The sequence below is a fragment of the Vibrio phycocola genome (assembly GCF_053850235.1).
The window spans coordinates 403,700-519,042 of record NZ_JBSQDJ010000001.1; the positions used below are offsets into that span (position 1 = coordinate 403,700).

Consider the following 115,343-nt stretch of genomic DNA (forward strand, 5'->3'; position numbering starts at 1 on the left):
TAGGGTGTGAAAAATATGTTCTTAAGCAATTTAGCAGGATAATATGAAAATAATAAGTAACTAGTGCGTATTAAATGGACTAAATGTGGCTAAATATTTCCCTATTTTTGGACTTGCTTATCCTCAAGAAGAGTGGATAACTGTCGATCTGTCAGAGACAAATTCATATCTAGATTATGCTCTTACGGCTGAACCTGAATATCTTGCTCAATTCATTGATAGACAACTCTCGGTCGAGCACCCAGTAGCTTACGGAGGCTACCAAGAAAAAAGAGCAACCTATAGAAATGCAGCACATTTTTCTGATAAGCCCGAAGAGCAGGTTCGTTGTATTCATCTTGGTATCGACTTATGGGTTGAAGCTGGGGCTTCAATTTACGCACCATTGATGGGTGAAGTACATAGCTTTAGTTTTAATGATCTACCGTTTGATTATGGTCCAACAATCATACTTAAACATGGTTCGGGAGAAGAGGTATTTTATACGCTGTATGGTCATTTGAGCTTAGATTCATTAGAGGGAATTGAAGTAGGGCAGATCATAAATAAAGGTCAAGGCTTTGCTACAGTAGGAAGCTCTGACGTGAATGGTGGTTGGCCTCCACACCTCCACCTTCAAGTTATGAAGAACATGTTTGGTTGGGAGGGAGATTTTCCAGGGGCGACAAGCGAAAAAGAAAGAGAGAAGTATTTAAACAACTCCCCAGATCCCTCGTTTCTGCTCAATCTTTAAAACAGCTCGATTTTCGAGAGCGAATTCACTGCATGTTTGTTAAGTTTCATTTAATAAAATAAATTGATAAAACACACTAATTATTGGAATAAGAATGGATACATTGGATCTAAACATATTGGCGTTGTATCGACATGACACTAAAATTAGTGCAGAAAAAATAGGTTCAATGGTTGGATTGTCGATCTCTGCTGTTCAACGCCGAATTAAACACCTTAAGAACTCTGGGATCATACAAAGGGAGCTTGCACTACTTGATAGTGACAAGTTGTCGTTTCAGATGCAGTTTATCATCAATGTTGATCTAATCAATGAACGGGTCGATGACATACAACTTTTTGAAAATAAAATGAAATCCAATCCGAATGTAATGCAGAGCTATTACGTGACGGGACAAGCCGACTTTTGCATCGTGATTGCAGTAAAAAATGTTACTGAATTTGATTTATTCACGCAGACAATATTGATGTCAGATGAAAATGTTCGTAATTTCACATCCTCATTAGTAATTCGAAAAACTAAATTCGATCCTTCTTCCTACGTCGATCTTTTGCTTGATTAGACCAATTTTGCCGCTCTTTGCTTTAATTAGTCATTTTTACAGTGCAACGCGCTTAATAGCTGCAATTTTTGTTGAATATATAGAGCACTTCGTTGTCGATGTCGCTTAGCATAATGACTCTAAGTTGAGGTTATACAAGACTTATAATTCATTAATAATACGACAAAAATAGGATATAGACTTATGTCAACAGTGATGACTATATTAACTCCCGACACCGATCATTCTGGCTGCCTTCGACAAATAGCGGACCCCGTTACGTTGTTTGACAGCAATTTTTTACAACTCACTGCCGACTTGCATGCGTCGTTAACTGAGGTGCGTCAACGTCTTGGTTTTGGTCGAGCAATGGCAGCGCCACAAGTGGGAGTGTCGTTAAGAATTGTGGTGATAAATCTTGGTGCAGACCCGATTACATTAGTAAACCCGGAAATTATTTGGCGCAGTGAAGAACATCAAGAAGTTTGGGATGATTGTCTGAGCACTCCAGAGACTCGAGTCAAAGTTAGGCGTCACAGCAGCATCAGTATCACGTTTCAAAACGAAGTGGGAGAAATCCAATGCTGGCACCATTTACCTGCTGACATTTCTGAGCTTCTTCAACATGAGTTAGAGCACCTAGATGGCATATTGATGGTCGATTATGCTAATGAAAACAATACCGTTTCGGCCCACGAATCACATTTATTTTCTCAAAATTTAACATCACATCGACTTAGCCTCAACAATATAAAACAATCACAAGGACGAATTGATCCCCTATTTTTAAATGGATCATTAAGAGAATCTAAAGTGTTGGGGAATATGTTTGGAACTAAGTTGTATTTGAAGGATGAAACAGACAACCCATTACGTTGTTTTAAAGGTCGAGGTGCTGAAAACTATTTGTCGGTTCTTGAGCAAAAGAATGAAGTGACACCGTTAGTGTGTGCGAGTGCGGGCAATTGGGGAATGGCGTTAGCTTGGAGTTGTCGTGAACGTTCTTATCCATTAACCGTTTTCGTCGCAACCAATGCCAGTCAAGTGAAAGTCGAAAAAATTAAGGAACTTGGAGCAAATGTGATCGTATTTGGTGACGATTTTGATAGTGCCAAAAGTAGAGCTAAAGCGTATAGCCAAGAAAGAGGGTATCAATTTGTCGAGGATGGTCAGATTGGCGCTGTATCTGAGGGAGCAGGCTCTGTTGGTGTAGAGCTAACGTCGAGCGGCATATTCTTTGACGCGATATATATTCCGGTCGGCAACGGAGCCTTGATCACTGGAGTGGCACGTTGGATTAAAGCGTCGTCTCCGGGAACTAAAATTGTGGGGATAGTGCCGAAAGGAGCTGACTCGATGTATTGCAGTTGGAAGAGTTCATCACCAGTCAATCGTGAGAAAGTGAATACTATCGCTGACGGCCTCGCAATTCGTGTGCCTGTTCCTGAATCTGTTGAAGATATGATTGGACTTGTTGATGATATCATCCTCGTCGACGAAGAACAGATCGAATCAGCAGTTAAATTGGCTGAATTTGAAGAAAGAATGTTGCTTGAGCCATCAGGTGCAGCAGGAATTGCTGGAGTTATGGCTGCACATCAACAAGGGAAATTAGAGGATAGGATTGCCGTTATTATAACGGGAGCGAATCGAGCTTGAGGCTTTAATCTAAAGCCGAAAAAGAGTAATAACAAAGCTCACGCCTGAGCTTTGTTATTTTAACTTATGATTAAGCGAGAATATCTTAGTATACTCAATCAGAGCACTTTACAGGCAAACCCTTTCAGATAGAAACCTTCAGGGTAAGCGGAGTCAGTTGGGTGGTCTGCTGCTTGTTCAAAACGCTCCACAAATTTCACTTCGCGCTTAGCATCGAGAGCTGCATCTGCGATGATTTTTTGGAACAAACCATGGTCCATAAGGCCAGAACATGAATAAGTGAGTAGGGTGCCACCTGGTTTTAAGATTTGCATCGCCAACATGTTGATGTCTTTGTAACCACGGCATGCACCATTTAGCTGAGCTTTGGATTCAGCAAATTTTGGCGGATCCATAATAACGACATCAAACTGAGTACCTTGGTCACGATATTCACGCAGCAGTTTAAAAACGTCGGCATTAAGAAATACCGCGCGTTTCTTCGATATGTCGAAGTCGTTAAGAATTGCATTTTGCTTGGCATTATCCAGTGCGGGTTGTGAGACATCTGCATTTATAACGCGTTTGGCTCCACCTTTTAGAGCGTACAAACCAAAACCACCCGTGTATGAGAAGCAGTTTAAGACTTCTTTGTCCTTAACGTATTTTAGTGACTGCTGACGGCTATCTCTTTGGTCTAAATAAAAGCCTGTTTTGTGGCCATTAACAATATCTACGCCAATTTTTACGCCATTTTCTTCAATAACAACGATCTCTGGTGGCTCTTGACCATGCAATACGCCTACAGAAGGTTTTAATCCTTCTTTTTTACGAACGGCCACATCAGAACGCTCGTAAATTGAACAGGTAGGGAAGCATTGTTTTAAAGCTTCAACTAGCTTATCTTTCTGATGCTCGGCTGGGGCACTTAATATTTGGCATACAAGAAAATCTCCGTAACGATCGATGGTTATACCCGGTAAACCATCATTTTCAGCAGCAATCAGGCGATAGCCTGTTAAGCCATCCCGTTCAATGATATCGTCTCGTAACAATTGAGCTCGTTTGATCTTTCCAACAAAGAATGAAGTATCTATCTCTTGTTTGATAAAGCTCCATACTCGTGCGCGGATTTGAGATTCTGGAGAATATCCAGCCTTTGCCAACCACTGTCCTGAATGAGTATAAACATCGACAGTTTGTCCGAGAGTAACATCGCCTTCGATTCTCTCTATGCCTCGTGAAAAAATCCAAGGGTGTCGACGTTGTAGAGATTTTTCTCTTCCTTTTGCTAAGTAGATAGCGGCTGTCATGGTAAATGCTCAATCTGAATAAGGGGCTGTATTGTTATAGAAGTATTGGTAAAAATCAAACTTGATTACGATGAATATGCGTCATAAATTCGTAATTGAATATTGAGATGCTAATCAAATTCAAAATCCCTAAAAAAGCCGATAATAAATGTGTTTAATTTGAAACAGAGAAGGTGAAACTAATGAATAATTACGAGAAATTTACCGTGTCTGGAATGGTTCAAGGTGTTGGCTTTCGTTATTTTACTTCTCATCAAGGGTTGAAGTTAGGTTTGACTGGGTACGCTAAAAATTTATACAACGGGGATGTGGAAGTTGTAGCTTGTGGAGATGAAGAAAAGCGTGAAGCACTGTTTCAATGGTTGCATCAAGGCTCACCTGCAGCGCAAGTCGCTCGTGTAAAGCGAGCAACATATCAAAGTGACAAAATCTATCGTGGGTTTGCAATCATCTGATGCATTAGAGACATTTAGCTGGCTTGGGCAATCCAGCCAGTTTGGTGGCTTGCTTAGCAGGGCCTTTACGAAACAACTTAAACAGGTATTTGCTGTTTCCTTTTTCAGGACCGTACTCTTTCTCCATCGCTTTTACTAGCATCCGAATGGCTGGAGAGGTGTTAAATTCTTCGTAAAAGCGACGTACAAACCATATCACTTCAAGATGATCAGAGGTTAATTCTATTCCTTCATCAACCGCTAGCAGTTCTATCATTCCCTCATCCCACAGGGTGTAGTCAAGTAAGTAACCTTGATTATCTGTTTCGATTAAATTTCCGTTGTAGTTGAGCATGATGACCTCGGTATTCAGACTTGCAGCGTGGTTTTCGAAAAGGGAGGGGATTATAATATGAGTTCAGGAAATAAAAAAGCTCGGACAGAGTGTCCGAGCTTTGTTTAATCAAGATGTTCAACGAGAGATTAGTCGTCGTTCATAACACCAAGTATGCTTAGTAAGCTAATGAACAAGTTATAGATTGATACATATAAACTTACTGTTGCAGAGATGTAGTTAGTTTCACCGCCGCGAACAATGTTTTGCGTAGTAAGCAAAATAACACCAGTAGAAAACAGCACAAACATGCCGCTCATTGCTAAGTGTAGCATTGGCATTTGAATGAAGAATGAAGCGATCATTCCAACGACAATGACAACGAAGCCAGCCATTAACATACCATTTAGAAATGATAAATCACGCTTAGTGGTTAGAGCATATGCTGATGCTGCAAAGAATGTAAGTGCAGTACCACCTAATGCGGTAGTAACAACTTCACCCATACCAGCACCAATATACATATTGAGTATTGGACCTAAGGTATAACCCATGAAGCCAGTGAGTGCGAAAGTAAACACTAAGCCAAGGCTGTTATTGCGATTTTTTTCAATCATGAATAGTAGGCCATAGAAAGCAACTAACATGATAATCATACCAGGGTGAGGAAGGTTGTAGGCCATCGCTACCCCAGCAATAACTGCAGACCATAACAATGTCATAGAAAGCAGGGCATAAGTATTTCGTAATACCTTATTCGTTTGCAGAACACTGTCTTGAGTTGACGTGCGAGAATACATTGGACTGTTCATACTCTTCCTCGAATGGTTATTGTATGTATTTATATAGACCTTTATGGGGTAAAAAGTTCATCTATTCAACCCCTAATCATTTTTTCTTTCATTTATAATAAATAAAAACAAAAAATAATGTTGAGTAAAGTTGTAACACAATTTTACGTTTCTACAGGTTCAAATAAAAAGGGCGCTCTTTGCGCCCTCATATCATAATTAACACTGTCGTTTAAATAAAAACTAGTGGCTTAAAATCTGAGACAAGAAGTTTTGCGTTCGATCAGATTGTGGGTTTTCAAAGAATTCAACAGGGTTGTTCTCTTCGATTATTTCCCCTGCATCCATGAAAATTACTCTGTCAGCGACTTCTTTAGCAAAGCCCATTTCATGAGTTACACATAACATTGTCATCCCTTCGCTCGCTAATTCGACCATAACATCAAGTACTTCACGAACCATTTCAGGATCGAGCGCTGAAGTAGGTTCATCAAATAGCATTACTTGAGGGCTCATACATAATGAACGAGCAATCGCAACACGCTGTTGTTGACCACCTGAAAGTTGACCTGGGTACTTATTGGCTTGATTGGGGATCTTTACGCGTTCCAAATATTTCATCGCGATTTCTTCCGCTTCAGCTTTAGGCATTTTCTTAACCCAAATAGGCGCTAGAGTGCAGTTTTCCAAAACTGTTAAATGTGGGAAGAGATTAAAGTGTTGAAAACACATTCCTACTTCGCGGCGAACGGCTTCGATGTTTTTGAGATCTTCAGTAAGCTCGGTACCGTTGACGACGATCTTACCTTTCTGGTGCTCTTCTAGGCGGTTGATACAGCGAATCATCGTTGATTTACCAGACCCAGAAGGACCACAGATGACGATTTTCTCGCCCTTGGTGACTTTCAGGTTGATATTCTTTAATACATGGAACTCACCGTACCACTTATTCATATCCTTAATACGGATCATGAGTTCTTCTGATTTTTGTTGCGTCATAATACGTTCCTTTAAATTTTATTATCGTTTGTGGCCGGTGTGTAGTTTGTTTTCTAACCACATCGAGTATCTCGACATGCTAAAACAAAATATCCAGAACACTAACGCGACAAAGATGTAACTTTCTGTTGAGAAGCCTAACCATTCTGGGTCAGTGTTGGCGGCTTGACCGATACCCAACACATCGAACATACCGATTATCAATACAAGACTGGTGTCTTTAAATAGACCGATAAAGGTATTCACAATGGAAGGAATCGTAATCTTAAGAGCTTGTGGCAAAATAACCAGTCGTATCTTCTTCCAATAACCGAGTCCTAGAGCATCGGCGGCTTCATATTGTCCACTTGGAATCGCTTGTAGGCCACCACGTATTACTTCAGCCATATAAGCAGCACTGAACAGTACGACCCCAATCAACGCTCGAACCAGTTTATTTGTTTCAGAACCCTCTGATAAGAACAGAGGTAACATAACTGATGCCATAAACAATACTGTGATTAATGGTACACCACGCCAAAGCTCAATATAAACTGTACTCAAACTTCGGATTACCGGCATTTCTGAACGGCGGCCTAATGCGAGCACAATTCCGATAGGTAGCGAGACAACAATACCAACTAGAGCGATAATTAATGTCACTAATAATCCGCCCCATTTATGGGTTTCTACTACTGGCAGTCCAAATAACGATCCTTCTAGCAACTCACCAATAAAAATTGGGTAGACTGTAACAGTGAATAGAAAAATCCAACCGCGTTTTGGGGTTTTGTCATACGCCAGCAAACCCACGAGAATCGCTAGAGATGCGAAAAATAACTGTGGTCGCCAAAGTTCTGCTTCTGGGTAAAAACCATACATAAACTGGTCAAAACGAACGCTAATAAATACCCAACAAGCGCCGTCACTGGTACAGGCATCGCGAGTTGTACCAACCCAATCTGCATTAATAAATGCCCACTCTGCTAAAACCCACAATCCTTCAAAGGCCAATATTCCAATTAGAACCGTCGCGATAGAGTTAATTGGATTATTGAATAGGTTTTTCAGCATCCAACCCATCACACCAGTAGTATTCGACGGTGGTGGTAAATCAGGTTGAAATTGATGTACTTTTTGTACTTTCATATTATCTCTCCACCAAACTAACTTTACGGTTATATAGGTTCATTAGCACTGAAGTTAAGATACTCAATGTTAAATAGACACCCATCGTCATCGACATGATCTCAATGGCTTGTCCGGTTTGGTTTAGTGTTGTACCCGCGAATACCGCAACTAAGTCAGGATACCCAATCGCCATGGCTAATGACGAGTTTTTGGTTAAGTTTAAATACTGACTGGTTAACGGCGGAATAATGATACGTAGTGCTTGAGGAATAATAATTAATTTAAGTGTTCTAGTTCGAGGGAGTCCTAGAGACATTGCCGCCTCAGACTGACCATGACTCACTGCGTTAATACCTGAACGTACAATTTCAGCAATAAATGCCGCGGTATAAATTGAAAGTGCGATAAGCAACGCGCCTAGTTCAGGAAGAATACTAATTCCTCCACGGAAATTAAATCCTTTTAATTCTGGATAATCGGCAGAGATTGGCATTCCAGTAATAAAGTAAACCGCAAGAGGCATAACAATACATAAGCCAATAAAATAGCGATAAACAGGGGTAATTTGCCCAGTTTCCTTTTGTCTTTGGCTCGCCCATCTCGCTACCCAAATCGTGAGTGCAATACCGATAATCAAGGTAGCCAAAATTAGACCACTACCTGATTCAAATATTGGAGCTGGAATGGATAGACCGCGAACATTTAAGAAAATGGCCTCGCCAAGTGACATACTTTGTCTTGGTGATGGCAGTGCTTGTAAAACGGCAAAATACCAGAAGAAAATCTGAAGTAGTAAAGGAATATTACGAAATGTTTCAATGTAAACCGCAGCTAAGCGACTTATTAACCAGTTACTCGAAAGTCGAGCAATACCTAATGAAAATCCGATGATGGTCGCAAAGATGATGCCTAAAACGGACACCAATGCAGTGTTTAATAATCCAACAACAAAAGTGCGCCCATAGGTATCGGTTTCAGTGTAGTCAACCAATGATTGGCTAATGCCGAACCCAGCAGGTTGATCTAGAAAAGCGAAACCCGTTGCGATACCGCGTGATTCTAAGTTAGTCAGGGCATTGTTGACGATCGTAAATATAAAAAGAACCAATGCACATATTGCAATGATTTGAAATGCTATCGATCTAAAAGTGGGGTTGTAAAAAATATTTGTGCTTGTTGACGGCAATGTTTCGTCCGCTTCAGACACTTTATCATTATTGGGTTTCATACAGCGTTAACCTCTAATCCATGTTTAAAAATACATGTTCAAAAATAAAAGGGCGGACAGCGTCCGCCCATTTATCAATATTTCTATTACGGATTTAACTATTAACGAATTGGTGGAGCATATTGGAAGCCACCTGCATTCCATAATGCGTTAACACCACGTGAAATCTGTAGTGGAGAACCAGTACCTACCGTACGCTCAAAAGACTCACCATAGTTACCAACTTGTTTAATTACTTGGTAACCCCAGTCATCGCGAATCCCTAAGCTTCCGCCTTTCGGTCCATCTTGGCCAAGAATGCGAAGAACGTTTGGATCGTTAGACTTAAGCATTTCATCAGCATTCTCAGATGTTATACCGTATTCTTCTGCGTTAATCATCGCAAATAGAGTCCATTTAGCAACGTTAAACCATTTGTCATCATCTTGACGGACAACAGGACCTAGAGGCTCTTTAGAAATGATTTCAGGTAATACTTGTGCAGAGTCTGGAGCAGCAAGGTTTAGACGAAGAGCATAAAGACCCGATTGGTCGGTGGTTAGTACGTCACAACGACCAGAATCAAAACCAGCAGAGGTTTGAGCTGATGTATCAAATACGACTGGCTTATAGCTCATACCTTCTTTGCGGAAGTAATCAGCAAGGTTGAGTTCTGTTGTTGTACCAGATTGGATACATACTGACGCACCATCTAGCTCACTTACACTGTTTACACCCAGATCTTTCTTCACCATGAAGCCTTGGCCGTCATAGTAGTTAACACCAACGAAGTTAAGTCCTAACGCCGTATCACGTTGAAGAGTCCAAGTTGTGTTGCGAGACAGTACGTCGATTTCACCTGATTGTAGAGCAGTGAAGCGTTCTTTAGCCGTTAGAGGAACATATTTAACTTTAGTTTTATCACCGAGAACAGCTGCTGCTACTGCTTGGCAGTATTCAACATCAATACCTTCCCATTCACCTTTTGAGTTAGGGTTTGAGAATCCAGGTAAGCCAGTACTTACGCCACAAGAAACAAATCCTTGAGAGAGTACTTTGTCTAACGTTGAATCTGCAGCTGAAGCGCTTGCTGACATCATAGTAGCTGATGCAGCTACAATTGAAGCGATAAGTGTTAATTTTTTAGCCATTATATCCATCCTGTATGTTCTGTATGTTACCAATTTATTTTTGATACAAAATACCTAACGTAGTGGTCAATTAGTTATTTCGGTAACTTGAGTAGCTCCGCTATTCTAGAATGCTTTCTAAAAGCAGTAATGATTAAGTAGTTCACAGTATTTGTGAAAAAAGTATACTTAATAATTAAACCTTAGGATGGCGAATTGTTATTCGAATGTAAATAGTGCAATTGAGGATCATTTTGGTGCAACAGAATGTATTGTTCATCTGACACTTTATGGTTAGAGTTTAACTTTGATTTAAAGTGTTTTTTTGAAGTTTTCAATTGCCTATCGTGAAAAATTTAGATAATTAATTTGAAATACCCCGTGTACCCCTAGTGTATTGCACTGATATTGGTAGGGTTAAATGTGATCAATGTAACGAGAGAGTTAATATTTAATGCGATACTTTTCGATTTTTATGGATATTTGTGAAAAACCAGTGTTGGTGGTAGGTGGCGGCGAGGTAGCAACCCGGAAAGTCGAAGCTTTGATAAAGGCAAATGCCAAAGTGACAATTGTGTCACCGACTATTTCAGAGACCTTACGCTCATTTATTGAATGTAAAAAATGTGAGTGGATTCACGAAAAATATCACAAAAGTCAGCTGTCAAATGAGCTTGTACAGGTATGGGCGACCACTGATGATACCGATCTTAATCACAGAATTTATCACGATGCTCATGAACGTAACCTTCTAGTCAATGTCGTAGATGATCGACCCTATTGCGATTTTATCACTCCTTCAATGATCAGCCGTGGAAGAATCCAGCTCGCTATATCTAGCGGCGGATCATCACCTGTACTTATTCGTAATGTACGCCAAACATTAGAAGCGGTTTTGCCGAAAAATTTGTCATTGCTTGCCGATTTCGCTGCATCTAAACGTGATGACATTAAAACGCGAGTGACTTCCGTGGAGCTACGTCGTCGCTTTTGGGAACGATTCTTTGCCAGTACATTAGTACAAGAAGCGCCTGATCTTGAGGTTTTAGAAGGTTGCTATCATCAGGCGTTGGAGTCCACTGATATATTAATGTCAGACTGTACTGTTATTTTTTATGGGGATGATGTGGAATTACTGCCGATGAAAGCCACTCGTTATATGCAACAATCGGATCTGGTTTTATATGATAAAAAGTGTACAGGAGAATATATAGATTTAAGCCGACGAGACGCTGAAAAAACTCGGTTTGATAGTTTAGAGCAGTTACAGGAAAATGCGGCACAGGCTCACCTTGAAAACCTTCGAGTTGTCGTCTTTATTGATCAGGCTGATAAGGAACAATATTCTGGTGCAATAAAAACAAACCGCTGTTTTTCTGTTGCTGAAATGAGTTAGAAGAGATTATGTTAGAAAATTAGCGCTAGACCAACTTACTAGGGATGATTCTGCTTGTATTTAGTTAATTGTCTCGGTATTTTGCCTAACAACGCACGATTTATGTAATGTTGGAGTTTTAATGAGTTTTGAACCAATTGAAAATGAAGATAACCAGATGATACTCGGGCATGTCTTGCCTAGTGAGAACACAGTACAACAAGAGTCATCTCATCTTTATATTTCCTTGTCAGAGTTGATAGCTGATACTATCTTTTATCACCCTAGTGTCGCTGGCTTAAGTATTGACCAGTTAACAGACTCCGATGCTCAAGCTTTGAAAGCAGTTATTGGCGAACAAAGAGCGGATGAGTACTTTGTTGAAACACTAGTTTCAACGATAAAGAATGCCATCGCTTCAGAATCTTATCAGACAGTTCGTTTATGTTTGAGCGATGCAGACAGTTATGAATATAAGGCACTGATTGGTGGAAGCCTTGAGGATGATGAAGTCAATCCTGCGATGGGAATTCGTGGGGTTTCCAGGTTATCATCTGACAGCTATAAACTCGCATTCGAACTTGAATGTGAAGTGATTAAAATATTGCGTAACTCTGGCGTGAACATAGAGATTGTTGTGCCTTTTGTGCGCGCGCTAAGCGATGCAGCCACGGTTATAGACCGTCTAGCAGAGAAAGGTCTACCTCGTGGGTTGAATGGCCTTAAAGTCCTATATTCATGTGATGTGCCTTCTTCGGCCCTTTTGGCCGATAAGTTGTTGCAGTACTTCGACGGTATCGTGTTAAACGTAGAGCATTTAACTCAGTTTACATTAGGTGTAGATAAATATAACGAAGAATTAGACTATCTCTATAAGAGTGATAATGATGCGGTAACTTCGTTGATCACTACTGCAATAAAATCTGCACGCAACGCCAAGAAACCCGCATTGGTTGTTGTTAACGCTATTGAAGAACATCCAAAACTAAAGTTCTTGTTAACTGGTAAATCAAAAGCCGACGTAGTGTTTTCTTTTTAGATACTAGAAGTGAATAGCCACAATGATAAAGGAGGGGATTCCCCTCCTTTTTTTTCAATTACATTTTTAGTTCTCGTTCTGTTAGTGTGATTTTCTCGATATCGACAATTTTGTTGCGACTAAGCACTATCTTCCAGCGATAGTATTCAGGTTCATCAATGTGGTTATCTTCTTTAACTATCAAATTAAATAAGTGCCTTTTTTCAACATTTTCTTTTATGACTTGGTCATTCTTAACCAAATAAATCTTGCCTGAATTTCGGTCGAATAGATTAGAAATTTGTCTAAAATCGATATGTATCATTTCTTTTGTGGCTTCGTAGCCACTCATAAAGCGCGACGTCGACATTGCGGTTTCAGCATGGTAATGAATGATTTTTTCTTCTCGCTGGACAATACGTTTTTTACGGATGCGCTTGATACGATCAGGTAATTTGGACAGTTTTTTATAATCAAGCCACTCGGTCTTATGCCCGACTACTTTGTTGGTACTTGGGTCGCTGTACTCTCGTTTCCATTTAGGTTTCCCCTTTCGCATCCAACGCCATAGGATATCGCGTAAATCGTCCTTAAATATCTCACGTAATGCATAGACAAAAGACATTAAAATAACAAAAGAAGCGGTAATCTCTCCCCAATAGTCGCGCGCGGTAATCACAGTCATAGTAACAAATACCATAACCAGCCCAGTAGCGAAGCCTTTTACTACTCGCTTGAGGTTGTTTCCGAGTGAAGTAAGACGTTGATTAAGGACGACGGGATGTTCGATGAGCCGGCGTAATAAACGCATCTTATTGCTGAGGCGATTGATATCACCATCGGCCTTTACAGAATTATAGTGGTTAAGGGCTCTGTGCGCTTTTTCGCGCTCGGCTAATATTATGAGTCGTTTTTTTATTTCTTTGTAGTCACCTTCACGATTAAGGTGAGCGACCATGGTTAAGAATTTTTGTTCTGTATACCAGGATAAGTAGTTATCAATATTGGTGTAGTAGCGTTTCAATACCTCGTCATAGGGGATGGTTTTGCGTAGTCGCTTCAATATATCGAGTGACAGCTCAATAACACTATCCACTTGATCGCTGGTAACTGGTTCACCTTTTTGGATGAGAGACTTTACTTCTTGGCTTAATGCACTGACATATTGGTAAGCAAATAAGCTCAAACTGACACGATATTGAGTAGATGACAGTAAGCCTCTTCGTGCTAAACGACTGTGTACGAGTGGTAATAGGTTTTCTTGACTGTGATAGGCACGCTTTTGAGTGATGCAGTTGTAGTAGAATTCGTTTTCGGAAATGACATCACTCGTAAGTCCGATCTCGCCAGGAATAAATAGAAATAAGTCCAAATTCGATGTTTTTGATTTGGCATTAGTATGGGAGATTTTTAATGTTATCGCGTCATGCTTGTCGACGGTGATCAATTAGGGTCTCCAATATTGGTTTTCTAACAAGAGGTAGAGAAAGCATAACAAAGATAACGTATAATCGCTGTAAATTTGCAGTGAGACATGTTGAATGATCGAAATAGGAAAGGTAAACCGCCTCGAAGTGGTTAAAATAACGGATTTTGGCGTTTTTTTAGACGCTGATGATTATGGTACGACATTATTAAATAAACGGAATTTGAAAGAAAACGTTGCGATTGGCGATAGTGTCGATGTTTTTCTCTATTTTGATTCAGAAAGTCAATTGATGGCAACAACCGCTACTCCTATTGCGCAAGTAGGAGAGTGGGGAGTTATGACGGTGATAAGTGTTAATAGCACTGGTGCATTTGTCAATTGGGGGATAAAAGAGAAAGATCTGCTTATTCCATTTAGTGAGCAACGTTCTCGCTTGGAAGTTGGGCGTAAAATTTTGGTTTACGTATACACGGATAATGCATCAGGGCGTATTGTAGGCACCACTAAATTTAATAAGTGGCTCGATAAAGTACCAGCAAATTATTCGGTCAACCAAAGCGTTGAGTTATTAATTGCAGAACGTTCTTCTCTTGGGTTTAAGGCGATTATAAACGGTCAACATTGGGGAATGATTTTCCCTTCAGATGTATTCGGTAAGTTATTTATCGGCAAAACCTTAACGGGTTACATAAAACAAACCCGAGATGACGGTAAAATTGATTTATCACTGCAAAAAGTGGGGACCGAAAAGTTTGATGACTTAAGCCAAAAAGTCATGACGTTATTGGAGAAGAAGGGCGGTTATTTGCCTTTGTGCGATAAATCGTCCCCAGATGAGATTTTTGTCGCTTTCAGAACAAGTAAAGGTACCTTCAAGAAGACGATCGGTGCACTTTATAAAGGCGGTCATATTACTATTAATAGTGATGGTATTCGTAAAGTTTAAATCGTTAGTTTAGTCTGTATTAGGCGAAAAAAGCCCCAAACCACTGATGGCTTGGGGATCGGGGGGATGGCTCAATTGAGCCCGATAAAAGTGTTAGGAAACAAAAATGAACACTGTAAGTGTAGTACAAGATTTGCTGTTGTGTGCTAAATCTCGTTAGAGAATGAGTTCATTTGTTAAAACAAATTCTTATCTTTTACCAACTCCCGAGGTAGGCTGTTTTTTACACGATTTCCCACCCATTTCCCAAGTCCAATTGCCATATTGTTATAGGTCACGATCACTTCTTTTTGTGGCGCCTGGTCAGGGTATACGTCTCTTCCCATAAACCACTCTCGAGCTTGATCTGTGGTGAGTGCTACGGTTTTAGTACCGTTGACATCGGCAAGGCAGGTTGCAACCTGATGCTGCCATTTATAGCCATTTTTGTGGGTTTCAGCGATTTTAATACCCATACGTGCAAATTTAAATTGATTTAATAGTGGTTCTAGTTCTTCAGGAAATAACCACACTTCTGTGTCACGTAACCAGAGCACACCTTGATTGGGCAATTCTATATCAAGTGATGTTTTAAGGGAGTGTGCAATCGATTCAATTTGTTTGTGACTTGCTTTAACAAAGGGAAATTTTCCTAAACGTTTATTAACCTCAGGAAACGCGACCGATGCTTTCTTTTTGATTTTTGCAACAAAAAAGCCTTCGCAATCGTAGGTTTGTGGAAATATATGAAGAAAGCCTTCCTCAGAAACGGACTGATCTGCACTAGGAAATAGCTCAGCTAGTGATTCAAATTCAACAGCTTCTGGGAACTCTTGTTGTAGATAATGACATATATGGTGGTTCTCTTCTTTGCTTAATGTACAAGTTGAATACACCAAGCTACCACCTGGTTTTAGTGCTTGGAATGCACTCACTATTAAGCCACGTTGAACTTCTGCCATGGTATTGATTGCCTCTTTGCTCCAATTTTTCATGGCATCGGGATCTTTACGGACAATCCCTTCGCCAGAGCAGGGAGCATCAATTAATACGGAATCAAATTGCTCTGGTAACCAACCACCAAAGACTCGGCCATCAAATTGACTCAATGCTATGTTTCGAATTCCGCAGCGTTCTATATTTGCATGAAGTGCTTTAATTCGACTGCCAGAATATTCATTAGCAACCAACAGGCCAGTGTTATTCATTTTTGCTGCTATTTGAGTCGACTTCGAACCTGGCGCTGCCGCCATATCTAGAACTCTGTTTGGCACGGTTTTATTATCACTAAATAAGGCAGTAACTGGCATCATCGAACTGGCTTCTTGTATATAAAATAACCCGGCGAGATGTTCAGCACTATTTCCGAGTAATACATCGTTATCCTGTTCTGATAACCAAAATCCCTCGCTACACCAAGGGACCGGGGTGAGGTGTAAATTTAAATTGCGAGCAACTTCATCAAATTCAGCTACGGAAATCTTTAAGGTATTTACTCGAATGCTTTTACGTAGTGGACGCCGACAAGCTGCAATAAAATCGTCCATGTTATGTGTTGAAGGCATGGTTGCGTTAATAGCAGATAAGAATTCTGGAGGAAGATAAACGTTGTCGTGCACGGGTTATACTCATTCGTCGCAAAAAAGCGGATCATATTAAAATAAAAATGCAGCGATATCGCTGCATTTAGTTCGGTATTAGTTTAAATCAAAAGCTAGGGTTTTGGTATCGGTTGCTTCCAATTGTCCCATTCTTTCTTTTTCGTGTTATTGAGATAGTAAACATCCTCATTCTCTGCGACAGGTTTTATTTGAGGTGTCTCTGGGGTTGTGAAAGCGATGCCTCCGCTCAATATACTGTCCAGGCTGCCTGTTTTAACTTCTGCTCCTGATAGTCCGACAGAGACATCAATACCAGAGTTGTTCCAAAATATCGTATTTTGTCTGACCAAATAAGCGTATTTATTCTCGATATTGGCAACGATAATGACTCGGTCGGCCAGTTCTCCCAAGTGCACATCAATCACTTTGCCTACCTTCATTCCGCGATAGGTGATAGCGGTACCGACAGATATTGAATTACGTTTCTCACTTTGTAAAACAACCGTTAAACCGCCCTTAACTTGCGGGACAGTATTGAGTTGGAACTGATGTCTTGGCTTCCCTGTGCCTGGTTCAACGCTTATGGTTTTGACCAATAAACTCTTTAAATTTGATACCTGTTCCACAGGACTAGACGATTGCTGAATCCAATAATAGGCACCAGATCTGGTCATGGGTTCGACGAACTGTGGGAAAATTTGTGCGTTAATGGTGACAGAACCATCGTTGAAGTTGGGCGTTATTTCTGTCGTTTCACCCACCGTTATGCCTTGATATTGAATTTGAGTACCAGGGGGCAATTGATATGACTCACTGGCAGATAGAGTGATTTCAACACCAGAACGCATTGAGTGTTGGTAGCTATCATATAGTTTCCATTTGCCATCCTGACGTTTACCTTTTTGTGGAGCCGTATCGAATGAGATTCCGCCACGCACAATAGACTCTAGCGAGCCAGTTTGAATATCTACACCGGCGAGTGAAGCATTAATATTAACTCCTGACTGATTCCAAAAAACGGTGTTGTCGTTCACTAAATGTTTGTAACGTTGCTCAATTTGGATTTGAACGTCGACACCATTTTCCGCGAGTCCAAAGTCACTCACTGAGCCCACCGTAATGTTGTGATACAGCACAGGACTATTTATTGATATTGAAGGCAACTTGTCCGTAAATAAGTGATATGTCTCTGAGCCACTTTGATTAAATTTAGCAAGCTCGGCGGAGCTATGATCAGGATATAGGTGATAAGTAGATTGAACCTTTTGATCACCTTCACTGATAAAATTGATGGCACCAATAACGAAATCTGCTATCGGTGGCATGTCTAATTTCACGCCACGATCAGTAATGTCCGCTTCCATTCGTCCAGTAACATAAAATTTATTATTACTACGGATTAAGTGAATGTACTCATTTTGAATATAGAGCTCAAACTTGACTTTATCATGATCGAGAGAGATGTCCGTTAATCGCCCGACGGGTACGCCTCGATATTTAACATCGCTACCGACATTGATACCAAAGGTATCTTCACCTTCAAGAATGATTTTAGTCGCATTGGTTTCGAGTTGGTTATAACTTTCTTGATTGATCGCGACGAAGTGTCGAGAAGGTTCGCCTTCACCCGATATCAGTTGTAAAGAGTTTCCAGTAATTAAATTGGAGAGATGCTTTATACCGTGAAACGAAAGTTCAGCTTCTTCGATGATAAATTGGCTATTTTCCTTTAATAGATCGGCAAAGGCAGGTTGAATTGCAGCTGTTGCAATGATGGATTTTCGTTTTTTATCAAATTTAATCCGATTGATCGCGCCAACTTCAATACCGCGATAGTTTATCGTCGAAGAGCTTTCATTAAGGTTATGGTTTTCAGGCAAGATGATGTTTATTAAGATTCCACGTCCTGCAGAATCGATGTTGTCATAAAGTCTAAATATGGCGTTATCTGTTACCCCGTCACCTTCATCAGGAGAGTCAACGGCAATGGCACCATTAATAAGAGCGCTCAAGTCTTCAAATTGTACGTCCACACCAGCCATATTGATTTTTGCGGCAATGCCACTGACGTTCCAAAATCGACTTTTATCGGTGATTATATCTTCGAATTCTGGGTTGATAGAGACTTGTAAATTGACTGATTTTTCACTGGAATCAAGTTGATAGCTATAAACTTCACCAATTGGAATGCGTTTGTAAATGATTGGCGAACCGATATTTATACCACCCAGATCACGAGCTTTGAGTGTGATATTTAAACCGTCACTTTTCCCAACGTCCAGAGGCGCGCTCCTTAGTGCCTTGTAGGATGTTGGCGCGGCTTCACCATCATTTTCACCGGGGAATAAAGCAATATAGTTTCCTGAAATCAATGCATCTAATCCAGAGACGCCAGATAAAGAAGCGGTGGGCTTTACTAACCAGAAACGCGTGCTGCCACTAAGAAGGTATTCAGCTTCGGGGTAAATGTCGGCTTCGACATAAATGTTATCCGATTCTCTTTCAAGCTTGATCTCACGTACCATGCCGATTTCCAAGCCTTGATATTTTATCGGTGTTCGCCCAGCCATAAGTCCCTGAGCGTCTGAGAAGTGAATCTGGATACGCTCACCAGCATCTTGTACTGATTGATAAACTAGCCACCCAGTCAACACCAACGTCACTAGCGGCAACAACCATAAAGGCGACAATGAACGCATATTTTTTACATTTGGTTCATTGATTTGCGGTGTTTTATTTTGATTATACATTTTTAGGAGATTCCGTAGTGAGAGCTTTTTCTTGGTTTGCCCACAATGACTTGGGATTAAAACTGTCCGTAGCAAGCATAGTAAAGACAACAACCAAACCGAAAGCGATAGCGCCGGGGCCCGGAGCAAAGTCGAGCACTTGACCTCTGTCGATTAAGGTTAACATGATTGATATAACAAATAAGTCAATCATAGACCATTTACCAATCCACTTAAGAATAAAGTAAATGATCATACGTTGACGTCGAAATCGTATATGTTTGAAGTGAACAGAGATTAATAGATAGCTGAGGCCAATAATTTTAATTGCGGGTACGAGTATACTCGCGACAAAAATGATAATGGCTATTCCAACCATACCGCTATTAATTAGCGCTACAACGCCAGAAAATATCGTATCTTCCGTTCTCTCACCATTAGAAAACAGAATCGAAATAGCAAACCAGTTTGCTGGGATAAAACATATAAGGGCAGAGAGCAGATACGCCCACGTTTTTTGAACGGAAGTGCGCTGAGACGTGTGTTGATCGTCACTTAGAGGATGTAAACATCGAGCACACTGTTTATTCGCTGGTTGTGACAAATGGCAATGACTACAATGTATTTCTTTAGTTCGAAAGTTGTAGAGTGACTCACCATGCCAACTCTCCCAATAACGACGCACACTGACTCGGCTAACTAGGATAATCGTTAATATTTGTAACAACAGTAAGCCGTAGAGTGGAGGCGAAGTCACGATATCCGCATACTCTTTGAGTTTAAAGCACGAAATCGCGATGCTAACCAAAAAGACATCGACCATAACCCAGTGCTTGAGCAAATGAATCAGTTTTAAACTTTTATCGAATAAGACAAACCACTTTTTATGCAGCGCGTAGTGCGTTGATATCACACATAGGCAGACTAGCAGTGGTGCGATGAAACCGCAAAATAACACCAGGCCTGCCAGAGGTAAGTAATTTTCGCTTATGAGAGCAAGCACTCCTTGGTAGAAAGAGGCATTAATCTCGACACCAAACAGGATAATATGAAGGTAGTTATACAAAAGGCAGGGAATTAAGAGAGCTATACAGGTAATGGCTATTGGTAAGTTGCCAGAAAGAGAAGCAGAACCTGTTTGATACAGTAAGGTGTTACAACGCGGACAGTAGGCACTTTGACGTTTATCGAGCGGTGTCACTGAGACCGATAGGTTACAGTGTTGGCAAATACGTATTGGCAAAGGTTTCAAATTACATGACTTCCATCATCGTTGATGCGAAACAACACTACCACATTATTCATCGAAAGGCCTAGCCGTCAAGTGACAGAAATTAGTGGTAAATTATCAACATAGTGTTAATTTTACTATTCTAAGCTGTACATTAAGTATCAGCTCACCTATAAATTGGGTATTGAAAAATGAATTCTTTTAGGTTCACATAAGTATCGATTATTTACCGGGAACACATTTAGATATTCATCCCTAAAATACAATGGCAAAGAAGCAATGACTTTATCTGACTACCAACGCTTAACTCGTCAAGCTGCTGCACTTACTGAAGATGAACCTGATTTGATCGCAAATCTTTCTAATATTAGTGCATTGCTAAATTTAGAACTTGAGGATATTAATTGGGTCGGTTTTTACCTATTGCGTGATCAGCAACTCGTTTTAGGTCCATTTCAAGGCAAACCAGCTTGTGTTCGTATCCCATTGGGACGTGGTGTATGTGGGAATGCTTTTGCTCAAGACCAAGTATTACGAGTGGATGATGTAAATCAGTTTCCTGGACATATTGCTTGCGATGCAGAGAGTCAATCTGAAATTGTTATCCCTTTTCGAGTCTCTGGAGAGTTGGCAGGGGTATTGGATATTGATAGCCCAACTTTAGCGAGATTTTCGCAACAAGACGAAATTGGACTCACCGAACTGATGTCTAACATAGAAAAGCTGCTTAAATGATACCCGAATAGGCGAGTTTTTGTTGATTGATAGTGGTTTTTCCTATTTACCCCACTATAATGACGAACATAATTATTGTTATATTTTTTGCGGTTGAACCGCGATGACCAGGAACCAAGATGGAAAATACTGAAAAATTAAAAAACAGCAAAGAAGTGATTGCCTACATTGCTGAATGTTTCCCTAAATGCTTTACATTAGAAGGTGAAGCAAAACCACTAAAAATCGGTATTTTTCAAGACCTTTCTGAACGTTTGGCCGAAGATGAAAAAGTAAGTAAAACTCAACTTCGGGCTGCTCTGCGACAGTATACTTCTTCATGGCGCTATCTACATGGTGTAAAGCCAGGCACTGAACGTGTTGATTTAGATGGAGCAAGCTGTGGCGAAATAGAGCAAGAACACGTTGAACATGCACAAACTACGCTAGCAGAAAGTAAAGCTCGTGTTCAGGCTCGTCGCAAACAACAGCAAGAAGAGAAAAATAAAGAAGCAGCTAAAGCTAACAAGGCTAAGCCAAAAGCGAAGAAGCCTCAAACTCCTCGGTCTACGAAATCTAAGCCACCTAAACAAGAAATTCCTACTCGAGCGCTTACTAAAGATGAACTTAGTGTCGGAAAAGAAGTCAATGTAACCATGGGCAAGGGCAATATGGCTGCGACCATTGTTGAACTTAATAAAGATGATGTACGTATTCGACTCGTCAACGGCTTGCAAATGGTTGTTAAGGCAGAGCACTTACGCGCATAAAGGAGAAGCTCCTACGCATGAAATTCAATTCAAGATTGACGATGATAACTGCCAGCCTTTGGTTGGCAGTTTCGTCTGTTCAGGCTGTCGAGCCAGTGGTGTCAGAAAAACAACTACCAATACTCGCTGCTGAATCTCAACACGCTACCGCGGCCAAGCGGGTCGCATTTCGTTTTACTCGCTTTCATTACCAGCACATCAACCTTAACGATGAATTTTCGCAAAGAATTTTTGAGCGTTATCTAGAGCTTCTTGATTTTAATCGAAATATTTTTACGCAATCTGATATTAATGGTTTTAATAATGATGCCATTTCTCTTGATGATCAGCTTAAAGACGGCAAAAATGATGCAGCATTTGCTGTGTACAATTTATCCGTAAAACGTCGCTTTGAACGTTATCAATATGCATTATCTCTGCTAGACAACGAAATTAACTTTGATAGTAAAGAGAGTATGGATCTCGACCGTTCAGAGGCGAATTGGCCTATTGATGAGTCAGAACTTGATGAGCTGTGGCGTAAAAGAGTTAAATATGATGCGCTCAATTTAAAGCTAGCTGGTAAAGATTGGTCGGAAATTAAGACCACCTTGTCAAAACGTTATAACAATGCGATTCGCCGTTTAACTCAGACCCACAGTGAAGATGTATTTCAACTTTATATGAATGCCTTTGCTCGTGAGGTAGATCCACATACCAGTTACTTATCACCTAGAAATGCAGAGCAGTTCCGCTCAGAGATGAATCTATCTCTAGAAGGCATTGGTGCCGTTTTGCAATTGCAAGACGATTACACTGTGATTAATTCTCTCGTTGCTGGTGGACCGGCTTCTAACAGCAATCAACTAACAGAAGGCGATCGTATTGTCGGCGTTGGTCAAGACGGTGAAGAGATCGTTGATATTATTGGTTGGCGACTAGATGATATTGTTCAATTAATTAAAGGGCCTAAGGGCACTAAAGTTAATTTACAAATCCTTCCAGAGGGAAATGATGCAAAAAGTCACGTTGTAACAATTGTTCGTGATGAGATTCGCCTTGAAGATCGCGCCGTTAAATCTGAGGTAATTGAGCTTGATGGCCGTAAAGTTGGTGTTCTTGAAGTACCTAGCTTCTATGTCGGTTTAGCTGAAGATACTCACAAGTTAATTGAAGAGCTCAAACAACAGGATATCGATGGCATTGTCGTTGATTTACGTAACAACGGCGGTGGAGCTTTATCTGAAGCGACCGCGCTTAGTGGGCTATTTATAACTGAAGGGGCTGTTGTCCAAGTTCGTGATAGTTACGGGCGAGTAAATGTAAACAGCGATACTGATGGTGTAGTTAGCTACGACGGGCCAGTTACTGTTCTCATTAACCGCTACAGTGCATCAGCATCTGAAATTTTTGCGGCGGCACTGCAAGATTATGGTCGCGCCATTATTTTGGGAGAAAACTCCTATGGTAAAGGGACAGTTCAACAGCACCGTTCACTGAATAATATTTATGACGTATTCGACAATGAACTGGGTTATGTACAGTACACGATCCAAAAATTTTATCGCATTGATGGTGGTAGTACTCAAAATAAAGGTGTTAAGCCTGATATAGCTTTCCCTACGCCAATCGATCCGGCCGAAACTGGTGAGAGTGTTGAAGACAATGCGTTGCCTTGGGATAGTATTGAGCATGTTGAATACAACGCGCTTAATGATTATCAGACAGTGATTGCTGATTTGACCAGTAAGCATAAAAAACGAATTACATCTGATTTGGAATTTGGCTTTATTGATCAAGATATTGCTGAGTATAAAAAGAACAAAGACAACAATTTAGTTTCATTGAATTTCGCCGAACGAAATAAAGAGATCGAAGATCTCGATGCGAAAAAATTAGAACGTATCAACCTTCGTCGTGAAGCGACTGGTGAAACCTTATTTGCTAACTTGGATGATGTTCCGAAAGACTATGTTGCTCCTGACGCTTATTTAGATGAAGCAGTCGCGATAACTGTCGACATGGCTGATGATGTTGTAAAGTAAGATCTTTAAATTGCTGTAAATAAACGAGCCTTAATGGCTCGTTTTTTTTGGCTAATCGATAAATTCAGACAAATTACTCTTATGAGCTAATTATTTCATCGATGCTTGTATAAGTTACCAAATCAATAGGTTAATTAGCATTATATCGGTTGAGGTTTCTTAATCGTTGACCTAAAGTACTAGATATTCTTCGGTGAATATCAACCATTAAAATACCGAATAAACTTATTAGCTCGGATAAGGATTCCCTATGTCACACTCTCCAAAAGCTAAGTATCGTAAAGATTATGTAGCTCCAACTCATCATATTACCAACGTCGATTTGACCTTTGATCTCCATGACACAGAGACAACGGTAGTTGCGATCTCTGAGGTCGAACAGAGCGGTAAATCTGACAGTTTAGTTCTTGCTGGTGATAATCTGCAGCTTGTCTCGCTTTCGATCAATGAACAAGAGTGGCACGATTATCAGCGAACCGAAAGCGAGCTGATTATCTCCAACCTACCGAATTCATTCACGATGGTTATCGTGACTCAAATAGCACCAGTTAACAACACTGCTCTTGAAGGATTGTATAAATCGGAAGGCGCGTTTTGCACTCAATGTGAAGCAGAAGGCTTTCGCCGTATAACCTATTATCTTGACCGTCCCGATAACCTAGCGTGTTTTACCACAACAGTCATTGCTGATAAGTCTCTATATCCCTATTTATTGAGCAATGGCAACGAATTGGACCGCGGTGAATTAACCGATGGAAAACATTGGGTTTCATGGGAGGACCCACACCCTAAGCCTGCTTATCTCTTTGCTCTAGTTGCCGGTGATTTTGATGTATTGCGAGATATTTTTATAACAAAAAGCAAACGAGAAGTCGCATTAGAAATCTATGTAGATAAAGGTAACCTAAATCGTGCTCACCATGCGATGGCCTCGCTTATTAATTCGATGAAGTGGGATGAAGAACGATTTGGGTTGGAATATGACCTAGATATTTACATGATAGTCGCAGTCGACTTTTTCAATATGGGCGCAATGGAGAATAAGGGACTTAACGTCTTTAACTCAAAGTTTGTCTTGGCAAATGAGCAGACGGCAACGGATACCGATTACCTAGGTATCGAGGCGGTTATTGGTCACGAGTATTTTCATAACTGGACAGGAAATAGAGTTACGTGTCGCGATTGGTTTCAATTAAGCTTAAAAGAGGGATTAACGGTATTTAGAGATCAGGAGTTTTCTTCCGACTTAGGCTCACGTGCTGTCAATCGAATTAACAATGTTCGCATAATTCGAGGTCCACAGTTCGCCGAAGATGCTTCGCCAATGTCACACCCAATTCGTCCAGATAAAGTCATTGAAATGAACAACTTTTACACCCTTACAGTGTATGAGAAAGGCAGTGAAGTGATTCGAATGATGCATACTTTGTTGGGCGAAGATGGGTTTCAAAAGGGCATGAAACTCTATTTTGAAAGGCACGATGGTACTGCAGCGACCTGTGAGAACTTTGTCTCTGCGATGGAAGATGCATCAGGAATTAATTTAACTCAATTTCGTCGATGGTATAGTCAATCGGGGACACCAGAGTTATACGTGACAACAAACTATCTAGCATCAGAAAAACGTTATACTGTCACTATTAAACAATCAACGCCGCCAACTAACGACCAGGGTGTTAAAGAACCTTTGCACATTCCGTTTGATGTAGAGTTCTATTACGCGAACGGTGATGTCGTTGAGTTACAGTGTAATGGAAAGTCGATCGGCAATGTACTTAATATCACCGAGGAAGAGCAAACATTTGAGTTTGAAGCGGTTACGTCGCAACCGATACCATCAATGTTGAGAGAATTTTCGGCACCGGTAAAATTACATTACGACTATAGCGATGACGAACTTGTCTTTCTTATGGCCAAGTCAAAAAATGATTTTGCTCGGTGGGATGCTGGCCAGTCATTACTTGCAAAGTATATCAAGCGTTTTGTGGCTTCAAATGAAGAAGTTACGTTGCCGCAAAATGTCGTTGATGCTTATCGCGGAGCCTTGTTAGATTCTCAATTAGAACCTGCATTTATTGCTGAAATGCTAACGTTACCTGGTCACAATGAAGTGTCTGGGTGGTATCAAACCGTTGATGTTGACCGTATTGCTCAGGTGCTTAAAGGCATTAAAATTTATATGGCCAATCAATTACAAGACGAACTGCTGGCTTCGTATCATGTATTAAAACAAACAGCATACAGTATTGAGCATGAGTCTATAGGTAAACGAACGCTACGCAATACCTGTTTAGGGTATCTTGCCTATCTAGAAGTCGGTAATTCGTTGGTTGTTGAGCAATATAACACCAGTAACAATATGACAGATACGATGGCAGCGATGACCGCGGCTAACCAAGCATCGTTATCATGTCGTGAAACCTTATTAGCAGACTACAGTGACAAATGGTCAAATGATGGGTTGGTGATGGATAAATGGTTTATTCTGCAGGGCACGAACCCAGCCGAAAATGCGTTAGAGGTGGTTAAAAATACGTTAACTCATAGTGCATTTACGTTTAAGAATCCGAATCGAATCCGCAGCCTAATAGGGTCTTTCTTTAACAATAACCCAACCGCTTTTCACTCAATATCTGGAGAAGGTTACCAGTTTGCAGGCGAGGTTTTAGTCAAACTCAATGCAAGCAATCCTCAAGTTGCCTCTCGTTTGATTGATCCTTTGTTGAAATTTAAACGCTATGATGAGAAGCGTCAGAAATTAATGAAGGAACAATTGGAAATGCTTGCAGCTAAAGATGATCTTGCGAGTGATCTTTATGAAAAAGTAACAAAAGCTTTAGAAAGCAAGTAACTTAAACGATCTTGGTAGCAAGAGTGTTTGCTACCAAGATACCTTACCGAAGAGATAAGAATATGAAACAGTATTATTTTACTTTTTCTGTTACTTACCAATCCTATTCGCAATATTACTCTGGTCAGGCATCTAATGTATTGATTGTGACTGAATGTGGCTTAAAACTTCAACTTCCAGCCTCCAGGTTCCGGTCTTTTTTAACCCATACGGGAATCCAAGGTCGGTTTGTACTTACCACCGACGCCAACAATAAATTTGTGAGTTTAACAAAAATTTAACCAAAACTATGACATGTCTCATCTTATTTTAATCTGTCTAGTGGATTATTCGACTATTTCAGTAGTCTACAACTATGATTATTGGAAACCGTTATCACGTTAAGCATTAGTGATTTATTTCAGCAAAAGTGGCGGAGTGTTCTATGGGCTCACTAGATTCTTTCCAACCAGTATTAATCAGTAAAGTTTTTGACTTAATAGAAACTAAGCTGGAATCAACACAACAAGAGCGAGTTAAACAGCTTGCGCAATATTTATTGAATAACATTTCGATGGATGATTTGACAGAAAGGACTGAGTCGGATTTGTACGGTGCGATCATGAGTCTCTGGCAGCACCTCAATGAAGTGAATCCTGATGAACGATCGGTACGTGCGTTTAATCCATCAGTTAGTGGAAAAGGGTGGCAATCAACTCATACTATCGTCGAGATTATAGTTCCAGATTCCGCGTTTTTAGTCGATTCCATTAAGATGTGTTTGGTGCGGTTGGATCTTAACACGCATATTATGCTTCATGGACCGACCTATCTTGAGCGAGATGCTAAACAACAAGTTGTATCTATCAATGAATCTAAAGGAAACCTTTACTCGATGTTCCACATTGAGGTTGATCGCATTGATGATGCTGAGCAACTAGCCTCACTCCAAGCGGAACTTGAACGAATACTAAAAGATACCGCTCTTGTCGTGAAAGATTGGAAGTTGATGTCAACTCAACTTGAAAAAGTGATCAGCGGTCTTGAGAAACAAACCAAACAAATTCCAATGGATAAAGATCGATTCGACGAGTCATTGGAGTTTTTACGTTGGTTAGGCAACCACAATTTTACGTTTCTTGGGTATAAAGAATATGACCTTGTTGAAGAAAAAGGTGAAACGTACCTGTCGCCAACGAAAACGCCTGGTTTAGGACTTTTTTCGAATAAAGAACGAGTTCGCAAAGTGAATCTTGCTGATTTTTCTGATCTTGCGAGAAAAGAAGCCACCAAACCCTATTTACTGATTTTGACCAAAGGGAATGGGCAATCGCATATCCATCGTCCTGCGTATAACGATTACGTTGGGATTAAAAAATTCGACAAAAATGGAAAAGTGATAGGCGAACACCGATTCACTGGTTTGTATACATCATCGGTCTACAACCAAACCGTTGGTTCTATTCCATTGGTTCGCGAAAAAGTTGGCAGGATTTTAAACTCAAGTGGGTATCTAAAAGGCTCATATGCCTATAAAGCATTCCACAACATTCTTGAAAATTACCCAAGAGATGAATTACTTCAAGCGACTGAAGAAGAGTTATTGGACGTCGGAATGGGCGTTGTTCAAATGCAAGATCGAGATCTTGTCCGTTTGTTCATCCGCCGCGATCCATTTGGTCGCTTTTACAGTTGTATGGTCTATATTGCGAAAGAACGCCATACCACAGAGCTTCGAAGAAAAACTCAAGAAATATTGGCTCAATGCCTAGGTTCAAATGATGTCGTAGATTATACAGTCAACTTCTCTGAAGGGTCACTCGCTCGGACACATTATATCGTTCGGGTAGATAATAATGACTGTGAGTTCGATGCAAAAGAGATCGAACAAAACTTAAAAGAAGCATCAACAAACTGGGATGATCGCTTACGTCATGCGATTCATTCAGATGTAGGTGAAACGCGAGGTCTTGCTTTAACCAAGCAATATACCAATGCGTTTCCCCGATCATATAAAGAAGCGATGTTGCCAAGTACCGCTCTTGCCGATATTGAACAGCTAGAGGCGTTGAGTGATGACAATAAACTCGGGATGCTATTTTATCGTCCTCAAGAAGAGAGTGTCGATTCCAAGCTAGTGAAGTTGAAACTCTATCATAAAAGGGAACCTATTCACCTTTCTGATGTGATGCCTATGCTAGAAAACTTAGGCTTGAAAGTTATCGACGAAGCGCCCTATGAGATCGAAAAATCGAACGACGAAAGTTATTGGATCCTCGACTTCTCGATGTTACTTAAAAGTGATCAAGTTCTAGACATAGCCAAATCGCGCGATCGTTTTCAGCAGGCATTTGCCGGGATCTGGAATGGCAGCATAGAGAATGATGGATTTAACCGCTTAGTACTATCGGCAAGTTTATCTGCGCGTGAAGTGACGATTTTGCGGGCGTATGCTCGTTATATGCGTCAGGTGAGGTTTCCATTCAGTCAACAATACATTGAAGATACTCTTTATCATTACCCTAAATTAGCAACGCTTTTGGTTAAGTTATTCAACGCACGTTTTGAACCTGGTTTATCAAAACGAGATGAGTTACAAACGAAGATGCGCAACACTTTGATTGAACAATTCGATCGAGTTGAGAGCCTGGACGACGATCGAATATTACGTCGCTACATGGAAATGATCGACGCATCACTTCGCACTAACTATTTTCAGAATGATTCAATCGGGAACAACAAACCTTGGTTATCGATTAAATTAGATCCAAAGAGTATTCCAGAGATTCCGGCACCCGTGCCGGCATACGAAATTTTCGTTTATTCGCCTGACATTGAAGGTGTTCATTTACGTGGTGGTAAAGTCGCTCGAGGTGGATTACGTTGGTCAGACCGTCAAGAAGATTTCCGTACAGAGGTGTTAGGACTAGTAAAAGCCCAACAAGTTAAGAACACGGTCATTGTTCCGGTTGGGGCTAAAGGTGGATTTGTTTGTAAGAAGCAACCATTGCTGACATCCAGAGATGAAATATTTGCTGAAGGACAGCGTTGTTACAAGCAATTTATTCGAGGGTTGTTGGATATTTCCGACAATATTATTGAAGGCGAAGTTGCACCGCCGCCACAAGTGGTGAGACATGATGCTGATGACCCTTATTTGGTTGTTGCCGCCGATAAAGGAACTGCGACTTTTTCAGATTTAGCAAACTCTGTCTCCGAAGAATATAATTTTTGGTTAAGTGATGCCTTTGCTTCTGGTGGATCAAATGGATACGACCACAAAGCAATGGGTATAACGGCCAAAGGTGGTTGGGAATCGGTAAAACGCCATTTTCGTGAAATCGGAATTGATTGTCAGAGCACGCCATTTACTGCTGCTGGAGTAGGTGATATGGCAGGCGATGTGTTTGGGAATGGCATGTTGTTATCAAAACAAACCTGTCTGGTCGCGGCCTTTAACCATATTAACATATTCCTTGATCCAACCCCGGATCCTGAAAAAAGTTGGGTCGAACGTGATCGTTTGTTCAAGTTGCCGCGATCAAGCTGGGAAGACTATAACAGTAAGTTGATCAGTAAAGGTGGTGGTGTGTTCTCGCGTAAAGCGAAATCCATCCCTCTATCTCCTGAAATTCAAGCGATGCTCGACACTGATGCAAAAACACTCGCGCCGAATGAATTGATAAAGCTTATTTTAAAAATGCGCGTCGACCTGATGTGGAATGGTGGTATCGGCACCTACGTTAAATCCAAAGAAGAAAGCGATTCAGATGTTGGCGACCGAGCCAATGATTCTGTTCGGATTAATGGCGAGGAACTGCGAGCTAAAATCGTTGGTGAAGGTGGAAACCTCGGTTTGACGCAGTTAGGGCGCGTAGAATATGCACTAAATGGTGGCCGAGTGAATACTGACTTTGTCGATAATGTTGGTGGAGTCGATTGTTCAGACAACGAAGTAAATATTAAGATTCTGTTGAATACCATTTTGGCGGCAGGTGATCTCACCTTTAAACAACGTAACGAACTGCTTGAGTCAATGGAAGATGAAGTGGGAGATATCGTATTAGATGATGCTTATCAGCAATCTGAAACCATATCAGTCACAGAGTTGCTCGGCGAGGGGTTAGTTAAAGAACAATTACGCTTTATTCACGCTTTGGAAAAAACGGGCTCACTTGACCGGAACTTAGAATATTTGCCTGATGATGAAACATTATTAGAGCGTGAGAAACGTGGTGTCGGATTGACTCGACCAGAGATTTCCGTTCTTGTAGCATACGGTAAAATGACGCTTAAGGAAATCCTTGCGGTTGACGAGATAGCAGATGATGAGTTCCATCAGGCACACTTAGAACACTATTTTCCAACTAAGTTACGTGGTAACTATTTAGAGCGTTTTAAAGAGCATCCTTTGCGTAAAGAGATTATCGCTACCGCATTGGCAAATCAGATGGTCAATGAAGTAGGGTGTAATTTTGCATCTAGGCTTCAAGAAGAAACTGGCTGTGAAGTGGTGGATATCGTTAATGCTTACAGCGCCGCTCGTGTAATATTTAAACTTGATGAAACCATGGGGATAATTCGTCAGCTTGATAACGTAGCAAGTAGCGATGCACAATACCAAGTCTTTAGTATTTTACGTCGTATGATGCGCCGTGTTACTCGATGGTTACTGAGAAATCATATCGGTAAACATTCCGTTAGCGATATGATCGCATTATATCAAGCAGATGTGCAGACGATCAGCAAGGATCTCGATAGCTACTTAATTCAATCGGAAATTGATGATCATCAAGTCATCGCTGATGATTGGATCGAACAAGGTATGGATCCAGATGTTGCAATATATGTGTCACGGCTATCAAGCCTCTACTCAGCGCTAGATATTAGTGTGGTTGCGAGAGAAAGTAAGATTACCGTCGATCAAACCTCCAGAATCTATTTCTATTTAGGTACAGAGTTGTCATTACATTGGTTCTTGGATCAAATTAATCGTCAAGCTGTAGATAACAACTGGCAAGCACTTGCACGAGCCGCGTATCGAGAAGATCTCGATTGGCAACAACGGCAGCTGACTGCTCAAGTTATTGGATGCGGTTGCAATGATCAACTTAAAGATGAAGTATCACTTGTTGCATCGTGGATTGCGAGTAATAAGAGTTCTTTGGAACGATGGGAAAACATACTAAATGAATTTAAAGTAGGTGGAGTCCATCATGAATTTGCTAAATTCTCGGTAGCATTGAGGGAACTCTCACTTTTAAATTTGAATTGTGCCGTAAATAAGTGATAATAATGCCCCGTTTGTACGGGGCTTTTTTTATTTGGAGGCACAATGCTTTACCGCTTAGCTAGGACTGGCTTTTTTCAACTTGATCCTGAAGTTGCACATGAACTTGCGATCAACAATTTCAAACGCTTTAATGGCACGCCATTAGATCTCTTTTATCGTCAACATCTTCCAAATCGATCCGTTGAATGTATGGGATTGACGTTTAAAAACCCAGTTGGGTTGGCGGCAGGTTTAGATAAAAATGGTGAATGTATCGATGCATTCGGTGCAATGGGATTTGGATTTATTGAAGTTGGTACTGTAACTCCACGTCCACAACCAGGTAATGATAAACCAAGATTGTTTCGCTTAGTTGAGGCCGAAGGGTTAATTAACCGTATGGGCTTCAACAATGAAGGCGTTGACCGATTGGTTGAGAATGTTAAGAAAGCTACCTACGATGGTATTCTTGGCATCAACATTGGAAAAAACAAAGAAACTCCTCTAGAGAAAGGCGCTGAAGATTACTTAATCTGCATGGAAAAAGTATACGAGTATGCGGGATATATCGCGGTAAATATTTCATCGCCGAATACTCCGGGTTTACGTTCACTTCAATATGGTGAAGCTCTAGATCAACTGCTTGCAGAATTAAAAACTAAGCAGGGTGAATTAGCAAAGCAGCATGATAAATATGTACCGATTGCTTTGAAAATTGCTCCTGACTTAAGCAATGATGAAATCGAGCAAATTTGTCAGTCACTACTTAAAAATAATATTGACGGCGTGATAGCAACTAACACCACTTTAGATCGTTCAATTGTAGAAGGAATGAAACATTGCGATGAAGCGGGTGGTTTGAGTGGTCGACCTGTTCAATTACGAAGCACTGAAGTTGTTAAACAACTTTATGCGAATCTTGGTGAGAAAATCCCAATTATCGGTGTCGGTGGTATCGATTCTTATGTTGCCGCGAAAGAAAAAATGCTTGCTGGTGCTAAGTTGGTTCAAGTTTATTCATCATTTATTTACCAAGGCCCTGGTCTAGTGAAAAAGATCGTTAAGAACATTTAACGTTATTAGAAATTCTCCATAAAAACCACAATTTATCGAAGAGGAAGTGATTATTCATTTCCTCTTTTTTTTTGCCCAAGCACTTCTAGAATGAACCGTATGCAGTTAGTAACCATGACGTTGTGAGACTAACAGTCGTAAAAACTGATAAGGGAATGAGAACATGCTAAAGCCGAGTGACAAATGGAGTTGGTACTTCTGTGAATCAGAAGGACATCTAATGTTGAACTTGGGTGAAGATTTGGTTTTTCGTACCAACCTTTGCCAGAAGTTACTTGTTGAATGTGCTCATGGCACAACGCAGTTTACTGTCGATGATGCGGCAGAATTTCAAACCTTTAAAGAGTCGTTGCATAACCTCAACATAGATGAAGGCTATAAAGCTCAATTAGTGCTTAATTGTGTAGCGGCCAAACGTTTTCATAAGCCAGTTCAACCTAAGAGTTGGTTCTTTAACCGCCAGTCAAATGATGTTTTGCAGCCAAATGTAGGTGATATCATTAGCCTAAGCAATGACTTCAATGACGGCTTATTCATGGTTCTTGAAGTCGGTGAGAATGCGAGCCTTTGCGCTAGAGTTGAATCTAATGATTTCCAATTAACATCAACCAAGAAAATTGGATTTAGTGAGGCTATTAAAGTTATGCACGACCGAATTGCTCACCATCATATTGAAGAAAATTACTACCCGTCATTGGCTATGGTTGGCTAATTAATAACTCAATTTATTTACAATTTCGTTCCTTTGTTGTATTTCCTATCGGCCTATGTGCCGATTTTTTTTGACCTCAAATAAGTGAATCCACAGATGAGCTTCTCTCTTTGGTGAGATATTGGGCACAAAAAGAAATGAATTAGGGAAATTATCAGTCATTTTCCCAACTCATACCATCCGTATATTTTAATAAAGTTCCTCATTTAAGAGCTATTTGTAACTAAATTACCGTTAAATTACCCTCCTGGTATAGACCAATTTAGACGTGAATAAATACTCACTTACGCTTGAGGCTATTAAATACGTAAGGTGTCTAAAATTAATAGATTTACGATTGAACGAAGAGGGAGAAAACATAAGAGAAAGGTAATTAACCGTTCCGAAGTGAAAATATTGGCTTTGATTTACAAATTTGTTGGAATCTCAGGTATAATCGCGCGTCACTTTATTCACTTAAAAGAGCATTATGCACCAGTATTTAGCGGTAACTTCCAACGGTCTTGAAAACCTTCTTGCAGACGAGCTTGAACAACTGGGGGTAGAAAACCCAAAAGCGGTTCAAGCAGGGGTGAGATTCAAAGCGTCGAACGAGTTAATGTATCGAGTTTGTTTATGGAGCCGACTTGCTAGCCGCTATGTCCGAGTGTTAAGTGAATTTACCTGTGATAGTGATTTAGATATCTACCTCGCGGCGAGCTCGGTTAACTGGGAAAGCCAGTTTCACAGTGATAAAAAGATCGTGGTGGACTTTAACGGTACTAATAACGCGATACGTAACAGCCAATATGGTGCGATGAAAGTAAAAGATGCCATCGTTGATCAGTTCACTAAAAAGAATCTACCACGTCCATCGATCAGTAAGGATCTTCCTGATCTTAGGGTTCATGTTCGTCTACACCGTGATAAGGCTTTATTAGGTATTGATGTGGTAGGTGGAAGCTTACATGCTCGTGGTTACCGCACACAAAGTGGTGCAGCTCCTCTTAGAGAAACATTAGCAGCAGCACTGATTATTCGCAGTGGCTGGGATAAGAAACAAGCGTTCGTCGATCCTATGTGTGGTTCAGGGACACTTGTTATTGAAGCTGCGATGATGGCCGCCGACGTTGCTGCTGGATTAAAACGTTCATCTTGGAGCTTCACCTCACTTCAAGATTTTGATCATGAAGCGTGGTCAAGAATACATGCAGAAGCCAGTGTGAAGGCTAAGCGTGGTATTAAGAACTTAGAAGCGCATTTTTATGGTTATGACAATGACCCTCGAGTTTTGGCTACAGCACAATCTAATGCACGACGTGCAGGATTAGGAGACGTTATTCAGTTTGCTCAACAAGATGCGGCTGAGATGCGCTGTCCAGCGAACGAGAAGGCTGGTGTTATTGTTTGTAACCCACCATATGGTGAGCGTTTGGGAACGGAACCTGGCTTAATTGCATTGTATACTGCGTTTGGTGTTCAAATGAAAACCGAATTTGGCGGCTGGACGGCAACCATTTTCTCTAGTTCTGATGAATTACTCAGCTGTATACGTATGAGAGCTGAGAAACATTATAAATTAAGCAATGGTGCGCTACAGTGTCACCTAAAGAGTTATTCTGTATCGGATAGACCGCGTCCTAATGCTGCTGAAGAACAGTACGTCATCGCTCCAGATTTTACTAACCGCTTGAAGAAAAACATCAGTAAGTTGAATAAGTGGGTCAAGAAAGAACAAGTTGACGCTTATCGCATCTATGACGCAGACCTACCAGACTACAATGCAGCTATTGATGTTTATAAAGATTTTATCGTAATTCAAGAATACGCAGCACCGAAAACGATTTCTATTGATAAAAGTAAGCGTCGCTTAACCGATCTGATTACTGCAACTATTCAGGTAACTGGAGTGGATGCGGCACATACGGTACTTAAAGTCCGTGAAAAGCAGAAAGGCAAATCCCAATATGAAAAGTTGGCAAGCCAATCAAGCACAATAGAAATTCAAGAGTACGGGGTTAAGTTAATCGTAAATCTCTACGATTACCTCGATACTGGCTTATTTCTAGATCATCGCCCAATACGCCGAAAGCTTGGTCAAATGGCGAATAATAAAGATTTCCTCAACCTCTTTGCTTACACCGGCTCAGCAACTGTCCACGCCGCCTGTGGTGGAGCAAAATCGACCACAACTGTTGATATGTCGAAAACATATATCGAGTGGGCAAAGCAGAACATGTCACTCAATGGTCAGTCAGGAAAACAACATCGGTTTGAGCAAACTGATTGCTTGCAATGGTTGGAACACACGAACGATGACTATGATTTGATTTTTATTGATCCTCCGACGTTTTCAAATTCAAAGCGTATGACGCAAACATTTGATGTACAACGTGATCATATTCAATTGTTTGAAAATCTAAAACGCCTGCTACGTAAAGATGGAACGATTGTCTTTTCAAACAATAAACGCCATTTCAAAATGGACTTTGAAAAGCTGTCGGAAATGGGATTGAAAGCGACCAATATATCCAATCAAACGATCCCAATGGACTTTGAAAGGAATAAGCACATACATAATTGTTGGGTGATAGAGCACAATGCGCAATAGCACCCCACAGTTAATTTTATTTTCAACAGAAGGGTGTCATTTGTGTCATGAAGCTGAAAGTTTGTTATCTCAATTAAATTGCCAGTTTCAAACCGTTGATATTGCATACGATGACGAGTTATTTTCTCGTTACGGGGTCACAATTCCCGTGGTCAGATACGCTGAAAGCGAGCTCAACTGGCCATTTACCCTCGAACAACTACAAATTTGGTTAAATAATAATGGCGTTAATTACGATTCATAATGGTTTATTGGCTTTTGGTGATCACCCTTTGTTGGATCACTGTGAGTTCACACTGCAAGAAAATGAACGCGTATGTTTAGTTGGTAGAAATGGTGCCGGTAAATCAACGCTAATGAAAATTATTGCTCGCGATATTGTTCTTGATGATGGCCGTATGGTCGTAACGCAAGATGTTGTTGTTTCGCGCCTAGAGCAAGATCCTCCGAGAGATGAATTAGGTACGGTATATGATTTTGTTGCTGGTGGATTAGCTGAAGTAGGGAAGTTACTAAAACAGTATCAAGACTTGTTAGATCTCGTTGAGAAAGATCCTTCGGAGTCGAATTTGAATCGTTTGGCTCGAGTACAAGAGCAACTCGATCACGCTGATGCATGGCGGTTTGATGATCGAGTTAAAAACGTGATGCTGTCACTTAATCTTGATGGCGCGATGCTTTTATCTGATTTGTCCGGCGGTTGGCAACGTAAGGCGGCACTCGCGCGAGCATTGGTGTGCGATCCCGATGTTCTACTACTTGATGAACCGACCAACCACCTCGATGTGGCCGCAATCGAGTGGTTAGAAAGCTTCTTAAAAGACTTTAAGGGCTCGATTATTTTTATTTCGCACGACCGAACGTTCATTAAGTCGATGGCAACGCGCATCGTCGATCTTGATCGCGGTAAACTAAATTCTTTTCCCGGTGATTATGAAGGTTACTTGTTGGGCAAAGAGGAACTTCTGCGTGTTGAAGAACTTCAAAACGCCGAGTTTGATAAAAAGCTTGCACAAGAAGAAGTGTGGATACGACAAGGAATCAAAGCTCGCCGTACGCGGAATGAAGGCCGTGTACGTGCATTAAAAAAATTACGCCAAGAGCGCAGTCAACGCCGTGAAGTGCAAGGTAAAGTCAACATTGCTGTGGATGATTCCGCACGTTCAGGAAAAATTGTATTCGAGGCTGAGAATATCTCGTTTGCTTACGATGGTGAGGCTCTGGTTAAAAACTTTACCTTTAATATTCAACGTGGTGATCGCATTGCGTTGATCGGACCTAATGGTTGCGGCAAGAGTACCATGCTTAAGCTGCTGCTCGGGAAGCTTGAGCCAGACTCAGGTAAGCTTCATTGTGGTACTAAACTAGAAGTTGCCTATTTTGACCAATACCGAGAACTTCTTGATCCAGAAAAAAGTGTGATTGATAATCTTGCCGATGGCAAACAAGAAGTTACAGTAGGTGGGCGTCAACGTCATGCACTTAGCTATCTACAAGATTTCTTGTTTGCGCCCAAACGGGCAAGAACACCGGTTAAAGCCTTGTCCGGAGGTGAGAAAAACCGCCTGCTGTTAGCTCGAATCTTCCTTAAGTCTAATAACTTGTTAATTCTTGATGAGCCAACTAACGATTTAGATATCGAAACTTTGGAACTTTTAGAGGATTTACTTGCCAACTATCAAGGTACTTTGCTCTTAGTTAGTCATGACCGAGAATTTGTTGATAACACTGTTACTACAAGCTGGATTTTTGAAGGTAATGGCATTATCGATGAATATGTCGGCGGCTATCATGATGCTCAACGACAACGTTCTCAAATTCAGGCTAATCGCAATGAAATTTATGCGGATGTTGTAAAAAAAGATAACGTGACCGAAGCGTTACCAAAAGCAAAACCGACAGCAAAGAAAACGAAAAAATTATCATATAAACTGCAGCGCGAGTTGGAAGAACTGCCAGAACAACTTGAACAGTTAGAGACTGATATTGAACAGCTACAACAACAATTAAATGACCCTGACTTTTTCGCAAAAGGCGTGGAAGTTACCAAACCTGTTTTGGATACATTGACCAATTTAGAAGCTAAGCTCGAGACGACTTTCGCACGTTGGGAAGAACTTGAAGCGCTACAGCAAGAAACGGAATAAATAATGACGAATAAGATGTTAAAGCTAACGCCTATTTCACTCTCAATTTTTGCGGCATTTAATGTTAATGCTGCTTTGTATCAGATTATCGAAGTGACACCTTCAGGAATTTCGGCTGATTATGAGATTACCACTGGTACAGCGATTCAAGATTCGAGTGCCGGCAGTTGCTTTGATTCGAGTAGTGTTGGTGGTGTGTCGTGTGAGAACTTTGTTCTAGGTGGAGAAACTCGCGCCACGGGGACTATTGCAGGTTCACCTGTTGATGGCGTAAGTTATCGTGAAGAAGCGCCGTTCGCTATGGATAATTCATTTTCATATGTTCAAACATCCTCCGATTTCGAAAATTATTGTGACGCTCAGTTGTTGTATTCTACATGTGAGCCATGGGGTGACGTGCATTGGGAACAATGGACCAAAGAACTTGATGGTAATAATACCGTCAACTCTGTCGCATTTTTATCTGATGGCTCGTTAACCATTGACGAAAGCAATAATAGCGTGATTAACCAGGTTACCAGTGGTGGAGATGTTGTCGGCATTATCAGTTCACTAGGTGATGAACGTGCCTCGGTAACGGCGGAGTCACCCGTTACTTTTGGTACTGATGAGAAGGATGATAGCGGCGAATACTTCGATAAATCTCGCGCTTGGAAAACAGATGGCATCTACACAGTCGGAAGTGTCTCCTATGATTATGAAAATGACTATGGGGATTATTATTCGTCTAAAGCTGCAATATGGAAGAGTGGCACAGACGTTGTCGCTATTGATTGGCCCAGTGATGATGAAGATGTCAGTGATAAGCTAGCTCAAGGTAGTATTCGAGATTTTGTTATTGTCGGTGGTGTTATTTATGGTGTGGGTTTCAATACCTGGAATGATTCATATAACAATATGAATGCGACAATATTTACCGTCAATGAAGCCGACTACGCTAACTCTGATAATTGGACATCAAATAATATTGATAATGCAAGTGTTCGAATTAGCGGTGACTACACCTATAGTAATACGGTATTAAATTCCGTTAATGACAACTTAGTTGCTATTGGTGAGGCAAAACGAGCAGGGGGAGTACCCGCTGATGGTGCCGCACCAAATCGACCGTTTGTTATTGCTGATGTGAGTGATTCCGATCCGACGGCGATCTACTTTGCGAACAAACTTACTTTTTCTGAAGCCGGTGGTCAAAATATGGCGATCAATAATTACAATGAAATTGTTGGTCAAATTGATACTGAAGACACACGAGAAAATAGCGGTAAGCCTCGACGTAAACGCGGATTCATTTATCCATATGATGGAACGGGAACTGATAGTTCGAGGATGAGCATTTTTGATGATCAAGGTTGGTTGATTGATGATCTCACTAATGGTGGCGTATATTCATCTGCTAACAACCAGTATCGTATTCTAACGGCAAACGATATTAATGATGCAGGTGTAATTGCAGCAACGGCAATTAAGTGCGTTGACGGTGAATATGATGATACGACTCATGATGCGATGTGTGGAGATGGTACAGGTGATGAAACGACTGTAGCTGTTAAGTTAATTCCAATTGTTGGAGCAACAAGTGGTGATATTGAGGAGCGTGGATATGAAACAGCGACTTCTTCTCGTAGTGGTGGTTCGTTAGGGGTTGGCATTATTGGTTTGCTAAGTCTGATGCTATTTGGTCGCCGAAAAGGACTATTTTGTAAATTCTGATCGAACCTCACGAAAATCGTTATCGTGTGAAATCTAACTTGAGTCTGCTGCTTTATTGAGCGACTCTTAACCATGTGGTCATAAAATCGCCACATTGATGTCACAGTTTCACTTAACTAAGATACGGTATGAGGACTTAATTATGAAGAGACAGAAGCGTGATCGCCTTGAACGAGCTCAGTCTCAGGGATACAAAGCTGGTTTGAATGGACGTTCATCCGATGATTGTCCCTATCAACAAATGGAACCAAGATCCTATTGGATGGGAGGCTGGCGTGAAGCGCGTGAGGATCGTACCTCCGGTGTCTACAAATAACTCTCTATCCACATACGCAAAGCCCCATAAATTGGGGCTTTATTATTATGCTCTAACGCACTATAACTAATTATTTTGATGAAAAATTAACGACTCTAGTGAGTCGCTAATTTTAAATTCTTGCTTAGAACGAAGAAGTGTCTTGGAAGAGACCAACTTTAAGATCTTTTGCTACATATATTTCTTTGCCATCAACGAGTACACGCCCATCAGCAAGTCCCATAACTAAGCGACGGTTAACTAAGCGCTTAATATGGATTTCGTAGGTGACTTTTTTCGCGGTAGGTAATATTTGACCCGTGAACTTAACTTCGCCAACACCGAGAGCACGGCCTTTACCTTTACCGCCATTCCAGCCTAAGAAAAAGCCGACGAGCTGCCACATAGCATCAAGTCCAAGACATCCCGGCATGACAGGGTCACCAGGGAAATGACAGTCAAAAAACCATAAGTCTGGAGTGATATCAAGCTCTGCTAGAATGACACCTTTACCAAATTCGCCTTCTGAATCCGACATTTTAGTGATGCGGTCCATCATTAACATATTTGGAGCAGGGAGTTGTGGGTAACCAGGACCAAATAATTCTCCGCGACTAGACGCTAATAGGTCATCACGATTGTAGGATTCTCTTTTATTTTGCATTTATTATTACTCCATTCTGTTAGCGTGCATGTTAGTGAACACGTGTACGCTAAACAACTCCGATCAGTAAGAAAAAAAGATAGATTTCAGTTTTTGCCACATTGTGAGAGGTGCATGATTGCGCTCAATTTCATCAATTCGCTCTGCTATTTTATCAATAACGCTGTTTTCACCTCTAAACGGTTGTTCCATAAGTAATGGAATCGCTTCATCCACGGTTTCTACAGGGTATATGTGAAACATTCCAGATTTGATGCTTTCGACAACTGAATGGTGAAGAGCGAGATTACGTAAGTTACTTTTTGGTAACACCACACCTTGTTGTCCAGTCAAACCTTGATGCAAACATACTTTATAAAAGCCTTCAATTTTTTCGTTCAATCCACCAACAGCTTGGACTCGGCCTGATTGGTCAACAGCGCCAGTGACTGCTATTTCCTGCTTTACTTCTATTCCTGAAAGCGCACTAACCAGTGACGTGACTTCCGCAAGCGAAGCGCTGTCGCCATCCACTTCACTGTAAGATTGCTCGAAAACAATAGAAGCAGCGTAGGGCAGTGGTTCGTTTAGATCAAGAGCACTACTAACAAAAGCCTGCATAATCATCATACCTTTTGCGTGTAAATTGCCGCCTAATTCTGCTTTTCGTTCCACATCCGTGATATCGCCATCACCAAAATGGATCACACAGGAAATTCGTGCGGGCTCACCATAGGAAATGGGATGTCCTGCAATATCGATAACCGTTAATCCATTGACTTGACCAACTTGTTTACCACTGGTTTCAATAACAACTTGGCCATCGAGTATGTCGGTTGACGCACGTTCTGGAAGGTAACTCTCTCGATAGTATTTATTGTCTATCGACGTTTGTATTGCGTGGTGATCAAGAGTGCTCCCATTACTTAGCGCAGCAGCTTCCTCTAGTGTTTGGTGCAGCCAAAATAAACATAAAGGAACATATTGTTGATCTTCAGTATTCCGAACACCATATGACATTAAAGTATTGATGCCAGTAGAGGTCAGCTCCGGAAATTTGTATTGTTGGCAGAACCATTTTAGGTAGCGTAAATAATCGAACACTGAATGTTCTTCTAGTTTAAGCTCAAGTTCGAGTTCGCTGAATAGACTGAATCCAGATGTAAAGTCATTATCTAGATATTCAAGGTTCGCTAACTGTTCTCGATCACCGACTATCACTAATTTTACATCGTAGGACTTGGCTACGTTGTTGAGCGCGGGTGATTTGCCATCACAATTTATAGCTTGAATCGGCTGTGCTAATAATGCTGCTTTAAGTAACGGCCACATTTTCGGGTTTGCCAGCAGCCAGCTAGGCGATATCACTAAATAGCCACCGTTTGCTTTATCGAGAAGCCCTGGAAACTCTTTGATAATCTCTCCATTTACCACTTGTATTTGAGTAAAGGGTTCTGTTGATGCGAGATTTTCACTCGAAACGACGGGGCTGTTACTGAGTGTTTCGAGTTGTTTAATGATCAATTCACGATAAATCGCGTTATCAGGCGCATTAATAATAAGTGAACGAGATAAGCCTTGGGCATTGCACAGACGTTCTAGCGCCGCAATCAACCTTGGCTGACAGGCGAAAAAATCAGAAGGTTCAAGGGTGGGGTATTGCTCGATCTGTTGAGCGTACTGCGAAAACAGCGGAGAAACGTGACGCCAAATATCTTGATTCATTGAACACATTAGTTGAGAAATTAAGGAGATTGAGTATATAGAAAAAGTGACAAGGTATATAGTTCTGTTTGATTTCAATGATCATTGTCGAATTTTTAAATCAATTGTTTGAACTTCATCATTCTCTGGGTTACGCTGTCACCCTGATAATTGCTTAGACGAATGAAATATAATGAAATATCAACAGTTAGAAAATTTAGAATGTGGCTGGAAATGGCAATATCTAACAAACCGTTGGAAAGCTGGTGAGCAAGTTACGCGGTATGTAGATAAGAGCGAAATTGAGGCTGCACTCACAGAGCTTGCGAATATCGAAAGTGAGCCTACATTGGTTCTGGAGTGGATCGAGAAGCATATGTCTGCCGAGATTGACAATAAGCTGAAGCAGGCAATTCGCGCTAAACGTAAACGCCATTATAATGCGGAACAGATTCATACTCGTAAAAAATCGATTGATCTTGATTATCGTGTATGGGAAAAATTATCTCTTAAAGCGAATGATTTGGGTTGTACTTTATCCGATACGATTGAATATCTGGTTTCAGAGGCTTCACGTACGGAAAAAGTAAATCGTAAAGTCAGTACACTTAAACAAGATTTAAGTAAGCTCTTATCCGAGTAAGAAAAGATGATAATTATAATCGTCATTGGAATACTGCTTGTTGTAGCGTTTTTTATGTTTAATCGCTCGTTGTTCAAGCTTGATTTCAAACAAGGCAAATTAGAAAAACAGTCTGGCAATATTCCTGCGGGTTTTCTCAACGATGTAAAAGATATCTCGGTTCGGTCAAACGTGACAGGGTCTATTAAAGTCGTAAAGCATAAAGGTTCACATCGTTTAATCTTCAGTAACCAAATCCCTGATAATATCCAGCAACGAATTCGCAATATCTATCCATATTCAAATCCAACCGGTCCAAACAACTCCAACAAACGCAAAGATTAGGTTGTTTATTTACCGCCAATTTTTACTTGTTCTCAATTTAATTAGATGGTGTTACCCAAAAAGACATTCTTGTTTACCGTCGTTCCACAAAGGGTATTGTTTCATGACTTGCCCGTAAAGTTGGCTGTCTAAGTGCGCTCTTAACCAGCGTCCTACGTTTTGATATTCCGATTGAACAAACCATTTCTTCTCGACTCGTACAAACTGACTTACGAAAGGCATAACGGCAAAGTCGGCTAGGCTCGGTGTGTCGCCAAACAGGTAGGTGTGAAGGGTGAGTTTGTGTTCGAGCTCAGATATGAATTTTTCGCAATTGTGTCTGCGTCGTTCACTATCATCATTTCGGTAACGCACTGAAGCACGGTATTTCTCTAAGTGGCCAATAAACTCGTTGTCGTGAGTGTTAATTAGCTGATGGATCAACTCGCTTAAGACGGGATCATCTGACCGCAGAAGATTTTGAGGATCGTTCTGTTGAAGCGCCCAAATCATGATATCTAAGCTTTGTTCAATAATGCCGCCTTTCGGAAGAACAAGAACCGGAACCGTTCCTTTAGGCGAGCTGTCCAATAACTCACTAGGTTTGTCTTTAGTGACAATTTCTCTAAGTAACACTGTTTTCTTAGCTAGGGCGATCCCCATTCTTCCACGCATCGCGTAAGGGCAGCGCCTTAAAGAATAAAGGATAGGTAAATCGTATTTGTTTGGCATGAGAGAGATCATTTAGTTATAAAAGTGTTGTTAGGTGGTAAAGATATCGTGATGTAGGTAGAATACGCGGCTTAAAAATTATAAGTAAGTGAGCGACTTCAAAAATGAGCAGAAAGATTGAATTATTAGCCCCAGGTGGCGATGTTGAAGCAATTAAAGCAGCTATCGTAGCAGGCGCTAATGCAGTTTATTGTGGTTTAGACACCTTCAATGCTCGTAACAGAGCCTCTAACTTGTCGTTAGATGAATTGAATGGCGTTATTCGACTCGCTCATGAATATGGTTGTGAAGTGTTTCTGACTCTTAACGTTGTGCTACTGGAGCACGAAATTAAAAGCATCACCAAACTGCTTAACCAACTGGTGAACACCAAGCTAGACGGCATTATTGTGCAAGATCTTGGTTTGTTCGATTTGGTTAAGAAGCATTTCCCATCGCTCGATATTCACGCGTCTACGCAGTTGACCACGCACAACGAAGGTCAGATTAAGTTCTTATCTAAGATTGGGGCAACACGCGTAAACTTATCTCGTGAATTAAACCTACCTGAAATCAAAATGCTAACGAAAGTAGCACACGATCACGACGTACTGACTGAAGTGTTTGTGCATGGCGCTTTGTGCATCGCATTCTCAGGTCAATGTTATTCAAGTTCTGTAAGTGTCGGTAACTCCGGAAACCGTGGTCGTTGTAGCCAAGCGTGTCGCGACGAATACGAGATCACCGAAGCAGGCAACAAGTTTCCACTGAATCTGAAAGATAACTCCGCATATTACGACTTACCTGAACTGGTTGACGCTCAAGTTGACTCGTTAAAAGTTGAAGGTCGAATTAAAGGCGCACACTACGTTTACACCGTGATAGATACGTGGCGCAAACAGATTGATAGCTATGTGGAACGTGGTTTGCTTATTGAAGATGATTCGAACCTGCACAAAGTATTCAACCGTGATTTCACTAACTCTTTCCTAAAGGGCAACCTGACGAAAGACATGTTTATTGATAATCCTCGCGACAACAGTTTGAATTATGCCGTTGATGAAGCGAAGAAAGAGAACAATGAAATCTCAGTGGTACAAATTCAAGAAGTGACCAGCGATCTTTACGAAGCTAAAAACGCGCTGGGTAGTGAAATGCGTGAGAAGATTGCGTACCTAGATATCCGTAAAATTGGGGTATCACTTTCGTTCAAGGCGAAATTAGGCCAAGCCTTGACAGTGACGGTCACATCAGACAAAGAAAACTTTGAGGTTCAGTCTAAGTCTCTGTTAGAAGCAGCGGCTGAAACATCGATTACTCAAGAGTTGCTAGAAAAACGTTTCAAGTCACTTAAGAGCGCTGTGCATACGCTAGAAAATTGCAACTTCGACGATCTAGATGCTGGTCTGATTCTTCCTCTAAAAGAAGTGTCTGTTCTAAAAGGTGAAATTGACTTCATTCTTAACGGCTCTGTAGAAGTCATTAAGCACGTCGAAGTACCTGCATTGCCGAAGTACCCTAAAGTGAATGATACACCAACATTATCTATGCTGATTGCAGACGTTGAAGATCTACACCTGTGTGATGTCACGGACGCCGACGTTTACTTCAAGTTACCAGAAAGCTTTAAGAAGCGTAGTAATAAGTACATCGACATCTTGGCGGAAAATCCGCGCTTGATTCCTTGGTTTCCGGCGGTATTGATCGGGAAAGATTACGATGAGGCGGTTCGGGTTCTAGAAGAGGTTAAACCTGCTCGCATTGTGACCAACAACACTGGGATTGCTTACAAGGCATACGAAATGGGTATTGAGTGGGTAGCAGGTCCGTTTATGAATACGACCAACTCACATGCACTTGTTACGCTTAAAGAAGAGCTTAACTGTGCTGGTGCGTTCATTTCGAACGAGATCAACAAAGGTCAAATTCGTCATATCAACCGCCCAGAAAACTTCAAATTGTTCTACAGCATTTACCACCCAATTTTGATGATGACCAGCCGTCAGTGCTTTTTCCAAAGAACCGTTGGCTGTAATAAACCAAGCATCGAAGCTGGTTGTATGTTGAAATGTGAGAAAGCGACCACAATTACAAACGTGAAGGGGATTTCTTTTGCAGTTGATAAGCAAAAGGGTGGCTATCCTAGCATTTATAATCACGAACAGTTCCTAAACCATGACGCGGTAACGGATTTCTCTGATTTATTCGACGAGTTCTTTATTGACCTAACCAACATCGGTGCTGGGTCGAAGGAAGTACAAGATAAGGTTGAGTTAATCAAACATTTCCAAGGTTTGATTAATGGCGTTGAAGGTTCACAGCAGAACTTAGAGCAAATGGTTAAGGTTCGTACTAATGCTCAGTACGTCCAAGGTCTTTAATCGTATTTTGCGCTACGGCTAAGAAGATGGTTTCTAGAGCCTACAATCTAAAGACTCCACGAAACATAGTAGCTGAAGATATAAAAAAGGCGCCAAAACGTATATTTTGACGCCATATTTCTTACCTTTGGTTGAAATCGATTGATATCGAATAGCTGAGCTTATAGTTTGAAGCTGTTCACTATTTTAGATAATCGAGAGTTCACTGTTGCTATATGTTCTGCTTCAGATAAAGCAGCTTTCCCATTTAAGTCGAGTTGGTTAACCATATCGTTTATTGCGGTCATATTTTTACTGAGGTCCTGAGTAACATAACTTTGCTCCTCAGCCGCCGTAGCAATTTGAACACTTAAATTGTCTATATCTTCAACATAGTGATTCATTGATTCCAAATTATGAACGATGTCTTGCGAATCGGTTGCCGCTTCCTCACACTTAGTTTTGTTCAATGCCATAGAATCGACGGCTAATTGAGTACCAGTTAGTAGTCTCTGTAATGCCACTTCTATTTCTTCTGTACTCTCTTTTGAGCGACTGGCTAGGTTTCGAACTTCGTCGGCTACGACTGCAAAGCCGCGACCTTGTTCTCCTGCTCGCGCTGCTTCGATAGCCGCATTTAGTGCCAATAAATTCGTTTGTTCAGCTATTGCTCCAATGACCTCAAGTACATTACTAATGTTGGTCGTTTCATCACTCATACGCTTAGTATCGCTAGTCGAACTATTGACATTCTCTAAGAGTAATTTGATACCATTTTGTGACTTTCCTATTACGGCCTGAGATTGAATTCCTATTTTCTTGGCTTGCTCAGTCAGGTTGGCTGTATTGGCAGCATCCGTTGCCATTGCAGAAGCGGTAGAATTCATTTCTTCGATTGCAGAAACGACTTGCTTAGTCTCTGATACTTGATTCGAGAGTATAGCGCTATTATCTCTTGACTGTTGATTAACTGTGTCGATATTTGCTTGAAGTTCAATCGTTGCACCTTGTATATCGAGCATCATTCCTTGAAGCTTTCCGGTGAACTTATTCAAATTTGTCGCCATTTCACCGAGTTCATCATTTGATGATATATCGATACGTTTTGATAAGTCAGCATCTCCCGATGCGAGTTCCACAATTACGTCTTTTAAGCGGATGATAGGTTGGTAAACATAGTGGACAGCAATAAAGACAATGATAATGGCTAGCAGCGAAACAGCAATGGTGGCAATAATTGAATTGGTTCTTATTTCCTGAAGCATAGAAAAGGCTTGGCTTTCGTTGAAACCGACGAGGAAGTACCAATTTTTATCCGCAATTTTTATTTGATGTGAAAACATGAGTTTGTTTTCACCATTCAAAACATAACTAGCGTGGGCTTGAGGGCTACTAACTGCTTGGTTAGCTGCACGTTTAAACCAATCAAGCTGATTCGCTTTTTCTCCAGTTTTTACGTTTGGAGATGAAGAGGCAAGTACAGTGGTGTCTTCCTTCAAAATTAATGCTATAGCGCCTTTAATTTCATTTGAGTTTGTAACCATATGATTCAGGAAGTCTAAATCCATGTCAACGCCAGTCGCTCCGTCTTGGGTTCGTCGGACAAAGCTAACCCAAAATGATGAACCATCATCACTTGGGTATGGATCAGTGATTCTAGTGGTTAAAGATTCTCGTCCGTATATATAGTAGCTTTCACCAGTGATTGGCTTATGGAATTTATTGTTTGGCCAGAAGTCAGTTTCCACATTCCAGTATCCATCGCCGTTCTCCAGTCCTATCCAACCACTGCCTGTATTGAGTGTGGTTGCAAGGATGTGAGTCATCGTGACTCTGTCTTCATGAGAAGATGGAAACGCTCTGTTGTCATATAGAGCAGCAAAGGTGTCTAAACCTTGCGATTTTTCTTTAAAAATAGCTTCGATTACTGCGGCCTTATCCTTAACGTAAGTTGTACTGTTTTCAGTAATGGTGTGATGAGCAAAATTTTTCATTTCCTTGTAGCTAAAAAGACTCATTACCGTCACTGAGCCGACTACGAGAAGTGTTACTGAAACAAGCAATATTTTCTTTAAACCAATGTTTGTCATATTTTAATATCACCATTTTTTATTTAGTCGTATTATTCCTTTTAATACTACTAAAGTAGTATGTACATATTGAATATAGCCAAGAAACAAAAATTGACTAATAAATTTGTTAATTAATACTATAAAAATTTTGTGTGGCTAATGGGGTATTTACTGATAAATACAACAGTTTGTAAATTTAGAATTAATATGCGCATTATGTATATTATGTTAAATGTAATATCTATTAAACTCATTTAATCACTACTTCCTCCTTACTCGGTTTATATTCTTGTATCGTTTGATTATTACCGTTTTACCTTGAGCTTATGAATAAGCCAACTATTACGTGGGCTTATATTGGATCTTGTATTAGAAGTTACTGTTTCTTTTTATTTGGTGGTCCTGTTGGGGCTTCTTCGAGGCTAATATAACCATCGCCGTTTTTATCTAAATGATTAAATTGAGCTTCTTTTCCTTTAAACTCGGTGCTTGAGACTTTGCCATCTCCATTTTTGTCTAAACGTTGTACGAATCGGTTTACTGTTTTTTGATTACTTTTTCGCTCAGCGCGTTTTGTTTTTTCACCTACAGTAGCTTGATTAGTATTTGTTTTAAGTGAATGACTGTCAGAATTCTTATATGTGAATGTGTTTTTCTGAGCCGGATTTGAATCTAGCACTCCGCCAGAAACACAGCGAACGTAGTTTTCGACTCTGATCATATCGCCTTGCGGACCTCTAGACATTGCCTCGCCTATTTTCGGGTCGCTACGTTGTGATCCAGCGCCATGCACGTCCATTATTGTTTCGCGCATTTTACCGAGTGCCTTACCAAAACTAACGTAAACAGCCGAGCCTTCAGGATTTGGCCCATCAAGGTGTGTCGTTGAAGTCCAAAAATACGGGTAATCTTTTTCTCCGCCTTCGTTCGTTATTGATGAGATTTGAAAGATTGGATTAATTGCTGCTGAACTTGACGTTTCTGGTGAACGTGAATAATCGACAATACTCTGGAGCTCTTTTGCGTTGGGTAATCGCCAATCACTATTGCCACTTAGGTTGAGATTTTCACAATATTGTAGTGCTTCTTCCCAGCGTAATCCTTTAGAGTTATCTGTTTGTTGCCACATCAATCCCGTTGCCGTATCTGCAATACTTCCATCGCCGATATCAGAAAAGTTGTTCTGACCGTAGGTTTCATTATCTCTAACAAATCGGAAGTACATTTTGTTGGCATCTTGAGTTCTAGGGTTGTATTTTGGGTAACCCTTTATTCGACCATCGACAAAGTTAACGCCAAATATAGTGTCATCATTCCTCATTGTCTTGCCGACATATTCAGTACTTGTCCACACTTGAGCATCAATCTCACGTTCACCTGCCGCTTCATTTCCTAACGGTTGAGTAAAATAGTTGGTATCAATAAAAGGTGTGAGTGCTCTTTCGCCTTTTACGGAACCAGAGAATTGAATTAATGAATAGAGTTCTTTGATGTTCGCGATGCGCCAATCTGTATACCCGGCAAGGTTGAAGGTTTTTACTTTTTCTATCGCTTCGTCATACGTTAACTTTTCAGTCAAACCTTGCTGCCACATTAACCCTGTCACGTTATCGATTATTGTGCCATCTTGATTATTGGTATATGACGGTTGATTGATGGTGTAGTTGGCATCTTGACCATAGAAATCGTCACTTGTTGTTGGAGTAGCTATTTCCGAGTCATTGCTATATGCGATAACTTGACCAGTGTCGACGATAGAGTATTGGTTGATTTGTTCTGTCGTGGCTGAATTGCTGCTATTTATAACAGTGCTAAGCAGCATTAAATCTTCACCAAATATCACATTGCCTTTGTAGTTTTTTTGAATCTCTTTGAGGCTGGCATCTTTGTCAATATTACCTGGGAGAAAGTGTGTATAGACTAGGTTTTTTACTTCGGACTGTGCAGCAAGTGTGCTGGAATCATCTAAATCTAAGTGCGCTTTGTGTTTACCATTCTTTTTTGTCTTTCTGTCTGAATTTTTTACGCTATTGTTATTCCCTGATTTTTTCTTCTTGCGGTTATTCAGTCCATTTTGCGACATGATCATTCCACCCGAGTCGATGATCATATAGTCGGCATTTTTTGCAAGGGTTGGTAACGAATCAGAATAGGTGAGATCTCCGGTAATGATTATAGATTGACCTTCGTAATCAAACCGATACGCAATCGTATGAATGGTGTGAGGTACTTCGATAGTCGATACATTGATGTCATCGATTTTAAATGATTCCCCACCCTCAATATCTTTGACCGTGAAGGCTTTTTTACGAGTTTCTAATGTTCTTTGTGTTTTTCCTAAGCGATACGAGATATCTTCCTCATATAAATCTAGGTATGTTTCGGTAAATTTCTTGGTGTTTGGTGGGCCAACGATACTGAGGTCTTCTTTGCCGAGTAAAGAACCGATTAAGATAGGAGCGAATTCTTCATTGTGATCTAAGTGGTGATGGGTAAAGACTAGACTATCCAAATCTCTAGCTTTAAGACCGAGGGTGTTTAAATTAGCTTGAGTACCATTTCCCATATCCACCAGGATATTAGTGTTTCCATTTGAAATGAGCACACTAGCGCTGGAGCGATTTTCATTAAAGATAGGTGAACCAGAACCAACAATGGTCGCAGTAAGCTGTTCTGCATTAACCGTATTGGCAATGAAAACGCTGCATATTAAAAGTGCATTAATCGAATGTTTATTTGTCATGGAATGTACCCTATCTTAAACGAGCACTTAGTATTACGCTTTCATTGTGTTTATTCCACAGTTCGAGGTAGGCCTATACACAAACTTACATTCAGAGTTTGTTGCTATACAAAAATTGACACTTATCGCGAGTTGCTAAATATATTTGCTCAGTATTTTCTGAATGGAAGTGCTCTTGATTGGCTTGATGATCATATCATCCATACCAGCGTCGAGACATGCTTGTCTATTTTCGTTCAGAGTATGTGCCGTTAACGCAATGATAGGTTTTGTGAAATTATTCTGGCGCATTAGCCTTGTTGCTTGAATTCCATCCATACATGGCATCGATATGTCCATGAGTACGATATCAAATTCATTCTGCCTTTGAACTAAATCTACTGCTTCGACACCGTTGTTTGCAATAGTGACAATGTAACCAATCCGACTGAGCATTAACTTGATTATCATTTGATTTGTTGTTGTGTCCTCTACTAACAATATATGTTTGCAATCTACATTTAACGGTTCATTATCTGATGAGAGTGTCGGTTTAATTTGATTTGTTGTAGGCGCAAGCTTTACGACTAACGGTAAAGTGATAGAAAACGTCGTTCCTTTGTTTGGTTCGGTATCGACTTTGATCTTACCGCCCATTAAATCAACCAGTGTTTTTGTTATTGTTAAACCCAACCCTGTCCCACCATAATTACGGGTAATCGAACTATCTGCTTGGATAAACGGGGTAAATAGATGGGCTAACTCTGACTCAACAATACCAATGCCGGTATCAGAAACTGAGATGATCAACGCGTTTTCTAAGGTATAGATGTCAATTGTTATTTCGCCAGCCTCGGTGAATTTAATGGCGTTTCCGACTAAATTGAAGATGATTTGGAGAATCCTTACAGGATCAACAAAGTATTCCAGGTTTTTCTCTATATCCGTATTTACACGAAAGTTTAAACCTTTTTCACGCGCGAGCTTTTGATGGTATTCAAATGAATAGGTAAGCTTATCGTGAAGATTCGTCCAATGGCGGCGGAGATTAAAATGACCAGATTCTATTCTGCTAAAGTCGAGTATGTCACTGATGATTACATGAAGTAATTCAGCTGAGTTTTCCATTCTCTCTAATAATTGTTTTTGTGACGTGCCTGTTTCAGTCTGAAGCAATTCAGTAATCCCTAAAACAGCATTTAAAGGAGTTCTTAATTCATGGCTCATCATCGCCAGAAACTTTGATTTGGCTTGGTTTGCCTTTGCTGCAACTTCTTGAGCTTCCACAAGTTCATTCGTTTTTAATTCAACCAGCTTTTCAAGTTTTTCCTTGTGTTCAATATCACTAATTGCTCGTTCAAGAAGAGGGCGAAAGCGAAGTAAAATCTTCTTGGTTTTGATATCAAATTGCCCTTTTCTACTACCCAAAAGCAATAAAACCGATTCACTGGTTTGAGTTTTTATACCGGTTAAGAGAGCATTATGTATTTTTGGACTTAATCGATTTGGAATACGATCAAACTCTTCAAGTGCCATCGGTTCAAACAGTAAAATACACTCTCCTCCTAGCACTCGTTGGAATTTTCTACCGTTAGGCCAGATTTTATCAAATAACATTTCATTTGAAGAAAGGTATGTTTTAAAACTCGATTCGATGTTTTCTCGCGATAGCACAACAAAGTCATCAAAATCGATATACCGACCCAGCCCTCTTTTAAGTTCATCGAAGATTTGCTGTTTATTCTCGGCACGACTTATAGCGGAAAGCGTCGCCAATATAACGCGGTTCTCTTCCGCTAATTTGGTTTCGCGTTCTTTACTTCTCTTTAGCTCTAATAGAGTTTCGTTCAGTTGTTCAAGTTGGTCGGTTGGCAACATAAATTATTCCGAGTCATAGAAAATTACTGATGAAATCATTAGGTTACCGTGAGCATTTTCGCCTCCGGCAAATCGACCTTGTTCACCAAAGGTAAAGGGGCAAATAAAAGGCGCACCTTCGAGCTGCTCTACCATTTGAGAGTGAACTTGTGTCATGTCATCTTTGAGTCTTAGCATTGCACCGGCGCAAAATATAGAGATCGCGCCCAATTTCTTAGAAGATGAATAGTTTTTCGCATTGGCTTCATTAATCACTCGTGCAGCTCGGTGTATCAACTGTTCATGAGAGCAAGTCATTAGCGTTACATCTTCTCCCTCATCAACTTGTGCAAATAATTCCAATCCCCCGCTGTCAGTTATGCGGATTGGATGGGTTAATTTATAGTACGGTCGATTATCGAATTGTCCTGCTTTTCTCCCTATAGGGAACCGAGTCACATGTTCAAATATATATTCGTCAGAAATTTGAATGTTTGAATGGTCACTCACCCACTCTTTATATATTTCTTTAGCGGGTTCATGATCAATCTCTTCTAAAGTGCGCCCTGTTGCTTTGGTGATTTTCCCCACAAATTCTGTGGGAGAATACCCTGCACTGATTCCGGCTGCTAAAGGCTTAGAAGGAAAAAGTAACTGAAGACTAACGCCCTTATTGGTCCACGTGGAATGGGTCATAATCGTCCATTTACCTTGGATTTTATCATCGGCTGCACTGCCACCGATCATAGGAATGCGAGTGCCAAATATGGTGTCGATCGTGTGAATTATCTCTTCTTCATTTCCAGGAGTGGAATGAAGAACAACAAGACTTGGTACTTCACCCTCGCGATCAGCGTTATGTAGCGCTTCATGGATAGCGTGCTCAGTTGCTTCAGCTATGGTTGAGTAGTCATCAAACTTTGATAATGCTGCGCCATAGCTGCTTATCCCTTCATCGTAAATTGCAATTAAAGCAATAGCATTTTGATTGAAATAGCCTTTATCAGTCATGACACCGTTGCTTGAGCTACAGCCAATAAGTGACGCGTGCGGAAACTGTGAGGTCATCAATTGCCACAAGGTTTCAGGACAATATTCATCTGTATAATAGAAAACAATACTATTTGGCGATGGATTAGGTAAAGTTAAACGAAGCTCATTGAGCGCACTCTTAGGGTCAATGGCACTGGATATACTCGTTACAAAGCGCATATAGCTATAATCATCACTCGTTTATCGATGGTATTCAGTATATACGTTATTTAGCAAATGTTCATAGAAACTAAATCATCTATTAAACATAAATTTTTCAATAGTATAACCGATTATATGTTAAGTCGATTTATTGAATTTTAACATCCAAATAACAGGCTGAAAGCATTGTTTGATAATAAATATAGAATTTATTTTTTGTTTTGGGCATATGATACAAACTAGTGTAAAAGTGCAGCCAACTCAATAATATCACTAGCAACTTAGTGTTTTTTAAGTCTTTATCAAATTATTCAAAGTTCATCTCTTGTAACTCAGTTCAAAGTTTTGAAATAAACAAGCTAAACCTGATACTTAGTAAGGTTACTTCTCTGTCATAAAATTGTTAACTGCAGTATAGTTAGGCGCAGATGACATTGCTTGAATTAACGCTTTGGTTACAATTTCGCCAAAAACAATAAGTGTGGAATGTAATGTTAGTTCTAATGTTGTTTTGCTCGTATCTGAGTAAATATAAAGTGTAGTTAACTTGAATCGGAAGCATGCAAATGAGCCAAGAAATGCAGCTTGAACAGAATTACAACTATACCGTTGTTCGACAATTCACCTTAGTAACCATTCTATGGGGTATTGTTGGCATGGCAGTTGGCGTTTTGATCGCAGCACAATTAGTCTGGCCACAGCTAAATTTTAATACGCCGTGGTTGACCTATAGTCACCTTAGACCGCTCCATACCAATGCCGTTATTTTCGCATTTGGTACGAGTGCCCTTTTTGCTACCTCATATTATGTGGTTCAAAGAACTTGCCAAACTCGATTGTTTGGTGGTGTTTTAGTTCCATTTACGTTTTGGGGTTGGCAAGCCATAATTTTATCCGCCGCCATCACATTACCATTAGGATATACAACATCGAAAGAGTACGCCGAACTCGAATGGCCTATTGATATTGCCATTGCGCTAGTTTGGGTTGCGTATGCAATCGTCTTTTTCGGAACCCTTGTGAAACGAAAAACGTCACACATTTATGTTGCGAACTGGTTCTTTGGGGCGTTTATCCTCACTGTTGCCGTCTTGCATATTGTAAATAGCATGGCCATTCCCCTTTCCTGGAATAAATCGTACTCGGTTTATGGCGGGGCTGTAGATGCGATGGTTCAGTGGTGGTACGGACACAATGCGGTAGGTTTTCTTCTTACTGCGGGTTTCTTGGGTATGATGTACTATTTTGTGCCTAAGCAAGCAGGACGTCCTGTTTATTCCTATCGTTTGTCTATCGTTCACTTTTGGGCGTTAGTTTCTTTGTATATATGGGCTGGTCCTCACCACCTTCATTATACAGCGCTACCAGATTGGACTCAGTCACTTGGTATGGTGATGTCGTTAGTACTATTTGCTCCATCTTGGGGGGGAATGATCAACGGTATCATGACGCTATCAGGTGCTTGGCATAAATTGCGCTATGACCCAATTTTACGTTTCCTAATCGTATCGTTGTCTTTCTATGGAATGTCAACATTCGAAGGTCCAATGATGGCGATCAAGTCGGTTAATGCCCTTTCCCACTACACAGACTGGACTATCGGTCACGTACACTCCGGTGCTTTAGGTTGGGTTGCTATGGTATCAATCGGTTCAATCTACCATTTGGTTCCAAAGCTGTTTAATCAAGAACGTATGTATTCTGTTGGTTTGATCAATGTGCATTTCTGGTTAGCGACTATTGGTACCGTGTTGTATATCGTTGCGATGTGGATTTCTGGTGTTATGCAAGGCTTGATGTGGAGAGCGGTTAACTCAGACGGTACGTTGACGTACAGTTTTGTTGAATCCGTTGAAGCGTCTTATCCGTTTTACGCTGTACGATTCCTTGGTGGGTTGATTTTCTTATCCGGTATGTTCCTTATGGCATATAACACGTATAAAACGGTTACCGCACCTGACGCAAGTCTTAAATCAATTGCACAACCGGCATAATAAGGAGATTAAATAATGAGTTCTAACTCCAACAATCGCCATGAAATTGTCGAACGTAATGTCGGTTTACTTGCGATTCTTGTCATTATTGCTATCAGCTTTGGTGCTTTGGTTGAAATTACTCCGCTAATTTTCCAGAAGCAAACTACAGAGCCATTAGCAAACTTAAGACCACTAAATGCATTAGAAACAGAAGGTCGTGATATTTATGTTCGTGAAGGATGTACGGTTTGTCACAGCCAAATGATTCGTCCTTTCCGTGCGGAAACAGAACGATATGGTCACTATTCTGTTGCTGGTGAGAGTGTTTGGGATCACCCATTTTTATGGGGTTCAAAACGTACTGGTCCAGATTTAGCCCGTGTGGGCGGACGTTATTCTGACGAATGGCACCGTGTTCACTTAATTGACCCTCGTGAGTTAGTGCCAGAGTCAAATATGCCTGCATTCCCATGGCTTGAAACAACGCCTGTGGATGGCAGTTTGACTGCGGAGAAACTTACTCTGTTTCGTGATCACTTCGGTGTTCCTTACACAGATGAAGATATCGTCGGTGCTAAAGCCGCGGTTGAAGGGAAGACCGAGCTCGACGCGCTCGTTGCTTATCTTCAATCCCTTGGCCATGCGATGAAGTAGGAGGCGATATGGATATTGGTACAGTACACAGTATTTGGACCGTTCTACTGTTTGTTAGCTTTATTGGTATTGTCGCTTGGGCATACAGCAAACGTCGTACAACATCGTTTGATGAAGCTGCAAACTTAGTATTTGCGGATGAAGAAAAGCATAACGCATCTCAAAAGCAAGGAGTGAATAAGTAATGACTACATTCTGGAGTCTCTGGATAATTGTTCTTACCCTCACGACATTGTTTGGGTGTGCAGCAGTTCTTATTTGGTGTTTACGCGATAAAATGGGCGTGGAAGAAGGGGCAGATATGGGGCATGAATACGATGGTATTCGTGAACTCAATAACCCTCTTCCTAAATGGTGGGTGTATCTATTTATTAGTACGTTTGTATTTACTGCCATTTATTTAGTGCTCTACCCTGGGATGGGTTCGTTTAAGGGCGTCTTGGGCTGGACAAGCTCTGATCAAACCGTGATATCATTAGAAGAGTCTAAAGCGTCAATCAGCAATTCTCAAAGTAATAAGATACTCGATCAGTATGCTCGAGAGCTTGATGAGGCTGAAACATTCTACGGTCAAGCGTTTAAGCGCTTAGCTTACGTCGAAGGTACAAATGACCTTAAACCTGTTAAAGATATTGCAGCGGACCCTGATGCGGTTAAAGTTGGACAACGTTTGTTTTTACAAAACTGTTCACAGTGTCATGGTTCGGATGCTCGTGGGTTAACAGGTTTTCCTAACTTGACTGATAACGCTTGGTTGTACGGTGGTGAACCTGAAGCTATCGTAACAACTATTCGTCATGGCCGTATTGGGCAAATGCCGGGTTGGAAAGATGCGTTAGGTGAACAAGGTGTGAAAGAAGTTGTTTCTTATACACTGAGCTTATCTGGTCGTTCTGTAAACGCTCGTGATGCCGCTGCAGGTAAAAAACGATTTATTGTTTGTGCTGCTTGTCATGGTACAGATGGTAAAGGTAACCCTGCTGTTGGTGCTCCTGATTTAACTGATAAAGATTGGTTATTTGGCGATTCACGTGATGCAGTTACTCAAACTGTTTTACATGGACGCTCAGGTGTCATGCCTGCTTGGATTGATATTCTAGGCGAAGACAAAATACAAGTTGTCTCTGCTTATGTTTGGAGTTTAAGCAATAATCAGGCACAATAGCCGCAACAAGTAATGAAGCAGTACGTCAGCGTGCTGCTTCATTTTTCTCAATTCTTCATAAAGAGCATCTCAAATGGAAAAACCCTGGTTTAAACAATTCTGGCCTTGGTTTTTAATCATACTTCCCGGTACTGTGATTATTTGGACCTTGGCTACTGTCGTTGTTTTTTCTCAAAATGCTGTATCCCTTGTTTCAGATGATTATTACAAAGAAGGGAAAGGCATTAACCAAGATATCACTCGGCTTCAAGAAGCAAAAGCGCTAAACCTTAACGCCTCTGTCTACAGTCAGGATCAAACGTTGGTTGTCACTCTTGATAAAGGAAAATTAGAACAGTACCCAGCTTTAAGAGTCAACATTGTTCATCGAACATTAGAAACCCAAGATATTGAACTCATGATTTCTGCTGATGCACAAGGTAACTACCGTATTCAACCCGAAACGGAAATCGTAGGCCCGTGGTTTGTTAAGCTATCTTCGTTTGATAATAAATGGATACTGCAAGGTAAAGTGAATTTTCCATCGACGACGCCTACCATCTTAAATAACAATGGATAAAACGTGTTACCACTGCGGCGAGCCCGTTCCTAACAATAGCCAATTCAACGTAGATATCTTGGGTGAAAAACGTCACATGTGTTGCCCAGGGTGTCAGGCTGTAGCGCAAATGATCGTTGATAGTGGTTTAGTCTCCTATTACCAATATCGTACAGAGCTTCCGAGCTCTGTGAATATCGTTCCTGAAGAACTAGACCAGTTCAATAGTTTTGATGATCAAGAATTCCAATCTGACTTTGTTTTCCGCGATGATGAGGTTTGTTCGGCAACGATCACGGTAGAAGGTGTCACGTGTGCCGCTTGCGCTTGGTTGATTGAAAAACGGCTTATGTCTCAGTCTGGGATTGTCTCGGTAATGGTGAATACCACGACTAATCGAGCCAATATTAAGTGGGATGAAAATCAGATGAAATTGAGCACGATTTTGTCTGAAATATTAAAACTCGGGTATAAGGCTGCCCCTTTCGATCCGAATCAACAAGAGCAAGATAATGAGCGTGAGCAGAAAACGTACCTCTATCGTTTAGGGATAGCTGGCTTAGCGACCATGCAAGTTATGATGCTTGCCTTCGCACTTTATCTTGAGGTATTTGGTGACCTTGATGATACCTTTAAGGTTTACTTTCGATGGGTCAGTTTAATTTTCGCCACACCAGTTTTACTCTACTCTGCTCTTCCATTTTATATGAATGCTTGGCGAAGTTTAAAAGGGAAAACCTTGGGGATGGATGTCCCCGTTTCGTTAGCATTATTATTTGCGTATTGCGCCAGTGTTCATGCAACCGTTACTGAACAAGGAGAAGTGTATTTCGAATCCGTTTCAATGTTTACGTTTTTCCTATTAATTGGCCGGTATTTAGAGGCAAAAGCAAAACACAAAGCAGCCACTGCAAGTGGGAACTTAATGAAGCTCGTTCCTTCTACTGCAACATTGGTATCAGGTGAACAAGTTGCGGTGAAATCACTGCGAGATGGCGATGTTATCCGGGTTATGATTGGTGAACACCTTCCAGCAGATGCCGTTATTACACTTGGCGAAACTTATGTTGATGAATCGATGCTAACTGGGGAGTCTGAACCAGTAGCAAAACACGTAAATGATGCGGTTTACGCAGGAACGATCAATACCCATGAAACATTTGAATGTCGAGTGACAGCTGAAAAAGGTGAATCTGTTATTGCTCAGATCGTTCGGTTGCATCAACAGGCACAAATGACCAAACCCAAACTTGCGCTTCTTGCCGATGTTATTGCTCGTTACTTTGTAGGGTTTATCCTTGTGATTGCTGGCCTTACTTGGTTTTACTGGAGCGGACATCAACCAGACCAAGCATTTTGGATTATGTTGTCGGTGTTAGTAGCAACATGCCCTTGTGCCCTTTCTCTTGCCACTCCTACCGCAATAACATGCTCAACATCCCTATTTTCTAATGCCGGATTATTGATTCAGTCAGGCGCCGTATTTGAAACCTTGGTCAAAGCCAATCATCTGATTGTGGATAAAACGGGTACCTTAACGACGGGCGAGATTGAAATTACCTCGGTGGAAGTGTATCGAGAATTTGATGAAAGACGTTGTTATGAATTAGCTGCCGCTCTTGAGCAATATGCTAATCACCCGATAGCACAAGCATTTAATAAACATGTGAATTCTGATATTGAGATTGAGCAGCCTAATAATGTCGTTGGATTTGGTATTGAAGGGCTGTATCAAAATCAAATGTTACGAATTGGTTCATTGCGTTTCGTTTCCCCCGGCAGTGATAATAGCCAGGTCCAATTTAGTTCACTTTATCTAAGTTTGAATGGTGAGTTAATAGCGCGTTTCAGTTACCAAGATCCGATTAGAAATGAAGCACAGTCATTTATAGCTGATGCATTGGCATCTGGGATGAAAGTGACCTTGTTAACTGGTGATCATGCTACCACGGCGGAATCCGTTGCCAAAGAGTTAGGAATCGAGAATTGGCAAGCCAGTTGTACCCCTAAAGATAAATTAGATTATGTTGCTTCTTTGTCCAATGACGATGTTACCTTAATGGTGGGTGATGGAATAAATGATGCCCCGGTATTGGCTCAAGCACATGTTTCTATCGCTATGGGGCATGGTACTGATCTGGCAAAAACCTCATCAGATTTGATTCTTCTTAACGATAAATTATCAGCAATCCATACCGCGAGAAAACTAGCACAACGTACTCGCCAGATCATTGCCCAGAATTTACTTTGGGCGCTGGGCTATAATGTTATTGTACTACCCCTTGCTGTTTTAGGTTATGTAGTTCCATATATTGCGGTTGTTGGCATGTCGGTTAGTTCGATTATCGTGGTGACAAATTCGCTTCGTTTGCTGGCACCAAAAAATAATTAAGAGCGGTGTTCAATGGAAAGTATTTACATATTAATTCCCATAGCAATTGTCTTTGTAGCGATCGCTATTGCTATTTTTCTTTGGGCGGTAAAATCGGATCAATTCGACGACCTAGAACGGCATGGCCACAACGTGTTGTTCGATGACGATTCTCCGGACTCGACAAAACAAGATTCACAGGCAAAGCAGAAAGATGATTGATGAATTATTTGCTGCAGCGTTGATCGGTGTTGTCAGTTCAGCTCACTGTTTTGGCATGTGTGGCGGAATTAGTGCGCTACTTGGTTCAACGTGCTCGAATAAACAACAACTTCCTTTTGTTATTGCTTTGTATAATATCGGTCGATTAACAAGTTATACCCTAATGGGAGCATTACTGGGTTCAATAGCGTATTCCTTAATAGAACTTTCACAGCTAAATCAAATGCTAGGATGGATGCGAATACTATCGGGAATAATTTTAATTATGCTCGGGTTATATCTTGCTCGAGCCTGGTTTGGTATTCAAAAAATCGAATCGTTAGGTCAGCATATATGGAAGTTTATCTCTCCAGTTGCACGCCAACTCATTCCACTTAAAAAACCTTGGTACGCTTTACCTCTGGGTTTCTTATGGGGATGGCTACCATGTGGTCTCGTATATTCGATGCTAACTTGGTCGTTAGCTTCAGGAAATGGTGTAAGTGGTGGATTAATTATGCTTTTTTTTGGATTTGGCACGTTACCATCGATGGTTTTAATGGCTAGTAGCACCACGATCATGTCTAAGATATCAGCTTCACCTATCTTTCGTGTTTCGTCCGGATTTATGATCGTTCTCTATGGAGGATACATTTTATATACTTCGCTCTCACTTTTATAATATTTTATATAGATTATTGATTTGGCGAATGTTATTTATCTAGGCATTATTATTAAGCGATGGTAAAATATTGATGTATATCAATATAGTGAAAGGTTGTTATGATTTCAGATAAACAAGCAGCGAAGCGAATTCAATCCGGAGGATGTGCAATTCATTGTCAGGATTGCAGTATTAGCCAACTTTGTATTCCTTTTACGTTAAATGAGACTGAACTAGACCAATTAGATCAGATTATAGAGCGTAAAAAGCCGATTCAAAAGGGACAAGAGTTGTTTAAAGCTGGGGATGATTTGAAATCACTCTATGCTATTCGTTCCGGAACGATCAAAAGCTACACCATCACTGAACAAGGCGATGAGCAAATTACTGCTTTTCATCTCGCTGGTGATCTTGTTGGTTTTGATGCTATTACTGGTGACTCCCACCCAAGCTTTGCACAAGCACTTGAAACATCAATGGTGTGTGAAATTCCATATGAAATCTTAGACGATCTTTCTGGAAAAATGCCTAAGCTACGCCAGCAAATTATGCGTTTGATGAGTAATGAAATCAAAGGCGATCAAGAGATGATTTTGTTATTGTCGAAGAAGAATGCTGAAGAGCGTTTAGCTGCATTTTTATATAACTTATCCGCTCGTTTTTCTCAACGCGGATTTAGTCCAAGAGAATTTCGTTTGACCATGACTCGTGGCGATATTGGTAATTACTTAGGCTTAACCGTAGAAACGATCAGTCGTTTACTAGGACGTTTTCAAAAATCTGAAATTTTGAGCGTAAAAGGTAAGTACATCACTATTCTCGACCAACCTGCTTTAAGCGAACTCGCTGGTGTCTCAGCTGATTCTTAAAATACAGACTTTTGATGTGGCTTGTTTTTGAGCCACATCATAGTTCCCACCTTTTTATTTATACCCTCGATTATTTTTAGTTAATATTTACTTAGGCACCCAAATGTGAGGGAAAGCGCTATGAGTATTTATACTAAGATCTTAGTTGTCGCCGACATCAATCATGATGAACAAATAGCTTTGGCTCGAGCTATGCAATTGGCTAAGCAAAGTTCCAAAATTAGCCACATTACTTTATTTCTTACCATTTACGATTTTTCTTATGATATGACATCCATGCTCTCCACTGACGATCGCGAAGCAATGCGTCGAGGAGTAATAAAGCAAAGACGGTTGTGGTTAGAGAAGTTGGCGCAGCCCTATTTGATGGAGAATGTCGAACTAGAAGTTAAGGTGGTTTGGCATCATCGACCTTATGAAGCGATTCTTTCTGAGCTGTTTTCTGGGGGTCATGATCTGCTAATCAAAGGGACTCGTAAACACGCGATGTTAGAATCTGTTATATTCACACCAACAGATTGGCACTTGCTACGTAAATGCCCTGCTCCCGTGTTATTAGCAAAACATAGTCAAGGACCGGCCAATGCAAATATCATTGCTTCGATTCACGTTGGAGGCGAAAGTGATGCTCATTCTACTTTAAATGATAAAATTGTTGAGCGTGTACTAAATGTTAGTGAACGCTTTAACGCTAAGCCTTATCTTGTTACCGCTTATCCTCGTACTCCTATGACAATTAGTATCGAGCTTCCAGAGTTTGATCCTAGTGCATATAACGATGCCGTTAAAGCTCATTACACCAAGTCTATGGAAGAACTACGTCAGCAGAATGATATCGATAAAGAGCATGTCATCGTAGAGGAAGGTTTACCAGAAGAAGTTATCCCAGAGATTGTAGAAACACTTGATGCCGCAATGGTTATTTTAGGAACGACCGGACGATCGGGTTTATCGGCAGTATTTATAGGAAATACGGCTGAGCATGTCATTGATAAGATTAACTGCGATATTTTAGCACTAAAACCAGAAGGTTATATTAGTCCACTTGATCCCGCTAATTCACGTTAACGAATTGGCACGATTTAAACTAGGCTCCGAGTTTAAGACTTGGGGCCTTTTTTATTTGGGTAAAGCGTTTTTCCTTGATGATTTAAATTGGTATCTGACAAAATTATCCGTATTATACGCAGTTTATTTGATTCACCCTTTCATTGAGTAACAGTATGACAGAGCGTAACCAAGAATTAACACAATCCCAGCGGTACAACTTCAATAAATTAAAGAAACGTTTAAGGCGTTTTACGGGTCAGGCGATCGCTGATTTCAATATGATTGAAGATGGTGATCGTATTATGGTGTGTTTGTCTGGTGGCAAAGATAGTTATACGATGTTAGACATCTTAATGAGTTTGCAAAAGATTGCCCCCGTTTCTTTTTCACTAGTTGCGGTCAATTTGGATCAAAAGCAGCCCGGTTTCCCAGACCATATTCTTCCACAATATCTCGAAGAATTGGGCGTCGAGTATAGGATTGTTGAAGAAGATACTTACTCGATTGTGCAAGATAAGATCCCCGAAGGGAAAACAACCTGTTCGCTCTGTTCGCGCTTACGACGTGGTATTTTGTACCGTACAGCTAAAGAGCTTAACGTTACTAAAATCGCCTTAGGACATCACCGAGATGACATCATTGAAACCATGATGCTAAATATGTTTTATGGTGGGAAGCTAAAAGGGATGCCTCCTAAGTTAGTGTCCGATAATGGTGAGCACGTCGTTATCAGGCCACTCGCTTATTGTCGCGAGAAAGACATTATCAAGTACTCTGATCAACAAGATTTTCCGGTAATCCCGTGTAACCTATGTGGGTCACAACCTAATCTACAAAGACAAAACATTAAACAAATGCTCAATGGTTGGGATAAGCAATTTCCTGGGAGAATTGAGAGTATGTTTCGCGCAATGCAAAATGTTGTCCCGAGTCATTTAGCCGATCATGAGTTGTTTGATTTTAAATCCATCGACCGTGATTCTGGAGTGATTAACGGTGGAGATATTGGTTTTGACAAAGAAGAGTTACCTTCATCAATTGAGATGGTTGATGAAGATATAGTGACAGAAGTGGATCCAAAATTAATATTGGATGTAACAAACATCTAATTACTTTTGTGATGGTAACTTGATTTGTTACACTCTAATCCGTAACTGAGCTACTTAAGCTCATCATTACATTATTAGTCGGGGAGCCAAGGTTGAATAACCTAAGGCTGAGACCATTATTAATGGGACCCGTAGAACCTGATTCAGTTAATACTGACGTAGGGAACTAAAGTCTTTATATCGTTACTATGTGGGCGTAGTTTGCATTGTTTCCGGTTAGCGGCTGTTATTCCTTAACGTTTTGTTGAGGAGCTCAAATGACATTCGAACACGCAATCCCAATTGTTCTGACCATCGCAGGCTCAGACAGCGGTGGTGGTGCTGGTATTCAAGCCGATATCAAAGCTATTTCGGCCACTGGAGGTTACGCGTGTTCCGCCATTACAGCTCTTACTGCACAAAATAGCCTGGGTGTTACGGGTATATATTCTGTCTCAGCAAGCTTCGTAGAACAACAACTCGATGCCCTATTCTTAGATTTCGATATTAAAGCAATCAAAGTGGGAATGTTAAGTGACAGTGTCATTATCAAATCTGTTGCCAGTACACTATCACGCCAATCAGTACAAAATTTAATTATCGATCCAGTGATGGTCGCCACGAGTGGCGATTTATTGTTAGAAAACTCGGCGGTTAATACGCTAATCTCAGATTTGCTTCCCCTAGCCGATTTACTTACGCCTAACTTGGCTGAAGCCGCTGCACTCGTAAATTTGCCTGTTCCGAATGACAAGTTAGAATTGGAACAAATGATTGAGAACTTAAAAACCTTACCAACAAAAGCTGTTCTTCTTAAAGGTGGGCACATCAAACACGAGACCAATGATTGTATTGATTATTTAATTTATGAGAATCAAGTAACAACATTTACGGGGCCTATGATTGATACAAACAATACTCATGGTACCGGTTGTACGCTGTCATCGGCTATTGCTAGCTATATGGCTCAAGGCTTCTCACTGGCCAGCGCTATTCAAAAAGCTAAAGATTACCTCACCCATGCGCTGATTCACGCCGATAAACTTGATATTGGCAAAGGACATGGCCCTGTACATCACTTTCACGCAAGTCATGATCTTCCCTATTAATAACGGAACTTTAGGGTATCCTGATGTTGGTTAATGGCTAAAACTTAAAAACTCTCCACTTATGACGTTGGAGAGTTTTGGGATGACAAATTACCATATCGATAATCTATATGACGAAAAACGATGTTGTTCCGAAAAAGAGTTACTTCTGCGGAGATAACACGATCGGTGTGATGTTTTTCGTTTGCTCTGGAAGCGTAATTGTGTCGTTTAAGTCGTAATCGGAAGGAACGATATTTGCTTTGTGATTAATAACTTCGATCTCTTCACCTTGGCTTGTAACTAAAAAACCAGACTCAAATGTCGGGAACTCCAATCGAATGCCATTTACTTCTGGTGTAAACCATTTTCCGATACTGCCACTTAACTGAGTGAGTAAGGTTTGCATCTGTGCGGATAGAGATGATAGGTGTTCAATTGAAACGGCTTCACTAAGTGGTTCTCGTGCCAACACTTTCATTGAAATATCACAAGGCTCATCAGAGACCGAGGTGATGTAAAGTAATGGGTTCAGTTTCTTTAGGTTTGTATCAATAGGCAGTTCTACTTCGCCGGTAGAATATACTTCTATCGTTTCGTTATGTTTTTTATGCTCTAAACGAGCGTCTGCAAGGTGACATGCTTGACGCGTGTCCTGCTCGATAAAAAACAATCCAACTCGAACATCTGGATGATCTAGCTCACTATTGTGCTTTAGCTGATTATAAAAGTTGGAATAATGAAACATATATACATGCTGGCCTGATATGGCGGGAGCTGAAGAGATAGTCCCACATAAAAGTAATAACCAACCAAGTGTTTTTTTGTTCATTCTGGACTTCTCAATGTATTAATTAAAGATGCTAATAGAGTGATTATAGTACCCAGTATGGGAGTGTCGTTATGTCACAAAATTGAATGTTTTTTGTGACATAACATAAACCATGTCTAGGGAATACCTTAACGGTCATAGAGCGTTTAGGCGTTAAAAACTTGTGACTTTTCTTGGCTATCCGATTTTGAAACAATCATCAATTTTATACCAAACAGGTTACGATAGATTGTGCCTTTAAGATGCATGTAGAAAGGTAGAATGAAAATTAACCCTATACCACCCGTCATCAAGGCCATCACTAATAAAATAGTCCCAATGGTAAACAAAATACATAAAGGAAAGAGCTTTTTATTGGTCGCTTTAAGTGAAATCAGCAAGGCATTATGTGGCAACACGCGTTTTTCACAGATCAATAATATGGAGTGAGCAAAGGCCAATGAGAAATAAAATGAAAGAGGCCCAAATAGAGAGCTGGAAATAGCCTGAATGATTAGATTGAGCAGTGTTACAATAATAATCGGAACGGTATATTGAAATCCTTTCAATAACGTCGCAAAGCCAGTCTTTAGTCCTGCAGACTGGCTCATTGCCATTAAGCTTATCCCGGCGAAAAGCGGAGAACATATTACTTCAGCGCTAAAAACGGCAATAAAGCAAGCTTCTATCAATTCGATAGTGAGTGCTTCTGGATTCGTTGCGATTAAGGTTATGTCGCTTAATGAATAACCGAGCACATTAAGTGTAATCATAAACGCAACAAACGTTACCGCAATAAAAGTCACAATTGCAGGGGTAAAACCGATGAAGTTTTTGACTGTTAGTGAGAAAGATTCACGTATTACGGCATTTACTTTAAGTTCGCTTTCGCCCTTTAATGCCTTATCAATGCTACCACCGAGAAGGAATTCTTTTTCAATGTTATCTGACATACTTTCCTATCGTGACATTGTCACTACCGATACTGAATTATAAAATTTGGTTAATTATACCGGATTTGGCACTAAGTCTGAATGGAATACTTGTCATTATCGTATTGAGTATTAATTACTTACAAATTGATACGTACTCAGTCGTTGGTAACAAGAGGCCATTTAGGCTGATATACCCAATATTTCATTGACTAACTTAGGTACTTCGATGCTTGCTTTTCCTTGTCGATGTTCGGCAAACTCGCTATCAACTGCGCTAGGTTCAATGTTGATTTCGATAGTGTGTGCCCCGTGCATTCGTGCGTCATGAACGAGTCCAGCTGCGGGATAAACGACACCAGATGTACCGATTGAAACAAACAAGTCGGCGTGTTCGACAGCATCATAAATATCCCCCATTCGTAATGGCATTTCTCCAAACCATACAATGTGTGGGCGCATTAAATTTGGAAATTGACAACAGTGACATAAGTCATCTTTATGGATGTCGCCGAGTTGTTCAACAACCTGATTAGATTCACTACAGCGCGACTTTAATAGCTCTCCATGCATATGGACAATATTCTTTGTTCCACCACGCTCGTGTAGGTTATCAATATTCTGTGTAATAACGGTAACGGAGCCATTGAGCTCAGCTTCAAGTTGTCCGAGTGCTATATGGGCAGCGTTGGGTAATATGTCGGGAGATTGGAGTTTATGGCGTCGCTGATTGTAGAACTCGAGCACTAATTCAGGATTCGCTTCGAACCCTTCAGGGGTCGCAACATCTTCAATTCGATGATTTTCCCAAAGTCCATCTTGAGCTCGAAAAGTTTGAATACCAGATTCTGCTGAGATACCAGCACCAGTGAGGATAACGATATTATTGTATTTTTGTTTCATACCTGCATCTCGACGATTTTATTTTAAATTAGCATAACATCGATTATGCATCGTCTGAATGGTAGAACCTTAGACATAAGTCTTAACTTGATAAAAAGTATTGGGGTTTTGTGAGCTCATTAAAAAAGCGAGCATTAAGCTCGCTTTTATTAACGTGATTGAGTTAATTATTCTTCATTTGTTGCTGATATCTTGTGAATCACAAGATCGGCACCTTTAAACTCTTCTTCTTCTGACATACGAAGACCTGTGAATTTATTCAATATTCCATACACCAGGAAAGCACCAATAAGTGCGACGGCGATGCCTAGGATCGTTCCTAAGATTTGTACGGTGAGGCTAACACCACCCAGCCCACCTAGCGCTTGTTGACCAAAGATTCCGGCAGCAACACCACCCCATGCACCACATAATCCATGCAATGGCCATACGCCCAATACATCGTCAATTCGGGTTTTATTTTGCAAGAATGTAAATACCCAAACAAACATCGCGCCAGCGACAACACCAGTAATTAATGCGCCTATTGGGTGCATAACATCAGACCCAGCACAAACGGCAACTAGGCCAGCTAATGGGCCGTTGTGAATAAAACCAGGGTCATTTCTGCCGACGATTAATGCGGTAAGAATACCACCGACCATCGCCATTAATGAGTTCATTGCAACCAAGCCACTAATACCATTTAAGGTTTGAGCCGACATAACATTAAATCCGAACCAACCTACCGATAAAATCCAGGCACCTAGCGCAAGAAACGGAATATTCGATGGTGCGAAGTTAGTATGTTTACCTGCACGAACTCGCCCTTTACGCATCCCCAAAAAGAGAACAGCAACTAGAGCGATCCAACCGCCAACTCCATGAACAACGACCGATCCAGCAAAATCATGGAATCCCGCACCAAAAGAAGATTCAAACCAACTTTGAACACCATAGTTTCCGTTCCAGATGATACCCTCGAAGAAAGGATAGACAAAGCCAACCGTAAATAACGTTGCAAACAGAATGGGATAAAAACGCGCTCGTTCAGCGATACCGCCAGATACGATTGCTGGTATGGCAGCGGCAAAGGTTAATAGGAAGAAGAATTTAACTAATTCATATCCATTACCTTGCGATAATGTTTCGGCGTCAGCAAAAAAGGTTCCACCATATGCGATCCAGTAGCCAATAAAGAAGTAGGCAATCGCAGACACACCGAAGTCAGCTAATATTTTAACCAATGCGTTAACCTGGTTCTTTTTACGAACCGTACCAACTTCTAAAAATGCAAATCCAGCATGCATTAAAAACACCATAATGGCGCCCAGTAGTAAAAATAGGGTGTCAGAACTTTGCGTTAGCGTCTGTATTGCCCCGTGAACTTGACTTACCTTGTCACTCATTCTCGATGATCTCCAGTGTTTGCACTAATGGTGTGCTAAAAAATAAAATTGCCCAATTATGGGGATTAGTGTTTTAGTTTTTTGCAATTAAGCAATAATTGATCCAAAAGAGAGTTTTAGGATTTTTCTTTAGCAATTTGAAGTTTAACTTTTTGATAAGTAATAATTTAAGTGTTCTTTGGATAGTGCTTTTAGAATGAAGGCTTAGAATCTCTTTTAGATGTCAATGCACTAAATTGATGCTTTTTCACGATAATGGAGCAAAGGCTTTCGATTGGTGTGGTTAATTTTTGGTGCAACTGGTGTCAGTTCGAGTTGGTTGGAATAAAGATAGTAAAGGTTGTTTGCTCACTTGTTGACGTCACTTGGATTTCCCCTCCCATTTGATCTATTAGATTCTTAGAAACGGATAATCCTAACCCTGTTCCTTCACTTTTTGTTGTAAAGAACGGGTCAAAGATATGGTTTATATTTTCTTGAGAAATCCCCTGACCTTGATCTGTAATCGCAATTGCGACGCCATTATCGTGGTCATCTTCAATCCAATTAAACGATTGAATGGTGATTTCCCCTATTCCTTGCATCGCTTGAATGGCGTTGACCTGTAGATTGACAAGAACTTGCAACAACTGGTGTCGATTGACACTCACATCATGCTTGGCGTTTAAAGAAAAAGTGAAGGTAATATTACGTTTATTTTCGCCAGTGCGCACAAGAGTGACACTTTCTTCAATGATTGGGTTGATCGATTGAGGGAAACTTCGACTACTCTGAGTTTCGCTCTTCCTACTGTATTGTAGAAGGCTACGTATAATATCGCGTATTCGATCGACTTGTTTTCTAATTGAACGTAACTCGTCATCGAAGTCATTATTTTGCGATGGCAAACTGAGTTTTATAAGATCGGCGTTACCCAATATCACGGCGATTGGGTTGTTTATTTCATGTGCTATTCCCGCCGTAAGTTCACCTAAAGCGGCCAGCTTTTCTTGGGCAATGAGTTTATTTCGAGTTTGTTCAAGAAGACGAAGTTGCTGCTCTAATAACAAGTTTTTCTCATTGAGGCTTATTGTTCGTTGATCCACTTGCCGCTCTAAGGATTTAGCAAACTCGATGATTTCTTTCTGCTGTGAATTCAAGATGTCCAGCATTCGGTCGAACTGCAATGCAAGTTGGCTTAGTTCGTTGTCGGAGTTGAGGCCGAGAGATCCGATTCGTGATGCTTTCCCCGTTTGAACGGCATTGACCACTCTCGATATTTGTTCGATTGGGCGGAATAGTGATCGTGCAGAGCGATACACTGCAATTCCTGAGATGCCTAATAGTAAAATAGCAAAAATGCCTATTTCAATAATATGAGTTAAGTAGAGCTTCAGCACTGGCCACATTGGGTAGCCTGTATAAAGCATGCCAATAATGGCGTCGTTATAGTCGTAAAGTGGCTGATAAGCTGTGATAAACCAGCGGTCAATAACGCGAGTGAGATTCACCCATTCTTGTCCTTTTAATACGACGTGTTCATAGACCTCCGGTGATACCTTGGTACCAACCGCTCGCGTATCGTAACCATTTTCTGACGCTAACGAAATATTGGTGCTGACTCGAATATTATCAAGAAAAAAGGTAACCGTGCCATTTGGACGAGTGCTGTCATAATGTGATGGGTAGATTAAGTCTCGGATATTATCGACCAACTGAGATTTGTGATTGAGTAATACTCCGGCATCTAGGTAGCCGATTAACTGGTTTTCATGGCGGTAAATGGGAACCAAGGTTCGAGTAACTAACGCTCGGGTTTCTATTGTATGTTCATCAACTATCTCTATTTGAGCTTGCTGCAAAAGGGCAACGTTCATGTCGGCAAGAGTTCCTGCGTCGAGAACTGAAAAATACGTACCCAGTTGAGCGGTTTGCCCTTGAACGATAGCTTGGGTTTTTGGGTAGTAACGAATGAAGTCAAATTCGCCACGGTTACGAGGTTGTGCAAGCCAACGGTTAATTTCCTCGGTATCTGTGGTCTTATTGAGCAATTCATTTAACTGGTATGAGCTAGCCAGAGTATTGAGTTTTAGGTCTTGCTCACTCAATAGAAATGTCACGCTACTTCGAGCCACTCTTAATCGTTCAGATACACTTTGTAAGGTATTCTGCCAAGTGTAGTGAACCGACCAATAAAGGCTGATGATAACCAATGCGACTATCGTAATTAGAATTGGCGCAGATGTAAGTACTAATAAGCGATACCTTACCGTTTGGCGGAATTGTCTTAACCGAATTAAAGCTCTATCCCATTTAGTCACGAGTGTTCTCTTCTTCCGCTTGCCATTCTTTGAATTTTCGTTCTAACGTTTTTCGTGAAACGCCCAATTCGCGAGCTGCTGCTGATTTATTCCCTTCATTAAATTTCATTACTTTCAGTATATGCGCTCGTTCAATATCTTTAAGAGCCCAGTCTTCAGGGTAGCCCACTTCTTGTTGGTTAACGGTTAAATCGGGAGAGTAATCTGCGTGAGACACAGAAAGTACAACACCGTTGTTTGGAATGCCGCGGTTTTGCAAGTCTTGCCAATATTGGCTTGGTGATTTATTGAGTAATAAACATCGTTCGATTAAATTTCGTAGTTCTCGAATATTTCCCGGCCATTCATGGTTTTGCATTTCTTCACTGTATTGGTTAATCCACGGAGGTACAGGAAGGGACAGTTGACAGCACAATAGCTGGGTGAAGTATGGCGTTAGCTCGATAAGGTCGGCTTTTCTCTGCTTTAATGGTGGTGAGTCGATCTTTAGTACCGCTAACCGATAGTAGAGATCGCTGCGAAACTTGTTTGTGTCGATCAAGGTTTGAAGCGAGTTGCTGGTTGCTGCAATAATACGAACATCGATAGCGATATCGATATTGCTTCCCATTGGGCGGATAATCTTTTGTTCTAATACTCGCAACAACAGGCCTTGCAGATCCAATGACATCGAATCGATTTCATCCAAAAACAGCGTTCCGTTGTTCGCGAGTCGGATGAGGCCTTCGTCGACGCCTCCATTCCCAAAGAGCTCTTTCTCTAAACTTTGGTTGGGATACATTGAGCAACTTACGGTTACGAATGGTCCATTTCGGCCACTTTTATTGTGTAAAGTTCGAGCAATCAAGGATTTACCTGTTCCCGACTCCCCTTCGATTAACACTGGTGCTTTCGAAGGAGCATACTGGCTAACAACTTGTTTGAGAGCTTTTGTTTTATCGGAATTTCCAACAATTTCTTGGTTGATATGTTGGTTTATTTCTCTAGATAGTGCTTTACTCTTTCTCTGTTCTAAATGCCGTTTCATGCATCGATCTACCGAAGTAAGAATTTGGTCTAGATTGAAAGGTTTGAGAATAAAGTCTGTTGCGCCGAGCTTTAATGCTGAGATTGCGGTATCTACGGTGGCGTAGCCTGTGATAAAGATAACATCAACAGGTCTACTTTTATTCTCAAACACCTCAACCCATTCAATTCCTGAACGACCCGGTAAGTTAATGTCCAATATAACCAGATCATAATGTTGATGGTTGCGAAGTGCTTCCCCTTCTTCTACTGAGCCAGCACAATCGACACGGGTAAAATATAAACTGAGTGCTTTTCGCAGAATATGTTGCATGTCTTTTTCGTCATCAACGATTAAGACAGAAAAGGTATTGTATTGGCCTGGTTCTATTGAATTTGACATAATTCGCTTCGGTTAGCCGTCAATATGCGACATTTTGTCTCAGTGAGTATTTTTTGTCACTATATTCCTAAAATTTTGCTATGCATTACGTGATTATTTGTTATAAATGCTCGCCAAATATCTCGACTATTCGCGTCTAGGAGAAAGTATTGATAAGTGATAAACCACAAAGTATAACGTGGGTTATTTTAGCTGGCGGTAGAGGCCAGAGAATGTCTGGGCAAGACAAAGGATTACTGAAGGTCGGTGATTCTTGTTTAGTTGAACTAATTGTTAATGAGTTACAAAGACAGATCTTGGCAGAAAATCGCAGTGAGTATTTGTTAATTAATGCCAATCGAAATATTGCCACCTATCAAAAATATGCTGAAGTTGTGACGGATTTAAATGATCAGTTTCAAGGGCCGTTGTCTGGGATGCTTGCTGCATTAATGCATACTAAAACGGAGTGGATTGCCGTTATACCCTGTGATAGTCCTAACATTCCTCTTCAGTATGTGGAGAAGATGGTGTCCGCAACAGACACAGAATCAGATGTGTTGGTGGCGTTCGATGGCGAACATGTTCAACCTGTTTTTTGCTTAATTAGACGTTCGATTCAATCTAAATTGGAAGAGTTTTTACGTCAAGGAGAACGTAAAGTGGGTTTATTTTTCCGTAACATGCAAGCGGAGCGGATAGATTTTAGTGACAATCCTGAGTTGTTTGTTAACATCAACCACCCAGAAGATTTGGCTCAATTTGTTGCCTCACGATCGCCCTTTTCTCGTTAATTTCGTATTCAATCAAGGTACTCATTTATGGCTCGCGTAATTACTTACATATATAAAGAAGAAGCAAAAACCCTGACTTTTTCTTATCAGCAACATCTCAATATACATGAAGCAGTGGCCGAAGCAGAAGGCATTGATATCTCCGATTTCCTCGCCATGGAACAGCAAATAGAAGCGGTCTCTGATACGAAATCAGTAAGAAACTATCGCGATAACTATTTTAAAAAGCTTGGTTTTTCTGAGCTAAAATTATTACCAAAGGAAAATAAAGGCATTGGTGAAAAATAACCAACAACGGTAATGCCTCTGTCTTTTTCATAGAAATAAAAAACCGACCATAAAGTCGGTTTTTTAGTAAATGCGAAACGATCTTTTACTTAGATATTGAGAAATGCCGCACCACGAACGCCACCGGAATCGCCATATTTTGCTTTCAGAATTTGCGGGCATTTTGCAATCGGAAGTAAGTACTTAGGTACTCGTTTAGGGAGCTCAGTGTAAAGCGCTTCAAAGTTTGATAATCCGCCGCCTAAAACAACCACATGAGGATCGTTTCCTGTAAACAAGTTTCCAAAACACGCAGCTAAGAATTCAAGAAACAGATCGACAAACTCACTCGCTTTATCTTCACCACTTTGATAGCCCTGGATAATATCAACGGCTTTGCGCGCTTCGCCATAGCGATGTTGATATAACAATTCAAAACCTCTACCCGATAGATAGTTATCAAGGCATCCTTGTTTGCCACATCCACACTGTAAATAGGGTGGTGTGTCGCCTAAAAGCATCCATGCATCGATTGGTACGCGCATATGCCCGAGTTCGCCCGCAACATGATTTCGGCCAGAAAAAACTTTACCGTTATAAATTAAACCACCGCCAAACCCCGTTCCTAAGATCAGTCCCATGACTGAAGGAGAATCCTTAAGCTGTTCATCCCAGGCTTCAGAAAGTGCAAAGCAGTTGGCATCATTTTCGAGCTTCACCTCGCGACCAAGTCGTTTTTCTAAATCGCGGCGAAGATATTGACCGTTTGCGCAAGGGATATTAACAGTAAGCACCTTAGAGTCTTGTGCATCCTCCATTCCAGGAAAGCCAATCCCGACTTTGCCACAGGTATTAAGTTCACGGTCATACTTTTCTACAAGGGAAACAATGGTCTCAAGCAACGTTGTGTAATCATCTGATGGCGTCGCCGTTCGTTCTGTTGCTACGCGGGCCAAATCATTGTCAAAAGCACCAAATTCTATTTTGGTTCCTCCGACATCAAAACCATAGTACATATCAGTCTCCTGTGAAAAACATATTTATCGTCGCAAAATAACATTATTTATAATCATACAAAAGGAAGTGCATTCACCCTAAAACCAATACGTTAAAGCGTGATGTAGCGCCAATTAATACGTTAGTGCTTAGGTGTTATCTAGGGTTTCATTGAAATTAATCAGCTTTGTCAGAGCAGATCGACCTTGGTCACCCTCTCCTCGGCTTTTCGAGAGTTGATACGCTTCTCTAAACGCTTCGAACCAGTGGATAAGTGCATCTGACTCTGGATTCAGCCCAACATTTTTTAGAGCTAATGCGGTGACTTCCGCTGTAGAAAGGTGGTTTTCATTTTCTGACTTACGTAATAAATATTGTGAAAGATGCGTCGGAGTAATTGAAATCACGGGTAACGCATTGAGATACGGAGACTTTCTAAACATTCGACGAGCTTCTCGCCAACTCCCATCTAACAAAATTAGGAGTAATGTTTTATCTGAAGGTACTAACGCGTCTGCAGATAAAATACGACGGCTATCTTCAATGTATTCTTGGGGGAATAGAATAACTGGAAAATACTTTGGGTCGCTAAGTAGCACTAATAGGTTTGGATCGGGTTCCGTTCTATTCCATTGAAAAGCGTGTGTGTCTGTGACAATGTCAGCTACTAATCGCCCTGTATTACTTGGTTTTAGTACTTCATTATCAGACAGTAACAAAAGTACCGCGACACGGTCAGAGGTTCGAGGGCGAGCGTGGCATATGCAATAAGGCTTTGCAGTCTGACAAACGCTACATCGTTCAGTTCGTCCGCCACGTGCTTGAAATGGTTTGGTTGAGTTTTCAATGCGATTTTGATGCAGGCGTTGAAAGGAGTTAAGGGTCATGAAATGATTTTTAGTGGCGAATTGGTGAGGCGATTGTAATTTGTCTAATGAATTTAGCAATACGTAAGAGAAATAAGCTTTAAATTATACCTAACAATCATGGTTACAGAGCGATCGACCTCCTTATCAATCAAACTCGATGCTATCTTTAATCGTATTTTGTTACAGCAGAATCAAATAAGTTTTTCACCAATCCAATGAATTCGTCTAGAAATTCGACCTGTTGATTGGTTGCTTTACTTTGCCAGCACCCAGCTAAAACCTCCGCGAGATCGGCAAAAACAAAATCGACTTCTTTTAACAGGCGGAAGCGAACGCTTGAATGCATTTCTGGGTTTTGAGCGAACAGCGCCATAATATTACTGGTCACCATATCGGATACAATATCTTCAATGCTCTCTTCGCCTGTATCACCATTCGACGTAAAGATGCTTAAATTCTCAGAAAGGTGCTCAATTAACGCTAAATATCCATCTGTATCAACAACCATTAGAATCACCACTCATACTTCTACATACCTTTAAATTATATCTAATTATATTGAATTCACATTAGCGATACAAATTTACTTTAGTTTTTGTGTGGTTTTATGATTTTGATCTTGTTTTGTGTAGGTAGTCTCCGATTGAGATCAAAGATCTCACTAAATGATTCAGATAAATAGAATAAATGTTATTGAAGAAAATAATTTTTGATAAAAAATGTGAAAACTATGCACTATGTACAAAGATTGTACAGCTTAATGCCTTACACTTAACGTAGGTATTTCGATTAGAGGTGACTCAGTTATGTGGCAAGTTATATCTAAACAGATTTCCAGCGTCATTGATCAAGACTTTTTTCCTCATCATAAGTTAGAGCTTGATGGCGGCGATATTAACCAATCATTTCGAATCAGTGATGACTCACTGCACTTTTTTGTCAAAACTAACGAAAAAGAATGTTTACCTATGTTGGTGGCTGAGGCTGATGGTTTGGAGGCATTAGCGAAAGCTCAAGCTTTGACTGTGCCGAATGTCATTGCTCTCGGCACAACGAAAAGCAACAGCTATTTAGTATTAGAATTCTTGCCAATGACGCCGATTGAAAGCGCAACCAGTTATGCTCTAGGTGTTGATTTAGCTAGGCAACATCAGTGGGGCGAACAAGGAGAATATGGTTTCGATCTTGATAACTACATCGGCTATTCGATTCAACCAAACGGTTGGCATAAAAAATGGTCTCGATTTTTTGCTGAACAACGGATTGGTTGGCAGCTTCAACTGTTACGAGAAAAAGGGATAGAATTGGTTGATATTGACCAATTCGTGGATTTGATTGCGATGAAACTAGCACATCATCATCCTAAGCCTTCCCTACTTCACGGCGATTTATGGTCAGGGAACATTGGCCGTATTGGTCGAGGCGCTGTTGCGTTTGATCCAGCGTGTTATTGGGGAGATCGTGAGTGTGATATTGCGATGACGGAATTATTCAATCGTTTTGATGAAGAGTTTTATCGTGGATATAACGATATATATCCACTTGATGTCCACTATCCAATGCGTCGAGATATTTACAATTTATATCACATCCTTAATCATTGTAATTGCTTTGCAGGTCACTATATTGGTGAAGCTCAGAACCGAATCAACCGTATAATGAAACTTTAACAAAGCGTTATATTAGATTATTGACGTTGTGATAGAACTCTTTCGACGGTATCAACTATCGCCTGAGTTTGCGGATCAATTTCTACATTGATCCGGTCGCCTACTTCTCGCGTTCCAAATAGCGTTTTTTGTAATGTTTCAGGAATGAAGCTTACACTAAACCGATTTTCTTCCACATTTGAGATGGTTAGCGAACATCCATCTAAACCAATATACCCTTTGGTTAACACATATTTTGCGATATGTTCGTCAAGTGAGAACCACACGGTGAGATTATTGGTCTGTGGAATTAATTCAACGATGGTAGTCGTTTGCATTATATGACCAGACATATTGTGTCCACCAATCTCATCGCCAAATTTTGCAGCACGTTCGACATTGACGAAATCTCCCGGCATTAAGTCGCCTAAATTGGTTAGAGATAATGTCATTTGCATGAGATCGAAGCTCACCAAATTGTCGTTGATTTCAGTGATGGTTAAACAACATCCATTATGGGCAATTGAAGCACCAATGGTTAAGTTGTCACACAGATCATTAGGCAAACGGAGGGTGTGAGTTTGTAAGCCAGTTTTACGCTCAATGGAGACAACCTCTGCTTTGCCTTGAACAATCCCAGTAAACATTATTATTCCTCATAAATTCGTAGCAGAAATACCAACAATTCTCTATCATTGCGGCCTCATTGCACTGTAACATTTTTTACAGATAAAAAGACTGCCATTGGGAGCATTTTGTGCACCGGTATCGAATCGAAATTAAAAAGTTAATAAAATTAGCGACCCCTGTTTTGGTCGCCTCAGTCGCACAAACAGGAATGGGCTTTGTTGATACTGTCATGGCGGGAGGAGTGTCAGCTCTTGATATGGCCGCGGTCTCTATCGCAGCGAGTATTTGGTTCCCGACGATCATATTTGGGACTGGTGTATTAATGGCGTTGGTTCCCGTGATCGCTCAATTAAGTGGGGCGCGTAAGCTAGAACAAATTCCTTTTCAAATTCAACAAGGTTTATTAGCGGCATTGCTTCTTTTGATTCCGACAATTCTTGTGTTGATGCAAACCAATACCATACTCGAGTTTATGGATGTCGATCCTGAATTGTCCGCTATGACCAATGGTTATATTCATACCATGTTATTTGCAGCACCGGCGTTTCTTTTGTTTCAAGCGTTGCGAAGTTTTACCGATGGAATGTCTGATACTCGAATTTCGATGATCATTGGCTTTTGCGGTTTGGTATTAAATGTGCCGGTAAATTACATTTTCGTTTATGGTAAGTTCGGTGCTCCTGCGCTAGGAGGCGTTGGATGTGGTGTGGCTACCGCTATTGTATATTGGTCAATGTTTGCCATGCTGCTGTTTTATATTGTTACGTCAAAAAGATTGGCTCACGTTCCTATTTTTGCGCAGTTCTACCGACCAAATGTTAAGGAGCTAATTGGCTTCTTTCGGCTAGGGCTTCCTTTAGCGACGGCCATCTTTTGTGAAGTAAGTTTGTTCTCAGTGGTGTCTATTATTATTGCCCCTTTAGGCGCTCAAATAGTGGCTTCGCATCAAGTTGCATTGAACTACTCTTCGCTAATATTTATGATTCCGATGAGTATTGCAGCAGCGGTTTGTATCCGAATAGGGAACTTTATCGGTGAAGAAAAACCGTTGGACGCGATTGTTGCAGCGAAAACAGCGCTATTTCTTGGTTTTACTACCGCTCTTGTAACGGCAACGTTTACCGTGTTGTTTGCGCAACATATTAGTGAACTTTATACCCACGATGTAGACGTTCAAAACCTAGCGGTTGGCTTACTTTTCCTTGCTGCGATATACCAGTGCACCGATTCCATTCAAGTTATTTGTGGTGGCGTTTTGCGCGGCTACAAAGATATGAAAGCAATATTAGTGCGAACCTTGGTGTCGTATTGGGTATTTGGTCTTCCTAGCGGATACATACTTGGTATGACCGATTGGATCGTCCCGCATATGGGCGCGTTTGGCTTTTGGATTGGCTTTGTAGTCGGGTTATCGGTATCTGCAATATTGTTGGGATTGCGTTTAAAAGAAATTTTTAAGCGACAATTAGCAATGAACATTAGTGCCTAATAATCTATGACAGTTGCGAAAGTAAAACGCCTTGCTAGCGTTGTTACTCTTTGAAGCGAACCCTAAGAAATCGGGCAAACCGTGGTTTTCCTTTCTGGGTTAAATTTTGATAGCGATAGGTAATTTGTGAGCCTATCTCGGGTGGTGTTAGGCGAAGTTTATCGCTTAACCCACTGCCTATCGCAAATTCTACGTTATTGCTATCTCGTACGATTAATGAACCTACTAACCCAGTGTACTTTCCTTTCCCCGCTCGGTAGCCGATTACCGTCGCTTCCGCATCTTGGTACGGTTTTAACTTGAGCATGCCTTGCTGGCGGCCGTTGATCGAAGTCGTATCAGGATCGCGCAGTATCAGTCCCTCACCGCCTCGGGTTATGACCTCGTTAAATAATCGATTCAGTTGTGTTGTATCTGAAACCTTATGGTGTGATACAAGTCGTAAATGGTCTTTTAATCGTATGCCTGAAAACCATTGTTCTAAATTTTTATATCGAACGGCAAAAGGTTGCTGAGTGTCTGGACGATCAAAGATGTGGTACTGAATCGACTGCCACATGTTGTCATTCGGTTGCAAAGTTAATACTGTTGATTGAATCTCTTCAAAACTTAGATTTGACGCCCATAACTCCCCATCTAAAGCAAAAGGTGGTAGGTCTTGAGTAAACCAACTCGGCGCTATGATTGGATTACCGCGACGTGTTATTAATCCTTGGCCTGTCCATATTGCACGAATCCCATCGAGCTTTTCACTAACAAGGTAGTTGATATTTATTTGCGCTGATTGGTTATAAGTCACGGCAAGCGGTATGGGAACCGGCGTATAGGTGGTAGCAAAAATCGGTGATGCTTGAAGTCCAATCGTGATACTGACTATAAGAAGGGGCTTGGCAAATGAATGCTTGGAAGATAAAGACATGAGAGCCTCCAGTGTAATAACGGAAAGCGTTCTATTTTGAAAAAAACAGTGAGTGTAGAACGGCTGTATGACGATTACGCTACGTGATATCAAATCGTCATCAACCTGAATTAAATACAAATGGGACTCTGTATTTACATTTTGCTTCGTATCTGACTTAAATCTTCACTCAAAACGTCGCTCTTGCCGAAAAAATGGCGACTAAATATTCATGTCGGTTAGTGACTAAGTCCTGTTATTTTTTGTACCTTCAGCACCTGTTGTTGCATCTCGTGGGCAATCGCGTGCAGTGACTGTAGTTCATCATCGGTAAATGGATGAATTAATATGGATTCGGCACCCTTGTGTCCAACAACCGTCGGCAGTGATAAAACCACATCACTGAGTCCATATTCGCCTCTTAATAGTGTGCCGATTGGAAGTACCGATCGTTCATTAATCATAATTGCCTGAATGATCCGAAACACACTGGCGGCGATCCCGTGTGTCGTATTATGTTTCAGTTTTAGGATTTCGTATCCTGCTTGTTTCACCGAGTCGAGGAGTTCATCTGCATCAATTCTCGGTAACTTGTTTTGGTCACAATAGTAGTCAGCTGGTTGACCTGCGATGGTAATCAAGCTTTTTGGAGTAAAGCAGTTGTAGCCGTGTTCACCTAAGACATAACCAAATACGTTTTTAGGATCCAGGTTTACACGTGAAGCGACAATTGACATTAGACGGGCAGTATCGATAAGGCAACCAGCACTGATAATTTGCGAAGGTGCGTATCCAGTATTCGCAACAATAAAATGAGCCACGATATCACACGGATTGGTTGCGACGATAATGATGGCATTGGGTGCGACTTTTTCGACTCCTTTCGCAATATCGACGATAATTTGTGTATTGATTTCAGCTAAATCCAAGCGGCTTTGATGAGGTTGAATTTGTGCTCCAGCGGTGATGACAACAACATCGGATCCCGTCATTTCAAAATAGTCGTTTGTCGCGGTGATTCGGGTGTTTTTGCTAAAGGTTAAAGCAGCAGTATGGCGAAAGTCGTACACTTCTCCTTGTGCTTTTTCGAGAGTGCGATTAAACAAAACTAATTCACTAGCGCTGCCTAAACTGAGTACATAGTTACATACACCAACACCGACAGATCCTGCTCCAATAACACTCACTTTCATACTCACCCCTTATTACGATATAAAATCACAGCGAACAATAGTATTACACGCAAGCAATTTCTATTCCTTAATAAACTGCATTGTCCTAGGTAATTTAGAATAATGTTCTGAATTTTATTGCACCAATTTGATGTCGAATTAGGCGCATATGCATAATTTCTGTGCAGGTTATCGAGAAAATTAGGGTCATTATATCGACATAAAACGTTCACTCTTTTGAAACTCAAGATACATGTAACTGTCATATCTCCATTTCATTATTGGTCGAAGGAAACCAACGTAAATTCGAACGAAACCTTTAAAAGGAACGGAATCAATGAACAAATTCATGTTGTCAGGTTTAGTGGCGGTAATGGCGTCAACACCAACGTGGGCAAAAACAGAAGTAACATGGTGGCATGCAATGGCAGGTCAACTGGGCGAAACAGTCAATAAAATCGCTTCTGATTTTAATGCCTCACAAGACAATTACGAAATAACACCAGTTTACAAAGGCACATACACAGAAACGTTAACGGCGGGCATCGCAGCTTTTCGTGCGAAACAATCGCCGAATATTTTGCAAGTCTTTGATGCCGGTGCAGCAACTATTATGAATGCGCCAGGTGTGGCTACGCCAGTCCAAGATGTTCTTGTTGACGCTGGTTACCCATTTAATAGTCAAGATTACCTTGAAGGTGTGCGTAATTTCTATGCTAATACCGAAGGCAAAATGATTGGCATGCCATTCAACAGTTCAACACCCGTGCTTTATTACAACAAAGATCTCTTGAGCAAAGCAGGTGTAGAAGCGCCAAAAACCTATGAAGATTTTGAAGTGGCGGCGAAAAAACTGAAGCAGAACAATATTACTGCCCTCGCCCAATCTCATACCCCTTGGATCATGTTCGAAAACTTTAAAGCCCGTCATGATCTGCCTTTCTCTGACCAAGACAATGGGTTTTCTGGCTTGTCGACCAAAATCAACATTAATACCTCTGATATGGTGATGCATGTTGAAAAATTAAAAGAGTGGTCGGACAAAGGTTACTACCAGTACTTTGGAAGCGACTGGGATGCTAACCAGAAGCCATTTGAACGTGGTGAAGTTGCAATGTGGTTAGGCTCTTCAGGTTCATTTGGTGGCTTGCTTCAACGTGTGGAATTCGAAATGGGTACGACGTATTTGCCGTATTGGGAAAAATTGCACAAAGAAGGCGTTCATACCTTTATCGGTGGTGCGGCATTGTTTGCGATGAATGGTCATGATCAAGAAGAGAATAAGGCGGTTGCCGCATTCTTTGATTACCTAACCAAAGCAGACGTTCAAATGTACTGGCACAAGACGACTGGTTATGTACCTGTAACCAATGCAGCTTACGATCTCACTAAACAAAGTGGTTACTACAATGAATCACCTGATGCAGAAGTAGGTGTTAAGCAGTTGAGTCTGGCGTCCGGTCAATGGAACAAAGGCTATCGAGTAGGATTTTACCCACAAATTCGTGAAGTTATGAATCGTGAATTCGACAACATCTTCGCGGGAACAAAAGAGGTTAAACCTGCTCTTGATGCGGTTGAAGCGGAAAGCAGTAAATTGCTTAAACGTTTTTCTCGTACCGTAAAATAACGCCGTTTGACTTCCCCCATCACGGCATCGTGGTGGGGGATTTTTTGTTTTAAGGATCGATTGTGTCTCAACAACGTATGTTTCAACATAGCGCGCTGCCATATTTATTACTGGCGCCTCAAATCTTGATTATTGCCCTTTTCTTTATCTATCCGGCGGCACAAGCAATTTATCTCTCGTTCACGCTCGAAGACCCTTGGGGATTGTCGAGTGAGTTTGTGTGGTTTGATAATTATGTCGAACTCTTTCAATCGACAGATTACCTAGCGTCATTAGGTTTTACTCTAATGTTCTCTTTTATTGTGGCGGCTTTGTCTCTTGGATTGGCATTGGTGTTAGCGGTGAAGGCGAATAATGTCATTCATGGTAAAAGTGGTTATCGCATAATTTTAACGTGGGTTTACGCCGTTGCCCCTGCTGTCGCGGGCTTAATTGGTGGGTTTCTTTTTGCACCACATATTGGGCCATTAAATCAACTCGCTCACCATTTAGGTTGGGAATTCAGCCTACAAACCAATCCCACAGATGCCATTATCGCACTTGTACTCGTCGCCGTCTGGAAGCAGGTATCGATCAACTTTATCTATTTCCTTGCTGGGCTGCAGTCAATTTCGAAAGGTGTAAACGAAGCCGCACTTTTAGATTGTGAAAGTGGTACTCGTCGTTTTTGGACGATTACCTTTCCACTGCTTGCCCCAACAGCGTTCTTTTTGGTTGTCATTAATCTCACTTACGCATTTTTTGAAACATTTGGAATTATCGACACATTAACCAATGGCGGTCCTGGTGGAAGCACCACCTCTTTAGTTTACAAAGTCTACCGAGATGGTTTTGTCGGTGCCGATTTAGGTGGAAGTTCGGCGCAATCGGTTGTGCTTCTGGTCATGGTTCTATTTCTTACGTATTTACAGTTCAGATTTATTGAACGACGTGTCCATTACTAATTTGGTATCGAGAGAGTTTAGATAATGAAAAAACATCAAGTATTCGACCAGTTAGTCGATCATGCAGTGCTGATCATTGGCGGCGCATTATTGCTTTTCCCAATCTGGTTAATTTTCGCAAGCTCCACTCATGAAGCGACCACCATTATGAAAGATGGGTTGCAATGGCTACCTGGAGATCAGGTTGGCGACATTTATCGCGAAGCTTGGGGAACGGCTCAAGGCTTTACTGGGCAAGTGACGGCTCAGTCGATGATTATTAACTCGTTAATCATGGGATTAGGGTTTTCCATTGGTAAAATAATTATCTCAATGATGGCCGCGTATGCGCTAGTGTATTTCCGCCTTCCCTACGCCGAATTTTGGTTTTGGTTAATTTTTGTAACGTTACTATTACCTCTTGAAGTTCGGATTATTCCGAGTTATGAGGTAGTCGCAAATTTAGGCATGTTAAACAGTTATTCTGGACTGATCTTACCTTTGATTGCGTCCGCAACGGCGACATTCTTTTTTCGTCAGTTTTTTAAAACCATACCCAATGAATTGCTTGAAGCTGCTCAGCTTGATAATGCAGGGCCGGTTCGTTTTTTGGTCGATATATTGATTCCTCTTTCACGAACTATGATGGCAGCAATCTTCATCATCATGTTCATTGTTGGCTGGAACCAGTATTTATGGCCAATCATGATGACGACCGATGAGTCCTACAACACGATTGTGATGGGAATAAAGCAAATTCTAAACAGTATTAATGAAAGCTCTACACCGCGATACGACTATGCATTGGCACTTGTCATTTTAGCCATGCTGCCACCGATTTTGGTCGTCGTAATCTTTCAGCGCTGGTTTGTTAAAGGGTTAGTTGAAAGTGAAAAGTAATTTAAATTTAAAACAGGAAGTCGTAAATATGCAAAGTGGAATCGCCCTAGAGCTGAATTCAGTCGTCAAGACCTATGAAAACGGTCATCAAGCCGTCAAAAACATTTCGCTCTCTTTTAATAGCGGTGAGTTTATTGTGCTAGTTGGCCCTTCGGGTTGTGGCAAGTCATCTCTGTTGCGCTGTATTGCAGGACTGGAAGATTTAAACTCGGGGCAAGTTTTTCTTCATGGAACCCGAGTGGATAATATTAAACCCGCTAAGCGTGATATCGCAATGGTGTTCCAAAACTATGCGCTTTATCCACATATGTCGGTATACGATAATTTGGCTTACGGTTTAAAAAATCGTGGTGTCAGTAAAGACGATATTGATAGCAAAATCGCTGATGTGGCGAAGATCCTAAAGATAGAAGACTATTTACAGCGCAAGCCGGCAAAACTGTCGGGTGGCCAGCGTCAGCGTGTTGCTATGGGACGAGCCATTGTCCGCGATCCTCAACTGTTTTTATTTGATGAGCCGCTGTCAAACTTAGACGCTGCACTTCGCACTCACATGCGCCTTGAAATAAAAAAACTGCATAAGAAGCTCGGAGTGACGAGTGTTTACGTCACTCATGATCAGGTTGAAGCGTTGACTCTCGCCGATCAAATTGTGGTGTTAAATCAGGGGAATGTTGAGCAAGTCGGTACACCGATGGAAGTGTATCGCAACCCGAAAACCAAATTTGTCGCCAGTTTTATCGGTAGCCCAGCTATGAACTTTATTGATGTGGAATTGGATCAAACGTGCTTGTCGGTTGGCAATCAATCGATATTGCCATCGAGCCCATTTTACAGTCCATCGGCTCAAGCAATGACAATGGGAATTAGGCCGGAAGATTGCTCTCTTACTGGCACGGCAAGTGATCTTCAGCTTGATATTGTTCCTGAGGTCATTGAGCCTCTTGGGTCGCATTATTTAGTTCATGCACGATGCTTCGGCCAACTGCTTAGCTTTACAATGACAGAGCAACTTCCTGAATTAGATAAACGGGTTACCTTATATGTAAACCCCAATTCACTTTATTTATTTGACCAAAATGACCAACGGGTTTATGCGGCGCAGGAGATTATGCCTGATTCGCGTAACGCATCAGAGTTGGCTCAGTTTAGTTCGTTAGCTGGGTAATATATCTGGTGAAAATAAGGTCGTTTTCTATGATGGATACAATCTACGGATTATTGTTATTTTGTGTTGTGGCCATATCAAATCATGGAAAATGACCTATTATTTACATCTTAATATGCAAATTATAGTCAACCGATCATAGATCGGAGATATCGGAGTCGTCTTGTTGTTGATCGTTTTAATTGAGAACGTTATGCTCCCCCAACTTATGGGATATCAACGGCAATGCACGACTGCTTTTGAGATTGTGATGCCCATTAAATTCTAAGAATTGTGTCGACAATTCATTATTAAATATAACGACGGTTAATAGGTATTTTATGAAACCACGCATAGTTGGTCATAGAGGCGCATCGGGCTCACACCCGGAAAATACTCGAGCGAGTATTATGGCTGCCATAGAGATGGGCGTTAATTGGGTAGAAATCGATGTGCAACCAACGAAAGATAATGTGTTAGTGATTTGTCACGATCACACGATTGATCGTTGTAGTGATGGTCACGGCCGGGTCGACCAATTTACTTATGGTGAATTATTACAATTTGATTTTGGGGCATGGTTCGACAAAAAGTTTGTCCACGAACGTATTATGACGCTCGAACAACTGCTTATTTTGGCTTTAGAAGACAACTTCTGTATTAACATTGAAGTCAAGATCGATGATTTTCACGATAAAAAAGCAATCGTTGCGAACTTAACTCAATTACTAGAGCGCTATCCTGATATCTATAAAAACATTGTAATTACCAGCTTTAATGGTGAGATTACCCGTTTGATTGCCGCTTCAATCCCACAAGCGAAAATCGGAATTTTAACGGAAACATTGAGTCAGGATGATATCGATCTGATTAAAGAAATCGATGCGTTCAGTTGTCATATAAATTATCGACACCTTAACAAAGAAGATCTTACTCAATTGAAAGATCTGGGTGTCGAAACGTGGTGCTTTACCGTGAATCGTCCAAGCACATTTCCGCTGCTTGACCAAGTCGAATCCATTTTTACCGATTTTCCAAATCACTTTATGCAACCAGAAACATGCTAGTGAGCAGTTTTTCGATTTGCACTAATTGATTAGCGTTTCGTTATAAGAAGAATGAACAAAACGGCCGAGGAGATAAAAGTCTCCTCGGCCGTTTTTTACTTTTAGATTCGTATTAGGAAAGTTGAAACGAAACCTACTTACAACCCCATTTGCTCGGTTAGCGATTGAATTTGCTTTAAGTCCATCTGGTGAACACGAATAAGTTGGTTTATCTCACTTAGACGAGCACTGGTTTCATCTTGACGGATACACGCGTCATCGTTTCCTTGGTAGTTTTCTCCGGTTAAATAATCATCACATTTCTTCGTGTAATTTTGTAGCTTACTTGCTAAGTTTTCTTTTTCACTTTCCAATCGGCTCAATTCTTGGCTGATGGTCAATTCGCGTTGAAATACTTGCCGTGAACGGTCGAGTATTGAACTTTGTAAGTCAGCTTGATTATTTAATCGCTGGTTTTGTTGTTTTACTTTTTCGATTTGGCCTGTCTGGGTTTCAATCTGTTCTAGCAGGTTTTCATTTTGTTTTACGAGTAGTGACACCTGCTCTTCCAATGATTCAACCTGCTGTAATCCAATTTCTTGCTGTTGCTTGAGTTTCGAGTTGAACTCTTCTTGCAACTGTTCGAACTGACTGCGCTGTTGATCTTCGGTTAATATCGTTCTATTCGCGACGATATTTTCTAGCTTTTCATTTTTCTCTTGCAGCGTGTGATAAGCACTTTCCCATTGACCTGATGTCAGGGTACTGCCAAGTAATCCCCCCATGGCAATACCCAACACCCCGGTTATAGCTATATAGATATAAGTACGTTTATCTCGCTGTTCAATTACAACAACATCATCTTCAAGTTGTTCCGACTTACTCAACGTTAACTCCACATATTTGGTGTGTTAGTGAAACAGTTCGCTAACGACAACATAAACTACATATAACGCAAATGAACTTAGTAGTGCGATTACGACGCCTTTTTGCATCTTTTGATTGGCTCGATACTTTACTAACATAAAGACGATTCCAATTAATGCGGCAATTACAATCAATCTTGTCATGGTCATTTCCCTATTTATTATTATGAAACGATTTAGGTCGGTATTATGTAGAATACGCCTATGTTTGAAATTACCAAACGTTGTTATCTCATAAAACCGCAAGCGTCAGAAAAATAGCACATTAGTTGTAATCAACTTAGTTACTGCAATTCTTGTTCCGACTTTTTATTAATTAAGAGTGGATTTGAATAATTTACGATTTGATATCACAAAAATGAATACACCGAGACGACTATTTGCCTCGGTGTAATGATATTTTGACGTTGTTCGTTCTAATTGAATTCGTTCTAAATGAGAGAGCTAACGGCGTTCTAGCAGCAACTTAATACCAAGTGCGACTAACACAAACCCTGTAACACCTTCCATCCACCGCATAAATGACGCGTTCTTTAGTAGTGCCTTTGCCTTACTGAGCGCACCTGCCAACCCACATTGCCACACCATAGCAATAACAAAGTGAATCGCTGCCATTAATAGCGACTGTCCAAGTAACGAGTAATTTGGATCAACAAATTGAGGCAAGAAAGCTAGGTAAAACACCGCTGTTTTGGGGTTTAACACGTTAGAAAGGAAGCCTTCACGTAATGACCGTTTCATACTCAGCGTGTTAGCAAGCGAACTGTCAACGTTTAGAGCGCCATTTTGATTGGCTCGTAACGCCCATAAGCTCGATATACCCAACCAAATTAAATAGGCTGCCCCAATCGATTTTATGATTTGAAACAATTCTGCTGATTGCGCCAAAATGGCCGAGACACCGATCGCTGAAAATGTCGCATGGAGAAATAAGCCGGAACATATTCCAAAACTGGTAACGCTGCCATCGACAAAGCCACCACGTGAGGTATTGCGAATAACCAGAGCGGTATCAAGCCCTGGGGTTAAGGTCAAAATGGTAATCGCAATAAGAAAGGCTTCGAAATTAATAATATGCATGAAGAAAACTCAAAATAAAACACACTATTTTTATACCGCACTACGTGTAATTTGTCTCGCACAAATGCAATCTCATTCTTTATTACGTGACACTGTAGCGTAACGCGCTGCTTCGAATTATTATCTTCACAGCCCTATCGTTAATATTGGCTTGGTGTGTACCTCAGAGCTTGATAAGCTAATGAAAACGATAAAAATAGGATCCAGTTAATGAACGCGATTGATAAGTTAGTTGCTCACAGTAAAAAGGTATCACATTACCAACATCTTTCTGCCATTTGTGGTTGGGATCAAGCTGCTGTCATGCCATCGGGCGGAGCTGAAGCTCGTGCTGGCGCGATGGCAGAGTTACATGTGCATATTCACCAGTTAATGACTAAACCAGAATTGGCTGATTGGATAGCTCAGGCTGAGCACGAGTTATTAAATACCGAGCAGTCTTCTGTGTTACGGGAATTCAAACGTCAGTACCGTAACGCTAACGTATTACCAAGCGATTTGGTTGAGGCGAAATCACTCGCTGGCGCAAAGTGTGAACACGCGTGGCGGACACAGCGTAAAGAAAATGATTGGCAAGGGTTTGAAAAGAACTGGGCTGAAGTGGTCAATTTATCTCAGCAAGAAGCTCAAATTCGTGCCGATGCGGCAGGAACCACAGCTTATGACGCGATGTTGGACTTATACGAGCCCGACACTACCACAGCTCAGCTAGATGTTGTATTTAGCGATGTAAAAACTTGGCTGCCCGATCTGGTGAATCAAGTTATCGATAAACAAGCCTCTCAATCGCTAATCTTGCCAAATGGTCACTACCCGAGTTCGCAACAGAAATTGTTGGGTCAAGATGTGATGAAACTGCTGCAATTCGATTTCAACCATGGTCGGCTAGATGAAAGCGTGCATCCTTTTTGCGGTGGCGTTCCCACTGATGTACGTATTACCACGCGTTATAGTGAATCGGAATTTGTTCAATCATTGATGGGCATCGTTCACGAAACTGGCCATGCGCGTTATGAACAAGGTCTTCCTAAATCACTGGCTGGTTTATCGGCAGGCGAAGCACGTTCGATGGGTATTCACGAATCTCAATCTTTGTTCTTTGAAATGCAAGTTGGCCGCAGTGCAGAATTTGTTGCCCATCTATCGAAGTTGGCCGGTCAATATTTCTCTGACGATCCGCAAGCATCAAGTTTGTTTACACCTGACAATCTTCAGCGTTTGTACACCCAAGTTGAGAAGGGTTACATTCGAGTCGATGCCGATGAACTCACCTATCCTGCTCACGTGATTTTGCGATATGAAATCGAACGTGATCTGATTAATGGAAAAATTTCGCATCGTGATGTGCCTGAGTTATGGGATGCGAAGATGCAAGCATCACTGAATCTATCAACCAAAGGCAACTTCCAAAATGGTTGTATGCAAGATATTCACTGGACCGATGGCGCCTTTGGGTATTTCCCTTCTTACACATTAGGCGCTATGTATGCGGCGCAGTTTATGGCATCGATGAAGCAAACTGTCGATGTGGAAGCGGCGATTCAGAGCGGCGATCTTTCCCCTATTTTCTCGTGGTTATCAGAGAATATCTGGAGCAAAGGCAGCACATTAACCACCGGTGAGTTGGTCAAAGCGGCTACAGGTGAAACCTTGAATGCAGCACACTTTCAAGCGCATTTGATAAGTCGTTATTTATAGGCTCAAATTGCGAGTAGCTAAACGTTACTCGCTTTTTATTCAAAAAAGCAAACTTGTTGCCAAGCCACTTCCTATGCCAATCAATAACGTTAGGAAATGTCACCTTCAGATTCGTATCATCCACCTCAAAAACTTTTTCATACAGCTTTGTTAAAAGGATTGCTTCAACGTCATCCATTTCATCAGAATCCATGATGCCTAGCTTATTAGCCAGTACTTTGCCTTGTGACCCGTTTTCGTATCGTGTTTCTGATGAATCGAGTTCGTATCTATTCATAGCTTGAGATTCTCCTGCTTGGATGCATCTGATACAACAAAACCTAATGCCTTATATCCCCTGTTCCGTTTTGAATGAATCAAGAAAATCGTTTTCTAAACTCTCGTGGAGATAACCCGACAATACTAATGAACACCTTTCGAAACGCGCTGATATCTTCGTACCCTACCTGATTACATATCCATTCGAATGAATGCGGAGTACTTTCTAAGTAGTCACATGCTTTTTGTACTCTAAGATGCTGCAAATATTGATTCGGATTATAACCTGTCGCTTTTAAAAACCTTCGTTGCATTGTACGTTCGACAAGATTCGCTTGCTTGGCTAATTGTTTTATATACATCGGTTCTGAATAGTTTTTATGCATGATTTGTTGAACCGCAACAATTGCGATATCACCATGACAGAACGATGGATTAAATTGTTGATAGTAACTCTGTTCTCTCTGTGCGGTATCGATGACTAGCGTTTTACCAAGTTGACGTACAACACTTGGCGCTGCATATTTGGCGATTAATTCAAATCCAAGATCCAACCACGACATCATCCCACCGGCGGTGATTAAATCACCATGATTTACCATTATTTTGTTGCTATTCAGCTCTACCCTAGGGAAACGCTCAGAAAGTTGGTCTCCCAACGCCCAATGGGTTGTGGTTTCTCTTCCGTCCATCAATTCGGTTTCGGCTAGAATAAACACTCCTGCACATGCTGATGCGAGAACGGCACCTTTCACGTAGTGTTCTTTTAACCATTGAATAAATGCTTCTTCCGGTGCTAAGTAGTAATCATCGGTTGAAGCTGGAGGTAATAAAATAACTGTTAAACTTTGAGTTATAAGATCAGTATGAGGAATCAATATGGGTTCAAATACGACTTCAATTCCTTGTTCCTTACAAATTCTGTTGGCAAGCAAAAACATTTCTTCAAGACCATAAACGGATGACTTCAATACAGAAGGATATTCGCATATTCCTATACTTATCTTTGTCATATCTATTCTCACGTGTCGTTTATGACCTGTTTTATGTCATTTTAGCCTCTAAAGATCATACAGCAAATAACACATAATCTTCTGGATTAAATTTCATTAACTAGGAGTCGAAAATGAGTAAAAAAGCCTTACTTGTCATTGATGTACAAAATGACTATTTCTGTGGAGGTAAATTTCCATTGTGGAATACTGAGAAGATCTTGTGCAATATTAAGCAATTGATCAGTCACGCCAATGCAGAGCATGTTCCAGTTATCCTTGTGCAACATATATCTCCAACACAAAAGAAGATGGCCAGTTTTTTTGAAGAAGGCAGTGACGGAGCCAATATTCATCCAGAAGTGTTATCGATATGCCTCAAAGCTGAGGTGGTTATTAAGACGCACGCTGATAGTTTTTATCAAACTAATCTGGAAAGAACACTAAATAAACTCGAGATTGATGAATTGTTGATTTGTGGAATGATGACTCAAAATTGCGTTACGCATACCGCTATTTCTAAAGTAGCCGAAAAGTATAAGGTGTCCATTATCGAAGATTGCTGTACGACTACCGACAAAATGATTCATAACATGGCGTTAAATGCGGTATCAACGCGAGTTCCCCTATTGGCTTTATCTGAGACATTATAAACGTATACGTCGTTAAAGATTTGGAGAGAATTCATGTGGAGCAACTGCCCATGGGTTCTCGGTTTAAGAAGGTATTGGACAGAAACGTTTCAGTTGCCATGCTAAATTAGCAAATCTTGGATAACTTCAGGTACGGAAAGTCACTTAACGTAGCGTCCAGTATTACTGGTATGGATCAAGCAGGTTTTTGTGGAACTTACTCAGTAATTTAATCAGGGACGCTGATGCGTCCCCTCTATTATCGAATGTTATTTAATAGCTGAGGCTTACCAAACTGCACGACTTTGCCATTATTTTCGGTAATGACCTTACGCCAAAAACGCTCTAGCTCATTAACTGACTTTTGAGATGAATAGTTTTTCGCACCGTGTATAAAGCCGGCACCTACGACATACACATCCATACCGGCCAAGTCACCAGAAAACCCCGCCGATTGGATTTTGGCGTAGGCCTGCTCTGCATCTAAAGTACGTACACGCCCTTTAGAGTAGAATGACAGTGTTTCAGAATTCTCCAACATGTCTGAAACCACCAGCAGTATCTTACGTTTAGCCGTCGATTGCGCCACGACCTCGGTGGATACACTCAGCAGTGAACCCACTAGCTCAGTTTTCGGGAATGATTGCTCACCATCGTTAAACGAGTTTTTCAATTTCACATTTAACATATTGATCGCTTGAGCTTGCTTCTTTAAGCAATTGTCAAAGGATTGCAAATGCTGACGCCCCAATGAGTTTCGAACTGATGTTGGCATCAGATGATCAAACTTACCTTCAAACGTGATGTTTGTGTACTGTCCGGCGGCTAACGCTGAAAACGTCACTACAGTCACTTTATTGCCTGGTTTAGCAAAGTTGGGGATTTGCTGATGCACCATTTTTTTGAGTGGTACATCGAGACGAACGGTTTGATCAACGAGAATAAACAGCTCAGTTTCAGGCTGATCAATACGATGCTCTGGCACTTTTGCGTAGTCGTAGCAGGAAATGATGTCATTGCGCTGGTTACTGGCAAACGCTAAGGGTACGCATAGCGCGGCTGTCAATAACGCGACCACAGTGGTAAGAGTCATTTTCATAATGAGGTCCTAACTTGTTCAAGAAAGTTTCACAGCCCCAATGAGGGGCCTGTTTAACGTTTATGGCTGAGAGGATAGTTTGCCTTCAGCTACCAATTCAGCAAGAAGTCGTTTCTTGCGTTCTTCCTCAGTTTCCTCAAACTGGCTTTGCTCGGCTTGCATCTCTGCCAATAGTTGTGCTTTTAACTCTTCATCAGTTAGCGCTTGACTCACTGGAGCAGATTCGACCACTGACGTTGGTTCAACAGTGGAGAGTGCTTCGTTCACGATTGGTGCCGGAGCGACAGGTTTAGGCTGTGAAATAGATACTTGATTTTGCTCGGTAGCCAGAGCATTTTTTATTTCCTTGCGGTCATCTTGATTGATGAATTCATAAAAGGTGCGAGCGCTTGAAGTGGCAATAAGGCGCTGAACTTCATCGCTATTGGCCACTTGAGGCAATACCTCTGCCATACGAGTTTGTAATGATGTCAAAGTGCGTTGTGCACGGTCAGCAATCTCACGAGCCAAATTCGTGTGGTGAGTATTAAACTCAGCGACGGTTTTGAACTTATGCGTGGCATCGTACGCGAGGCGAGACTCTTTCCCAGCAAAGCCGAACGCGATGCTCACCCATGTGGCAAAAGCTTGCAATATCAAGAAGAAAATCGCCATCAAGCCAAAGGTAGCCCAAGATCCTTGTGCCGTGGCCTGACAGATTTCATTGTCTACTTTTTGGTTTTTTGCCGCATTATCGTACGCGACTTCTTTTGGTAAAGGCATGCCAGTGTCCGTGGAGCCTTCATCGGCGTATAACGCATCTAAGTCGCCATTGCCATACGAAGGCAAACCATCAGTTATTTGCACCGACGAACCACAATTGCTATCTACACTTTGCGCTAACTCTAACGTTTTCAGACGCACAAATGTCAAGCCAATCGCAATAACAACAATGAGAATGATAGTTGCTGTAGCAACTGTCCAGCTCTTGTACGCTTTGCTCACATTAAGACGATTGAGCATTCGCTGGTATGGCGGTTCGTTTAAGTCTGATGCTTCTTGAATTGTGCCCACCTTCTCACCAATCTGTTGGGTTAGCACCGATTTCTTTGCCTCCCCTGTTGATGCCTGCCAGTTCGCACGGACTTTACCAATGAGTTTATTTTTGTGTATCTCGTGACCCATTAGGTGTGTCATGAATGCCAAGCACACCGCAAACATGATAGCAATCAGGTAGGCCATCACCACGCGAGTGTTCTCACTGGCAGATAGATCTAAATATTGAGCCATTGTATAGCTAAAGCCCCAAGCTTCTAGGCCTAAAATCACCAACAACCCGAAGGTCATCAAAGCACTTAGAGGACGTCGCCCCCCCTCCCCAACTAGGTTCAGATAATGCTTACAATCATTGTAAAAATTCTCATCTTTCGAGATACGTTTGTAATGCGGTTTAAAGTCCTGACACACCTGGGCTTCACTGTGAAACCAACGGGCGCGAGGATCGGTGCCTGGGAACTCGCCTTCTAAAGCAACACCTGTGGTACTATCATTTTTCGCGAGGCGCTTCGTTTTTGGAAAAAAACCATTATAACGACGATCCAAACGCCATAAATCGATAGCCTTTCTATTCTTGTAGTAAATTATAGCCGCAACCATTGTTACAATTAGCGCAGTCAGTGTGCGCAAGTATAGTGAAGGGATGCTATTTAAAAACTCCATATTTTCAACTTCCTATCTGAGTACTTCGAGCGTCGTGTCTCGAACGAATTTTTGGTTGTTTGAAGTGTAATACAGGTTCGATAGTTTGGTTTTTCTCGAAGCTGTTTTATCGAAGATAAAATCGGCGCAGGTAAAGTCTGAGACCTTACGCGACTTAGCTTTCGGATACATTCTCAATAGGAACGATTCAGAGCCTTCATAAGATTCCACTTGCATCTCATAAGCGTAGAATTTGTTATTTGAAGCTGAATAATTTGGGTAAATACGAAGCACACCGTCACTAACTGTCTGATATGTATTTTTTAATATGGCGGTTTTGGTTAACGCAACATACGTACTATGCTCTGGGAGTGTAACGTGCCACGTTCCGCCATTCAGCCCTGGGAACATCTCACTGGTTTTGTAGTTATACGAACCGTCTCCAATATCGCCAAGAGCGATCACACTTGAACGTACCACAGGTTGTGAGTCAACACATCGTGTGAGAACGGGTGAAGCGACAGCTTTCGTCATGAAAAATCCTGAGCTTTCCGGCACGCCTAGCATGGCGATAAAGTCGACATCGTGTTGATCGACAGGTACACCCGCGAGTTTAAGGCGGCTGCTGTCCTTAATCGGCTTGACGCTCTTCTTCGGCTTCTCGACAGGCGTACTGCTTGGTTTATAGCTCACATGCTCTTTTGCAATGACCGTTTGCTCTGGTTCATGCACAACGACATTCTGCAGGCGACGTTTCTTCGCAGCAGAAATAGCCATAATGTTATCAAGTCGCTTATCCTCTTCCAGGTTCACTGCGTTCATCACATCAATGATTTCAAAACGGCGATTCTTCGCCTTACCAGATTCGGTCATATTATCAGCAATAGGTTGCGATTCTCCAACCCCTTCAAGAAATAGCCGATTTACATCGAATCCTGAATTGACAAATTGCTGTGCAATAAACAGTGCTCGCTTTTCAGACAACTTCTGGTTGAACTTCGCAGAGCCCGACGAGTCGGTATGGCCGATAATGTAAACTTGTGAATCGGCATCCATGTTATTGAGATAGATTCCAATTAAATTTTTGAGTCTCTTTAATTGCTCTGGATCGCTAATCGTATACTCGCCTGAAGCAAACAATGGCTGCTCTGATGTTATAGATACTTGAGACGCCACGACATCATCAGTTGAATCCAGAGAAAAGGATGTGTTTGCTTCATCGTCCATTGAAATACGTTCAAACTCTACATCGAAACCGACTTCTTTGGCTTCTGCAGCAATACGCTTTTCGCGAAGTTTTAGGTAAGTATTGATACCACACCCGGCTATTGCACCAGCTACTGCACCACCAGCAACATAACGGCTATCCCCTCCACCAACGATGCCACTGACGATGGCACCGCCAACTGCGCCGATAGTACCACCGATCGCACATGTCCCTAAATCAGACCACTCAGCGTACTTTAATTCTGCACACCCAGTGGTCGCAAGAGCGACACTCACAGCAGCAGCTGCGGCTGCATGCTTTGCTTTAATCACAATTAAGCCCCTTTATTTCCCGAGAATTCCTAACGTCACATATTTTTATATTTTTATTAACCCATCCAATAGGGAGGCGGAAACAACTGCTATCAAAAGTGGCTTTTCGCCATTGTATACACCTAAATAAACTCAAAATGTAACAAAGTGTAGCTCAAAGTAAATACATACTCTAATAGAGAGTATATATCTGATCAATTAGTGACTGAAATTTATGATAAATGTCATATTGGGAGCATGTAACAGCTAAAAAAATACTCAGTTTCTTAAGCTCATACAATTGAAGTACTTGATAGCCACTGACATTCTAGAATGGATGCAATGGCGAGTAATGAATAACCACTTAATACTTTGACTTATAGAAACTTTCTAACTTATTTAAGAACTCATATAATTTTTGGTTCATTTCATCATAGTCATGGCTAAGTAATGCGTCTGGTGCATCAACAAATCGATATTTTTCCGCTTCACTGAGATCATCGTTTTCAATTAACAATGCTACGACATCTTTAGTCAACTCCATATGACATTGAAAACCAAAGACCAAATCACTATAAGCAATTATTTGCCGCGGACAGCCTTCACTATACGCAATTAATTGTGCATTAGCTGTTAATCCTGGCATATCGTTATGCCAATGACCAACTTTCAGAACGTTGCCAAAATGGTTAAATAACGGATGTGCCAAACCATCATCCGTTAACGTGATCGGAAACTTACCAATTTCACGCTCTGGGCTATGTTCGTAGTGTTCACCTAAAGCTTCACCAATCAGTTGCGAACCCAAACAGATACCAATCACAACTTTTCCAGCCTCAATGGCTTTTGATATAACTTTCTGTTCCCTTTTACTATTAAAGTGAGGACATTGCTTTGTTGTGGTTACTGGATCTTGAGGTCCTCCCATTACAATCAGAAAATCGATATCTTCAACATTTTGTAAGAGAGGTTCACCTTCATATACCCGAGAATAGGTGATGGTATGGCCATGACTTTTTGCCCAAGACTCATAGGCTCCAGGAGCTTCGAAATATTCATGAATAATAAAGTGGATATGCATCTTTCTACCTTGTGTGTAACGATTGGCTTCAGATGTTATATCAAATCTATATGGCGTACTTTATACTAACTGACGACTAATGTAGATAAGCAGACAATTATGCAAGCCAATGATCTCATTCGAGACTTTCCTGATAAACAACTCATAACCAAAACTACTACAATGATTTCTGGTTACGTTGATGACTTTCACTCGCATCCATGGCATCAAATAGTGTTTCCTCTTAAAGGGTTATTGCAATCAAACATTGGTGATAAATGTGTGATAGTCCCTCACAATGGAATGCTTTATATACCGGCAAACATGGTTCACAAATCCATAGCCATTACTGATACTCAATTTTTAGCAATTTATCTTAATCCAGAGAAATTGATTCAATATGGAGGTGAGCCTAAGTCTTGTCTTGTAAGCTCATTCATGAAAGAGTTGATATTGTTTTTATTTGAAAATAATACCCTCTCGCAACCCGAGTCCAATATTACAAATTTACTGATGGTACTACGAGATCAAATAGTGGTTGCAAATAGTTATGAAATACCACTACTCATTCCGACAGATAAACGTCTTTTATCTATTTTTGTGCAACTTAAGCAGCAACCCGATTTGTCATTCACATTAAATGAGTGGGCTACAAAGGTGGGAGCATCAGAGCGAACCCTATCTCGACTATGCTCGAAAGAGTTTACTCAATCATTTTCATTATGGCGGCAAAATATTAGGTTAGTTTTATCTCTGCAATTGTTAGGCTCAAAAAAGAGTATTCAAGAAATTGCTATGGAATCAGGGTACGCTTCTGACTCTGCCTATATATACGCTTTTAAGAAAATATTTAGGCAGACACCAAGCAAATACCGCTCTGACTGCTTATACACTCAGTAATTTCATAAATTAATTAGATAGTGCTCCATGGATACTCTTTCGAATAACTTCCAGTAAGGAAAACTAATATTGGCCGAGTAGTCATAAATGTATATTCGTATATAGTGCACCTCTATTCTCACAAAAATAGAAATAACGAATATCTAATACCTTAATAGGTGCATTTAAACGAGAATTAATACTCCAATAAAGCTTTTATGAAATATTATATGCCTAACAGCTCATCTGAATATTTGATCATCCCTTTAGCACCAAAGCCTTGTACTGGTTTTTCATAATCGTAATATGTTATCGATTCAGTAGAACGCCTACCCTTATACCTTGAATATCAACGACCCCATTAAAATTACTGTCTACAACAAAGTTATCAGCATCCCAGCCCCATAACGCTCTTTTATCATAGATACGCACTTCACCTGACGGCTTAATGATAGCAACAGAATTGGCCATTTTCTCACCGAATTTCCGAATATAACCTAGGAAAAGGAATACCTGCGTTTCTTTTACTAGTTCGATTATTTCATTGAAAGCAATATCTTGCTGTTCAAAATCGATGTCAGAAATCGAACTAATTTCTACAGGCGGGTAACCTGATAAAGCGCACTCTTGCGTTACCAAAACTGTGGCGCCATTGTCTCTAGCTTCACATATGGCTTTCTTAATTGTTTCATGATTATTGGATGGGACAGAGCTAATTGGGAACTGCAACAATGCAAACTTCATTAATGTATATCCTTATTAAAGTAATTACATATAAACGCGGCTGTATTGAGTTCGTACTTATGCTCATAAAACTATAAGATCTAGAGTGACAACAGCGTTGCTCTAAGTAGAAATACTATGCGATTTAACTTAACGGTACATTAAATTAGTAAACACTATTCATATATTGGGAGGCTGGCTGACTTGAATCAAACGTGTGTCCCTAACTTACAATGAGCGAGAGTTGGATCTGCCGTTTTAGAACTCTTAAAAAATAGTGCATTAACACGGAATTGGACAAAATCTTGTTAGGAGTACCAAACGAGAATTAAACTTTTAAAGTAGTTATTCTGAGTGATACTTTGACATAAGTTTGAATTACCGAGTCAGTTTATCGTTCCTACACTAAACTTCACCATATGAGCTTTTACAGGAACTTTTATATTACCAGTAAGTTCCCTTTCTTCCAGTTGCTCTAAATTGATTTCAATACGTTTTGAATTCACAATCGGATATGTATCAACACCATCTTGGAACTTCCTATTATATGCGGTTACTCTAACAAAAGCGGGTTTTCTTAATTTAGTCGTGTTTTGAATAGTTAAGCTATAATTACACACGTTAGGTTTACATTCATAAGATTCATAATTTATCGTGATATCATTGTTTTGGTTATCAAAATAGTCCCCAATTAACAAGAGAATCAACACTAACAGTCCCATCGAAATTAAAACTTTATTTATTAATCTTTTACGTTTAACTCTTCGACTATGTTCTTTACGTGTAACCATACTTACCTGTAAATATAACTTGCAGATCTTATGAATCGCCTCGTCATATATCATATAAGCAATGTCATAAACGCGGACTGAATCTAACGATTAATCAACTGAGTACATATTAGCCCAGGATGAATAATCATTTTAAACGATAATGGGGCATTTTCGTGTTATGCCCCGCCAGCAAGGATTTGGACAGAAATGAGTTTGGTACGTATCAAATCTTAGTAATATATTACGCTCTTGTTATGTTTGTGGTTTTCAAACCCACGAAACAGACATTTTGAAGTACGCTACATCTGATTTGTAAAACTCTTCGCCTTCGACACGCAACCCAAACTTCTGATAGAAAGGTAGTGCTGAAGTTCGTGCGTCACACCAGAAATACCTAACATCTTCTCGCTTCAAATCACGCACTAACCTCTCGATAACCTTAGTGCCAATTCCTTGCCCTTGGTATTCAGGCAGAGTAGCAAATTTTCGAAGCCTAGCCTCATGACCATCGTTATAAACAGATGCCACACAAACCAGTTTTCCACTAATAAATGCACCATAGTGAGTGGCTGAGTTATCCCCTTCGATTTCGCAAAATGAAGGCAATTTATTAGGCCATAAAACTAGATGCCTGATAGGTAAAACTTCTGCTGTGCTAACCTCTCGTATATCCATATTTCCTCAAAAAACATAACGCCTCACTAAGAGGCAAATAATAGTTGGTTAAAATAAGCGACGGAGAAGCAAAAACCAACTGTTATTTGTCCTTTTGAGTGACTTGTTATAAATTTTATGCTCGAGCTATAGCGGCTAGAAATGCTCCAACTAATGCTACTGTCGCAATCGTACCAAGGTCACTAGTATCTTCATTATTAGAAGGTTTATCTACAGTTGCCACAACCTTGTCACAAAGTTCCCCCTCAACAACTTCCGTCTCTTTAGATACAGGTAAAGCTACTTCAGGAATACTTATTGATGATATTTTATCTAGGGCAGGAAGAAGTTTACTTTTTACCTCTTCGGAAACCTTTTTGACATTATCTAAATCTGACTTAGTAAATAATTTGTTATGTGCGATTTTATTTCTCAAGTCATACAATTGTTTCCACCGCTTTTCTAGATACTTAGATTCACAGTCTACTAGTTCAGTAAAGTACCGTTCCCAATTAGAAGTTGGAATATAGGTCTCAATTTCATCTGGCGAAAGTTTCCCCTGCTTAATATCTTTAAGAACCTCTGAGTCAATTTGTTTCGACGGGTAATCAGTAAACAATAAATCACTGATAGTTATAAAGTCGAAATCATACAGAGGGTTATGACCATTTTGAGGAGCTGTTTTAATTCCACCTACATCTTTCGGAATACTATCAATCCACTTAGGTCCAAGCTGGACAAGTGTGAACTTTGTGTAGAGTTTTCTCATTAAATTTTCAATGTTATGAACGACAGGATATGCTTTCTCTGCATAATATGCCGAAATACCATCGAAGACAGGAGTAATAGTCCCTTTTTGGTTAGAAACAATAGTTCTAACTTCTCGCAGTAGTTTGGACAAATTATCTATGTCTTGCTCGTTCTTTTTAGACTCTATAACTAAATCAAACATTTCGGTTTTATGAGCTTCAAACTTATCACCTTCACTAACTAGCTTATATTTGTAGTCACTACCATTAAATGAAATTAAGCTTAAATCATCACTTATACAGATTCCTTCAACCAAATCGATTAACTTAGAAAATGTTTCAACCCCATTGAATTGAAAGTTGCTTTTGTCGAATAAAATCAGGTAATTTACTTCCGTGCTCATAACTCTCCAAATTTATAACGCCTAAATAAGGGGCTAATTATTGCTGGCTTAAAATAACGAACGAAGTGAGGCAGCCAGCTGTAATTAGTCCCACTTCATTTTCTTGTTAGGTACGCATTTCGACACGCCAAGGTGGATTAAGACGATTTTCACCTGCCCAATAAAGTTTTATTTTGTTACCAGAAGGATCATGCAAAACAGCTTCCCGCCATAAATAACTTTCATCCGTAGGTTCTTGATCGAAATTAATACCCTTAGTCTTTAATTGATGAACCCAACTATCTAATTCTTCGTGTTCGAAATAGATAACCGTGCGACTTATAAATTCAGAGTTTTCTAAAGATAATGAAAAAGTTGAATCACCTTCAGGGCATTCAAAACGTGCATAATGAGGTGTATCAACTATTTGAGTAAAACCTAGAACACGATAAAATTCTGTAGACTTTTCCATGTTATTTACAGGTAGCGTAACTTGATTTAAATTCACCGAACCTCCTTGTGTACCTAACATTTTTTAATAATATGCCGGCTCGTTTTTACAGGCCAGGTTTATAGTCCGAAAGTCCGATAAATGTCTGTTTTATATCGGATAAATATTAATAGATCTTCAACTTAACATTAGCAAAACGAGCCAATACAAAACACTCTTCAATTTTGGCTTGTTATCTCAAGAGCACTAATATGTAACCCAGTAATATGTAACATATTTCTTATTTTTCTACTAGAAAATCGAGCCAATATAAACGACGAGTATGATGTGGGTTATTACCGTATGAAATTTTAACAGTAGAGTTTGATAGTTCTGAGAAGGTATGGGGCAGAAACACGTTAACTCTTTGATTGTTGTTTCATATTACAGCCCTCGAATCTTCCACCATTCCTCTGAAGTATAAATATCTGGTATTGGATCCTCAGTAGGTTCTAGTCCCATATCGAATATGATGTTAAACCAAGTATCTCGTAAATCATTAGGTAGTTTAGCACTACACCACGGACAATAATTTATAGTCAACATTGACGAGCCACCATCTGGAATATCTATTCCATATTCTCTAAATTTAGGAATATAATTTATGACGCTCTCTCGCAATGCATAAGTAAATGAATCACAACATTTCATTTTTTCACCTTCATAATACCTATATTATTTTTTAATTTTTCTAACAGGAGTCGGTGGTTTATAACTCTCTACTGTTTCAGGCTCTACTGAGTAAAGATGCTTCCCATTACTGTCATATTTTTCAATATCACTGTGGGTGTAACCCCACTCATAATATCTTCGCTTCTTACCTTTCTTTCAACTATCCAGTTATATTTCATTAATCGGCATATCTCTGCTGAGTCTGGTTATGAAGGCGCGTAGTTTTTTGAGTTGTTAAATGGAATACCTTCACACTCGCAGCGGATTCTATAGAATTGAACTACCTTTTGACTTTCTTTTGAAAGTTCAAAGTTTCGAAGCCTACGCTTACCAAGCCTGGAATCTAACATTGCCAAGCACCTTATAAGAAGATTATCTGATTCCATTGATGCTTCGATAGAGTTGTTGCAGTATTCGTCTAGTGAGTCATAGAAAGTGTATTGATTGAATTTACCTTCCGAGGCTAACTCTTCGTGTGTTATTTTTTGGGCTTCATATGGAGTAATCCCCTTTTGATTTATAATTTCTTCGATACGTTCGTATTCGATCGAATAAAATGAAAGCGTACACATACTCCATATTTCCGTTTTATCGAAAGTAATATACCCTCGGCCCTGCTCATCCTGAGAGCCTCGATAATGAGTAGAACGTAATTCAACTCGCCCTTTTACAGATTCACAGAAAAACTCTTCTACTTTTTTCTTTCGTTTACTCCATTGCATGATTTTGCCTTTTAAGTATCGAGCTCAGAACTGTTACCAGCGAGGCTACAGCGCGAGTTTAAACCCTTCATGTGTTGCTTTGAATCCAAGTTTTTCATAAAACCTGATTGCATCAGGGCGCCGCTTGTCGGTTGCCAATTGAACGATTGAACAGCCTTTACTTCTAGCTATCTCGATAGCATGTTCAAACATTTTCTGGCCGAGTCCTTGTCCGCGATAGTCGCTATGGATTCGGACACCTTCTATAAAGCAGCGCCAACTCCCAATGTGAGTCAGGTAAGGGATTAATGTAATTTGAAGCATCCCGACTAGCGTGTTTTTCAGCTCTACAACAAGCACTTGGTTGTCTGGGTTTTGAACAATGGCTTCGAACGCTTTTAGATAAGCGTTATTTAATGGAATAGATGGGTCTTCTCTTTGACTACCAAGAGGGTCATTTGAAAGCAAAGCAACAAGACTTGTTAAATCTTCAAAATTCGCTGCACGATATTTTAATTCCATTTATAGCTCCTTTTTAATTTCCGTCTGTTCAGGCCTTATTATGTGAATTCTTTGGTGTACTCAATACACTCGACCATTAAACTTAATAACTTCATCGCTTAATGTATGACCGCTATTGTAAGACTTAACCATCCCTCCACGGTAGACAAAATGATTCTAAAACCAGTAACTGTCTATTTTGTCTCGTTATCTCAATGATTCTAAGTTCTAACTTAATAATATGTAACATATTTCCTATGTGCCAGCTATGGAATCGAGCCTATATAACGAGAAAAATTAAAAGGTAGCTTAGCCCGCCAGCTTTATTAAAAGTCCGAAAAAGTTAGAAAAACCGCCCCTTTTAACTATGCTTTATGTAGGTTATTTATTCAAAGAGGTAAGAACATGAAGAAACTCGCATTGATCGCGTTACTAATTGGCTTGCCGGTGCAGGCACAAGAACAAGTGCTGACGTTTGGCATCGTCCCACAACAATCGGCGATCACACTCGCTAAAAATTGGGGGCCGATATTGAAACACCTCTCTGAAGAGACTGGGTATAAAGTTATCTTTCGTACCGCTAAAGATATTCCCGAGTTTGAGCAACGTGTTTTGAAAGGCGAATACGATATTGCTTACATGAATCCTTATCACTACACCGTATTTCATCAAAAACCCGGCTACGAAGCATTTGCAAAACAAAAAGACAAGCAGATCCGTGGCATTGTTGTGGTCAAGAGCGACAGTGACATCAAAGAGCTAAAAGATCTAGATGGAGAGACATTAGTATTCCCGTCACCAGCCGCGTTTGCCGCCAGTGTTGTTCCACGTTCATCGCTCAAAGCCATGGGCATCAATTTTACGCCTCAATATGTTTCTTCGCATGATTCTGTATACATCAATGTTGCCAAAGACTTTTTTCCAGCAGGTGGCGGGATTGAGCGAACACTCAACAATACTGATAGCACGGTACGCGAGAATCTGAAAGTTTTATGGCGCACGCCCGGCTATACACCACATGCGTTCGCTACTCATCCCGACCTACCAAAAGAAGTGAGTGACAAGGTTGCGCGCGCTTTAATCGCACTCAACGACAGCGATGATGGCAAAGCATTGTTGTCACGCATCAAATTCAAGGGTATTGAGCAGGCACAGAACAGTGACTGGGATGATGTCCGCTCGCTAAATATCACCCTACTTGATAAATACCTTACAGAGTAAGCTTTCTCTATGTCATTGAGACTAAAGACGATACTTGGCGTTGCTTTAATTGAGGCGGTTTTACTCGCGATATTGTTGACGCTAACACTCAACTATTTGCGAACGACCAACTTTGACGGATTGGATCAACGAGCCTTTTCAACATCAGACTTGTTTGCGTCGACAGTCAAAAACGCAGTGTTGTCCTATGACTTAGCTACGGTCGAGTCGTTTACTCAAGAGTTATTGCATAATCAAGATATTATCTATGTTGCGGTGCTTGGTGAAGGTGGGCAATTGTTGTCCAGTGCTGGCGATCTACCCGATGAATTTAACCCTGTACAACTCGAACGAGGTTCCAGTTTCGTCGATGATGGCATTTTTGATGTATCGAGCTTGATCGAAGAGTCAGGGATCGAGTTTGGTGCAGTATGGCTTGGGTTTGATATGTCTGCGCTTAATGCGGCCATCGATTCTGCGAAAAAGTGGAGTACGCTAATCGTGCTCGGGGAAATGACGTTGGTTGCCCTATTCTCTTATGTGCTTGGCGCGTATTTAACCCGACGTTTGAGTGAGCTGAGGCGCGCGGCTGATGATATTGCGGCAGGCTCACGTCATGTCGATATTCGGGTGAATGGTCGAGACGAGTTGGCGACGGTCTCGCGAGCGTTCAACAATATGGTGACACAGATTAAAGAGTCTGAAAACACGGCAGAACGTTACCGCAACGAGCTAGAAGAGGCCAATGCAACCTTGGAAACTCGAGTACAAAAAAGGACTCAAGCGCTCACAAATACCAATCGACAGCTAATTGACTCTAATGAACAGCTAAAAAATACCCAAGAAAAATTGGTTGAATCTGAAAAGCTGGCGTCTATCGGTACCATGGCGGCTGGAGTGGCTCATGAAATCAACAACCCGATGGGAGCTGTCAGCAGCAACCTGCAGATGTGCCAAAGCTACCTGAGTACATATCTAACGTGGATAGAACGCAGTGAAGCATTACGCGGTGTTAGCGATGATCAAGCCATTCAGCAATTTGATCAGTGGAAGCAAGCGAATTATGTCGACTGTTTAGAAGAAGATTTTCGTGACAGTCTCAATGACGCGATGAACAGTGTTGACCGAGTTCGTGCCATCGTAACGGCTTTGCAGCACTACTCTACTCAACTACACCAAGATAAAAGTAATCGCGAGCCTATATTACTAAAAGAACTGGTTGCAGATTGTTTGGCGGCACTTGCGCCATCAGATCTTCTGAGCTTTTCACTGAATCGATCACTTAATACCTTACCTCCATTACTCGTGCACATAGAGGATTTTCGTCAGCTATTTACTGAGTTGTTGAAAAATGCGATTCAGGCATGTGAACGCAAAGCAACACCATCCGAAGGTGAGATTTCAATATCGGTACGTCAGCTTGAAGAGAGATTAATTATTCAGGTTATTGATAACGGTTGTGGCGTCGAGGATGCTCAACTTAAACGTCTGTATGACCCTTTTTATACCACATTACCTGTGGGGCAAGGTATGGGGTTAGGGCTGACTTTTGCCTATAATATCGTTCAAAACCATGAGGGTGAGATGCGTATTAAAAACAGGGACACTGGTGGTATGCTAGTGGCACTGTCCTTTCCTCTCACCCTCGTGGAACAAGAGACTTCCGTGGTTTCAAGTTTGTGATGTGTGTCTCCTACTCACAGCTTTCCAGTTCGAGTTCACTCTTGTATTTCTCTATTTCTCTATTTCTCTATTTCTCTATTGGCTCTATCTATTAAATATACACAGCGATAGGTACTTCAACTGAGTCTTCGATTTGTTTGAGCTTATTGAGCATCGTTTCGTTAATCTCTTGCCCTGCGGATAACATCATTTGGCCATTCGGGTGATAAACATCTTGCTTTATCACTGTTCCGATTTTCAGTTCATCTAAGCCGACACACAGTTCTAGATCCGATTTCTCAATATCTGTTTTGAGTACTTCGAAAAAGTGAAGTGCCACGTCGGGGTCGTACAATCCCCCAGCTTGTTGCTCAATAAACGCTCGAGCACTGCTGGGCTTGAGTCGTGAAGGATTGTGTGGGCTCGATACAAAGAAATCGTAGTTTTTGATCACCCTTAAAATACGCGCTCCGATGGGGATCGCCTCACCAGCTAGGTGCGCTGGATGCCCTGTTCCATCGAAGTTTTCATCCTGGTGGCGAATAATGTCGACCAGCGGATTAAAACGTTGGATTTGGCCTATTATGGTTGCTCCTAGTTCCGCGTTGGCCAATGGTGCAAGGCGAATTTTAGCCTTATCACCATGTACTACGCTCTTGTCCGAATCGGAGACTGCACCGATCAAGCCAATTTCATGCAGTAAGGCACTTAAATAACAGTGTGTCACTTGCGCTTCTGGTAACCCCATTCGGATAGCCACTAATTTAGTGTATTCTGCGACTCGTTCATTTTGTTGATGTGGTTGCCCCGTTGCATGCTGAATGATGGCCGACAGCGCTGATAAAATATCTTTAAAGGTTCGAGTTCGATTCGCCAGCAAAGCACTCATCTTCTTATTGGAATTTTGTAACGCGGACGTTCGCTGTTTTACTTTCTCTTCCAGAGCATCATTCCAGATATTTAACTGCGCGTTTTTTTGCTGAAGTTCATCGGTTAGTGCCTTCTTTTGGCGACGTAGTTCAAATAACTCTGACGCCTTAGACAGGGTTAACTTCAGCCCTTCGTTGTCCCATGGCTTTGCAATGTAGGTATGAATGCCACCTTCATTGACCGCTCGAATAGTGGAATCCATGTCACTGTAGCCAGTTAACAAAAAGCGGATCGAGTCTGGACAAATTTCTCGCGCTTTAGTGAGAAACTCGGCTCCATCCATTTCGGGCATACGCATATCGGAAATGATAATCGACACAGTATTCTCTTCTAGGTACGCGAGAGCTTCGTGGCCGTTATTAAACGAGACCACTTGGTAATCAAACCTAAGCACACGTGTGAGGGATTTCAGAATATCTGGCTCATCATCGAGTAACAAGAGGTTCAACTTTTCTTGGATTTCGCTGCCTTCAGCATCATTCATAGTTCGGCTCCTGTGACACGGTTATTAATAAAGCGTAAAAACTCATCTGCGGGTAATGGAGGGCTGACCAAGTAACCTTGTATACGGTTACAGCCCTTACGTTTTAGGTAATCAACTTGACTGTGTTTTTCGACCCATTCTGCCACTACCTCCATATTAAGTGATTTGGCACTGTCGGTGATCGACGCCAAAATCACTTCATCGGACGCCTTATTTCCCAGGGCGCGTATAAACCGGCCGTCAATTTTAACAACATCAAAAGGCAGCTCGCACAGTGATTCAAATCCAGAATAGCCAGTGCCAAAATCGTCCATCGCGATCGTGACACCTAAGTCATGCAGTAGATTAAATTGAGCGAGTGCACGTTGGTAATCGAAAATTTGATCGCTTTCCACGACCTCTAGCTCAATATCACTAAGTGTGAATGTAGTATCGGTGGCAATGCCTTGTAATAAACTAAGTGCAAACCCCGTGACTAATTGCTTGGCGGTAATATTGACGCTGACTGTTAATTTTTCGGGCTTATCTTTACGACGTAATAGCGATACCGCTTGCTGTATCACCACAACAGTGAGCATGTCGTCGAGCTCATATTTGTAAATCAGAGGTAAGAATTGAGCTGGACTTTGGTAGGAACTGTCAGGCAACCGGCGGCGAACCAAGGACTCGCAATAGGTGATCTCCCCAGTGTCCAGAGTCAGTTGAGGCTGAAAAAATGTTTCGATTTTGCCCAATTCCAGATCGTGAATTAACGTACCCAACTGTTTGTATTCTTCTGCGATATCTTGATTGTTTTCTTGGATTAACCAGTAGAGATTATCACTGATTGGCAATGTGTTCGTTTTGGCTTCCGATAATATTTGCTCGCACCAATGTGCCCATTTTTTGGCATCTCCGATGTAGCAACGTGCTGTTTGACCGTCTGTGTGCGCGCAAGCCAATCGAACTCTGTCGCTAAGAGCATCAATCCACTGGTTACCTTGTGCAGAAAACTCCGTCAATGTGACAAACTTATCACCTACTCGATACCAGACGGGATCATCTTCGTGTTGAATCGCTAATGCCATTTTCTGGATCAGCCTATTCCCAGCAGCCTTACTATGAGTCGTGTTGTATGAATCCAACTTGGTAATATCCACAATTACCAGCAACCAAGACCGACCATTTTCGGATTGGTGTGGCAGACCGGTCAATCGTTGGTCTAATTCATGGAGATTGGCCATCTGAGTTAGGCGATCACGAGTGGGTTGATGGTCATTTAGAGTCGTGGCGATTGTCGAAGCTAACTTTTGGCTATTCCAAGGTTTATCTACATATTGTTTAAGAACCTCGGCATTGATTGCAGCCGTGACCCCATGTAAATCGGCTTGACCCGATAACATGATCGCGGGGATATTTGGGTAACGTTGCTTAACCTCTAAAAGTAGCTCAGTGCCAGTCATATTCGGCATGTAGTAATCGGTAATAATCAGGTCTATATTGTGTGAACCCAATATTTCCAACGCTTGTGTCCCGCTTTCTGCAGTATGTACCGTGGCGACTTTAAAGCGTAGCTCCCGTCGCAGCGCATTACGGATATTCATTTCATCATCGACTATGAGTATCTCAGCAAAATCCATCGTAATACATCCTATAGATTGTTTTAATTACTTGAATCGGCCGTGTCTGACGTGACTTTATTCACTGGTAATATCAAGGTAAAGGTCGTGCCTTTGCCTAATTCACTGTCGACACTAATAGTGCCCCCATGGGCATTGATAATCCCATAGGACACGGACAATCCGAGCCCAGTACCATCCCCGACGGGTTTAGTGGTAAAGAATGGTTCAAAAATCGTGGTGAGATTTTCTTTGGGGATGCCGGAGCCATTATCTTCAATCTGGACTTCCACCTTGTCATCCGCTATCGGCTGAATGCGCACTCGTATCACGCCACTGTCTTCACCCATCGCCTGTCTCGCGTTGACCAGTAGGTTGAGAAATACTTGATTTAATTGCATTGGTTGGCAATACACACTCGGCGTGTCATCGGCATACTCACGCTCTACTGTGGCGTTGTATTTAATTTCGTTGTCAATGATACGCAATGTCGAATCTAACCCTTGGCGCAAATCGCTGTAGAGCCACTCAGAGTCATCAGCATGAGAAAATTCTTTGAGGTTTTTGACGATCGACATCACCCTTGATGATCCTTCAAGGGACTCAGCAATCAAATCGGTAACGTCTTCCAGTACATAGTTAATCTGAGACTGTTCAATCAGTTGGCTCTTTTTCTCGATCAAAGCTGCGTGACCTGAATCATCTATTGCTTGTTCAAGCGAGGTCACGACATCTGAGATTTTACGAAAATAGTCATCTAAGGTCTGAACGTTTGAAGTGATAAAACCGAGCGGGTTGTTGATTTCGTGGGCGATTCCAGCCGAGAGTTGGCCTATTGATGCCATTTTTTCTGACTGCAGCAACTGGCTTTGTGCTTTTTTTAGATTGTTCAACGCATCTTTGAGTTCAGCCTGCTCGCGATGGAGACTTTGAGACAAGACTTTTAGCTCTGTGTGTTGACAAGCTTGAGCAGTAAGATCATAGACGCAGATGCAGACGTGATCTAACGTTCCGTCTTGGCTGTGAATAGGAATGAATTCAAGATCCTGAAACATCTCTTCTTCGTGTCCTGATACTTGGCGGGATGATTGGAACGGTAAAACATGTGGTGCATGCTCCCACGAAGAAAAACTCGGTGATTCAATCACAAATGCAGTGTCGATCTTGCGTTTAAGCAAAGTAGCACCATCAGAAAAAACGGACAAAAGGTTTTGACCAAGTAATGCTTCTTTAGCGAGGCCAGAGCGTGACTGGAAATATGAGTTAACCATGACAACAGTGTAGTCTTTCCGCACAATGCAAACAGCCACTGATAATTGGTTGAGTAGATCCGAGAGCGCTAATTTTGCCTTCATACCTCACCCCTCTGTTATAACCATTCGTCTAACCTGTTGACGATGACATTAAATCCATCCTCAGCGAAACAAATGATGGTCTTGGTTTCAAAACTGGCTGACTCGATCAAAAAAGAAACGTGTAAAATGATCGCTTGTTGCCACTTTTCACTGGGTATTGGTTGACTCTCAGGCGAGTACATCTCCGGTGGTTGAGTTCGCGTGTTGAGTTCAATTTGTTCGCACAACCCCCTAAGGCTTGCCCCAGACAAAATGTTGGATACTTCCAGCAGGCAGTCATTAAGTGTCTGGCTGTCTATCTCTTTCCCATCTCCAAGCGCTAATAAGTCGCTGGCGATGGTTTTGCCACCTTGTTTGGTTAACTGAGTAATGACTTCACCTGACATTTGGCCAAAAAAGGGCTGCCGTGTGTAATAATTCGATTTGACATCACCAAACATCTCCATCAATTGATCAGGTGAAGCGACATCGATGCTTGGAATCGTCAAGGTTACGGGTTGATCCAACAAGGTGGCCAGTTTACAGGCCGCCTGACCCATGGATATGTTCAGCAATTCTTTGAGTGAATCCTCATGGTCGGCACTTAATGTATGATTCATATTAGCCCCACCTCGTGCAACAGCGCTTTTAAGCTAGGCGCATCCAATGGTTTTTTGAGAAACGATACCGCGCCCAGTTCCATAACTTTCTGTTGCGATGTTGGTTGTATATCAGCACTGATCACAAAGACAAAGTTACGCGCTTCCAGCTTTTTTAGCTCTGCCAAAACCTCGAACCCATCCATGATTGGCATAGTTAAGTCTAGAAACATAACGTCGGCTTTACCTTCGTGAAATCTCTCTAACGCTTCAACGCCATTCGAAGCTTCGTGCACGTTGCTGCCAAGTTCGGGTGGCAGCGCACGCATTACTGCTTTTCGAGACATCTTTGAATCGTCAACAATGGTGATTGAAATCGATGACATCGGCTCCTCCTACTCTTTCGGTGATAATAATAAACCCGCAAGTTCTGTTAGCGGTTTAGGTAACCTATCAGCCCATTCATTTTGGCTACCATTGGCCTTCGCCTCATTGTATTGTTGGCAAAAGCGAACCAGTTGGCCGACATCCCATTGTTCGGGAGTGGAATTTGGTGGTGATTGACCTAACGTGAGAATGGCGTCGACAATAGGTAAGTGATAGCCCCACAGAATGAGTACATAGGCACATATGACATCGATATCTCGATAGCCAAGTTGCAAGGCCAGTGGGTTCTTTGGAATTGTTTCTTCTGAGAAGCCATGTTCCTTGAGGATCAACTCTCCAATCGACGATAGTAAGCAAACTAAGTAGACTTTTTCTTGTTCTTCGGTGGGCCAATCGAGTTTTTTCGCCAATGCTTCCGCCGCACTTGCCAACTGTTGGTGGCGCATGACTATGGATTCATGTTCTTCATCACTGAGTCGTTGATAACTATTGCGACTCATCATGGCCATTGCAAATCCGCTCACCACCTTCATTCCTAGTCTCGACACTGCAGTGCTCAAAGAGCTCGTCCGACTTTCAAAACCTAGGTATACCGAATTGGCGGCTTTGATTACTTGTCCTGCCAAAGTCGGCTCATTAGCAACGATATTGGAAAACTCCGCGCTGCCACATTGCTCGTCTAACGCACAGCTCTCAAGTTGTCTCACAATGCTGGGTTGTATCGGCAAATTTTCAATCCCAGCGAGTTTTTGACGGCAATCGGTGGAAAATGGTGCGGCTTGAAGTCGTTCTGCACAGGTAAGGATCTGTTTAAAATATTTCTCAGTAAAGGGCTTGGGTAAAATAAAGTGGGTCCAGTTGTTGATGAGCTCATCGGCCTCAACTGTGGTATCACCCGTAATTAGCGCGCGAATACTATTAGGAAAGTGCTGGCTCACTTGTGCGAGTAGTTCATCACCTTTGAGCTCTGGCATGATCAAATCACTCAATACCAGATCTGG

General features: G+C 41.0%; 102 protein-coding genes, 1 pseudogene and 1 riboswitch (1 of these 104 cut by a window edge). Of the genes and pseudogenes, 49 read left to right on the plus strand and 54 right to left on the minus strand.

What is annotated here, in order from left to right; genetic code table 11:
• Nucleotides 1–85: 85 nt before the first annotated feature.
• The 3 genes from ACWU4D_RS01850 (at nucleotide 86) to ACWU4D_RS01860 (ending at nucleotide 2,933) form a co-directional block, all read left to right on the plus strand.
• Nucleotides 86–733, plus strand: a complete 648-nt coding sequence (locus ACWU4D_RS01850; RefSeq protein ID WP_456049670.1) for a peptidoglycan DD-metalloendopeptidase family protein — start codon at nucleotides 86–88, stop codon at nucleotides 731–733.
• Nucleotides 734–827: 94 nt separating this feature from the next.
• On the plus strand, nucleotides 828–1,295 hold the full coding sequence (locus ACWU4D_RS01855) for an Lrp/AsnC family transcriptional regulator (protein WP_456049671.1): 468 nt from the start codon (nucleotides 828–830) through the stop codon (nucleotides 1,293–1,295).
• Nucleotides 1,296–1,478: 183 nt separating this feature from the next.
• On the plus strand, nucleotides 1,479–2,933 hold the full coding sequence (locus tag ACWU4D_RS01860) for a pyridoxal-phosphate dependent enzyme (protein WP_456049672.1): 1,455 nt from the start codon (nucleotides 1,479–1,481) through the stop codon (nucleotides 2,931–2,933).
• 98 nt (nucleotides 2,934–3,031) lie between these two features.
• Here ACWU4D_RS01860 and ACWU4D_RS01865 read toward each other — a convergent pair whose 3' ends face one another.
• The gene (locus ACWU4D_RS01865; protein ID WP_456049673.1) at nucleotides 3,032–4,225 is read right to left on the minus strand and encodes a class I SAM-dependent methyltransferase; all 1,194 of its coding nucleotides are present in this window, start codon (nucleotides 4,223–4,225) and stop codon (nucleotides 3,032–3,034) included.
• A gap of 182 nt (nucleotides 4,226–4,407) precedes the next feature.
• On the opposite strand from ACWU4D_RS01865, the gene yccX reads away from it, so the two are divergent.
• Nucleotides 4,408–4,680: an acylphosphatase gene (gene yccX, locus ACWU4D_RS01870; RefSeq protein ID WP_456049674.1), complete on the plus strand. Its 273-nt coding sequence runs from the start codon at nucleotides 4,408–4,410 to the stop codon at nucleotides 4,678–4,680.
• A 4-nt stretch (nucleotides 4,681–4,684) separates the two neighbouring features.
• On the opposite strand, the gene ACWU4D_RS01875 is transcribed toward yccX, so the two are convergent.
• From ACWU4D_RS01875 to ACWU4D_RS01900, 6 genes are all read right to left on the minus strand, one after another.
• Nucleotides 4,685–5,014, minus strand: coding sequence for a TusE/DsrC/DsvC family sulfur relay protein (locus ACWU4D_RS01875; protein WP_456049675.1), 330 nt, complete (start codon nucleotides 5,012–5,014; stop codon nucleotides 4,685–4,687).
• A 128-nt stretch (nucleotides 5,015–5,142) separates the two neighbouring features.
• The gene (locus ACWU4D_RS01880) at nucleotides 5,143–5,805 is read right to left on the minus strand and encodes a Bax inhibitor-1/YccA family protein (protein ID WP_456049676.1); all 663 of its coding nucleotides are present in this window, start codon (nucleotides 5,803–5,805) and stop codon (nucleotides 5,143–5,145) included.
• Nucleotides 5,806–6,027: 222 nt separating this feature from the next.
• Nucleotides 6,028–6,783: an amino acid ABC transporter ATP-binding protein gene (locus ACWU4D_RS01885; protein ID WP_456049677.1), complete on the minus strand. Its 756-nt coding sequence runs from the start codon at nucleotides 6,781–6,783 to the stop codon at nucleotides 6,028–6,030.
• Between the two features lie 21 nt (nucleotides 6,784–6,804).
• A complete protein-coding gene (locus tag ACWU4D_RS01890) occupies nucleotides 6,805–7,911 on the minus strand; it encodes an amino acid ABC transporter permease (protein WP_456049678.1) in 1,107 nt (368 codons plus the stop codon).
• Between the two features lies 1 nt (nucleotide 7,912).
• Complete coding sequence (locus tag ACWU4D_RS01895) at nucleotides 7,913–9,121, minus strand: amino acid ABC transporter permease (protein ID WP_456049679.1); 1,209 nt, start codon at nucleotides 9,119–9,121, stop codon at nucleotides 7,913–7,915.
• Between the two features lie 101 nt (nucleotides 9,122–9,222).
• Nucleotides 9,223–10,251 (minus strand): amino acid ABC transporter substrate-binding protein, encoded by a 1,029-nt coding sequence (locus ACWU4D_RS01900; RefSeq protein ID WP_456049680.1) that lies wholly within the window; start codon nucleotides 10,249–10,251, stop codon nucleotides 9,223–9,225.
• Nucleotides 10,252–10,684: 433 nt separating this feature from the next.
• Here ACWU4D_RS01900 and ACWU4D_RS01905 point away from each other — a divergent pair, with 433 nt between their 5' ends.
• Nucleotides 10,685–11,626: an NAD(P)-dependent oxidoreductase gene (locus ACWU4D_RS01905; RefSeq protein ID WP_456049681.1), complete on the plus strand. Its 942-nt coding sequence runs from the start codon at nucleotides 10,685–10,687 to the stop codon at nucleotides 11,624–11,626.
• A 121-nt stretch (nucleotides 11,627–11,747) separates the two neighbouring features.
• The gene (locus tag ACWU4D_RS01910) at nucleotides 11,748–12,644 is read left to right on the plus strand and encodes a putative PEP-binding protein (protein WP_456049682.1); all 897 of its coding nucleotides are present in this window, start codon (nucleotides 11,748–11,750) and stop codon (nucleotides 12,642–12,644) included.
• 58 nt (nucleotides 12,645–12,702) lie between these two features.
• On the opposite strand, the gene ACWU4D_RS01915 is transcribed toward ACWU4D_RS01910, so the two are convergent.
• Nucleotides 12,703–14,070 carry a hypothetical protein gene (locus ACWU4D_RS01915; RefSeq protein ID WP_456049683.1) on the minus strand — a complete coding sequence of 456 codons (1,368 nt, stop codon included), beginning with the start codon at nucleotides 14,068–14,070 and terminating at the stop codon, nucleotides 12,703–12,705.
• 94 nt (nucleotides 14,071–14,164) lie between these two features.
• Here ACWU4D_RS01915 and ACWU4D_RS01920 point away from each other — a divergent pair, with 94 nt between their 5' ends.
• Nucleotides 14,165–14,998, plus strand: a complete 834-nt coding sequence (locus ACWU4D_RS01920) for a CvfB family protein (protein WP_456049684.1) — start codon at nucleotides 14,165–14,167, stop codon at nucleotides 14,996–14,998.
• A 176-nt stretch (nucleotides 14,999–15,174) separates the two neighbouring features.
• Here ACWU4D_RS01920 and rsmF read toward each other — a convergent pair whose 3' ends face one another.
• From rsmF to ACWU4D_RS01935, 3 genes are all read right to left on the minus strand, one after another.
• Nucleotides 15,175–16,596, minus strand: coding sequence for a 16S rRNA (cytosine(1407)-C(5))-methyltransferase RsmF (gene rsmF, locus ACWU4D_RS01925; protein ID WP_456049685.1), 1,422 nt, complete (start codon nucleotides 16,594–16,596; stop codon nucleotides 15,175–15,177).
• A 95-nt stretch (nucleotides 16,597–16,691) separates the two neighbouring features.
• Nucleotides 16,692–19,328: an MlaD family protein gene (locus tag ACWU4D_RS01930; RefSeq protein WP_456049686.1), complete on the minus strand. Its 2,637-nt coding sequence runs from the start codon at nucleotides 19,326–19,328 to the stop codon at nucleotides 16,692–16,694.
• A complete protein-coding gene (locus ACWU4D_RS01935) occupies nucleotides 19,321–20,559 on the minus strand; it encodes a PqiA/YebS family transporter subunit (protein ID WP_456049687.1) in 1,239 nt (412 codons plus the stop codon). Before ACWU4D_RS01935 ends, ACWU4D_RS01930 begins: the two co-directional genes overlap by 8 nt.
• A gap of 258 nt (nucleotides 20,560–20,817) precedes the next feature.
• Here ACWU4D_RS01935 and ACWU4D_RS01940 point away from each other — a divergent pair, with 258 nt between their 5' ends.
• From ACWU4D_RS01940 to rmf, 13 genes are all read left to right on the plus strand, one after another.
• A complete protein-coding gene (locus ACWU4D_RS01940) occupies nucleotides 20,818–21,273 on the plus strand; it encodes a GAF domain-containing protein (protein WP_456049688.1) in 456 nt (151 codons plus the stop codon).
• A 119-nt stretch (nucleotides 21,274–21,392) separates the two neighbouring features.
• The gene (proQ, locus tag ACWU4D_RS01945; RefSeq protein WP_456049689.1) at nucleotides 21,393–22,022 is read left to right on the plus strand and encodes an RNA chaperone ProQ; all 630 of its coding nucleotides are present in this window, start codon (nucleotides 21,393–21,395) and stop codon (nucleotides 22,020–22,022) included.
• Nucleotides 22,023–22,039: 17 nt separating this feature from the next.
• Entirely contained in the window at nucleotides 22,040–24,046 is a 2,007-nt protein-coding gene (gene prc / locus ACWU4D_RS01950) for a carboxy terminal-processing peptidase (protein ID WP_456049690.1), read from the plus strand.
• Nucleotides 24,047–24,296: 250 nt separating this feature from the next.
• A complete protein-coding gene (gene pepN / locus ACWU4D_RS01955; protein ID WP_456049691.1) occupies nucleotides 24,297–26,897 on the plus strand; it encodes an aminopeptidase N in 2,601 nt (866 codons plus the stop codon).
• Nucleotides 26,898–26,959: 62 nt separating this feature from the next.
• Complete coding sequence (locus tag ACWU4D_RS01960) at nucleotides 26,960–27,178, plus strand: DUF2835 domain-containing protein (RefSeq protein ID WP_456049692.1); 219 nt, start codon at nucleotides 26,960–26,962, stop codon at nucleotides 27,176–27,178.
• 143 nt (nucleotides 27,179–27,321) lie between these two features.
• Nucleotides 27,322–32,166 carry an NAD-glutamate dehydrogenase gene (locus ACWU4D_RS01965; RefSeq protein WP_456049693.1) on the plus strand — a complete coding sequence of 1,615 codons (4,845 nt, stop codon included), beginning with the start codon at nucleotides 27,322–27,324 and terminating at the stop codon, nucleotides 32,164–32,166.
• 45 nt (nucleotides 32,167–32,211) lie between these two features.
• Nucleotides 32,212–33,222 (plus strand): quinone-dependent dihydroorotate dehydrogenase, encoded by a 1,011-nt coding sequence (gene pyrD / locus ACWU4D_RS01970; protein ID WP_456049694.1) that lies wholly within the window; start codon nucleotides 32,212–32,214, stop codon nucleotides 33,220–33,222.
• A gap of 163 nt (nucleotides 33,223–33,385) precedes the next feature.
• A complete protein-coding gene (locus ACWU4D_RS01975; RefSeq protein WP_456049695.1) occupies nucleotides 33,386–33,934 on the plus strand; it encodes a cell division protein ZapC in 549 nt (182 codons plus the stop codon).
• Nucleotides 33,935–34,403: 469 nt separating this feature from the next.
• Nucleotides 34,404–36,524, plus strand: a complete 2,121-nt coding sequence (rlmKL, locus tag ACWU4D_RS01980) for a bifunctional 23S rRNA (guanine(2069)-N(7))-methyltransferase RlmK/23S rRNA (guanine(2445)-N(2))-methyltransferase RlmL (RefSeq protein WP_456049696.1) — start codon at nucleotides 34,404–34,406, stop codon at nucleotides 36,522–36,524.
• On the plus strand, nucleotides 36,514–36,768 hold the full coding sequence (locus tag ACWU4D_RS01985; protein ID WP_456049697.1) for a glutaredoxin family protein: 255 nt from the start codon (nucleotides 36,514–36,516) through the stop codon (nucleotides 36,766–36,768). Before rlmKL ends, ACWU4D_RS01985 begins: the two co-directional genes overlap by 11 nt.
• Nucleotides 36,746–38,671, plus strand: coding sequence for an ABC transporter ATP-binding protein (locus tag ACWU4D_RS01990; RefSeq protein ID WP_456049698.1), 1,926 nt, complete (start codon nucleotides 36,746–36,748; stop codon nucleotides 38,669–38,671). Before ACWU4D_RS01985 ends, ACWU4D_RS01990 begins: the two co-directional genes overlap by 23 nt.
• Nucleotides 38,672–38,674: 3 nt before the next feature.
• Entirely contained in the window at nucleotides 38,675–40,384 is a 1,710-nt protein-coding gene (locus ACWU4D_RS01995; protein ID WP_456049699.1) for a DUF3466 family protein, read from the plus strand.
• A 142-nt stretch (nucleotides 40,385–40,526) separates the two neighbouring features.
• Nucleotides 40,527–40,700, plus strand: coding sequence for a ribosome modulation factor (gene rmf / locus ACWU4D_RS02000; protein WP_456049700.1), 174 nt, complete (start codon nucleotides 40,527–40,529; stop codon nucleotides 40,698–40,700).
• A 124-nt stretch (nucleotides 40,701–40,824) separates the two neighbouring features.
• Here rmf and fabA read toward each other — a convergent pair whose 3' ends face one another.
• Entirely contained in the window at nucleotides 40,825–41,343 is a 519-nt protein-coding gene (gene fabA, locus ACWU4D_RS02005; RefSeq protein ID WP_456049701.1) for a bifunctional 3-hydroxydecanoyl-ACP dehydratase/trans-2-decenoyl-ACP isomerase, read from the minus strand.
• Nucleotides 41,344–41,406: 63 nt separating this feature from the next.
• On the minus strand, nucleotides 41,407–43,047 hold the full coding sequence (locus ACWU4D_RS02010; protein WP_456049702.1) for a S16 family serine protease: 1,641 nt from the start codon (nucleotides 43,045–43,047) through the stop codon (nucleotides 41,407–41,409).
• A gap of 172 nt (nucleotides 43,048–43,219) precedes the next feature.
• Between ACWU4D_RS02010 and matP the strand changes: the two genes are divergently transcribed.
• Nucleotides 43,220–43,669 carry a macrodomain Ter protein MatP gene (matP, locus tag ACWU4D_RS02015; protein WP_456049703.1) on the plus strand — a complete coding sequence of 150 codons (450 nt, stop codon included), beginning with the start codon at nucleotides 43,220–43,222 and terminating at the stop codon, nucleotides 43,667–43,669.
• 6 nt (nucleotides 43,670–43,675) lie between these two features.
• Nucleotides 43,676–43,993: a DUF3634 family protein gene (locus ACWU4D_RS02020; protein WP_456049704.1), complete on the plus strand. Its 318-nt coding sequence runs from the start codon at nucleotides 43,676–43,678 to the stop codon at nucleotides 43,991–43,993.
• 51 nt (nucleotides 43,994–44,044) lie between these two features.
• Here the strand turns inward: ACWU4D_RS02020 and ACWU4D_RS02025 are convergent, their stop codons facing one another.
• Nucleotides 44,045–44,704 (minus strand): glutathione S-transferase, encoded by a 660-nt coding sequence (locus ACWU4D_RS02025; protein ID WP_456049705.1) that lies wholly within the window; start codon nucleotides 44,702–44,704, stop codon nucleotides 44,045–44,047.
• Between the two features lie 104 nt (nucleotides 44,705–44,808).
• Here ACWU4D_RS02025 and ACWU4D_RS02030 point away from each other — a divergent pair, with 104 nt between their 5' ends.
• On the plus strand, nucleotides 44,809–47,064 hold the full coding sequence (locus ACWU4D_RS02030) for a peptidase U32 family protein (protein ID WP_456049706.1): 2,256 nt from the start codon (nucleotides 44,809–44,811) through the stop codon (nucleotides 47,062–47,064).
• 161 nt (nucleotides 47,065–47,225) lie between these two features.
• On the opposite strand, the gene ACWU4D_RS02035 is transcribed toward ACWU4D_RS02030, so the two are convergent.
• The 4 genes from ACWU4D_RS02035 to ACWU4D_RS02050 form a co-directional block, all read right to left on the minus strand.
• Entirely contained in the window at nucleotides 47,226–49,133 is a 1,908-nt protein-coding gene (locus tag ACWU4D_RS02035) for a methyl-accepting chemotaxis protein (RefSeq protein WP_456049707.1), read from the minus strand.
• A 358-nt stretch (nucleotides 49,134–49,491) separates the two neighbouring features.
• The gene (locus ACWU4D_RS02040; protein ID WP_456049708.1) at nucleotides 49,492–51,858 is read right to left on the minus strand and encodes an Lcl domain-containing protein; all 2,367 of its coding nucleotides are present in this window, start codon (nucleotides 51,856–51,858) and stop codon (nucleotides 49,492–49,494) included.
• Nucleotides 51,859–51,993: 135 nt separating this feature from the next.
• Nucleotides 51,994–53,712: an ATP-binding protein gene (locus tag ACWU4D_RS02045; RefSeq protein WP_456049972.1), complete on the minus strand. Its 1,719-nt coding sequence runs from the start codon at nucleotides 53,710–53,712 to the stop codon at nucleotides 51,994–51,996.
• Between the two features lie 6 nt (nucleotides 53,713–53,718).
• Nucleotides 53,719–54,906, minus strand: a complete 1,188-nt coding sequence (locus ACWU4D_RS02050; protein WP_456049709.1) for an FIST signal transduction protein — start codon at nucleotides 54,904–54,906, stop codon at nucleotides 53,719–53,721.
• A gap of 548 nt (nucleotides 54,907–55,454) precedes the next feature.
• Here ACWU4D_RS02050 and ccoN point away from each other — a divergent pair.
• From ccoN to thiD, 12 genes are all read left to right on the plus strand, one after another.
• Nucleotides 55,455–56,882 (plus strand): cytochrome-c oxidase, cbb3-type subunit I, encoded by a 1,428-nt coding sequence (ccoN, locus tag ACWU4D_RS02055; RefSeq protein ID WP_456049710.1) that lies wholly within the window; start codon nucleotides 55,455–55,457, stop codon nucleotides 56,880–56,882.
• A 15-nt stretch (nucleotides 56,883–56,897) separates the two neighbouring features.
• Nucleotides 56,898–57,518 (plus strand): cytochrome-c oxidase, cbb3-type subunit II, encoded by a 621-nt coding sequence (ccoO, locus tag ACWU4D_RS02060; RefSeq protein ID WP_456049711.1) that lies wholly within the window; start codon nucleotides 56,898–56,900, stop codon nucleotides 57,516–57,518.
• Nucleotides 57,519–57,526: 8 nt separating this feature from the next.
• A complete protein-coding gene (locus ACWU4D_RS02065; RefSeq protein WP_456049712.1) occupies nucleotides 57,527–57,703 on the plus strand; it encodes a cbb3-type cytochrome oxidase subunit 3 in 177 nt (58 codons plus the stop codon).
• A complete protein-coding gene (gene ccoP, locus ACWU4D_RS02070) occupies nucleotides 57,703–58,683 on the plus strand; it encodes a cytochrome-c oxidase, cbb3-type subunit III (RefSeq protein WP_456049713.1) in 981 nt (326 codons plus the stop codon). The genes ACWU4D_RS02065 and ccoP overlap by 1 nt, the downstream gene beginning before the upstream one ends.
• A gap of 73 nt (nucleotides 58,684–58,756) precedes the next feature.
• Nucleotides 58,757–59,242, plus strand: coding sequence for a FixH family protein (locus tag ACWU4D_RS02075; protein WP_456049714.1), 486 nt, complete (start codon nucleotides 58,757–58,759; stop codon nucleotides 59,240–59,242).
• The gene (locus ACWU4D_RS02080) at nucleotides 59,235–61,613 is read left to right on the plus strand and encodes a heavy metal translocating P-type ATPase (protein WP_456049715.1); all 2,379 of its coding nucleotides are present in this window, start codon (nucleotides 59,235–59,237) and stop codon (nucleotides 61,611–61,613) included. Before ACWU4D_RS02075 ends, ACWU4D_RS02080 begins: the two co-directional genes overlap by 8 nt.
• 12 nt (nucleotides 61,614–61,625) lie before the next feature.
• Complete coding sequence (ccoS, locus tag ACWU4D_RS02085) at nucleotides 61,626–61,814, plus strand: cbb3-type cytochrome oxidase assembly protein CcoS (protein ID WP_456049716.1); 189 nt, start codon at nucleotides 61,626–61,628, stop codon at nucleotides 61,812–61,814.
• Nucleotides 61,807–62,475 (plus strand): sulfite exporter TauE/SafE family protein, encoded by a 669-nt coding sequence (locus ACWU4D_RS02090; protein ID WP_456049717.1) that lies wholly within the window; start codon nucleotides 61,807–61,809, stop codon nucleotides 62,473–62,475. Before ccoS ends, ACWU4D_RS02090 begins: the two co-directional genes overlap by 8 nt.
• 101 nt (nucleotides 62,476–62,576) lie before the next feature.
• Entirely contained in the window at nucleotides 62,577–63,326 is a 750-nt protein-coding gene (locus tag ACWU4D_RS02095; protein WP_456049718.1) for an FNR family transcription factor, read from the plus strand.
• A gap of 120 nt (nucleotides 63,327–63,446) precedes the next feature.
• The gene (uspE, locus tag ACWU4D_RS02100; RefSeq protein WP_456049719.1) at nucleotides 63,447–64,394 is read left to right on the plus strand and encodes a universal stress protein UspE; all 948 of its coding nucleotides are present in this window, start codon (nucleotides 63,447–63,449) and stop codon (nucleotides 64,392–64,394) included.
• Between the two features lie 155 nt (nucleotides 64,395–64,549).
• The gene (ttcA, locus tag ACWU4D_RS02105; RefSeq protein ID WP_456049720.1) at nucleotides 64,550–65,485 is read left to right on the plus strand and encodes a tRNA 2-thiocytidine(32) synthetase TtcA; all 936 of its coding nucleotides are present in this window, start codon (nucleotides 64,550–64,552) and stop codon (nucleotides 65,483–65,485) included.
• Nucleotides 65,486–65,554: 69 nt separating this feature from the next.
• Nucleotides 65,555–65,667, plus strand: a riboswitch (TPP riboswitch).
• Between the two features lie 75 nt (nucleotides 65,668–65,742).
• On the plus strand, nucleotides 65,743–66,573 hold the full coding sequence (thiD, locus tag ACWU4D_RS02110; RefSeq protein ID WP_456049721.1) for a bifunctional hydroxymethylpyrimidine kinase/phosphomethylpyrimidine kinase: 831 nt from the start codon (nucleotides 65,743–65,745) through the stop codon (nucleotides 66,571–66,573).
• A 142-nt stretch (nucleotides 66,574–66,715) separates the two neighbouring features.
• Here the strand turns inward: thiD and ACWU4D_RS02115 are convergent, their stop codons facing one another.
• The 6 genes from ACWU4D_RS02115 to ACWU4D_RS02140 form a co-directional block, all read right to left on the minus strand.
• On the minus strand, nucleotides 66,716–67,384 hold the full coding sequence (locus ACWU4D_RS02115) for a DUF2987 domain-containing protein (RefSeq protein WP_456049722.1): 669 nt from the start codon (nucleotides 67,382–67,384) through the stop codon (nucleotides 66,716–66,718).
• A 146-nt stretch (nucleotides 67,385–67,530) separates the two neighbouring features.
• Nucleotides 67,531–68,316, minus strand: a complete 786-nt coding sequence (locus ACWU4D_RS02120; protein ID WP_456049723.1) for a hypothetical protein — start codon at nucleotides 68,314–68,316, stop codon at nucleotides 67,531–67,533.
• A gap of 162 nt (nucleotides 68,317–68,478) precedes the next feature.
• Nucleotides 68,479–69,198 (minus strand): Sir2 family NAD+-dependent deacetylase, encoded by a 720-nt coding sequence (gene cobB, locus ACWU4D_RS02125; RefSeq protein WP_456049724.1) that lies wholly within the window; start codon nucleotides 69,196–69,198, stop codon nucleotides 68,479–68,481.
• Nucleotides 69,199–69,365: 167 nt separating this feature from the next.
• Nucleotides 69,366–70,586: an ammonium transporter gene (locus ACWU4D_RS02130; RefSeq protein WP_456049725.1), complete on the minus strand. Its 1,221-nt coding sequence runs from the start codon at nucleotides 70,584–70,586 to the stop codon at nucleotides 69,366–69,368.
• 305 nt (nucleotides 70,587–70,891) lie between these two features.
• Nucleotides 70,892–72,886, minus strand: coding sequence for a sensor histidine kinase (locus ACWU4D_RS02135; RefSeq protein WP_456049726.1), 1,995 nt, complete (start codon nucleotides 72,884–72,886; stop codon nucleotides 70,892–70,894).
• Nucleotides 72,879–74,294 (minus strand): sigma-54-dependent transcriptional regulator, encoded by a 1,416-nt coding sequence (locus ACWU4D_RS02140; protein WP_456049727.1) that lies wholly within the window; start codon nucleotides 74,292–74,294, stop codon nucleotides 72,879–72,881. The genes ACWU4D_RS02135 and ACWU4D_RS02140 overlap by 8 nt, the downstream gene beginning before the upstream one ends.
• 149 nt (nucleotides 74,295–74,443) lie before the next feature.
• Here ACWU4D_RS02140 and mobA point away from each other — a divergent pair, with 149 nt between their 5' ends.
• Nucleotides 74,444–75,067 carry a molybdenum cofactor guanylyltransferase MobA gene (gene mobA, locus ACWU4D_RS02145; RefSeq protein WP_456049728.1) on the plus strand — a complete coding sequence of 208 codons (624 nt, stop codon included), beginning with the start codon at nucleotides 74,444–74,446 and terminating at the stop codon, nucleotides 75,065–75,067.
• Between the two features lie 27 nt (nucleotides 75,068–75,094).
• Nucleotides 75,095–75,355, plus strand: coding sequence for a DUF2960 family protein (locus ACWU4D_RS02150; RefSeq protein ID WP_456049729.1), 261 nt, complete (start codon nucleotides 75,095–75,097; stop codon nucleotides 75,353–75,355).
• Between the two features lie 89 nt (nucleotides 75,356–75,444).
• Here the strand turns inward: ACWU4D_RS02150 and nagK are convergent, their stop codons facing one another.
• The 3 genes from nagK to ACWU4D_RS02165 all read right to left on the minus strand — a co-directional run bounded on the left by nagK (nucleotide 75,445) and on the right by ACWU4D_RS02165 (nucleotide 77,707).
• Nucleotides 75,445–76,350, minus strand: coding sequence for an N-acetylglucosamine kinase (gene nagK, locus ACWU4D_RS02155; protein WP_456049730.1), 906 nt, complete (start codon nucleotides 76,348–76,350; stop codon nucleotides 75,445–75,447).
• Between the two features lie 129 nt (nucleotides 76,351–76,479).
• A complete protein-coding gene (locus ACWU4D_RS02160) occupies nucleotides 76,480–77,217 on the minus strand; it encodes a tRNA-uridine aminocarboxypropyltransferase (RefSeq protein ID WP_456049731.1) in 738 nt (245 codons plus the stop codon).
• A 148-nt stretch (nucleotides 77,218–77,365) separates the two neighbouring features.
• The gene (locus ACWU4D_RS02165; protein ID WP_456049732.1) at nucleotides 77,366–77,707 is read right to left on the minus strand and encodes a DUF3802 family protein; all 342 of its coding nucleotides are present in this window, start codon (nucleotides 77,705–77,707) and stop codon (nucleotides 77,366–77,368) included.
• A 298-nt stretch (nucleotides 77,708–78,005) separates the two neighbouring features.
• Here ACWU4D_RS02165 and ACWU4D_RS02170 point away from each other — a divergent pair, with 298 nt between their 5' ends.
• Nucleotides 78,006–78,869 carry a fructosamine kinase family protein gene (locus ACWU4D_RS02170; protein ID WP_456049733.1) on the plus strand — a complete coding sequence of 288 codons (864 nt, stop codon included), beginning with the start codon at nucleotides 78,006–78,008 and terminating at the stop codon, nucleotides 78,867–78,869.
• Nucleotides 78,870–78,886: 17 nt separating this feature from the next.
• On the opposite strand, the gene ACWU4D_RS02175 is transcribed toward ACWU4D_RS02170, so the two are convergent.
• Complete coding sequence (locus ACWU4D_RS02175; RefSeq protein WP_456049734.1) at nucleotides 78,887–79,495, minus strand: riboflavin synthase subunit alpha; 609 nt, start codon at nucleotides 79,493–79,495, stop codon at nucleotides 78,887–78,889.
• A 110-nt stretch (nucleotides 79,496–79,605) separates the two neighbouring features.
• On the opposite strand from ACWU4D_RS02175, the gene ACWU4D_RS02180 reads away from it, so the two are divergent.
• Nucleotides 79,606–80,967: an MATE family efflux transporter gene (locus tag ACWU4D_RS02180; RefSeq protein ID WP_456049735.1), complete on the plus strand. Its 1,362-nt coding sequence runs from the start codon at nucleotides 79,606–79,608 to the stop codon at nucleotides 80,965–80,967.
• Nucleotides 80,968–81,010: 43 nt separating this feature from the next.
• Here the strand turns inward: ACWU4D_RS02180 and ACWU4D_RS02185 are convergent, their stop codons facing one another.
• Together ACWU4D_RS02185 and ACWU4D_RS02190 are read right to left on the minus strand one after the other, a co-directional pair.
• Complete coding sequence (locus ACWU4D_RS02185) at nucleotides 81,011–81,886, minus strand: DNA ligase (protein ID WP_456049736.1); 876 nt, start codon at nucleotides 81,884–81,886, stop codon at nucleotides 81,011–81,013.
• Between the two features lie 218 nt (nucleotides 81,887–82,104).
• A complete protein-coding gene (locus tag ACWU4D_RS02190; protein ID WP_456049737.1) occupies nucleotides 82,105–83,058 on the minus strand; it encodes a lactate/malate family dehydrogenase in 954 nt (317 codons plus the stop codon).
• 316 nt (nucleotides 83,059–83,374) lie between these two features.
• Here ACWU4D_RS02190 and ACWU4D_RS02195 point away from each other — a divergent pair, with 316 nt between their 5' ends.
• From ACWU4D_RS02195 to ACWU4D_RS02215, 5 genes are all read left to right on the plus strand, one after another.
• Nucleotides 83,375–84,667 (plus strand): extracellular solute-binding protein, encoded by a 1,293-nt coding sequence (locus tag ACWU4D_RS02195; protein ID WP_456049738.1) that lies wholly within the window; start codon nucleotides 83,375–83,377, stop codon nucleotides 84,665–84,667.
• Between the two features lie 77 nt (nucleotides 84,668–84,744).
• Nucleotides 84,745–85,611, plus strand: a complete 867-nt coding sequence (locus ACWU4D_RS02200; RefSeq protein WP_456049973.1) for an ABC transporter permease subunit — start codon at nucleotides 84,745–84,747, stop codon at nucleotides 85,609–85,611.
• Between the two features lie 24 nt (nucleotides 85,612–85,635).
• A complete protein-coding gene (gene ugpE / locus ACWU4D_RS02205) occupies nucleotides 85,636–86,490 on the plus strand; it encodes a sn-glycerol-3-phosphate ABC transporter permease UgpE (protein WP_456049739.1) in 855 nt (284 codons plus the stop codon).
• A 28-nt stretch (nucleotides 86,491–86,518) separates the two neighbouring features.
• Entirely contained in the window at nucleotides 86,519–87,658 is a 1,140-nt protein-coding gene (locus tag ACWU4D_RS02210; protein WP_456049974.1) for an ABC transporter ATP-binding protein, read from the plus strand.
• Nucleotides 87,659–87,978: 320 nt separating this feature from the next.
• Entirely contained in the window at nucleotides 87,979–88,704 is a 726-nt protein-coding gene (locus ACWU4D_RS02215) for a glycerophosphodiester phosphodiesterase family protein (RefSeq protein ID WP_456049740.1), read from the plus strand.
• Between the two features lie 137 nt (nucleotides 88,705–88,841).
• Here ACWU4D_RS02215 and ACWU4D_RS02220 read toward each other — a convergent pair whose 3' ends face one another.
• The 3 genes from ACWU4D_RS02220 to ACWU4D_RS02230 all read right to left on the minus strand — a co-directional run bounded on the left by ACWU4D_RS02220 (nucleotide 88,842) and on the right by ACWU4D_RS02230 (nucleotide 90,689).
• Entirely contained in the window at nucleotides 88,842–89,570 is a 729-nt protein-coding gene (locus ACWU4D_RS02220) for a chromosome partitioning protein ParA (protein ID WP_456049741.1), read from the minus strand.
• A 24-nt stretch (nucleotides 89,571–89,594) separates the two neighbouring features.
• Complete coding sequence (locus tag ACWU4D_RS02225) at nucleotides 89,595–89,753, minus strand: hypothetical protein (RefSeq protein ID WP_456049742.1); 159 nt, start codon at nucleotides 89,751–89,753, stop codon at nucleotides 89,595–89,597.
• A gap of 300 nt (nucleotides 89,754–90,053) precedes the next feature.
• A complete protein-coding gene (locus tag ACWU4D_RS02230) occupies nucleotides 90,054–90,689 on the minus strand; it encodes a LysE family translocator (RefSeq protein WP_456049743.1) in 636 nt (211 codons plus the stop codon).
• A gap of 210 nt (nucleotides 90,690–90,899) precedes the next feature.
• On the opposite strand from ACWU4D_RS02230, the gene ACWU4D_RS02235 reads away from it, so the two are divergent.
• Nucleotides 90,900–92,387 (plus strand): carboxypeptidase M32, encoded by a 1,488-nt coding sequence (locus ACWU4D_RS02235; protein WP_456049744.1) that lies wholly within the window; start codon nucleotides 90,900–90,902, stop codon nucleotides 92,385–92,387.
• Here ACWU4D_RS02235 and ACWU4D_RS02240 read toward each other — a convergent pair.
• Nucleotides 92,326–92,664 (minus strand): hypothetical protein, encoded by a 339-nt coding sequence (locus ACWU4D_RS02240; RefSeq protein ID WP_456049745.1) that lies wholly within the window; start codon nucleotides 92,662–92,664, stop codon nucleotides 92,326–92,328. The genes ACWU4D_RS02235 and ACWU4D_RS02240 overlap by 62 nt on opposite strands.
• 79 nt (nucleotides 92,665–92,743) lie before the next feature.
• Nucleotides 92,744–93,658: a GlxA family transcriptional regulator gene (locus ACWU4D_RS02245; RefSeq protein WP_456049746.1), complete on the minus strand. Its 915-nt coding sequence runs from the start codon at nucleotides 93,656–93,658 to the stop codon at nucleotides 92,744–92,746.
• Between the two features lie 113 nt (nucleotides 93,659–93,771).
• Here ACWU4D_RS02245 and ACWU4D_RS02250 point away from each other — a divergent pair, with 113 nt between their 5' ends.
• Nucleotides 93,772–94,290 (plus strand): cysteine hydrolase family protein, encoded by a 519-nt coding sequence (locus ACWU4D_RS02250; protein ID WP_456049747.1) that lies wholly within the window; start codon nucleotides 93,772–93,774, stop codon nucleotides 94,288–94,290.
• A gap of 238 nt (nucleotides 94,291–94,528) precedes the next feature.
• Here ACWU4D_RS02250 and ACWU4D_RS02255 read toward each other — a convergent pair whose 3' ends face one another.
• From ACWU4D_RS02255 to ACWU4D_RS02270, 4 genes are all read right to left on the minus strand, one after another.
• Nucleotides 94,529–95,368: a hypothetical protein gene (locus ACWU4D_RS02255; RefSeq protein WP_456049748.1), complete on the minus strand. Its 840-nt coding sequence runs from the start codon at nucleotides 95,366–95,368 to the stop codon at nucleotides 94,529–94,531.
• 60 nt (nucleotides 95,369–95,428) lie between these two features.
• Complete coding sequence (locus ACWU4D_RS02260; RefSeq protein ID WP_456049749.1) at nucleotides 95,429–97,066, minus strand: hypothetical protein; 1,638 nt, start codon at nucleotides 97,064–97,066, stop codon at nucleotides 95,429–95,431.
• A gap of 12 nt (nucleotides 97,067–97,078) precedes the next feature.
• Entirely contained in the window at nucleotides 97,079–98,584 is a 1,506-nt protein-coding gene (locus ACWU4D_RS02265; RefSeq protein ID WP_456049750.1) for an OmpA family protein, read from the minus strand.
• A 343-nt stretch (nucleotides 98,585–98,927) separates the two neighbouring features.
• Nucleotides 98,928–99,644, minus strand: coding sequence for a type 1 glutamine amidotransferase (locus ACWU4D_RS02270; RefSeq protein WP_456049751.1), 717 nt, complete (start codon nucleotides 99,642–99,644; stop codon nucleotides 98,928–98,930).
• A gap of 99 nt (nucleotides 99,645–99,743) precedes the next feature.
• Here ACWU4D_RS02270 and ACWU4D_RS02275 point away from each other — a divergent pair, with 99 nt between their 5' ends.
• Nucleotides 99,744–100,523 (plus strand): AraC family transcriptional regulator, encoded by a 780-nt coding sequence (locus ACWU4D_RS02275; RefSeq protein ID WP_456049752.1) that lies wholly within the window; start codon nucleotides 99,744–99,746, stop codon nucleotides 100,521–100,523.
• A 288-nt stretch (nucleotides 100,524–100,811) separates the two neighbouring features.
• On the opposite strand, the gene ACWU4D_RS02280 is transcribed toward ACWU4D_RS02275, so the two are convergent.
• The 9 genes and pseudogenes from ACWU4D_RS02280 to ACWU4D_RS02320 form a co-directional block, all read right to left on the minus strand.
• Nucleotides 100,812–101,246, minus strand: coding sequence for a carbon-nitrogen hydrolase family protein (locus ACWU4D_RS02280; RefSeq protein ID WP_456049753.1), 435 nt, complete (start codon nucleotides 101,244–101,246; stop codon nucleotides 100,812–100,814).
• Between the two features lie 365 nt (nucleotides 101,247–101,611).
• Nucleotides 101,612–102,016 (minus strand): hypothetical protein, encoded by a 405-nt coding sequence (locus ACWU4D_RS02285; protein WP_456049754.1) that lies wholly within the window; start codon nucleotides 102,014–102,016, stop codon nucleotides 101,612–101,614.
• Between the two features lie 249 nt (nucleotides 102,017–102,265).
• Complete coding sequence (locus ACWU4D_RS02290; protein WP_456049755.1) at nucleotides 102,266–102,673, minus strand: GNAT family N-acetyltransferase; 408 nt, start codon at nucleotides 102,671–102,673, stop codon at nucleotides 102,266–102,268.
• Nucleotides 102,674–102,788: 115 nt separating this feature from the next.
• Entirely contained in the window at nucleotides 102,789–103,805 is a 1,017-nt protein-coding gene (locus ACWU4D_RS02295) for a hypothetical protein (protein WP_456049756.1), read from the minus strand.
• 106 nt (nucleotides 103,806–103,911) lie between these two features.
• Nucleotides 103,912–104,292, minus strand: a complete 381-nt coding sequence (locus tag ACWU4D_RS02300; protein ID WP_456049757.1) for a VOC family protein — start codon at nucleotides 104,290–104,292, stop codon at nucleotides 103,912–103,914.
• A gap of 366 nt (nucleotides 104,293–104,658) precedes the next feature.
• Nucleotides 104,659–104,925 carry a DUF6980 family protein gene (locus ACWU4D_RS02305; RefSeq protein WP_456049758.1) on the minus strand — a complete coding sequence of 89 codons (267 nt, stop codon included), beginning with the start codon at nucleotides 104,923–104,925 and terminating at the stop codon, nucleotides 104,659–104,661.
• 24 nt (nucleotides 104,926–104,949) lie between these two features.
• Nucleotides 104,950–105,087: pseudogene (locus ACWU4D_RS02310) on the minus strand (colicin E3/pyocin S6 family cytotoxin); the annotation flags it as partial.
• A gap of 65 nt (nucleotides 105,088–105,152) precedes the next feature.
• Nucleotides 105,153–105,668 carry an SF0329 family protein gene (locus ACWU4D_RS02315; RefSeq protein WP_456049759.1) on the minus strand — a complete coding sequence of 172 codons (516 nt, stop codon included), beginning with the start codon at nucleotides 105,666–105,668 and terminating at the stop codon, nucleotides 105,153–105,155.
• 45 nt (nucleotides 105,669–105,713) lie between these two features.
• Nucleotides 105,714–106,169: a GNAT family N-acetyltransferase gene (locus ACWU4D_RS02320; protein WP_456049760.1), complete on the minus strand. Its 456-nt coding sequence runs from the start codon at nucleotides 106,167–106,169 to the stop codon at nucleotides 105,714–105,716.
• 384 nt (nucleotides 106,170–106,553) lie between these two features.
• Here ACWU4D_RS02320 and ACWU4D_RS02325 point away from each other — a divergent pair, with 384 nt between their 5' ends.
• Both ACWU4D_RS02325 and ACWU4D_RS02330 read left to right on the plus strand, forming a co-directional pair.
• On the plus strand, nucleotides 106,554–107,369 hold the full coding sequence (locus ACWU4D_RS02325) for a phosphate/phosphite/phosphonate ABC transporter substrate-binding protein (protein WP_456049761.1): 816 nt from the start codon (nucleotides 106,554–106,556) through the stop codon (nucleotides 107,367–107,369).
• Between the two features lie 9 nt (nucleotides 107,370–107,378).
• Entirely contained in the window at nucleotides 107,379–109,031 is a 1,653-nt protein-coding gene (locus tag ACWU4D_RS02330; RefSeq protein WP_456049762.1) for an ATP-binding protein, read from the plus strand.
• Nucleotides 109,032–109,122: 91 nt separating this feature from the next.
• On the opposite strand, the gene ACWU4D_RS02335 is transcribed toward ACWU4D_RS02330, so the two are convergent.
• The 6 genes in view from ACWU4D_RS02335 to ACWU4D_RS02360 are tightly spaced (at most 23 nt apart) and all read right to left on the minus strand, a layout consistent with a single transcriptional unit that may run on beyond the window.
• On the minus strand, nucleotides 109,123–110,424 hold the full coding sequence (locus ACWU4D_RS02335) for an HD domain-containing phosphohydrolase (protein WP_456049763.1): 1,302 nt from the start codon (nucleotides 110,422–110,424) through the stop codon (nucleotides 109,123–109,125).
• Entirely contained in the window at nucleotides 110,421–112,043 is a 1,623-nt protein-coding gene (locus tag ACWU4D_RS02340; protein ID WP_456049764.1) for an EAL domain-containing protein, read from the minus strand. The genes ACWU4D_RS02335 and ACWU4D_RS02340 overlap by 4 nt, the downstream gene beginning before the upstream one ends.
• 23 nt (nucleotides 112,044–112,066) lie before the next feature.
• A complete protein-coding gene (locus ACWU4D_RS02345; protein WP_456049765.1) occupies nucleotides 112,067–113,377 on the minus strand; it encodes an ATP-binding protein in 1,311 nt (436 codons plus the stop codon).
• Between the two features lie 14 nt (nucleotides 113,378–113,391).
• Complete coding sequence (locus tag ACWU4D_RS02350; RefSeq protein WP_456049766.1) at nucleotides 113,392–113,976, minus strand: chemotaxis protein CheX; 585 nt, start codon at nucleotides 113,974–113,976, stop codon at nucleotides 113,392–113,394.
• Nucleotides 113,973–114,341: a response regulator gene (locus ACWU4D_RS02355; RefSeq protein WP_456049767.1), complete on the minus strand. Its 369-nt coding sequence runs from the start codon at nucleotides 114,339–114,341 to the stop codon at nucleotides 113,973–113,975. Before ACWU4D_RS02355 ends, ACWU4D_RS02350 begins: the two co-directional genes overlap by 4 nt.
• Nucleotides 114,342–114,350: 9 nt before the next feature.
• On the minus strand, nucleotides 114,351–115,343 hold the 3' portion of the coding sequence (locus ACWU4D_RS02360; protein ID WP_456049768.1) for an HDOD domain-containing protein. It continues 159 nt past the right edge of the window; 993 of the gene's 1,152 nt are visible here — the last part of the coding sequence; its start codon lies beyond the right edge, outside the window — the gene reads right to left on this strand; it ends in the stop codon at nucleotides 114,351–114,353.

What these genes read in the sequence shown, in the direction of transcription:
- prc (WP_456049690.1), top strand. Translation starts at nt 22,040, where the DNA reads ATGAAATTCAATTCAAGATTGACGATGATAACTGCCAGCCTTTGGTTG.
- ACWU4D_RS02245 (WP_456049746.1), bottom strand. Translation starts at nt 93,658, where the DNA reads ATGACAAAGATAAGTATAGGAATATGCGAATATCCTTCTGTATTGAAG.
- matP (WP_456049703.1), top strand. Translation starts at nt 43,220, where the DNA reads ATGAAATATCAACAGTTAGAAAATTTAGAATGTGGCTGGAAATGGCAA.
- ACWU4D_RS01860 (WP_456049672.1), top strand. Translation starts at nt 1,479, where the DNA reads ATGTCAACAGTGATGACTATATTAACTCCCGACACCGATCATTCTGGC.
- ACWU4D_RS02050 (WP_456049709.1), bottom strand. Translation starts at nt 54,906, where the DNA reads ATGCGCTTTGTAACGAGTATATCCAGTGCCATTGACCCTAAGAGTGCG.
- ACWU4D_RS02170 (WP_456049733.1), top strand. Translation starts at nt 78,006, where the DNA reads ATGTGGCAAGTTATATCTAAACAGATTTCCAGCGTCATTGATCAAGAC.
- ACWU4D_RS02210 (WP_456049974.1), top strand. Translation starts at nt 86,519, where the DNA reads ATGCAAAGTGGAATCGCCCTAGAGCTGAATTCAGTCGTCAAGACCTAT.
- fabA (WP_456049701.1), bottom strand. Translation starts at nt 41,343, where the DNA reads ATGCAAAATAAAAGAGAATCCTACAATCGTGATGACCTATTAGCGTCT.
- ACWU4D_RS02095 (WP_456049718.1), top strand. Translation starts at nt 62,577, where the DNA reads ATGATTTCAGATAAACAAGCAGCGAAGCGAATTCAATCCGGAGGATGT.
- pyrD (WP_456049694.1), top strand. Translation starts at nt 32,212, where the DNA reads ATGCTTTACCGCTTAGCTAGGACTGGCTTTTTTCAACTTGATCCTGAA.
- ACWU4D_RS01965 (WP_456049693.1), top strand. Translation starts at nt 27,322, where the DNA reads ATGGGCTCACTAGATTCTTTCCAACCAGTATTAATCAGTAAAGTTTTT.
- ugpE (WP_456049739.1), top strand. Translation starts at nt 85,636, where the DNA reads ATGAAAAAACATCAAGTATTCGACCAGTTAGTCGATCATGCAGTGCTG.
- ACWU4D_RS02275 (WP_456049752.1), top strand. Translation starts at nt 99,744, where the DNA reads ATGCAAGCCAATGATCTCATTCGAGACTTTCCTGATAAACAACTCATA.
- ACWU4D_RS01985 (WP_456049697.1), top strand. Translation starts at nt 36,514, where the DNA reads ATGCGCAATAGCACCCCACAGTTAATTTTATTTTCAACAGAAGGGTGT.
- ACWU4D_RS02130 (WP_456049725.1), bottom strand. Translation starts at nt 70,586, where the DNA reads ATGAGTGACAAGGTAAGTCAAGTTCACGGGGCAATACAGACGCTAACG.
- ACWU4D_RS02260 (WP_456049749.1), bottom strand. Translation starts at nt 97,066, where the DNA reads ATGGAGTTTTTAAATAGCATCCCTTCACTATACTTGCGCACACTGACT.
- ACWU4D_RS02090 (WP_456049717.1), top strand. Translation starts at nt 61,807, where the DNA reads ATGATTGATGAATTATTTGCTGCAGCGTTGATCGGTGTTGTCAGTTCA.
- ACWU4D_RS02175 (WP_456049734.1), bottom strand. Translation starts at nt 79,495, where the DNA reads ATGTTTACTGGGATTGTTCAAGGCAAAGCAGAGGTTGTCTCCATTGAG.
- ACWU4D_RS02235 (WP_456049744.1), top strand. Translation starts at nt 90,900, where the DNA reads ATGAACGCGATTGATAAGTTAGTTGCTCACAGTAAAAAGGTATCACAT.
- ACWU4D_RS02325 (WP_456049761.1), top strand. Translation starts at nt 106,554, where the DNA reads ATGAAGAAACTCGCATTGATCGCGTTACTAATTGGCTTGCCGGTGCAG.
- ccoN (WP_456049710.1), top strand. Translation starts at nt 55,455, where the DNA reads ATGAGCCAAGAAATGCAGCTTGAACAGAATTACAACTATACCGTTGTT.
- ACWU4D_RS01990 (WP_456049698.1), top strand. Translation starts at nt 36,746, where the DNA reads ATGGCGTTAATTACGATTCATAATGGTTTATTGGCTTTTGGTGATCAC.
- ACWU4D_RS01930 (WP_456049686.1), bottom strand. Translation starts at nt 19,328, where the DNA reads ATGTATAATCAAAATAAAACACCGCAAATCAATGAACCAAATGTAAAA.
- ACWU4D_RS01895 (WP_456049679.1), bottom strand. Translation starts at nt 9,121, where the DNA reads ATGAAACCCAATAATGATAAAGTGTCTGAAGCGGACGAAACATTGCCG.
- ACWU4D_RS02160 (WP_456049731.1), bottom strand. Translation starts at nt 77,217, where the DNA reads ATGACCCTTAACTCCTTTCAACGCCTGCATCAAAATCGCATTGAAAAC.
- ACWU4D_RS02150 (WP_456049729.1), top strand. Translation starts at nt 75,095, where the DNA reads ATGGCTCGCGTAATTACTTACATATATAAAGAAGAAGCAAAAACCCTG.
- pepN (WP_456049691.1), top strand. Translation starts at nt 24,297, where the DNA reads ATGTCACACTCTCCAAAAGCTAAGTATCGTAAAGATTATGTAGCTCCA.
- ACWU4D_RS01940 (WP_456049688.1), top strand. Translation starts at nt 20,818, where the DNA reads ATGACTTTATCTGACTACCAACGCTTAACTCGTCAAGCTGCTGCACTT.
- ACWU4D_RS02295 (WP_456049756.1), bottom strand. Translation starts at nt 103,805, where the DNA reads ATGAGCACGGAAGTAAATTACCTGATTTTATTCGACAAAAGCAACTTT.
- ACWU4D_RS02315 (WP_456049759.1), bottom strand. Translation starts at nt 105,668, where the DNA reads ATGCAATGGAGTAAACGAAAGAAAAAAGTAGAAGAGTTTTTCTGTGAA.
- ACWU4D_RS02040 (WP_456049708.1), bottom strand. Translation starts at nt 51,858, where the DNA reads ATGACAAATAAACATTCGATTAATGCACTTTTAATATGCAGCGTTTTC.
- rlmKL (WP_456049696.1), top strand. Translation starts at nt 34,404, where the DNA reads ATGCACCAGTATTTAGCGGTAACTTCCAACGGTCTTGAAAACCTTCTT.
- ccoP (WP_456049713.1), top strand. Translation starts at nt 57,703, where the DNA reads ATGACTACATTCTGGAGTCTCTGGATAATTGTTCTTACCCTCACGACA.
- ACWU4D_RS02355 (WP_456049767.1), bottom strand. Translation starts at nt 114,341, where the DNA reads ATGTCATCGATTTCAATCACCATTGTTGACGATTCAAAGATGTCTCGA.
- ACWU4D_RS02340 (WP_456049764.1), bottom strand. Translation starts at nt 112,043, where the DNA reads ATGGATTTTGCTGAGATACTCATAGTCGATGATGAAATGAATATCCGT.
- ACWU4D_RS02185 (WP_456049736.1), bottom strand. Translation starts at nt 81,886, where the DNA reads ATGTCTTTATCTTCCAAGCATTCATTTGCCAAGCCCCTTCTTATAGTC.
- ACWU4D_RS02140 (WP_456049727.1), bottom strand. Translation starts at nt 74,294, where the DNA reads ATGTCAAATTCAATAGAACCAGGCCAATACAATACCTTTTCTGTCTTA.
- ACWU4D_RS02030 (WP_456049706.1), top strand. Translation starts at nt 44,809, where the DNA reads ATGAGCAGAAAGATTGAATTATTAGCCCCAGGTGGCGATGTTGAAGCA.
- ACWU4D_RS01995 (WP_456049699.1), top strand. Translation starts at nt 38,675, where the DNA reads ATGACGAATAAGATGTTAAAGCTAACGCCTATTTCACTCTCAATTTTT.
- ACWU4D_RS02320 (WP_456049760.1), bottom strand. Translation starts at nt 106,169, where the DNA reads ATGGAATTAAAATATCGTGCAGCGAATTTTGAAGATTTAACAAGTCTT.
- ACWU4D_RS02240 (WP_456049745.1), bottom strand. Translation starts at nt 92,664, where the DNA reads ATGAATAGATACGAACTCGATTCATCAGAAACACGATACGAAAACGGG.
- ACWU4D_RS01960 (WP_456049692.1), top strand. Translation starts at nt 26,960, where the DNA reads ATGAAACAGTATTATTTTACTTTTTCTGTTACTTACCAATCCTATTCG.
- ACWU4D_RS02225 (WP_456049742.1), bottom strand. Translation starts at nt 89,753, where the DNA reads ATGACAAGATTGATTGTAATTGCCGCATTAATTGGAATCGTCTTTATG.
- ACWU4D_RS02250 (WP_456049747.1), top strand. Translation starts at nt 93,772, where the DNA reads ATGAGTAAAAAAGCCTTACTTGTCATTGATGTACAAAATGACTATTTC.
- ACWU4D_RS02255 (WP_456049748.1), bottom strand. Translation starts at nt 95,368, where the DNA reads ATGAAAATGACTCTTACCACTGTGGTCGCGTTATTGACAGCCGCGCTA.
- ACWU4D_RS02305 (WP_456049758.1), bottom strand. Translation starts at nt 104,925, where the DNA reads ATGAAATGTTGTGATTCATTTACTTATGCATTGCGAGAGAGCGTCATA.
- ACWU4D_RS02035 (WP_456049707.1), bottom strand. Translation starts at nt 49,133, where the DNA reads ATGACAAACATTGGTTTAAAGAAAATATTGCTTGTTTCAGTAACACTT.
- ACWU4D_RS01875 (WP_456049675.1), bottom strand. Translation starts at nt 5,014, where the DNA reads ATGCTCAACTACAACGGAAATTTAATCGAAACAGATAATCAAGGTTAC.
- ACWU4D_RS02280 (WP_456049753.1), bottom strand. Translation starts at nt 101,246, where the DNA reads ATGAAGTTTGCATTGTTGCAGTTCCCAATTAGCTCTGTCCCATCCAAT.
- ACWU4D_RS02270 (WP_456049751.1), bottom strand. Translation starts at nt 99,644, where the DNA reads ATGCATATCCACTTTATTATTCATGAATATTTCGAAGCTCCTGGAGCC.
- ACWU4D_RS01920 (WP_456049684.1), top strand. Translation starts at nt 14,165, where the DNA reads ATGATCGAAATAGGAAAGGTAAACCGCCTCGAAGTGGTTAAAATAACG.
- ttcA (WP_456049720.1), top strand. Translation starts at nt 64,550, where the DNA reads ATGACAGAGCGTAACCAAGAATTAACACAATCCCAGCGGTACAACTTC.
- ACWU4D_RS02190 (WP_456049737.1), bottom strand. Translation starts at nt 83,058, where the DNA reads ATGAAAGTGAGTGTTATTGGAGCAGGATCTGTCGGTGTTGGTGTATGT.
- ACWU4D_RS01885 (WP_456049677.1), bottom strand. Translation starts at nt 6,783, where the DNA reads ATGACGCAACAAAAATCAGAAGAACTCATGATCCGTATTAAGGATATG.
- ACWU4D_RS02335 (WP_456049763.1), bottom strand. Translation starts at nt 110,424, where the DNA reads ATGAATGATGCTGAAGGCAGCGAAATCCAAGAAAAGTTGAACCTCTTG.
- ACWU4D_RS01880 (WP_456049676.1), bottom strand. Translation starts at nt 5,805, where the DNA reads ATGAACAGTCCAATGTATTCTCGCACGTCAACTCAAGACAGTGTTCTG.
- ACWU4D_RS01855 (WP_456049671.1), top strand. Translation starts at nt 828, where the DNA reads ATGGATACATTGGATCTAAACATATTGGCGTTGTATCGACATGACACT.
- ACWU4D_RS02290 (WP_456049755.1), bottom strand. Translation starts at nt 102,673, where the DNA reads ATGGATATACGAGAGGTTAGCACAGCAGAAGTTTTACCTATCAGGCAT.
- uspE (WP_456049719.1), top strand. Translation starts at nt 63,447, where the DNA reads ATGAGTATTTATACTAAGATCTTAGTTGTCGCCGACATCAATCATGAT.
- nagK (WP_456049730.1), bottom strand. Translation starts at nt 76,350, where the DNA reads ATGTACTATGGTTTTGATGTCGGAGGAACCAAAATAGAATTTGGTGCT.
- ACWU4D_RS02115 (WP_456049722.1), bottom strand. Translation starts at nt 67,384, where the DNA reads ATGAACAAAAAAACACTTGGTTGGTTATTACTTTTATGTGGGACTATC.
- ACWU4D_RS02165 (WP_456049732.1), bottom strand. Translation starts at nt 77,707, where the DNA reads ATGGTTGTTGATACAGATGGATATTTAGCGTTAATTGAGCACCTTTCT.
- ACWU4D_RS01910 (WP_456049682.1), top strand. Translation starts at nt 11,748, where the DNA reads ATGAGTTTTGAACCAATTGAAAATGAAGATAACCAGATGATACTCGGG.
- ACWU4D_RS02025 (WP_456049705.1), bottom strand. Translation starts at nt 44,704, where the DNA reads ATGCCAAACAAATACGATTTACCTATCCTTTATTCTTTAAGGCGCTGC.
- ccoO (WP_456049711.1), top strand. Translation starts at nt 56,898, where the DNA reads ATGAGTTCTAACTCCAACAATCGCCATGAAATTGTCGAACGTAATGTC.
- ACWU4D_RS02120 (WP_456049723.1), bottom strand. Translation starts at nt 68,316, where the DNA reads ATGTCAGATAACATTGAAAAAGAATTCCTTCTCGGTGGTAGCATTGAT.
- ACWU4D_RS02200 (WP_456049973.1), top strand. Translation starts at nt 84,745, where the DNA reads ATGTTTCAACATAGCGCGCTGCCATATTTATTACTGGCGCCTCAAATC.
- ACWU4D_RS02075 (WP_456049714.1), top strand. Translation starts at nt 58,757, where the DNA reads ATGGAAAAACCCTGGTTTAAACAATTCTGGCCTTGGTTTTTAATCATA.
- ACWU4D_RS02345 (WP_456049765.1), bottom strand. Translation starts at nt 113,377, where the DNA reads ATGAAGGCAAAATTAGCGCTCTCGGATCTACTCAACCAATTATCAGTG.
- ACWU4D_RS02080 (WP_456049715.1), top strand. Translation starts at nt 59,235, where the DNA reads ATGGATAAAACGTGTTACCACTGCGGCGAGCCCGTTCCTAACAATAGC.
- ACWU4D_RS02350 (WP_456049766.1), bottom strand. Translation starts at nt 113,976, where the DNA reads ATGAATCATACATTAAGTGCCGACCATGAGGATTCACTCAAAGAATTG.
- ACWU4D_RS02330 (WP_456049762.1), top strand. Translation starts at nt 107,379, where the DNA reads ATGTCATTGAGACTAAAGACGATACTTGGCGTTGCTTTAATTGAGGCG.
- ccoS (WP_456049716.1), top strand. Translation starts at nt 61,626, where the DNA reads ATGGAAAGTATTTACATATTAATTCCCATAGCAATTGTCTTTGTAGCG.
- yccX (WP_456049674.1), top strand. Translation starts at nt 4,408, where the DNA reads ATGAATAATTACGAGAAATTTACCGTGTCTGGAATGGTTCAAGGTGTT.
- ACWU4D_RS01900 (WP_456049680.1), bottom strand. Translation starts at nt 10,251, where the DNA reads ATGGCTAAAAAATTAACACTTATCGCTTCAATTGTAGCTGCATCAGCT.
- ACWU4D_RS01905 (WP_456049681.1), top strand. Translation starts at nt 10,685, where the DNA reads ATGCGATACTTTTCGATTTTTATGGATATTTGTGAAAAACCAGTGTTG.
- rmf (WP_456049700.1), top strand. Translation starts at nt 40,527, where the DNA reads ATGAAGAGACAGAAGCGTGATCGCCTTGAACGAGCTCAGTCTCAGGGA.
- ACWU4D_RS02230 (WP_456049743.1), bottom strand. Translation starts at nt 90,689, where the DNA reads ATGCATATTATTAATTTCGAAGCCTTTCTTATTGCGATTACCATTTTG.
- ACWU4D_RS02215 (WP_456049740.1), top strand. Translation starts at nt 87,979, where the DNA reads ATGAAACCACGCATAGTTGGTCATAGAGGCGCATCGGGCTCACACCCG.
- ACWU4D_RS01890 (WP_456049678.1), bottom strand. Translation starts at nt 7,911, where the DNA reads ATGAAAGTACAAAAAGTACATCAATTTCAACCTGATTTACCACCACCG.
- ACWU4D_RS02010 (WP_456049702.1), bottom strand. Translation starts at nt 43,047, where the DNA reads ATGAATCAAGATATTTGGCGTCACGTTTCTCCGCTGTTTTCGCAGTAC.
- ACWU4D_RS02065 (WP_456049712.1), top strand. Translation starts at nt 57,527, where the DNA reads ATGGATATTGGTACAGTACACAGTATTTGGACCGTTCTACTGTTTGTT.
- thiD (WP_456049721.1), top strand. Translation starts at nt 65,743, where the DNA reads ATGACATTCGAACACGCAATCCCAATTGTTCTGACCATCGCAGGCTCA.
- ACWU4D_RS02020 (WP_456049704.1), top strand. Translation starts at nt 43,676, where the DNA reads ATGATAATTATAATCGTCATTGGAATACTGCTTGTTGTAGCGTTTTTT.
- cobB (WP_456049724.1), bottom strand. Translation starts at nt 69,198, where the DNA reads ATGAAACAAAAATACAATAATATCGTTATCCTCACTGGTGCTGGTATC.
- ACWU4D_RS01865 (WP_456049673.1), bottom strand. Translation starts at nt 4,225, where the DNA reads ATGACAGCCGCTATCTACTTAGCAAAAGGAAGAGAAAAATCTCTACAA.
- proQ (WP_456049689.1), top strand. Translation starts at nt 21,393, where the DNA reads ATGGAAAATACTGAAAAATTAAAAAACAGCAAAGAAGTGATTGCCTAC.
- ACWU4D_RS01975 (WP_456049695.1), top strand. Translation starts at nt 33,386, where the DNA reads ATGCTAAAGCCGAGTGACAAATGGAGTTGGTACTTCTGTGAATCAGAA.
- ACWU4D_RS02285 (WP_456049754.1), bottom strand. Translation starts at nt 102,016, where the DNA reads ATGGTTACACGTAAAGAACATAGTCGAAGAGTTAAACGTAAAAGATTA.
- ACWU4D_RS02195 (WP_456049738.1), top strand. Translation starts at nt 83,375, where the DNA reads ATGAACAAATTCATGTTGTCAGGTTTAGTGGCGGTAATGGCGTCAACA.